We start from the raw sequence: 115,343 nt of genomic DNA on the forward strand, positions 1-115,343 counted from the left end.
CCATGAAATTTAATTTTTTAAGAAAAGAGAATAAAGTAGTAGCTAACTACGAAGGTGAAAAGGCTTACACCATGACGCCTGCAGAAGAATTGTACAGTGCTGTTGTTACAACAGGATTATCAAACACAACTTATGAAAAAGGAAATGACAGATTGGCGAGAATCCAGTCTCTGATTCTGAAAAATGATCCCGAATTCGTCGCAAAATTAGCAATTTACGTAAGAAAAGATATGTATTTGCGTTCGATTCCATTGGTTTTGACAATCAAATTGGCAAAACAAGCTTCGGGTACAGACTTGGTAAGCAGAACTGTTGATGGCGTTATCCAGAGAGCAGACGAAATCACAGAATTGCTGGCGTATTACCAATTGGCGAACGAAAGAACAGATTTGAAAAAATTGAACAAACTTTCAAAACAAATTCAGAAAGGTTTGGTAAAATCATTCAATAAATTTGATGAATACCAGTTCGCAAAATATAACAGAAAAGCAGAAGTTACCTTGAAAGACGCCTTGTTCTTGGTTCACCCAAAAGCAAAAGATGAAAATCAACAGGCTATTTTCGACAAAATCGTTAACGATTCTTTGGAAACTCCTTACACTTGGGAAGTTGAACTTTCAGTATTGGGTCAGACAAAATTCACAGATAAAGCGGAAAGAAAATTAGCTTTCAAAAACAAATGGGAAGAATTGATTTTCAGCAATAAATTGGGTTATATGGCAACGTTGCGAAACCTTAGAAATATTCTGGAAGCCAACGTTTCTCCGGAAGCAATGAACAAAGTATGCAGCTATTTGTCGGATGAAAGAGCCGTAAGAAACTCAAAACAATTGCCATTCAGATTTTTGGCAGCGTATAGAGAATTGAAAAATATCGATTCAAAATATACCTCATCCATCATGGAAGCATTGGAAAGTGCAGTGATGGTCAGTGCGAAAAATATTAAAGGTTTTGGTTTTGATACTTCGGTTGTGATTGCGGCAGACGTCTCAGGTTCGATGCAGCAACCGGTTTCTCCAAAATCTAAAGTATTGTTGTACGATATCGGTTTACTGATGTCAATGATGTTGCAGTCACAGTGTAAAAATGTGATTACAGGTATGTTCGGTAGCAGGTGGAAAAGAGTTCCGATGCCTAAAAGCGGTATTTTGACCAACGTAGATGCTTTCTATAAAAGAGAAGGTGAAGTGGGTTATTCTACAAACGGTTATCTGGTGATTAAAGATTTGCTGAACAGACGTGAAAAAGTAGATAAAATAATGCTTTTCACAGACACACAAATGTGGAACAGCAATAGAACCCGAAATTCTTTTGAAGATTCATGGAATCAGTATAAAAGTATCAATCCCAATGCAAAATTGTATATTTTTGACTTGGCGGGTTACGGAAGACAACCTTTGGATGTCAGAAAAAATGATGTATACTTGATCGCGGGTTGGTCCGACAAAATTTTCGACGTACTGAATGCTTTGGAAGACCGAAAATCTGCCATAGAAATGATTAAAAAAGTAGTGCTGTAAAAGGCACTGCTTTTAAAAATAAAAACTAATAACCGTCTATTTTTAGGAGCTGTTTCCCGCTTTTCACTATATCTTTTGTTCCGCTTTGCTACACAAAAGGATGTCGTTGCAATCGGGGCTAAGACAGAAAATTAAAAAAAACAATTATGGAAATCAGAGGTAAGAGCTTTAATGATTCTGCAGATTCTACAGTTACTGTCTTTACAGGTGTGTTAGATACAGCAATGAAGGCAAATAAAATAATTGATTGTGTAAAAACACATTTTGATACGAATAATATTGATTTGTGTTTAGATGGTTTTGATTTAGTTAGGAAAATAAATGATGTGGTTTCATTGTTTGCTATTGCTACTCTAGATTTGGCCGTATCTAGTAAAATGCTTTATAATGCTTCAAATAACTGGGAAAAGATTTATGTAATTAAGAATGTATATTTGACTGTTTTTGAGAGTTTTAAAACTTTTAATAAATATAGGCAATTCTTGAATGTGATTTCCGAAAAAGCTCTTCCACATCTCCAAGAAAATTTTGTAAATATTAATAATTCAATTAGGACTTTTAAGAAAGAATATAAGTACGAAACGGATATGAAAACTATTAGAAACAATATTAGTGGTCATATTAGTGATGATGTAGATTTATACTATAAGACAATAATTAAATTTGATGGAGATAAAACTGGAGAAATGATTATTGAATTTATTAAAATCACTGATGATTTGAATAACTTTTTGACAGATATATTACAACAAACTTATATTCATCAACCAAATCAAGAAGTGTTGAAAGTGGCTAAAAAAGTAATCCCAAACTTTAATGAAATGCTATTTAAATAATTAAAGATTGCTTCGTCGCTTCGCTCCTCGCAATGACAAGAAAAAATAACCGATGCCGTAAGAAAAGAATTCCTTCGATTTCCACTTGAACAAGAGTCTTTTCGTTATATTGCTCGGTTTAAACTAATCAATGTCGTTATCAAGAGTTTCATCGTCAAACTTCCAATTTGAAAATATTCAAAAAACTCTTAAAATTGTTACTTGGTTTTTTAAAAATAAATTTAACTGCGTAAAAAGAGTACGCACTGAAGTGATAATTTTACTTCAACAAAAAAACAATAACCATAAAAACTTAAAAAAGTAAGTGTCATAAAACAGAATTTCTTCGTTAAGGAGCGGTTATACAGTTCGAGTCCTGTTCCTAACATTCGGAATGGCGTAAATAGGTAACGTGCCGCATGCAAAGTCTCTGTTTGATTTTTTATCTTACTTAAAGTAATCGATGCCGTAAAAAAGAGTTACTTCTACTTTACATTGAAACACAATCTCTTTTTAAAAATTGCTCGATTTCACAATCATTATTTAAAAAATAAAAATCAAGTGTCGTTTTAGAATCATACTTCGAGATTGAATAAACATTGGGTCGCAGGTTCGATTCCTGCCTTTTCCCCCGGAAAGGAGAAGTAGCTCAGACGGTAGAGCAAATGCACGGAAGATTCCATAATTATTACCTTGATTTAAAACAAAGAGTGCTGTTAGAGAAAACTTACTTCGGTTAATCCTAAGATGTTGGTTCGACTCCAGAATAAATCTGAAAATGATTTATATAAGGGTTTTCTCGTCTTTTGCCTCTTTTTAATTTAAAAATTTACGGATAAGTGTCGTAGAGAAAGGTTACTTCGTAACTATAACGGTCCTAAGGTAGCGAAATTCGGGCGACCGAACTAGTGAGGTTGGGTTGAAAACCAACTGGGCAAAAGTTTTCGTAAGAAAGCGCAAGTCTCTCGCAGATGTAGAATTGCCGGCTCACTGCCCAAATCGGGTAAGAGCGGCGCTCTGAAAAGAGCACAAATACCTTTTTCGTTTTTTACCTTGTCTGTTTAAAAATAAAAACAAGTGCCGTAGAATAGTATTACTTCGCTCATCACGACGGGGTCGCGGGTTCGAGTCCCGTCTTTTCCACCATAAAACACAAAAATAATATAGGAAAAGTAGCTCAGTTGGTTAGAGCACGACATTGCACTTTTTGATTGTTGCCTTGTTTAAAAATAATAAAAGTGTCGTAGAAAAAAGTTACTTCGTTACCATTGAAAGGGGAGGAATAATGTAGTCAGTTATTCTGTCAAAATTATCCGGTTCGACTCCGGCATAACGTTGCCCCATTACTTTTTTTGATAATTACCTTTTATTTTCTCTCCAAATTTTCTATCCTTTCCAAAATACTGGCAAGGATATTTTTTTGTTCAAAGGAAAAGTAACCTATTATTTTATAATAAGGCTCTTTATTTTTGGTGTCTGTATTGGTAACTGCTTTCAGGGTTTCGTTTTTTAAAGTGTAAAGCGTTTGGGATATTTCATTTTGAGGATTGGCGAGTTTTAAAAAAAGAATATCGCCTGTCTGATAATGTGAAAAAGTTGGGCTGCTCAGAGTAAATTCATAGACAAAATCTGAATTTGCTAAAATTTTTTGCATGATCTTTTCTTCTGCTGAAATCTCCTGCTTCTGAATAGAGAGTTGCGAAGAGGTAGGGGTTTCATTTACAAACATCAAGCTGTCAATATTGGATGGACTGGCTAAATGATTTACCTGAAGGGTTTTGGTAAGAAAGTCATCAAGGTCGAGGCTAAAATAATGAGCAACTTTTAAAACAGTTTCGATCTTAGGCTCAGCTCTGCCTTCCTCGTAGGCACTTATGACTCCTCGGTTTAATTCGAAGAGATCTGCGAAAGCTTTCTGACTCAGGCCTTTAACTTGTCTTATTTTCTTGATGTTTACGCCGAAAAAACTCATAGCTATCTAATCCTTTTTGCAAATATAAGGCAAAATGTTAAAAATAATTGCTAAAAATATTTGCAATCCTAAAATTTAATTCTATATTTGTATCATACAATCGTGAATAAAGGATCAAATATGAAGAATAAAAATTTTGAAAAAGTAAAAGAGTGGCTGTTGGATTATGAGTTCAATGTGACCTTTGAAGATGAAGGGCAGTCAATTCTGATCATTGAAAAAGAATCGAACGGAATTAAAAATATGATTTTGATTATTTCTGATTCTATACTGATCATGGAGCAGTTTCTTTTTGAAATTAAACATCCAACCGAGTCGATCTACAGAACTTTGTTACAGAAAAACAGAGATATTGTACATGGAGCTTTTGTATTGGACGGATCCGGGAAAAGAGTGATCTTCAGAGATACGCTTCCCACAGATAATATGGCACAGAATGAAGTGATGGCTTCCATCAATTCTCTGGGGATTCTTGTAGGAGAATTCAATACGGAAATGATTAATATGAGTAAATAAAATAAAAAAATATTGATATGAATATTTTTAAAAGACTGTTTAATATAGGAAAAGCTGAAATTCACTCAGCAATCGACGGATTTGAAGATCCGATTAAACTTACAGAACAAGGAATAAGAGATATGAAAGAACAGTTGGCGAAAAGCGTTGAGGCTTTAGCTCAGCTGAAAGCGCTGTCGATCCGTAAAAAAAATGAATCGGAGCGAGAAGATCAGACTGCTAAAGATTATTATGGAAAAGCTATTGTTTTGGTCCAAAAAGCTGAAAAAGGAGAAGTTTCTGCGGAAGAAGCCGATCGTTTGGCAAAAGAAGCGTTAAAAAAACAGACCGCAGCTCAGGAAAATGCAGTACATCTGAATAAGGAACATGAAAAACTTCATGCGGAATGCGAAAAAATGCAGACTAATATCAATACGCTGAAATCCAACATTGCGAAATGGGAAAATGAACTGAAAACTTTAAAAGCGAGAGTTCAGGTGAGTGAAGCGACAAAAGATATTAATAAGCAAATGACGCAGATCGACACGCATTCTACAGTCAATATGCTCGAAAAATTGAAAGAGAGAGTTGTGCAGCAGGAAGCTTTGGCAGAAGCATATTTGGATATATCAAATGCAGGAAAGTCGATTGATGATGAAATTGATGCGGTAGTAAAAAATGATGAGACACAAGCTGAGGATGCTTTGAAAAAATTAAAGGAATCCCTTAAAAAAGAATAACGATGAATTTTCAGGAATTTTTGAATGTAGCTTTTTCTCCGGTCAATACGGTTCTTAGTGTTTTGCTGATCCTTTCAGCATTGTACTGGGTGTTTACGATTGTTACAGGATTGGATATTGATGTCGGAATAGATGCCGATATTGATACAGATTTTGATGCACCGGATGGTCATGTTCATATTCCTGAAGATCCTTCGGCGTGGGTTCAGTTTCTGAAGTTTTTGAATCTGGATATCGTTCCGATGACTTATTTTCTGACGCTTACATTGCTTTTTACCTGGCTGGGTTCGGTGTATCTTACAATGTTTCTGCCAATGCCTACCTGGTTGGGAATCGTTATCATATTGCCACTCTTGATCGGAAGTATATTATTGACAAAAATTATGCTCAAACCGTTAAATCCTTTCTTTAAGGAAATTAATCATAAAGGAGAACGCCCGCATGATTTTCTTGGAAGAGAGGGCAGGATGAAATCCAGTATCAACGGAACAAAAACAGGAATACTGGAGGTTTTTATCGGAAGTGATCCTATGACGCTTATGGTGAAAAGTAAAAATGGCGAAATGATAGAACATGGTGACCGTGTTGTCATTGTAGACGAAGATCCGGATAAAAGAATATACTATGTAGCTAAAGAATTACACCTTTAAAAAAATAAAATGCTAATGATTTTCATGGAAATTTTGAATTTTCTCCTTGATCTTTTTCTTTAAAAATTAAATAAAAAACACATTAAAATATATAAACTATAACATTATGAATATGCCTTTAATTGTAGGAATTGTTGTTGCGGTAATCGCATCTATCGGATTGATTTTCTGGATTCTTTCAATGTATAAAAAAACTGTACAGGGAATCGTTATTTTAAGAACAGGATATGGAGGAACAAAAGTCTTTTTCAATGCCGGAATTGTAATCCCGATCATTCACAGAATGGAATCGATGGATATTTCAGTGAAAAAGCTGGAAATTTCAAGAGAGGGAAGAGCGGGGTTGATCTGTAAAGACAATATGAGAGCCGATATTCAGGTGGCTTTCTTCATCAGAGTCAATAAATCTGTTGATGATATTGTAAACGTTGGCCAGACGATCGGTTGTCAGAGAGCTTCAGATATCAATACCCTTAGAGAATTATTTGAAGCCAAATTCTCAGAAGCCTTAAAAACAGTAGGTAAAAAATTTGAATTCATTGAACTGTATGAAGCAAGAAGCGAATTCCGTCAGGAGATTTTAGATATTATCGGGACAGACTTAAATGGATATGTGTTAGATGACTGCGCGATCGATTACCTGGAGCAGACCTCAATTGAAAACTTAGATAAAGACAATATTCTTGATTCTGAAGGGATTAAAAAAATCACAGAATTAACGGCAACTCAAAATATTAAAGCCAATCAGGTTCGCAGGGATGAGGAAAAAACCATCACTAAGCAAAATGTAGAAGCCCGTGAAGCGATTTTGGAGCTGGAAAAACAACTGGCTGAAAAAGAAGAATCTCAAAAAAGAGAAGTAGCTAATATCAAAGCACGTGAAAATGCTGAAATTCTAAAAGTGGATGAAGAAGAAAGATTAAAATATGAAACCGTTCGTATTGCCACGGAGGAAAAACTTCAGATCGCCGAAGAAAACAAACAGAGACAGGTGGTTATTGCTGCTAAAAATAAAGAACGTGCCGATTTGGTAGAAACGGAAAGGGTGCAGAAAGACAAAATGTTGGAAGCAACAGAAAGAGAGCGAATTGTTTCTTTGGCACAGATTGAAAAAGATAAAGCGATAGAACTGGAGAAGAAAAGCATTCAGGATGCAATCCGTGAGCGTTTAACAATGGAGAAAACCGTGGTGGAAGAACAGCAGGGAATCAAAGATCTTGAAGCTTTCAAAACTGCAGAAAGAAATAAGCAGGTTGAAATAACCTTAGCAACTCAGGAAGCGGAAAAGAAATTGATCGGAGAAACGAGAGCTGCCGAAGCAAGAAAATTAGCAGCAGAAAAAGATGCTCAGAAATATGTAATTGAAGCACAGGCCAAAAGAGATGCTGCAGAAAAAGAAGCAGAAGCTCGTAAGATCATCGCAGATGCAAAAGCAAAAGAAGAAGCTACGGTAGGTTTATCTGAAGCACAGGTAATGCAGGCAAAAGCAGAAGCTTTAGAAAGACAGGGAATTGTAGAAGCTGTCGTGATTGAGAAAAAAGCGGATGCCATCAGAAAAGAAGGAATTGCTCAGGCTGAAGTCATCAAAGAAAAAGCATTGGCAGAAGCGGCAGGAATTACCGAAAAAGCAGAAGCGATGAAGAAGCTGAATGATGCCGGAAAAGATCACGAAGAATTCCGTCTGACCTTAGCAAAAGAAAAAGAAGTTGAACTGGCTCAGATTTCAATCCAGAAAGACATTGCACAGGCTCAGGCTGGAGTTTTGGCTGAAGCGTTCAAAACTGCAAAAATTGATATCGTGGGTGGAGACAATACCTTCTTTGATAATGTGGTTCGTCAGGTTTCTGCAGGAAAGGGACTGGATAAATTTATCAGCCACAGTGAAAATGCTCAGTTGGTGAAAGAAAATCTTTTGGGAGATGGTGAAAACTTAATTTCCAAAGTGATGGGAATGGTTGATAAATACAATATTTCTTCTGAAGATATCAAAAACATGAGTATTGCAAGCCTTATTTTCAAATTGAATAATATGGCCAATCAGCAGGAAAGAGGTCTTCTGGACAGAGCGATGGATATGGCAAAACATTTGGGAATAGACCAGAAACCCATCAGATAAAAACACGACTAAATATATTGTAAAACTCTCATTGTATACTTTTTAATCATACTTTGGGAGTTTTTTAAAAAATTTAACCATTAAGATTTTATTAAGGTGTTAAGTTTAATTAAGAAATCAATAGATTTTTATAGCGTGAAACTTAAAGCGAAATTAAACTTAATGATTCTTAATTATTTAATAGCCTTGATGGTTAAGAAATAAATGTTTTTAACATTACGATGATAGTCTAAAATCTAGCATCTAACATTTAATATCTCATTACTATGTCAGAAAAATTAAATTCAGGGACATACGAAATTATACAGAACCGTCTGAATGATCAGAAAAGTGATCTGATTCAGCGATTGCAGCAGCTTAATGAAAAACGGAAAGATATTTTTGGCGGAGTGGATTTCTCTTTAATTGCCAATGAAAGAATTTCCACCGATCACAATTGTGTCGCAAAAGATATTTATTCATTAAAAGACAGTTTGATCTTCGGGTCTAATGCGCACCTCGGGTTGCAGACGGAAATTAATATCACCGATGTTTTTTCAGTTTATAAAATTAATAATAACCGTTTTGAACCCCAGGATTCTTCATTAATTAACGATGAAGTATTTATTGATGAATTTAAAAATCTTTATAAATATTACAGAAATACTTTCTTCGCACGCTTTCACTTCACCGAAAACTATTTATATATGGTTTTTCAGCTGTCTGAAAGTACGACCGATATCAAAGCCTTCAAATGGCTCATTAAAGAAGATCAGTTAGTCTATGTTGATTCAAGAAGTGCTTCGGAAGTCACATATCCGCCACAGCATGGTTTTGCCTGGACGAAGGCAACGAGGGATATGCAGCGAAACGGAAAATTTCCTCACGTTTCTTTAGCAGATAAAGTATTTGTAGAATCCATCGGAGGAGATATCACCATTAAAATTGAAGACAATACCGAAACAGGGAAAGGAATTTACTCGGAAGATGTCATTCACAAAGACCAGAATCTGGATGATGCTGAAATTCATTTCTGTGATCTGGATAATCTGGTGATTTTTAAAATAAGACCTTATCAGGAAACAGAACGGTATTTCATTTATAATCATAAAGAAAAAAACGTTTCCAGAGTTGATACTTTAAAACATTCAGGAGTCTTGCTTCCGGAAAATCAGGGGATTTTATTTTCCAACGGATATGCTTTACAGACCGGAGGTTTAAAAGTGATTTCTCAGGATATTAACAGGCTTCATTATCTGAAAACCATTCAGGAGCCGAATGGCGAGAACTTTATGTATGTTTTCTATGATGACAAAACCAATAATTATCAGCTGATTTCATACAATATCATCACACAGACCATTGAAACACCGATCCGCTGCAGTGGTTATACAATTTTGAACAATGGTGAACTCATTTATCTTCGTGAAAGCGTAGAAACCACCAAACATCATTTGGCTCAAATCTGGCAAACTCCTTACTCTAAGGAATTACAGCCAAATCTGGAAAAATCTGACAGCCTTTTATATAAAATCGGCAATAAGGATATTGTCCGGGTAATGGCAGAAAGCCAGGAACTGATCACGCTTTTGAACAAGAAAGACTCTTACAGCGGATTGTATGATGATATTGTAAAACTTTCGACGGCCATTTTAGACTCTTATTATTTTTTAAATGATGATGAAGTTCAGAATCTTGATCTTCCTTTAAAAGAAATCAGAAATATAGCTCATTCTGCGATCAATGAATATGAAAAAGTGGTAGAGCAGAAGAAAAGTACCGCAGAAGCAGTTGAAAAAATCAAAGCAGTCTGTGAGAAAATTCTAGACGATACCAAAAGGATCAATTATTCCCAGCTTACCGATTATATTGATATGCTTTCACAAATCCGTGCGTTACGTGGGGAAATTACCGGCGCAAGAGAGTTAAAATATGTGGAAGTTCCTTTACTGGATCAGCTGGAGAAATCTTTAGCAGACCGTTCAGACGAATTGTCGAATGCCTGTGTGAATTTCCTTTTGCAGGAAAATTCATTAGCTCCCTATCAGCAAAGAGCACAGACAATATCTGAAAACATCATCAATCTTCAGAAAGCGATCGATGCAAAAACGATTGATGAAGAAATTACAAATCTTTCCGGGCAGCTTGAGCTTTTGGTGGATATCGTCAATAATTTAAAAATTGAAGATACCTCTCATTCAACTCAGATCATTGAGAATATCTCTGTGATTTTTGCAAGGCTGAACCAGGAAAGACTGGAGTTAACCAAACGTAAAAGAGAAATTTCAGGGAAAGAGCTTTCTGCAGATTTTCAGGCGCAGATGACACTGTTTGATCAGTCGGTCATTAACTTTTTGGAACTTTCTCAAACTCCTGAAAAATGTGATGAATATCTCACCAAACTTTCCATCCAACTGGAAGAAATGGAAACGAAATTTGTTGATTTTGATGAATTTATTCAGAAAATCGGGGAGAAAAGAGAAGAGGTTTACGGACATTTCCAGAATAAAAGAGTTCAGCTTACAGAATCGAGAAACAAGCGTACTCAAAGTCTGTACGATTCAGCAAAGAGAATTTTAAAATCTGTGCAGACCAAAGCAGAATCTTTTGATTCGGAAAACGAGATCAACGGGTATTTTGCTACAGATCTGATGGTGGAAAAAGTACGGGATCTTTCAAGGCAGTTGAGCGAAATGGAAGACTCGGCGAAATCGGAAGAAATTCAGACGCTGTTAAAAACCTCTCAACAGGAATCGGTAAGAAAACTTAAGGATAAAAAAGAGATTTATGCAGACGGAGATCATGTGATTGCTTTAGGTGATTATAAATTCGCAGTCAATCAGCAGAAGCTGGATCTTACGTTGGTAATGCGAAATGCACAGTACTATTATCATTTAACCGGAACTGCATTTTATGAGCGGTTGCAATTTGACGCCCTTTCAGACTATAAAGAAGTCTGGAATCAGGAATTTATCTCTGAAAACAATGCTGTAAAACGTTTTGAATATCTGGCCTGGAATATATTTTCAAAACATAAAAATATTCAGACTGAAGAGCAAAACCGGGATTTTATACAGCAGTTTATGACTCAGCATTTTGGAGAAGGTTTGGTAAAAGGCATTCACGATGAAGATGCTTTAACGATTGTTTCAAAACTTCAGCAGATCCACAACGAATTGGGACTGATGAGGTTTACTTCTGAAGAAAGAGCTTTAGCGCAGTTGTTCTGGAACTTTTTGGAAGACGAAAGAAAAGAATATTATCAAAAACAGTTTGAAATTATTTCTCTGATTTCATCATCATTTACTTCAAAAAATGGATTTGAACGATTAAATGCTGAACTGTCAAAAGAAATTAAAGCCTTTGCGGAACAATATCAGTTTTTTTTAGATGTTGATTTTTCAAATGCTGCGGAATATTTGAAAACAGAAGACCGACAGCATTTTATGATCTCTGAAAAAGCAGCGGCTTTGTATCAAACCTTTTTAAAAAATTTAAAAGAACAAGCGAAAGATATTGAATTTACAGATCAGCTGAAAATGCTGCATCTTTATCCTTCTGCATGTTTTTCAATGGCAGAAAGCGCGTTGGAAGCATTTGTAGGTCATACAGAATTAAATATCGAAAACGGAATTATTAAGGAAGTAGCAGTGTTTTTAATTTCTCAGAATTTTGAAGAAAAAAATATTCGCTACACAACTTATGAAGTAAGCTTAAAAGAATTACGCTCTCTGGAAAAAGATACTGAATATATTTTGAATTATTATGAATTCACATCACGTTTAAAACACTACAGCGAGATTACTGTTCCGAAATTCAGACATCTGAATGAGTTGAAGGCAAAATGGGTGAATGAGAAAAAGAAAGCCCTGAAAATAGAGACGTTCCAGTCTCAGGTTCTGAGTTCTTTTGTAAGAAATAAACTGATCAGTGAAGTCTATTTTCCTTTAATCGGAGCCAATCTGGCAAAACAGTTGGGAACCGTAGGAAATGACAAGCGTACTGACAGAATGGGAATGCTGCTTCTGGTTTCGCCTCCTGGTTACGGTAAAACGACCTTGATGGAATATATGGCAGACCGAATGGGATTGGTTTTTATGAAAATTAATGGTCCGTCCATTGGTCACGATATTGTTTCTACAGATCCGGACGAAGCTAAAAATGCAGGGGCAAGACAGGAACTTGAAAAGCTGAATTTGGCTTTGGAAATGGGAGATAATGTAATGCTGTATTTGGATGATATTCAGCATTGCAACCCTGAATTTTTGCAGAAATTCATTTCTTTAGCAGACGGGCAGAGAAAAATTGAAGGAATCTACAATGGCGAAAGCAAAACGTATGACTTAAGATCAAAACGTTTTTGTCTGATAATGGCAGGAAATCCATATACGGAAAGCGGTGAGAAATTCAGAATTCCGGATATGTTGGCTAACCGTTCAGATACCTATAATTTGGGGGAGATTTCAGGCAGTAAAACTGATTTGTTTGATTTAAGCTTAATTGAAAATGCTTTGATGTCCAATGAATATCTCACAAGACTTACGAATCCGGGAATGCAAAACTTATACGAATTGTATGGCAGCATCGTTTCGGATAATCCAAATGTTGATTTAATCGGAAACTTTAGCTCCAACGAAATTTCAGATTTCAGAAAAGTACTGGAAAATACATTGAAAGTAAGAGAAACAGTTTTAAAAGTAAATGCTCAATATATTTCTTCTGCAGCCATGGCCGATGAATACAGAAACGAGCCAACTTTTAAATTGCAGGGATCTTACCGAAATATGAATAAACTGATTGCCCAGATCCAACCGATTTTGAAAGAAGATGAGGTAACACAAAGTGTCCTGAATCATTATCAGAATGAATCTCAGACTTTAACAACTGGAGCAGAAGCGAATATGCTAAAGTTAAAGGAGTTGATGGGAATAATGAATGAAAATGAAACGGAGCGTTGGGAAGAGATCAAAAAAACATTTGTGAAAAATAAAACACTGAAAGGTCTGGGAGAGAACGACAGAATGGCGCAGGTGGTTGCTTTGCTTGCCCAGTTCAGTGAAGGCCTGGAAGGAATAAAAGATGTTCTTAAAAACTAATAACCATGAAAGGCTGCAAATAAATGCAGCCTTTTTTAATGGAATGTATTATCTTATTATCAATGAATATCATATTTCCTTCAGTGAAGTTTGTATATTTGGAAATCAAGAGAAAAGCAATAAAATAAATCTGCTAAAATAGACAAACAGAATGTTATTCAACTCCATAGAATTTTTAATTTTCTTGCCAATCGTTTTTGTAATATATTGGAGCTTAGTCAATAAAAATTTAAAATTTCAAAACGGATTATTATTTATAGCGAGTTACGTTTTCTATGCTTGTTGGGATTGGCGTTTTCTCTTTTTGCTGATGTTTTCTACCTTATTGGATTATTTTACAGGTTTGAAAATGCAAGATGCAGGGAATTTAAAAATCAAAAAGATTTGGTTTTGGTTAAGCATTGTTATCAATCTCGGATTCTTAGGAGTATTTAAATACTATAACTTTTTCGCAACATCTTTTGCGGAGCTCTTTGAATATCTAGGTTGGAAATCTAGTCCAATATTAATTCATGTAATTCTTCCATTAGGTATCTCTTTTTATACTTTTCATGGACTTTCCTATGTAATAGATGTTTATAATAATAAGATTAAAGCAGAAAAGAATTTTATAGATTATGCATTATTTGTAAGTTTCTTTCCCCTTTTAGTGGCCGGACCGATAGAAAGAGCTACTCATCTTCTTCCGCAGATTAAAGAGAAAAGGTTTTTTAATTATGATAAAGCTGTAGATGGTATGCGGCAGGTACTTTGGGGATTATTCAAAAAAATAGTAATAGCAGATAATTGTGCAGAATTTGCAAATCAGATTTTTAATAATTCTGCAGATATGAATGGAAGCGCCTTGGTTTTAGGGGCTATCTTTTTTACTTTCCAGATTTATGGAGATTTTTCAGGATATTCTGATATTGCTATAGGTACGGCAAGACTATTTGGAATTGATTTGTTGCGAAATTTTGCCTTCCCTTATTTTTCAAGAGATTTTGCTGAGTTCTGGAGACGATGGCATATTTCGCTTTCTTCATGGTTTAAGGACTATTTATATATTCCATTAGGAGGAAGTAAAGGCGGAAAATGGATGCGGATAAGAAATACATTTATTATTTTTATTGTGAGCGGATTTTGGCATGGAGCGAATTGGACCTTTGTTGTATGGGGATTGCTGAATGCAATTTTTATTATGCCTTCCATCATTATGAGAACCAATCGAAACAATATGGAAGTGGTATCGAAAGGCAGACTTTTGCCAACATTAAGTGAGTTTTTACAAATCATAATAACTTTTGGACTGACTGTTTTTGCATGGATATTTTTTAGAGCGGAAAATATAACGCATGCCTATCATTATATATCAGGAATTTTTTCTGAATCGCTATTAGAACTCCCTGAATTTGAACATAAGAAGAAAGCGATTATAGTGATTGTTCTGATTATAATTTTTATGATGATTGAATGGAAAGGACGTGAAGATAAGTATGCTATTGAAACCTTAGGTTTACATTGGAGGAAACCTCTCAGGTATGCAATCTACTATGCAATCATTATTGCTATTTTTTGGTTCGGAGGCAACGTACAGCAATTTATTTATTTTCAATTTTAACGGATGATCAGGAAATTTATACTTAAAACAGCTTTTTTTATTCTTCCTGCAATAATTTTGTTCGGAGTGAGATCAATCTGGATGATTAAGATTGAGAGTCCTGATGTTTTGAGAATGGGAATGATTCCTAATATTTATAAGAATTATAGGGATCGGTTCGACCTATCTGATCGAGAAAAATTCGAAAGATTGTCGAAAACCAAAAAACGGGATTTTGATATTTTAACAATAGGCGATTCATTTTCAGAACAGAAAGGATATGGTTATAATCATTTTTTAGCGGAAAAGTATACTGTTTTGCATGTGGATCGTTTCATTTTTGATAATCAAATTCAAGGATTGATTAATCTTACAAATGGAGACTTCTTTGATCATTATAGAATTAAATATGTTGTTCTTCAGAATGTAGAACGTGACTTTATTGAGAATCTTAAAGGAATAAACTTTAAAACAAAAATTTCACAGCATCAAATAGATTCTTTGGTTGCAGATCATAAAAAAGAATTAGAAAAAGAGCAGATAGAGTATGATTTCTTTTCCAAGTCAACACTTCAGTTTCCTCTTTATTATTTGCCTAAGTTTTTTCTGAGTAGTAATTATCTTTCAAATGGTCTAATTTATAATTACAATCTGAGCTCGAAAAAACTGTTTAGTAATAAGTCTGATAAATTACTTTTCTATAAAAATGATATTCTATCTCTGGAAGAGAATAATAAATTGTCAAATAGTATATCATTAAATATTACTTTGAATAAAATAGCTCATAAACTTCAACAAAGACATATTAAGCTGATTGTATTACCTTCTCCGGATAAATATGACTTGTATTATGAGTATATAAAGGATAAGACTCATTTTGAAAAACCATTATTCTTTGAGCATCTCCGTCCTTTTAAAAAAGATTATTTATATATTGATTCTAAAGAAGTTTTGAAAAACTACATTGACAGTCAACCTGATGTTTATTTTTATGATGATACGCATTGGTCTCCTGTAGCTTCTAAAGTCATAGCCCAAAAAATCAATACGTTGATTGATAATAGATAACGTACAGTTTTTTTTACTCATATCTAAAAACAGGAAATTGCAGATTCATATTTAAGTCTTTACCTTTGCAGAAATTATGATAACAAAAAACTTCTTTTGAAGTTGCAACGCCTTTAGGATTAAAAAAAATTATAATTACATCCTTAAACCTATTTTTTCCAATGGAAAAAGCTTTTAAACTTTTCGACTTTTCACAGAAAATCAACTATAAAAATGAAATTTTAGCAGGATTTACGGTGGCAATGACCATGATTCCTGAATCACTGTCGTTTGCTATTCTTGCCGGACTTTCTCCTCTTACAGGTTTGTATGCTGCCTTTATGATGGGGCTGGTTACTGCAATTTTAGGCGGCCGTCCCGGAATGGTTTCCGGTGGAGCAGGAGCAACGATTGTTGTTTTAATAGCTTTAATAAAAACCCATGGGATAGAATATCTCTTTGCAACGGTTGTTCTTGCCGGGATTTTCCAGCTGTTGGTAGGTGTTCTGAAATTGGGGAAATTCGTGAGATTAATTCCACAACCGGTAATGTATGGCTTTTTAAATGGTTTGGCGGTTATTATTTTTATGGCGCAGATCGAGCAGTTCAAAATTACCGATGCCAATAGAAATGTAAACTGGCTTCAAGGAACTTCACTGTATATTATGGCTGGTTTAACCGCTTTGACGATTGCGATTGTTTACTTCTTTCCAAAAATTACAAAAGTAGTTCCGGCATCCCTGGTTGCTATTTTAATTGTTTTTGGAGTTGTTGTAGGATTTGGGATCCATACAAAGACAGTGGCGGATATTGCTCATATCAGCGGGAGCTTGCCAAGTTTTCATATTCCGGGTGTTCCTTTTTCATTAGAAACCTTACAGATCATTTTTCCGTATGCTTTGATTATGGCGGGAGTTGGTTTAATTGAATCATTGCTGACATTATCTATGGTTGATGAAATTACAAACTCAAAAGGAAATACCAATAAAGAATCTGTAGCGCAAGGTTTAGCCAATATTACGAATGGTTTCTTTGGAGGAATGGGAGGTTGTGCCATGGTTGCGCAGACTTTAGTAAATTTAAATGCCGGTTCAAGAGCCAGACTTTCAGGCATTATAGCATCCCTAATGATTTTGATTATCATTTTAGTGGGTGCCCCTTTTATCGAAAAAATTCCGATGGCGGCTTTGGTGGGAGTGATGATGATGGTGGCAATCAGTACCTTTCAATGGGTATCGATCAGAATTGTCAACAAAATGCCGAAGTCTGATATTTTTGTTGGAATAACAGTGGCTTTAATTACCATTGTTCTTCACAATCTGGCATTGGCGGTTTTAGTAGGAGTGATCATTTCTGCATTGGTTTTTGCCTGGGATAATGCGACAAGGATTCGTGCCCGGAAATATACCGATAGAAACGGAATCAAATACTATGAGATTTCCGGACCGTTATTCTTCGGATCTGTTACCACTTTTACAGATAAATTTGACCCAATGAACGATCCTGAACAGGTAGTGATTGATTTCAAAGCAAGCCGGATTGTTGATATGAGTGCTATTGATGCTTTAGACAAATTATCCAAACGATATACCCAGCAAAATAAAAAACTGCATTTAAAACATCTGAGTGAAGATTGCCGGAAAATGCTGAAAAATGCTGAAGCAGTTATCGAAGTAAATATTCAGGACGATCCGACTTATAAAGTGATGCCTGAGAAGTAATTTTTTATTCCTTTCGGGCGAGAGTCACAGAAATATAAATAGGCTGTCTTGGATTTAAATGGTATCTTTGACGGTAAGCTATCCACAATATTTTAATATAAAACATAGTGAAACAAAATATATTAGATCTGCACCCGGCTTTGGTGTGGGGATTTGCCATAACAGTATTGGTTATGTTGCTTTTAGACTTAGGAATTTTTAATAAAAAAAGCCACGAAGTTTCCTCAAAAGAAGCTACCATCTGGTCGGTGGTTTGGATTTCTTTGTCTATGATTTTCTCTGGTGTTGTGTATTGGGTCTTTAATGAAGCTGAAGGGCATAAACTGGCCGTTGAAAAATTCACCCAATATCAGGCAGCGTACTGGATAGAAAAGGCACTTTCCGTAGATAATCTTTTTGTTTTTATTTTAGTATTCGGATTCTTTAAGGTTCCTAAAAATCTTCATCATAAGGTGTTGTTTTGGGGAATTATCGGTGCTTTAATATTCAGGGCGATATTTATTTTTGCAGGGATAGGAATTATCAACCTGACATACCTTCCTGAAATGGAAGTATTTGGTGATCCTGTAAAGATTAATGTCGTTATGACCCTATTCGGGTTGTTTCTTGTATATGCAGGAATAAAATCATGGGGAGGACATGACGACCAGGAAAATGAAGACTATAGCGATTCCGCCGGTGCAAAACTGGTAAAAAGCTTTTGGAAAGTTTCTTCCACTTATGATGGAGATAAATTCTTCACTATTCAAAACGGAATAAAAATGGCGACCCCACTTTTGGTGGTGGTTGCTGTCATTGAATTTACGGATGTTCTTTTTGCGGTAGATTCCATTCCTGCCATCTTTGCGATTTCGAACGATCCGTTTATCCTTTACACCTCAAATATTTTTGCCATTTTAGGATTGAGATCACTGTATTTCTTATTGGCTAATTTCATTTATATGTTTAGTAAATTATCCTATGGTTTGGCGATTATTTTATCCTTTATTGGAGTGAAAATGCTTATTGCTCCATGGATTCATATTCCATCTCCGGTTTCTTTAGGAATTGTAGGAGGAGTTTTACTGATTTCCGTAATTGTTTCGATGCTATTTCCGGATAATAAAATGAAAAAACAACTGGAAGAAAATGAAAATATCTAGGCTTTACATTGAATAAAGCCTTTTTTATTTATACTTTAAAAGCTTATTGATCTTTTTTCTTGTCTGCAGAGAAACTTTATACGCTTCATCTCTCAATTTCTGAATTTTTCCGACTGGCTGAAAGATCTCTGCGCTTTCAAACGGGTTGAAAGACAATAATTCATTGTCGCAGCTATCCGAATTTTGAAAAGAATTTTTTTCAAATCTGATTTTTCCCAATTTTATGAAAGGTGAGTTTTTCCATTCAATATTTAATTGATTAATTGGTTGATATTTAATATCATAACAGAGCTGAATGAAAACTTCAGCTTCATACTCATTGTTTTCAAAAAAGCTTTTGACAGATTTTTTTACTTCTCTTCTCGTTCCCAGTTTTTTCTGAATATTTTTTGGACGTATTTTGATCTTCATCATTTTATCATCCAGCCTGTAAGCGCCTACAGAATGATAATCAAACGACAGGATAAAATCATTTCTTTTCAGGAAAAGGCCAATACTATGCTTTATAAAAGAGAATGTAAGCAAAGAAGGAACAATTTTCCACGTATTCTTTATAAATAATGTCCAGTTTCCCCACTTTTTAGCATAGAACTTATTGATGGCTGTAAACATTTTTAAAAATGTAGAAACCGAATTGGTGGGAAACAACGGGAAGTTTACAAGAGGATAATTTGAAATAGTACGCCCTGCGTCATCTTTTATCTTGATCGAAAAACCATAAGCCGGAATATCTTTTTCATTCCTTTTTACTTTCAGGTTGGCGTTGGAAAGTCTGGCGACGATCTCATACTTTTCCTTATCAAAAAGATATTTTAAATCTTGCGGAAGATAGGGATCGATAATAAAATTTCCTGACAGAACAGCATATGTTTTTGCATGAGCATTTCTGGTAGCATAGTTGACATCACTTATAGAGGGAGATTGTTCTACGAAATCAGCGATACTTTTCTTCGTTTCTTCCAGGAGTTGCTTTTCCTCATAGGAGAGCTTATCGAAGTTTTTATTATATTGTAATGGATGTGGCATTTAGTTTTTAAATCCAATTATAACGCCAAGTTTCCGAAAAGCTGTTAACGCAGTATTAAAGATATTTGAACTTTTTAAGTTGAAAAAGGCAATAATAAAGCAGGTTGTCTGTAATTGTTTGATAATAAAAAGATTAAATGCTATGAGTTTGATTTTATCTCCCCGAAACTTCTATTTCTGGGTTTCTTTCTTCCCAGCTTAAAGTCTTATCTTTGTAAAAATATTTAATTATGGGAGTAGCAGATTTGTTATTTAAGCGTAAAAAAGAACTGGCAGAGAAAAACCTGAAAGACGGTAAAGAATACATGGAAGAATATGGTAAAAGAGAAAGTGTTGTTACTTTGCCAAGTGGATTACAATATGAGATTATTACCGAAGGTGATGGGGCAAAACCAGGTCCGAGATCTACAGTAAAATGCCATTATCACGGAACAACAATCACCGGGAAAGTTTTCGACAGCTCTGTAAAAAGAGGAACACCTGCATCATTTCCTTTAAACCGGGTGATTTCAGGTTGGACTGAAGCACTTCAGCTTATGCCTGTAGGAAGTAAATGGAGACTGATCCTTCCTCCGCATCTGGCGTATGGAGATCAGGAAATCAGCAAAGAAATAGGACCAAACAGTACACTTATTTTTGAAGTGGAACTGCTGGGAATTAAATAGTCTGTTCTTAAAAATAACTTAAAAATTCACCTGAATCCGGGTGAATTTTTTTATTTATAGTATATTAGTATAAGTTTGTTTTCACTTTTATAGCTTACCAAAAACATAAATACAACAATATGAGAAGGCTGTTTTACGTTTTGATCATTTTTAGTTTTTTAACCTCTTGTGTTTCCAGGAAGAATCAGACAATCAAACAAAATATTCTTACCCTGAGAGATAGCTATTGTAAAGCTCCCTTTAAATATAATTATGCCAATAAACTCCCATCATATAATTCTGATTCTATTCTTCTTGCGAATAAGGAGTTAAAGGGAATATTTTCTGATCAGAGTATTTTAATTCTGAATGCACTGAATAATCTGGATGAGGTCCATAAAATTATTGATCTTAAAAAAGATTCTTCATTAAACGCTCAGGTGAAAGTATTGCAGCTGAAAAGTGTGATTAACAGTAAAATTACTATTGCGTTAACGGAATTGGATGCTGTTGCCGCAGAATTTGACTGTGAGGGGGAAAGAGTGGCACAAATTGGAAATTATGTCGATAACCTGAATGATTCCCGAAATAACAAGATGATTTTATATTCTATTATTACTGGTGCAGCGGCATCTATTGCAGGTGGAATCATTAAAAATGATGCATGGAGCAGTGCAGTAGATATTAGCGGAGGTGCTGTAGGTGCAGGTTTGGGTTTGGCTACCCTTAATCCTAAAGGGAGAAAAGTAGAATTTATCCATCAGAGAAACCTTTTGAGAGATATCTGGAATGAAAAACTGGAATCTCCTAATTTTCCTCCATTCATTTGGTATATGTACACCGAAAAGAAATTTTCGAACAAAGAGCAATATTCTATTATCAGCAGCATGAAAGAACGGTGGCTTCATTATCAGTTTGATGATGATAAAAACGCAGCGAATCATTCAGTGATTTTCAGTGACGGAGGATATTACAGAGCCAATGATCTTCATAACAGAGCAGCGATGCTTAACCAGATGCAATCGGCGACAAGAACCATTAATCAGAACATTAATTATTTACTTTTAGATCTGGATAAATTAATTTTATAATTTAAATGTAATATTTTTTGTTACAATTAAAAATTTGTTTATCTTTGCATAAGTAAAATGAACAATACAAGATTTGCCACGGCAATACATATTATGACTTTATTAGCGAAATCGCCTCAGGACTGGTTAAGTTCCGAGTGGATCGCGGGCAGTATCAATATAAATCCTGTTATCGTACGTAAAGAAATCAGTGTATTGAGGGAAGCCGGACTTATTGTGAGCAAACAGGGAAAAGAGGGGGGAAGTCAGCTTTCTAAAAATGCAGAATCGATCAGTATTTCTGAAATTTATTCGGTAGTGAAAAATACTGATGTGTTAGGAAAGAAAAATCAAAATCCTAATCCTGCCTGTAGTGTTGGAAAAGAAATCAACCAGCATTTGCATAATTTATTTATAGAAACGGATCAACTGGTTTTAAATTTTTTAGGAAATAAATCACTTCAGGAATTTAGTGATCAGTTTGACTAAAATTTTTTGACCATAAGTGTAACAAATTTTATTACAATTTAATTTTAAATCATATGAAAAAAGTAGCAGTAATCGGTGCAACCGGGTTTGTGGGAGCACAAGTAGTAAACGAATTAGCAAACAGAGGATACAAAGTAGAAGCTATTGTAAGAGATGCTTCTAAAGTTCAGCAAAATGAGAATGTATCTGCAAAAAGTGTTGATGTGAAGAACGTAGACGAACTGGCAGAAGCTTTAAAAGGAAATGACGCTGTAATCAGTGCTTTCAACGCAGGATGGACGAATCCTAATCTTTACGATGATTTCTTGAATGGTTCAGTTAACATTGAAAATGCCGTTGAAAAATCAGGAGTGAAGAGATTCATTACTGTTGGAGGAGCAGGAAGTTTATTCATCGATGGAAATCAGTTGGTAGACGGACCTGATTTTCCGGAAGATTATAAAGCAGGTGCAACGGCAGCAAGAGATTATTTAAACAAGATCAAAGAAAATAAAACATTAGACTGGACGTTCTTTAGCCCGGCTATTGAAATGCACCAGGGAACTGCAGGAGTAAGAACAGGAAAATACAGAACAAGTCTAGAAAACCCGGTTTTTGATGAAAACGGAAGAAGCGTATTGTCTGTAGAGGATGTTGCCGTAGCTTTGGTGGATGAGTTAGAACAAAATAATCATATTCGTGAGCGTTTTACGGCGGGGTATTAATAGTTTCTTGTAATATATAAGATTTTTGGCTGTACCAAAGGTGTTGGTTTTAGTTGAAATCAAATGAAAATCCTTGAAACGAGTTTATATAATAACTGCTTGTTTCAAGTTTTTCTTTTTAATAAGTTACATTTTACCTAAGTAATTATTTGTAATAATATTATTTGGTAAGATTAACTAATTCATAACTTTTTGTTATAGAACAAGTCAAATCTATATTTCACAGGATTTATGAAATGTATTACAAATCTTGATCTATTAATGAATGTGTGTTAATCCAAAGGGAAAGATAGAATGATTTGAATTAGAAAAAACCACTGCAATTAAGCAGTGGTTTTGTTGTATTGTCATATTTTAATCTTTCTACATCTTCTCAATGAAAAACTCCCTATTATATAGTTTCTCATTCACTTTTTCAAAAGAATCTCTTGATACCGATAACGTAAGAGTTTCAAAAAGTCCATTTTCAATCTTTTCAATCTTTATTTTAAAATCCTGATTTATAACAATATAATCGCCCGGATTTATTTCTCCTTTATATTTACATATTATTAGATAATATTCACCGCCGTGATTATAAAACATATTTTGTATTAAAATTTTTGTCATATTTTTATATTATTTTATGAATGTAGCTTTTATTCCATTTTGCATTGGCTGTACATTAACACTATTAAAATCATGTGATTTTGCTTGATTACTAGACCAAGTACTCCAAGCTGCTTCGGTTGGACTCAACCTTTTTTGGATTGCATTATTATACTGAATTAAATTATCTGACATTCCTGTTTCAGGATAGAGTGAACTACTTCTTATCCAATTTGCTTCAAATGCTGATTCTCCCTCAACTGCTGTACTAAATATTTTGGATCCAATTCCCATACCTTGCATATCCTTAGATAAATTGATTTCCATTTTCATAACACTACCTCTATGATCTATGAGACCAACTTGTGTTCTATTAACATAAACATGTGTAATTGGTGAAGGCCCTTCAGAAAATAAGACTTCTGGAGTCGCTTTTACCGCTCTGGACACATTTGTTATTCTTCCATACCCCTCCATATTGTAAGCTCCACCTCTAAAACTCAGCATTTCCTCGTTTTTGCTATTCCCCATCAATCGGAAGATTCTATCTATTTTAATCTCTCCTTCATTGTAGAAGGGACTAGCTTACCATTGACGATAAGAATTTAATTCACCATATTTGTCTGAATTGGTTTTAAAGCTATACTGACTTGTAAGAACACTTTTAACCCAATTCCAAAAACCTCCGGCTTTTTCTGTGCATAAATTACGACTTCCTTTTATGTCTTGAGTTCTTATAGTTTTTCCATCAGTTTCATACCTTAGACCTCATTCAGGAGCCCTTCCATCAGGATCAATATATCTAATTGGATTATTAATTTAATTTTAGGGTTATAATTGGTCCAGTTTTTAGAGAGACTTACATAAAGAATCGTGTTCGAACAAAGTTAGCAACTCCAATCTTACAATTATATATTTCTTTACACGAGTTAATTCAAAATAAAAGAGGGCTAAAATTAATTAGTCCTCTTTTCATTCAATTATTTTCTGTTAAAAAATCAAACTAATTCTTACAATAGTACTTATTAGCTCTATTATTTTATGGAATCATCATTATGGGATAACAGGATCAGGAATTCTCTCAACTCCAATCTTATATTTTTTTATATAATTATTAAGTGAATCCAAAGATTCGTAATGTATATCATCTTTTTTTCTATAATTATTTTGATTAGAATTAATAATCATATTGATTAAAACCAATAACAATTTAATATTAGCGTCCTTGTTAATTTGATTTCCAACTATAAAATATTTTTTTTTGTTTTTATAGTAAATAATCGAAAACGAATTTTCATTTTCAGATGATGAAATGTTTTTTTTAATCAATCTATTATCAGAAGAAATTGTAGATAAAATATTTTTCATCCATTTTTCATCCATATTATTCAGACTAATCAATCCTGACTTTTTACTTTCTACATCAGTAAAAATTAGAATATTATTAAAAACTTTTGCATCAAACTGTTTAATACCCTTTCCTTCAAGGCCTTTTGTATTATAAGATATTATTAAACTATCAAAATTACTATTTGATTTATTCATTTGTATTTCTTCACATAAAAATACTAGGCCTTGTTTTTTTACTTTTAATTTTTCATTATTATATCCTAAAATAGTAATTGGAATATTAGGATACAATTGTTTTTTTTCTTGAAAAATTATATATTGAGGAATATTATTATTGTAATATTGAAAAATATTATTTGAAATTTCCTTTTTTTCATTACAAGAAATGATACTTAGTAAAATAATTATAAGACTATTTACTAAAAAGAATTTTTTTAATTTGTTCATCGGTTCTTTTAATATTATTTTTCTGATATAAAACTTTTATAATCGGAACACCTAATTTTTCCGCTGCTTGAGTTTTTTCATTCATTTGGTGCTCTAAACCAGTAGGTGATGCTTGGTCATTGCGATCTCCATAATATTTACTATAATATTGAGGAGTGTATCCTTTTTTATAATCCATTAATGATTCATAGCCATTAGAGAAATCAAATTTCTTATTATCAAAAAAATCTAATGCTTTTGGCATAAGATGTTGAGCAAATTCATGTGCAATATTTTCAATTGCTTGGTCGGTGTAAGGAAGGTTGGAAACACTTACTTCAAAATTTAGTCTACCATTATTCATTAACCTAGGCGTTGTAATTCCATTCGCGTCTTGTAAGTGCTCACTATTGTATTTTGCAACCGATTTACCATTATCAAATGTAATATCGATACCTGCCTTATCAAATTTACCCCCCTCTTTATATTCTACACCTGCAATTTTTTGACCTGCTGAAACAAAATCCTTTAAATAATTTATTCCTGCTTTAGAAGTAGCAAAAATATTCCATGCTTTTACGAGATTTGGATTTTTATATGAACCATCTTTATTTTTTTCATAAATCAAGCTTGTATCTACATATGTTCCATCAGGATCAATAAAAAGAATTGGATTATTCAATGTGTAATTATATGGTGACAATTTTGTGTAAGCTTCTGCCAGAGGATCAATCACCCCCCATCTTCCCAAATCCGGCATATAAAATCTTGCTCCATAATCATACATTCCTGAATCTGTTTGCAACTCTTTACCATTATATTTATATTGGTATGCAAGATTGCCTATTGTTGGATTATATCCGTTATGCTTTAATCCAAATGGATAATAATTATTTTCTTCAAGAACTTTTATCTCTGAGCCACTTTTAAAATAACTCAACCTCACATTTCCTAAATGATCTGTGTAGTTGTAAATATACCTATTTTCTAAAAAATCATAGTATCCTTCTGATGTTGGATAAAAAAGTAAGTTTGTTTTGAAGGTTGTACCTCCTTTAGGAGCATTTTGCGAACTTCCTAGATACTGAAAACCATCTAAGTATTCCGTAGTCTCTGTAGAAAGTTCAGTAGCTGTTCCAAAGGGATCATATGGTGCAAACTTATATATTTTTCTTAGTTTTACACCATCCGCGCGATAAAGATAAGAAGTGTTATTTCTTAATATCCCATTTCTCCTTGGAAGACCAGCATTGAATAAAAGGTAAGAGGGAAGGTTAAGGAAATTATAGGTAATTCCTAAAATACCTTTATCTTCATGACTGGTCATATTTCCATTCAGATCGTAAGGAATTGTATTTCCTCCTGTTTCAGGATATCCTCCGTAGTTAACTGAAGCATCTGTAACGGTACTTAATCTGTTGCTGGAGTTATTATTTTCATAATGGTAAGTAAGATCGTCAAAAGTCTCCGTTATTGAATAATTCTGTAATAATGCTCCCGATCGTTGTAAATGAGTAATATTACCATTCAGATCATAATCCATTTTCTCAAAATATTCCCTTGCAGAAGGATTGTTATCCTTTTGATAGAAACCAGCCTTTAACCTATTCAATCCATCATACACATAACCATACCTTCTTAAATTATCATTTGGAGTAGTTGCAGTTCTCCATGATGTTTCGGCAATATTTCCATTAAACTTAGGCTTTACTTTTAAATCCATATAATCCGAATGAGGATTTTCCATTCCTTCTACCAGATTGTAATTGATCTTATATCCAAACAGATCTGTAGTACCTAAGTTTGCTGGATCATTAATCTGGGTCATCCAGCCCCGGATATTGTAAGCATAATTGACTTCCTGAAGTCCGGTTCCTAAAGCTGATCCTCCTACTTTCTTTGTGGTCAGCTGGGAGAGCTCGTTGTATTCATTCTGCGCTAGGATTTCTTCAGGGTTTGAGTCTACTTTATGTTTGTGGACTTTCAGCCTGTTCTGAAGATCATAGGTAAAAGTTTCTGTAATAAGCTTCTCTGTATCGGAAGATAGCCTTTTGTGACGGGTAATGGTTTGCTGGGCTAGTCCAGAAAACTCAAGTTTGGATTCTGTTTTAGTGTATCCTCCTAAATGATTAATCGAATGGGTGGCAATTACTCTTCCTCTTGTGTCATAGTAACTGTAGTTCTTCGTCCAGTTGTCGTCTTCTATGTTTTTTACATAGGATGCCAAAGGTAAGCTTTTGGTATTAACCTCTGAGCTCATATTATCAGTTAATACAGCACTTTGATTGGGAATGGTTGGAGTAAAAGCTGAAGTTCCCGTTGGATAGGTATCATAAAAATTAACCGTAAGTATACTTTCTATATTTTGAGGATAGGCAGTATTTCCATAAGGAATCTGCATACCGCTTTGGGTATACGATCCTGATACTTCCGTATTGATCCCATAAGTGAAAAGAATCCAGCCTTGTACAGCATTTCTATCCCCATTATCAATAGCAATTCCTGTATAGATTATTCTGCCGAATTTATCGTATTTATTGAAAGACCATTTATGATCAGGACGCTGATTACCATCCTGTGTCAATACGAGACGATCTGCTTTATCATATACCATGTACTCCCAGTCTTTACCCGGAAGTCTTTTCTCAACCAAGCGGTTTCTGCCATCATAACGGTATTCATAGGATAATGCCTGTTGATCATCCCATCCCCAGGTTTGTTTTTTTGAAAGAAGGGGCGGAATAACCCATGCCAATTGGTCATATTCATTATATACATAATAGGTATCAGCACTGTCAGTAGCATTTAACACCTTTCTGACCAATACTACCTGACCTTTCCCATTCTTAAATTCTATGGTTTTGTTACCATCTTCATCAGTAACCGTATTTTTATAGAGTTGTCCTACAATGTAAGTACCACCATATTCAATGGTTGACTTTGTTGCTCCGTTTTCCCATGTGGTAGTGGTGGTATATTTAATAACTTCCCCGTCTACATTGGCATCATAACCGAATTGAACAGCATGTCCTTGCCAATCTAACCCCGGTTGAACCTGAGATAATACACGGTCCAAAGGAGAAGCTTCAAAGTTCTGATGGGTAAACGGAGTACTGTCACTGTAATAACTTTGTGCAGCACCATCAACTCCTGATTGTATTCCTCCATTCAGGGATGGCATTGGAGCAGGTAGCCATGAATCTACCTGCCTCCCAAACCCGTCATAAGGAATAGTGGTTACTAAATCTTTATTGGATGGAGAGGCTTTTATATTAATAATCTGCTTGGGTCTTCCCAACCCATCAAAATACTGAACCGTTTCTGAGGCTTTAAGTAATTGAGTGGGATCTGAAGGATCAGGATGATTAAGATACGTTTTTGTATATATATAGTTTTCTGTTGTACTTAACTGGGCTTTGGCTAAACCTGTTACCAATAAAGCACTTATAGGAATTATGAGTTTTTTCATCGTGTCTTAGTGTTTGTAGTTGTATTGGAATTCTTTCAACAGTTTACCTGTCTGGTTCTGCTCTCTTACTTCTTTCAAGCGGTTGGCAGAGTCATAAATATACACTTCTCTGATACCCGAAGGTGGAGTGATACTTCTTACGCCAACCAATGGATCATAAGTAAACGTCGTAATTTGATAAGCTGATAAACTTGGATCATTTGTGAAATTATTCAACGTAGATAAAAATGCCGTTTCGTCATTACCCGGAGCAGCAGCTGCATCAGTATCCGAAGAGGAAACTATAGTATTAATTAACGACTGACTAATATCCGAAAGTCTTGCCCCTTCTATCTTAGCAATAGGCTGAGTATTGTTATAGCCCCAGATAATTGTGGTAGGAATTCCGGCTTTGGTTGTATACTGTTGTAAATTACCTTTTGAGTCATATTTATCATAAGTCATTTCGGTTGTAGCAGTTGTCGGATTTTGCAAACCATACGAAAGCACAGAGGTAGGAAGTATTAAATTTCCTGTTTGTATGGCCGGAACGGAAACAGGGTAAACGGTTTCTGTTTTGCCTAATGTTTTGGTAATTCCTCCAATGGTTTGAGTTGTGTTTGATTCCAATGGAATACCAACCATGTTTTTATCGATCAATAGTTGATTTCCTTTTTCATATGCGTAGTTATAGATTGTTTCGTTTATAGTTGCATCTGGAAAAGTTGTTTTTTGTTTACTTATTTGAAAATGAGGGTTTGTATAAGTATTATCAATTGTTGTTGTAACTGTTTTACCACTAATATAGTCTGTTGACTGTTTTTTAGCTTCAAAAGAGAAATCAGAAAATAATGGATAATATTCATACTTATAGAGGGTTTTATATATGAAATTTGACGGGTCTGATCCTCCTAAAGTAGAATGTAAAACTCTATCACGGGGCTCAATCCTTACACCATTAGTGTAATTAAGTTTAACATTATTTTGGTCATAGATGATAGTATCTTTTTTTACTAAAGTATAGGTGTCATCATTATTTTGATTATAATATAAAACTTCTTTTAAGTTATTCAGTTTCCATCCGAAATAAGGAGTTTTGTTCCTGAATTCAATGGTAGCTTCGTCAGACTCCGAAGATGCATTATGAGTGAAAAAATATTCTTTTTTAATTTTCTTATTATTCTGATTACTGATCATTGTTTCAGTAACCTTACCATACACAATGTTAGAACCAGAACCGTTTCTGAAAGGATAGTCTACTATTCCATAAAATTTATTAATCCCCTCATAAAAATCCTGAGAGACCAATAATGGATATCCATATAATATACCCGTAGAGTATGTTACTCCGTCTACAATCTCATTATAGGAGTAATCTGTTTTTAAAACTTCTGTATTATTTTCCTTTTGAGTAATTGATTTAATTCTTAATCCCCCGGCAGTTTGAATAGTTGTAGGATTTGCAGGATTGTTTGGGATATTTGGCATTGATTTAAGATATGAAAGTGTTGAAGAAAACCCCGCCTCTAACACTGCTGGATCATCAATAGGTATTAAACGTGATGCTGTTAAAAGGTATTCACCTTTTGGAAACCAAAGTGTTTTCTGGATGGTGTAGCTCATTAATGTGAATATCTCCCAATTACCATTTACCTTTCTATATATGATAATATTATATGAATCTGTTGGATGTCCTGTATAATTTATGACCTTGTTAACAATTGTATTTACAGTGACAGTCACTCCCTCTTCAAATGTTATAGGCATTTCGTAAGATGCTTCAGGAGGAAGTGGGCTACCTGTATTGGGATCAGCAGATTGCTCACTCGCAAAATCTATATAAAAAGTCTGTAAAGAAAATAAATCCCCTATGACGATCTCATTGATGTCATTAATTCCCTGGTAAGTATGGTTTTCATACTCAAATTCTGTAGACCCTCCTGTTGGATAAGTTATTTTTTTGAGCATTCCTATTTTTGAATAATCAAGGTCAACTTGACGTTGAGCTGTACCCGCGCTTTTCAATCCATAGCCATATCTAAAATTGATATTGGGGATTAATTCTGCATTTCCTAGCTGTCCATTAAAATAACCAAAAAAGTCCTGTGCAAAACTTAGTTTACTTGGAAGCTGTCCAGGGAAATATTCAAAAGTATGTTTGCTAATTAACTGGTTATTTTTGTCATATTCAGAAACAGCATTTAATTTTAATCGAGCACATGATTTATCGAAATAATCTGTAAAAATGTAATTTTTTGTTCTGGAATTATCTGCCAGAGAATTTAAAAATTCTTCATTGAAATAACTTTGGTTCAGTTGAAAAGATTTGATCAGGTTATTGTTATTTTTTATTTTGATTTTCTCTAAAGAATATGCATTGAAATCTTTTCTCGCAATCGTAGACTTAACAAATTCAATTTCTGTGTTTTCGAATATTATTTTCTTAATAATTTTATCAAGAATACTTGGATTGCTATATACATTGTAGACTTTTCCTTCCTTGGTTTTAGCTATTTCAGAAGAAATAGGATATTTTGTACCAACAACTACAGGATTTCCACTTTGCCAACTAATTACATCGTAATATCCATTTACAAAATTAGGAGTACTGGCATAATATTTATACTGTGCATTAAGATAAACATCTTGAACACCTGAGGTAGTATAATTATCTTCATAATAAAATCTCACAACTTTATTATCATTTGTGGTCATCTTAACTAATAACCAAGTGTTAAATTGAGGATCACTTCCGCTGGAAAATGCACTATCATTACTTACTAATGTATTAGACACTTCATCGATCACTTCAAATCTGTTATCATTATCATCTGATTTTCCAAAAAAATAGGTATTGCCTGCACCATCTATAATTTTAAAATCAACAATATTACCATAAGCATTCAATGTAGGGATAATCTTAATATTATTCAATGGAGTAGAATAAAACTTATTGGTTGAAAAGTCATAAAAGAATTTAAAACTCATATTGAATAACGACACATTAAATTCATCCGGTTCCAAATCAACATTATCAACGTTTTGTTCTAACCAAGCATTAGTATTGGGACTTGTGGAACTATCCATTAAATTAGTTTTTGCATTGGCTATACTTTGAAGGTAAAATGAAGAATCATTATAGTTATCTCTTTTTCCTCGAATATTCCTTGAAACCATACCTATTGGTGATAAATTCCATCCATGTCCAACTGAACTTGAAACTTCGCTGACCTTTATTCCCTGTGTATTATATTGTAAATTAATAGGTATGGAAATATTACTATTAATAGGCAGAGTATATATAGGAACTGAAACATTTACAGATCCGTTGGATAAAGAAATGGGCTTCTCAATATATTTTCCCAATGAGTTTACATCCGGACTTTTGGGGATAAAATTCAAATGAGAATCTTTCATTTGATTTTGTGAATACAACCAATTGCAAATAAGCAAAAGGCACAAAATATAATTTCTTTTCATATTAATTTATTTCTTAATCAATTTTGCATTAGCAGTTTTGTTGGTATCTGTTTTTATAGTGATCAGGTAAGCTCCCTGTATTAAAGGCTGGGTATTGATCTTGGTGACCTTGTTCTTGGTTTTGATTTGTTGAAGCTGTCTTCCTGACATATCATACATCGTAATGTCCGCTTCCTTAAAATCAAAGCCAATTTCTACATAGGCATAATCGGATACAGGATTAGGATAGATCTTGATATCTTGTTTTTCTATTAATTGATCTACCTGCTGATCTCCAAGCTTTACAATCTTCCAGTTCTCCTTGCCCAGTTCTTCTGCACTGGTTCCTGCGAGAATAATGGAGCCGTCCCTGTTTAGTTTAATATCTGCTAATCTCTCTTCTTTTTTTCTGGATTCTCCTTTCACATGTTTTCGCCACTGTTCATTCCCGTTCTCATCTACATACAGCATCCAGAAGGTTTCATCATCGGTTTCTATTCTGCCTTCTGCCTGGGTATAGCCTCCGAGTAGTATTCCTTTGGTTAAATCTTTATTTTTTTCTCTTTCATTGTGGCCTAAGATGATATGCATTCCCATGAGAACATCTCTGTTTTTAAAGTTGTAGGATTTCTGCCAGATCTCTTCGCCTCTTTCATTTAAGGAGATGAGCCAAAGATCGGTACCTTCTTCTACACCTACGGTTTTATTGCCTGATCTCTCGGAACGGCTTTCGCCTCCGATGATAAAGCCTGAGGTAGTCATTGCCATGGTTCTCAGGTGATCGTCTCCTGTTCCCCCATAGTTCTTTTCCCATTCTACTTTTCCGTCTTTATTGAGTTTAATGATCCAATAATCGCCTTCTCCATAGTTTTCGGTTTTCTTAGATCCTCCTTGATTGCTTCTGGAATACATTCCGAGTAAAACACCACCATCTCTGGTAGGAATCATTTTCTCTACTTCGTCTAAGCCTTTTCCGCCTAGAATAAGTTGAGAGACTTCTTTGCCATTTTTATCGAGTTTGACAATGAGAACATCTTTAGAACCATAGCCTTGGGGTGAGTTCTGAACATTTCCTGCTACAAAGAATCCTAAGTCGGTCGTTTGAATGACGGCTCTGGCTTCTTCATCGGAAGTACTGCCTATGGTTTTCTGCCATAATTCATCGCCGAATTCATTGATTCTGATGAGCCAGATATCGGAGCCTCCTTTGGAATCGTCTTTTTTATCGAGTCCTTTTCCTGAGTAAGAGGTTCCTGCTAACAAAAAACCTCCGTCTTGAGTGGATAAGGAGGCAGAAAGGTAATCATGATTCTTTCCTGCAAAATATTTCTCCCAGACCGCTTCACCTTGTTGGTTAAGCTTCACCAAATGAAAATCGTAGCCGTTATTTTGTTTGTTTTCTGTAGAGAGTTTTTTTGACTGAATGGAACTTCCTGTAATTAGATACTGAAGATCTACGGTCGGAGTTACCTGGCTTAGAAAATCCTGAGTCGAGGATTTGATGTCTTTCTGCCATAGGACTTCCTGAGCGGAAACGCTCAAAAACGTGCATAGGAGGTATGCACTCAGATAGAGTTTTTTCATCCCGTGTTTAATTTTGTTAATAGTTGTTAAAATTTTTGCAAAAATATCATTTTTTAGTTCACACTCATAAGATTTATTGTAAAATAATTGTGAATTTATCACATAAAAGTGTTTTTAGCAACTCTTATTATCATTGCAGTAAAGGTATTGAAGCAATACGACAGATCTTGACGTATTTAGGCAGACTTTTATTTGGGAATTAAGCGATAGCTCCCTAAATCTGAAAAAGCATATATAGAATAAAGAAATATAATGACCCATTTAAGATCATAGAAAATAATATAGTACTTGTTTTTATGGTTTTAGGCGTAGTATTTAAAAGCATCGGGCGGCACCTTTGGTGCCGCCCGAAACTTTTATTCATAAAATGAATTATAAATTCATAAACAATTTAGGATTGACCGGAGTATTATTTTTGTGTACTTCGTAATGAAGATGCGGTCCTGTAGAGCGTCCCGAATTCCCAGACTTCGCGATGACTTCTCCTACTTTTACTTTATCATTCACCTTAGCAATAAGCTGAGAAAGATGTCCATAAAGCGTAGCCAAGCCATTTCCGTGTGATACAATCACGCAATTTCCGTAACCGCCTTTCTGACCTGAGAAAATTACAGTTCCTGCAGCGGCAGCTCTTACGTCAGAGCCAAATGCTACGGCAATATCCAGTCCCTTATGAAACTGCATTTGATCTGCTTCAGCGGGAGGATTATTTTTTTCAGGAGCCGTTGTTTTAGAAGTTGTTGCAACAAGAGATTTTCCAGAAGTTGAGTTGGCAGCAACAGTAGATGCTGCTTTAGGAGTAACCATTACTTTTATCTCTCTTTTATTTCCATAGCTGTCGTTTACCTCAACGATTTTTTCTACAGGTTCTGCTTTGACTTCGGGAGTAGGAGTAGAAGCGGTAACAGGAGCAGCAATATTAGGTTTTACAGATGCATACACAGTTTTAAAGGGAATAGGATTTTTTCTGACACCAAAATTGGACGAAATATATCCATCTGTAGGCATTCCCAGAGGAACCTGCATCAGCTTATTTTGAAGATCCATCAGATACTGGCTGTATCGGTTAGCCTGTTTGGCAAGGTAAATAGAGTTGGAAATGCTGTCCTTACTCAGAACGGTCAGTTTTCCGTTGCTGATATCCTTAGATCTTAAAAAGGAATTCAGCTCGTTTACGGTTTGATCTACTAATGCAAGATCAGTTTTCATTTTCAGATAATCTACACTGTCTCTTTCAGTGTTTATTTTTACAAGATTTACTTCATATTTTTTATTGTCCTTTTCAGAAAATAATTTTGCAATGAATATACCTTGTGCAAAAACTACTAGTAAAAGTCCGCCTAAGACGAAGTTTACGTTCTTCTTGCTGCTTAGAAATCTCTTCATTTTTCTTTTCTTAGTATTTAAAAACGGTTTTAAGGTTGCAAATTTAATTAAAAATAATTTTTTAAGAATATTTGTAATAAAAATTTAGTTTTTAATCTATTTAACGGTTAATTAGATATTTAATTGTGTACAAGTGTTAATTTTATCTAAAAATGGCTTTTATCATGTCGTTAAAAGTCTCCTACAATCTTTGTTTTAATATATTTGCAGTTCACAATCAATTATGGCAAAAAAGAAAATAACATCAGAATCTTCGAGTTCCAAAAAGAATAAAAATGATATTTCTGTAGGCGTTGTAGGAAGCGGAAGTTTTGCAACGGCAATTGTAAAAATGCTTGTGGAAAACTGTAAAGTAGTGCATTGGTGTGTAAGAAATGAATTTGTGAAAGGAGCCATCGAACTTCGTGGACATAATCCGACTTACCTTACTGCGGTAAATTTTAACCTTAAAAATCTAAAGCTTACAACAGATATCAACGAATTGGTTTCTGCCTGTGATATCGTTGTTTTGGCAACACCGTCAATTTATCTTTCTGATACGATGGATAAAATGAGTTGTGAATACACAGATAAAATTTTCGTTTCGGCAATTAAAGGGATTATTCCTAAAGTAAATGACGTGGTAGCTCATTATTTGAGAGATGAATTTAAAATAGGTTTCAGGAATCAGGCTGTTATTGCAGGACCTTGTCACGCAGAAGAAGTGGCGATGGAAAGACTTTCATACCTTACCATTGCTACCGTAGAAGAGGAAACTTCAGAGAAGCTGGTAAGTATTTTTAATTCCGACTTTATTAAAGTTCATTCCAGTAAAGACATTTTAGGAAATGAGTATAGTGCAATTCTTAAAAATATTTTTGCGATAGGAGCTGGAATTGCGAGCGGATTAGGATATGGGGATAACTTTACGGCTGTTTTTGTTTCCAACGCTATCCGAGAAATGGAAACATTCCTGGAAGCAATTTATGAAGCACCAAGAGATGTAAACGAAAGTGCTTATTTAGGAGACTTATTGGTAACTGCTTATTCTTTATTCTCGAGAAACAGAAACTTAGGAAACCTTATAGGAAAAGGATATACGGTAAAATCTGCAATTCAATCCATGAATATGATAGCGGAAGGTTATTATGCAGCAGATTCTATATATAAAACTTCCAAAGAAAAAGGTTTAAAGCTTCCAATTGTTGATACGGTGTACGGAATTCTGTATGAAGGAAAAAATGCAGAAAAACAATTCAAAAAGCTGACAGCAAAACTAAATTAAAATAAATGCAAAAAATATAAAACGCACCGACAAAACTTGTCGGTGCGTTTTATTTATAGATTCAATTTCAATCCATTGATATTTTCCATTGCATTTCCTTCCCAGAAAAAAAATGTTGAAAACGATAAAAATAAGATCCTAAAATGAAATCTATTTTAATAAGTTTTCCCGAAATTTGATATAAAATTTGAAATTATGTCACAATCACTTATTAGCAGAACACCGAAACCCAAATATGACGTTGTACTGATAGGTGGCGGAATTATGAGTGCCACTTTAGCAACATTACTTCACGAATTTGATCCCAATCTTGAAATTGCAATTTTTGAAAGATTAGGCAGATTTGCAAAAGAAAGTACTGCAGCATGGAACAATGCAGGAACAGGACATTCTGCTTTTTGTGAGCTTAATTATACTCCCGAAAAAGAAGACGGCTCAATAGATATTTCAAAGGCTGAAAGTATTGCGGAGCAGTTTGAAATTTCAAAACAGTTTTGGTCATATTTAGTAAATAAAGGATATATTAAAGATCCTAAAGATTTTATCAATTCTTGTCCGCACATGAGCCTTGTATTTGGTGAAAAAGATGCCGAATATCTCAGAAAACGGCATGAGAAACTTTCAGAATCAGTTTTATTTCATGGAATGGAATTTTCCACCGATCATAATAAACTAAGAGAATGGATTCCTTTAGTGATGAGCAAAAGAAATGGATCTGAAGTATTGGCGGCTACCAAAATGGATCTGGGTACTGATGTGAATTTCGGAACCCTGACAAGAAAAATGGGAAGACACTTATTGGAAGATTCCAATGTTGAAGTATTCTTATACCATGAGGTGAAAGATATTGATCCGAGAAATGACGGAAAATGGGAAATGAAGGTCAAGGATAGAATTCATAGTCACAAACAGGAGATTGTTGCCGATTTTGTATTTATCGGAGCAGGTGGATATGCTTTACCATTACTTGACAGTTCAGATATTAAAGAAAGCGAAGGATATGGAGGTTTCCCTGTTTCCGGGCAATGGCTGGTTTCTCATAATCAGGAACTGGTAAAAAAACACCAGGCAAAAGTCTATACTCAGGCAACTGTAGATGCACCGCCAATGTCAGTTCCCCATTTGGATTTAAGAATTATTGATGGAGAAAAAGCGCTTCTTTTTGGTCCTTTTGCCGGATTTTCCACCAAATTTTTGAAAGAAGGAAGCTATCTTGATTTGCCTGAAAGCGTAAATACAAAGAATTTAAGATCTCTGTTCGGAGCTTGGTGGCATAATATTCCTTTAACGAAATACCTGATTCAACAGGTGGCAATGACAAAGGCGCAAAGAATGCAGCATTTGAGAGAATTTATAAAAGACGCCAAAGAAGAAGATTGGGAATTGAAAGTGGCCGGACAAAGAGTTCAGGTCATTAAAAAAGATGAAAAAGAAGGCGGTAAACTGGAATTTGGGACAGAAGTTGTCGTTAACAAGGCCGGAACTATTGCTTCATTATTAGGAGCTTCACCGGGAGCTTCTACGGCAGTATATGCCATGCTGAAAGTTCTTGAAAAATGTTTCCCTGAAAAGCTGGAAGGAGAGTGGAAAGAAAAGTTATTGGAAATGATTCCGTCTTATGGACAAAAGCTAGCTGAACATCCTGAGCTTACAGAAAAAGTAAGAAGCTATTCTAAAGAGAAACTTGAATTAGAATATTAATTAACAACCATAATAAATAATGAGTAATGTAACGATTACTCATTATGTATTACTCATTACTTATAAAATAAACGTGGCTGAAACAATAACAAAACCTATTATAGAAAAAGAAATTCTTGAATCCCTTCAAACCAAAGTGGAAGAGGAAAAACAGGTCATTGTTCATTGCTGCTTTCCGGCATCACCGTTTCTGGGAAATCTTATCAGGATCTGGAGATCTACTTATCTTTTTGATAACAATTCTGACCATAAAAGTCATCTCATCCATGCGGAAAACATTTCAATATATCCTAACTGGACGCCGGTTCCCTTTATGAAAGACTTTTGGTTTACCCTAGTATTTTCCGGGCTTCCCAAAGATTGTAAAAGTTTCGATTTTCAGGAAGTGATTCCGGAAGAAGGAGGTTTTTTTGTACAATCTATTAAAAGGAATGCTTCAGATATTTATAAAATTAAAATCTCCGAATAATAATGAAACCATATATTGCATTTCTACTTTTGCTATTTCCTATCCTTAGCTTTTCCCAAAAGAATGCTTCACCCAAAACAATTTCAAAACAGGAAACAAAAGAAATTAAAGAAATCAAAAAATTTCAAAAGGAGCTGAATGAAGAATATTTAAACCCTAAAGAGACACCTCTGAGAGGAGATAATTTCACTCATTTTAAAAAACATCCTTTCTTTCCGATCGATTTGAAATACAGAGTAAAAGCAAAGTTCGTTAAAACAGAAAATCCGGTACCCTTTGATCTTCCTACATCTTCAGGAAAAACAAAATCTTACCAGGAATTCGGAAAAGCAACATTTGAACTTGACGAAAAACCTTATACACTTACCGTATATCAAAGTTTAGATCTTATGAAAATGGAAAAATATAAAGATCATCTCTTTCTTCCTTTTCGGGATGCTACCAATGGGAAAGAAACATACGGAGGCGGAAAATATTTAGATTTGAAAATACCGTCAGGAAACTCGATTATTTTAGATTTTAACCAGTCTTATCATCCTTATTGTGCATACAACGCTTATGATTACAATTGCCCGATTGTTCCGGACGAAAATAAACTTCCTGTTGAAATCAAAGCAGGAGTAATGTATCAAGATATTTATCACCACTAATTAATTCTGAATGGTTCATTTAAAAATTTTTATTCCTGAGGATTTGGAAGGACTTGGTTATGTTTTGGATGAAAAACAAAGCCTTTATACATCTACTGCAGAGCAGGCATTAGAAAGAATAAAAGAAAGAGGGGATAACCTAGCATTTCCTGTTTCTATTTTTGAAGATGAAAATATAGCAGGTTTTTTAGTCTTAGACTTTGGAGCCGATAAATTTGATATTACCGATAATCCTAATTCCGTTTTACTCCGGTCATTATCGATCAATCCGGATTTTCAGGGAAAAGGGATCGGGAAGTCAGCAATGTGGATCATCGATGAATTTGTAAAAAAACATTTTGAGACCTGTGATGAAATCGTTCTTGCAGTGAATCAAAATAATAGACTTGCTTATGAAATCTATCTAAAAACGGGATATTCGTATGATGGAAAGATGAGAGAAGGAAGAAGCGGCCCTCAATATTTAATGTATAAAAAGTTTTAATAAAATTTTAATTCCTATTTTTTTCATTTTGGCTTGATTATTTCCCTTAATTTTAAGTAAAATACAAATTAAGCATGGAAATTTCTCTTAAAAATCAAGTCGCAGTGATTACAGGCGCCAGTAGCGGAATCGGAGCCGGAGTAGCAAAATCTTTAGCATCTGCAGGCGCTGCAGTTGTTGTTAATTATCCTTTTGAAGGGTCAATGGAACAGGCAAATACTGTTCTTAACGAAATTATTGATGTCGGTGGAAAAGGAATTATTTACCAATGCGATGTTTCTAAAGAAGATCAGGTGGTTAAAATGTTCCACGATATTGTTTCAGAGTTGGGAACGGTAGATATTCTCATCAATAATGCAGGAATCCAGAAAGATGCAAAATTTACTGAAATGACCATCGATCAATGGAATGCTGTAATGGGAGTTAATCTAACCGGTCAGTTTCTGTGCGCCAGAGAAGCGATCAAAGAATTTCTTCGCCGCGGAATTGATCCTTCACGTTCTGTAGCCTGTGGAAAAATTATTCATATCAGTTCCGTACATGAGATTATTCCTTGGGCTGGACATGCCAATTACGCTTCAAGTAAAGGAGCTATAAGAATGCTCATGCAGACGTTGGCTCAGGAATATGGAGCCGCTAAAATCAGGGTGAATTCCATTTGTCCGGGAGCTATTCAGACTCCTATCAATACCAATGTATGGAATACACAAGAGGCACTGAATTCTCTGCTTACCTTAATTCCGTATAATAGAATAGGGCAGCCTGAAGATATAGGCAACCTGGCTGCATTTTTGGCCAGTGACCTAGCGGATTATATTACAGGAAGCAGTATTTTTATTGATGGCGGGATGACTACTTTTGAAAGCTTCTCAACCGGAGGATAAAAATTTCAATAGTTGGAAAGACTATAATTTTTCGTTCAGAATACATTTTATCATTTATTTTAAAAGCTATGAAAGAAAAGCAACGACTTTCAGATGTTTCATGGAAAAAATGGGGTCCTTACGTAAGCAACAGGGAATGGGGAGTTGTACGTGAAGATTACAGTGCAGATGGTGATGCATGGAATTATACTAATCATGACAGTGCAGAAGCAAAAGCATACAGGTGGGGAGAGGAAGGAATTTGCGGGATTTGTGATGATCTGCAGAAACTTGTTTTTTCTGTAGGTTTCTGGAATAAAAAAGATAAAATGATAAAAGAACGTTTCTTTGGTTTAACAAATGGCCAGGGAAATCATGGAGAAGATTTAAAAGAATATTTTTATTATTTGGATTCCACGCCTACGCATTCTTATATGAAGATGCTCTATAAATATCCTCAGAATCCTTTTCCATATGAAGATCTTATCAGGACAAATGCTGCAAGAGACAAAACCGAGCCTGAATACGAATTAATCGATACCGGAATCTTTGATCAGAATGAATATTTCGATATTTTTATTGAATATGCTAAAGAAAGTCAGAATGATATTCTGGTTAAACTTACGGTCGTCAATAAGTCAAAAAAGGAGGCGCCTCTCATTATTTTGCCAACAGTTTGGTTCCGAAATACCTGGAAATGGGGATATGATGATTATAAGCCTCAATTAACAGCTGAAGAAGCGTTGTCAATTAGAGTAGTACATAAGGATCTGGCGATAAAAAATATGTATGCAAAGCAATCTTTGAAAATATTGTTTTGTGATAATGAAACCAATAATTCAAGACTTTATCAGTCTTCCAACAAATCTAAATATTGTAAAGACGGGATCAATGATTTCGTGATGACCGGAAATACAGAATCTGTTAATCCTCAAAATATAGGAACCAAAGCTTCTTTTTTTATTGATGAAAATTTTACAGCCGAAGAGACTAAGATTTTTGAATTCAGGCTTACAGATAAAGATTTAGAACAACCTTTTAAAGACTTTGATGCAGTTTTTAATTCAAGGCATCAGGAAGCAGACGGGTTTTATGCAGATATTCAGGCAGAAATACAATCGGAGGATGAAAAACTTGTACAGAGACAGGCTTTCGCAGGAATGCTTTGGAACAAAATGTTTTATTATTATAATATTGAACAATGGCTGAAAGGGGATCCTGCAGAAATGAAACCTCCTGCTTCCCGTGGAAAAATAAGAAATCAGGACTGGAAGCATCTTAATAATGAACATATTATTTCCATGCCTGATAAATGGGAATATCCTTGGTATGCAACTTGGGATCTGGCTTTCCATACTATAAGCTTTTCTTTGATAGATCCGGAGTTTTCAAAACATCAGCTGAAACTTTTTCTTTTTGAATGGTATATGCATCCGAATGGGCAGCTTCCTGCCTATGAATGGGATCTGAGTGACGTCAATCCACCGGTTCATGCATGGGCGGTTTTCAGGGTTTTTAAAATAGATGAATATTTACAGGGAAGAGCAGATATTGCATTTCTTGAAAGTGCTTTTCAGAAGTTACTTTTAAATTTTACCTGGTGGGTTAATAAAAAAGACAGTAATGGTAATAATATTTTTGAAGGTGGATTTTTAGGACTGGATAATATTGGTGTTTTTGACCGAAATACAACTCTTCCCAACGGAGAGCAGCTTGAGCAAGCAGACGGAACAAGTTGGATGGCCATGTTTGCCCTGAATATGATGAGAATTGCTCTTGAATTGGCACTTTATAATAATGTTTATGAAGAAATGGCGATGAAATTTTTCGAGCACTTTCTTTCCATTGCGAATTCTCTGGATAATATGGGTGAAGAAAACTTCAGTCTTTGGGATGAAGAAGATGAATTTTTCTATGATGCTTTATCATCAAGTGATGGAAGTCATATGTATTTAAGATTGAGAACTATAGTTGGGCTTATTCCAATGTTTGCTGTTGAGGTAATTGATGATGAGATGATAGAAAACCTTCCCAATTTTAAGAAAAGAATGAAGTGGGTGCTTGAAAATAAACCTGAATTAGCCTCTTTAGTTTCCCGTTGGGAAGTGAAAGGTCAGGATTCAAAGCACTTGCTGTCACTGTTACGTGGTCATCGTTTAAAAAGATTGCTTCATAGAATGTTGAATCCGGATGAATTTTTAAGTGAGTATGGAGTTCGTGCATTGTCTAAAGAATATGAAGAAAATATCTATACCTTAAAATTAAATGACACGGATTATTCTGTAAAATATACTCCTGCAGAAAGTGATAGCGGACTTTTCGGAGGAAACAGTAACTGGAGAGGTCCGATCTGGTTCCCGATTAATTTTTTGATCATTGAAAGCTTGCAAAGATTCTTTTTCTACTACAGCCCTGATTTTTTGGTAGAGTATCCTACCGGAAGTGGGAATTATTCAAATCTGGATGAGATTGCAGATGCCTTGAGTAGAAGGTTATCTAAGATATTCCTGAAAGATGAAAACGGAAACCGTCCTGTTAATGGTCAGTATCCCAGATTTCAGACTGATCCTGATTTTAAAGATTATATTTTGTTTTATGAATATTTTCACGGAGATAACGGCCGTGGAGTAGGAGCTTCCCATCAAACAGGATGGACAGGGCTGATTGCAAAAATTCTCCAGCCGAGATTTTCTAAAAAAGAAATTGCTGAATCAGAAACCGAAAGTCCAGAAAATATAGAATCACAAAAGGATACATAAAACCTTATTACATTTATTCAAAAATCTGCTGAATGATCTCCAAAGATCCGGGAGTTTTAAAATCTGCAAAATGATAATGATAATAAATTAAAATACTGTCTAAGAAATTTCTTCTAAGCTTGGAAGGTATTTTTATTTCATAAGGATTTTCTGAAGAAAGGATATTTTTCCAAACCTGAGAATTGTATTCATCAAAGTATTGGTGAGTCATTTCAAAAGTAAAAATGCCTGTTTCCGGATTTAAATATTTCTCTTCATTGACGAGAGGAGCAACTCCCTGTATTTTTAATATTTTAACTAAAAAAACTAAATGAGATTGGTAGTTTTTGAGATTGAGCTCCTGAAGAAACCTATCAATTGCAATAAATAATACGGTGTTTTTATTTTCAATTCTTAAAATTTGGTTTAAAAAATCTGAAATAAAGAATACAACGGTATTGGCATTAATATCCTCATAGAAATCATAAAACTTATTTAATTCGAATTTTGAAATGGTAGGAATACCATTGCCTTTTGCAATATTAATTACAAAATTAAGCTTGTTTAAAGGAAGAAGAAGTGCTTTCTTTTTGTTTTTTTTATTGTAAATTCCCTTTAAGAAATAACTTTGAAAGCCATCATTTTCTGTAAATGCATGAAGGATGGCATCATTTTCTCCGTATTTCAGATAGGAAAGTAAGAATCCCGATTGTGAGTTCATTAATTAACCACAGCTATTTTTGCAGTAGCTTTATCTGAACCGTCTTCATTAGTCATTAGCACAAAATAAATTCCGGAAGCTACTCTTGTTCCGCGCTGGTTATTAAGATCCCATTCGTAATATCCGGCTCTGGCTACTGCAGAGTGAACAATATTTCCGGCTGCATCGGTTATTCTGATATTTGTTTTTTCTGCCAATCCTTTAATCGTAACTTTACCCTTAAAGTTAGAATATACAACAGGATTCGGATATACTAATACATTCCCGAAGTTGGAAGTTACATCACCTACGTCTCCCTGATAAGTTACAATTCCATCGTAGGTCACGAAATAGACTTTTCCGGTTTTTTTGTCAACTTTTATATCTGTTACACTGTTTGTTGGAAGTGGGGAATTTTCTTTAGTAAAATGTTTAATGGTCTGCTCTCCATTAGCAGAAAGATAATATACGCCACCACCATCTATGGATATCCACTTTTGATTTCCTGCATCTACTTCAATTTGAAGAATCTGAGAATCTTTAAAAAGTTCTTCAGCTATACCTCCTTGTTCTATTACGATAGGTTCTACTTGAGGGTTGTTTTTTACTGCTGCAGCTGCATTAGGTAAAATTCTTAATCCTGCATCGGTACCAATCCATGCATCCCCAGATTTATCAATAGCTATAGAAAGTGTACCTCCTGAGTTACTAGGTAATCCATTGGAATTATTAATAATATATTTTACATCATCTGCTAAAGCTGGTGTTTTTTTGTAATCATAGACCATGAAATCATTTGATCTAGGTAAAGGAATCCAGAAAAATCCCTGATAGAAAAGAGGCTGTTGAACTGCGCTACTTGTGATATCAAAATTTTTCACTAAGAACTGGTCGGTAGCTTTGTCATAATATGAAATTGCTGCAGAAGTACCCTGACTTGTAGAAAATCCGATAGTTGCAAAAAGATTATTCATATCATCATAAGCGAAGCCTACGGGACGTCTCAACCAAATACTTGGTTCATCCAGATCATAATATTTTGTAAAATCAAAATCTTTTGAGGTTGAATTGTATTTAAGTTTATAAATACCATGTCCGCTACTAACATTATAATTGGTAAAAAATAAATCAGTATTATTTGTTTGATCAAAAATAGCGTCTAACACATTGAACTTCATCGCTCCGGATTTAAAATAAGAAGGATAAATCCACTGCATTCCATCAAAATAATAAAATCCTGGGTTTTTAGGATTATCGGCAGCACCATTAAAACCGTCTATTCTTGCGCCACTGGAAACCAAAAGCTGATTTTCGTTAAATATTCTTATTTTATATGAATCATTAAAATAAGGTCCATCCGGTTTGAAAGTATTACGTTCTTCATTTTTTATACCGGAAAGTTTCGTCCCAGTATAAATTTTTGAATTGATACGTGTTGCCGTATTGCATGCTTCTCCTATGGAAACATTTCCAATTAAACCTCCGGTAAGACTATAACTATACACGGTATTGATATCTGCAACAACGATATTGTCTCCATTTACAACAACATCCTGTATATTGGTAAATGTTTGAGGAATAGTCGTGAATGTATTATTAACAAGTAATTGTACGTTGGTAGACGAAGAAAATGCTACAGTAGACTCAGAATCTATATTGGTGAAAGTTCCCGGAATTTCTGTTGTCCAGGTTGAAAATACAGGGAACGTAGTATTTAAATCATGGGTTTTAAGCCCATTATTGGTTACTGCATATACTTTATTATTTAGAATAGTAGCTTCATTACTTGCCTGATAAACACCTCCTGAAACAAAAAATGCAGAATCGCCGAATTCTTTCTTTTTAAGATCAAAAATAGAAACTCCATATCCTACAGAAACTATGGCTCTGTCTCCTGTAATAGAGATATGATTGATTTTCTTACTTCCGTTATAACCTGTTGCAATAGGAATGTCAACAACATAGTTGATCCCATCCGGAGTAATAACATCCAATGAGCCGTTTTGATATCCTATTAATCCTATTTTGGTTTGAGGATTGTAATCGAAAGCGGAAATTTTAACTTCATGAAGTCCGTTAGCTTTAGACAGCTTATTAATTTCCCCTGTTGAAATATTATAATAAAAAATTCCGTTTTCAGTGGCAGCCACTATTTTTCCATTATCTTCTTTCATTGCCAGAACATTATTGTATGAAAATACATCTGACCATTTTTTTGAAGTAATGTTTTGTGCATTGATAAAATGCAGAGAAGCTAAAACGCCAAGAGAAATTAAAAGTTTTTTCATGTTATGCTATTATGCTGCTGTCAATTACCTGGTTATTCCAGGAAATATGTTTTACGTTTTTATGAGTATCAAAGAAGAAATCTATTCTGCCCAGCAGAAGACCTGCCCATCCAACTTGGTTTACCAGAACATTTTTACCCGCTCTGTTGGTAAAGGTTTGTGGTTCCGGTAAGAAAGTATGGGTATGCCCGCCCAAAATAATATCAATATTTTCTGTTTTGGCAGCTAAGATTTTATCACTTACTTTATTGGGTTCGTCTTTGTAATCGTACCCAATATGTGAAAGACAGATCACAAGATCACATTTTTGTTCGTTTTTAAGGAAATTGGAATAGTGCTGAGTAACATCAATCGGGTCTGAATATACTGTTTCACCATATTGTTTTTTACCAACCAACCCATCCAATTGAATTCCTACTCCGAAAAGACCAACCTTGATTCCATTTTTATTGAAGATTTTATAGGGAGAAGTCTTTCCGTCAAGAACCGTATTTTTAAAATCATAATTTGAGCAGATAAAAGGGAACTTTGCATTAGGTAAAACCTTTAAAAATCCGTCCAGACCGTTATCAAAATCATGATTTCCCATTGTTGAAGCATCATACTTCATCATGGACATTAATTTAAATTCCAGTTCACCTCCGAAAAAGTTAAAATAAGGAGTTCCCTGGAAAATATCTCCGGAATCAAGAAGCAAAACATTAGATTCCTGATTTCTGATTTGCTGAATTAAACTGGTTCTTCTTGCAAAGCCTCCCTGATTAGGATTTTTGGTATAGCTTGCATCAAAAGGTTCTATTCTGCTATGCTGATCGTTGGTATGAAGAATAGTCAGTTTGTTCGCAGACTTTGAGTCAAGAATATTGAATTCTTCCGCCATCATCATATTGGGAGCTAAAGCCATTGCTAAAGTTCCGCCACCTATTGCTTTTAAAAAACTTTTTCTATCCATTATTTTTTACCGGTAAAATTTAAACGAACATCATTATTTACTGTAACTTCAGGGTTTTTCTTAAAATATTCAATAAAAAGATCCCTTAATTTGATTCCTGTAGGAATAGATTCTCCTTTGGCAAAGAATTTCATGTTGTCACCTCCCAAAGCTAAATAATCAGATGTAGCAATATAATAATCCTGCGTTGGATTTACAGCTTTTCCATTGATTAAAGTTTTGGTTAATTGTCCGTTATTGGTTTCAATGTATAAATGAGAAACAGGATTGTTGACTTGATGTTCTGCATAATAATCATAAAGTCCCTGCAAATCTGTTCCTTTCATTTTTACAATGATCACTTCATTTTCGAAAGGCATTACTTCAAACACACTTTTCAGTAAAATATCTCCTTTGCCAATTGTTGTACGGATTCCTCCGATATTGATCAATGCGGCATCAACATTTTTCTGAAGATTTTTCTTCGCCCACTCATTAGCTCCATCGAATGTATAGTCTGCTAAAAGATTGCCCAAATTACTGTTGTCACCTTGTTTTGTAAGGTCTATATTGGTGTGTGAGATTTTCTGATTCATCTCTTTATCCAATTTTAGCTTATAAGGTTCAATAATTTTTACAAACTCATCATCATTCTTTAGCTCATTATTAATAGAAATGTTTTTCTGGGTTTTCACCTCCGAAAGCTGTATCGAAGAAGCTGATGAAGCCGTCTTACAAGCAGACAGCGTTGCCAGAGCAATTCCTAGTAATATGAATTTATTTTTCATAATCTCTTTTAGTATATGCAAATATAATTATATGTAGAATAAAACATTATTATTTATTATAAATTCTTAGCGTAAATGATTAAATTTGACAAAAATAATTCTAACAGATGAGCATTTTAAAAGGAGTAGGTGTTGCATTGGTGACACCCTTTAATGAAGATTTATCCGTAGATTTTGAAAGTTTAACAAAGCTGGTTGACTTCAACATCGAAAACGGAACCAATTATTTAGTTGTTTTGGGAACTACAGCCGAAGCTGCGACGCTTTCTGCTGAAGAGAAGAAACAGGTGATTGAGCATATCATTAAGGTTAATAATAAACGCGTTCCTTTGGTTTTAGGAATTGGCGGAAATAATACTCTTGAAGTCAAGAAACAGATTGAAGAAGCGGATCTTTCCGAATTTGAAGCGGTACTTTCTGTGTCTCCGTATTACAACAAACCTAACCAGGAAGGACTTTATCAGCATTATAAAGTGCTCGCTTCTACAGGAAAAAATATCATTATTTATAACGTTCCTTCAAGAACAGGGCAAAATATTGAGGCGGAAACAACATTGCGTCTTGCAAAAGAATTCCCGAATTTATTTTTAATTAAAGAAGCGGCACCCAATATTCTTCAATATTTTGATATTTTAAGAAAAAAACCAGAAGGATTCAATTTAGTTTCCGGAGATGATGAATATACACTTCCTGTAACTTTGGCTGGTGGAAATGGAGTTATTTCTGTAATCGGGCAGGCATATCCTAAAGAATTTTCTACAATGGTTCAGCTGGCTTTTGATAAAAAAGTTGATGAAGCTTATGAGATTCACAATAAATTAGTTGAAATCACAAGATTGATTTTTGCAGAAGGAAATCCTTGTGGAATTAAAGTGATTTTAGCAGAAAAGGGAATTATTAAAAACTATCTGAGACTTCCGTTAGTGAAGGCTTCTGAAGGTCTTCATGCGAAGATTAAAGCTGAAATGGCCAATATTTAACAGTATTCCAGTAACATTTTTTAGTTACTATAAACATATAGGGTGAAAAGTTTTAATGCTTTTCACCTTTTTTAATCAGTAAATATAATAAGATGAAATTTATAAAAGCTACAGAAATTGATATACCTCTAATTCAGGAATTGGCTAGAAGATCATGGGAAAATGCTTATGCAGAAATACTTTCTAAGGAACAGATGGAATATATGCTGAATACTATGTATTCTAAAGAAGAAATAGCTAATCATTTACAGAATACCGATTATCATTATTTTTTGATTAAAGATGAGAATAATGATTCCTACGAAGGTTTTATAGGCTTTGAAAATAACTATGAGGAAAATACGACGAAGCTTCACAGGATTTACCTTGTCCCTGAAAGCAAAGGAAAAGGAGTGGGTAAAAAAGCATTGTTGTTTTTAAATGGTCAAGTTGCTGAATATGGTGATAAAAGGATTATTCTGAATGTCAATAAATATAATTCTGCAAGAAATTTTTACGAGTCTCAAGGATATAAAGTTTATGATGAAGGGATTTTTGATATCGGGAACGGCTTTTTTATGGATGATTTTCTGATGGAAAATATTTTGAGTAGCTAAAAATTATATAACATTTTTTGATAATTCTATAATATGTGAATTGATTTATTTTGGCATATTTGCAGGTATCAAGTCGCATATAAATATAATGTACATATACTTTGTCATAAGCATTTTTAGCTTTTAGTAAGTATATTTTTTTTTCATCCTTAGTGTTTAATTCCTGTATCAAAACATACAGGAATTTTTTTTAATTTTCTATATCACTTTAAATTGAAATAATATGTATATTTACTTAGAATATAAACACACTTAAGTTAGGATGAAAATGTATGTTAAATTTGATTTCAACGCTCTCTGCAGGAAAGTGTTGGACGAAAAGCTAAAAGAATACGGAGTGAAGTATCGTATGCTCGATTTTGGAGAAGTTGAGTTCTATGAAGATTTCACTCAGGAGCAGCACAATGTCTTTAAGGAAAAACTTCAAGATTACGGTATTGAAGTCATTGAAAGTCAAAAAATAGCTCTTGTGCAGAAAATAAAAGATGCCATTGTAGAGCTTGTTTTTTCGGAAAATAATATTTCTGTGAAAGCCTCTATTTACATTTCTGAAAAGCTGAATCACAGCTATGGATATTTATCTAATCTTTTTTCTGAAATTACTTATAGTTCCATCGAGAACTTCATCATCATCCAGAAGATTGAATATGCTAAAGAATTAATGATAAGCAATAAATACAGTCTAACTGAAATTTCATTACGGCTTAACTATTCGAGTGTAGCTCATTTAAGCAGTCAGTTTAAAAATATTACGGGTCTTACCCCTTCTTTGTTTTTAAAGATTGTCAGTAAAAGGAAAAGCCTTAAAGAAAAAGAAATAGAACTCAGTATAAGAAGCTTAGTATGAACAAAGAGTTTTTGAATGCCACATTGTTGGATTCCGATGTGCATAGTCTTATACTTTTAAGAAAAATACTTCAAGAACATAAAATAAAAATAAGGTGTACAGATTTTTATAGTGATGAAGACCTGAGTCAATATTTAAACAAAGCCATATATGGAGTTCCTGATGTTGTTTTTATAAATTATCAGGATATTCAGGCTACAGATTTTTTGCTTATAAGGGAAAGGATAGATGATATCAGATATAACTCAGCAATATTTGTGGTTTATTCCAATCATCTAGACGATAGTGAGATAGAAAATATTCTTATTTCCGGAGCGAATATTTTTTTGAAATTAAATGATGATTATAGTAAGCTTAAAAAAATGATCTCAGAAATTATTACAATGATTTGGCAATATCAGACTTCGGGATTGAATCGAAGCAATTTCATTATGAAGATGTTATAAAGTTAAATTTTCACGTTAAAGTGATAATTTTGTAAGAAATAATTATAATAATGTAATTTTTTTTTCTAGGGATATGTCAATTTTGTAATAGAAATTAATAACACAAATAAATTATATAAAAGGCATATTGCTAGAGAAGTTACTATTATCTCTATCTTGAATCTTAAATAAACGTTAGTTAAACAAAATGAATTGTTAAAGTCTCCAATTTAAGCGTAGAAGATCTTTAAATAAAACGGTACAATCATGAAAACTCAAACAGTTAAAAGAATCTTCTCTTAACTCAAATAGTTGGTTTTTATAATAATTATTTGGAAACTCAATTCATTTTGTTTTTTATTTTGCCTTTCAATTTCTTCTTAATAACAGTTGTTAAAAGTCGTGAAAAAAAATTTTCCACGACTTTTTTTATGAAATTTTACTCCACTTGTTCTTTCCGCGGTAGTATCTCACATAATAATTTTTGGTCAACTGATTATCCGATCTGCTAAGAAGAGGATCAGCTTCCAGAATTTTATCAACGGTTTTTTTGGTCAGCTTTATAATGGCAGAATCTTCAATCAGATCCAATCTTTTAAAGTCTACCACGCCACTTTGCTGGGTTCCGAGAATATCTCCGGGACCACGAAGTTTCATATCGACTTCAGAAATTTTGAAACCGTCATTAGTTTCTGTCATGGTTTTGATACGGGTTCTGCTGTCGGAAGATAATTTATCGGAAGTCATCAGAATACAATAGCTCTGTTCTGCACCACGACCTACACGGCCGCGCAATTGGTGAAGCTGTGACAAACCAAATCTTTCAGCGCTTTCAATCACCATTACAGAGGCGTTTGGAACATTTACTCCAACTTCAATTACTGTTGTCGCTACCATGATTTCTGCTTTTCCTGAAGCAAAATAGCTCATGGCGGCATCTTTTTCATCAGGTTTCATTTTTCCGTGGAGCATCGTTACATTATACTTTGGAAAATTATCCATGACATTTTCCAATCCGACCATCAGATTTTTATAATCTAAAGTTTCAGATTCTTCAATTAAAGGATAAACAAAATAGACCTGTCGTCCTTTTTGAATTTCCTCCCTACAGAAATTGTAAACGTAAGCTCTGTCTTTTTCACGCCTGTGAGCTGTGATAATCGGTTTTCTTCCAACCGGCATTTCATCGATGACAGAAACATCAAGATCAGAATAAAAGCTCATGGCCAATGTTCTGGGGATAGGAGTCGCAGTCATCACTAAAATATGCGGAGGAATTTTATTTTTAGCCCAAAGTTTTGCGCGTTGAGCAACTCCAAATCTGTGCTGCTCATCAATAATGGCTAATCCCAGATTTTTGAACTTTACTTTGTCTTCTAAAACGGCGTGCGTTCCCACTAAAATAGAAAGCTCTCCGTTTTCAAGCTGTTCATGAATAACTTTTCTTTCGGAAGCTTTGGTAGAACCCGTGAGAAGACGAATGTTTATACCAGTTCCGGTCAGGAGATCTTTAATTCCATTATAATGTTGTTGAGCGAGGATTTCCGTAGGAGCCATCATACAGCTCTGGAAACCGTTATCCATAGCTATCAACATGGTCAATAAAGCCACCATTGTTTTTCCTGAACCTACATCGCCCTGCAAAAGCCTGTTCATCTGGATGGGTTTCTTCATATCCTGACGAATTTCCTTAAGCACTCTTTTTTGTGCTCCGGTAAGTTCGAATGGAAGATTATTTTCATAAAAGCCTGTAAAAAAATCTCCCACTATGGGAAACGGATTACCATGTGACTGGGTTTTATGATGAAGCTTTTTTAAAGCATAGCCTAGTTGAAAAAAGAAAGATTCTTCAAATTTTAACCTGTAATTGGCTTTTTCAAAATGTTCCAAGTCTTTTGGAAAATGGATATTCAGATAGGTGTGCTGCCTTGATAAAAATTTAAAATGTTTCATCATATATTCAGGCATATTTTCTTCAATCAGATTGGGAATTTCTTTGCAGATATTCTTTAAAACAGTCTGAAAGAACTTTTGATTCAATCCTCTTTTTGTCAGCTTTTCCGAACTTGGATAAATTGGTCTTAGACGATTATCACTTTCTTTTTTTTCTTCAATCTCAATTTCCGGATGCGGCATCGAAAACTGATTGTTAAATACATTGATCTTTCCGAAAATATAAATTTCCTTATTCACGGGAATTTGTTCTTTCAGCCATTTAGAATACTGAAACCAGACCAAATCCATAGAACCGGTATCATCATTAAATTTAGCGGAAAGCCGCTTCGTTTTTCCTGTTTGTATTTCCTGAATGCTTGTAATTTTCCCTTTCAGCTGAATATCAGTATTCACATTGTTAAGCTGGGAAATTTTATGAACTTTACTTTTATCCAGATAACGAAGAGGGTAGAAGTTCAACAGATCTTCTACGGTTGAAAGTCCTAACACATTTTTGATGAGTTTGGCTTTTTCAGGACCGATGCCTTTTACATATTCTATGGAAGTTTCGAGATTCATTTGTCAAGCTTCGAAATGAGTGCTTTGGGTTTTGAATGGAAAAACAAAAGTTCTAATTTCGGTAAAATAAAAAAGACTTCCAAAAAATTTGGAAGCCTCTGTACTATTTTTTAAGATTAAAATTTTAGACCAAGAAAATCAAAATTATTTTTAATCTTTTATTTTGGATTTGAATTTTTTCTGATAATCTTCCCACTGCTCTCTGGAACGGATTTTTTTGAACATATCTTTTGAGATAAACTCTAAATAGGGCTCCAGCTCTTTGGCAGATAATTCACCTTGCAAAATGGTGATTGGTCCGCCGTTTTCATCCAGAAAGACTGTACTTGGAACAGCTCCTACATTCATATATTGCGTAAATTCGTGTAAAGAATTTCTTCCTTTTTTTACCTCGGCATTGTGATTTGAAAACTTTCTGTCAAAAATTTCGATCGTTTTTTTTTCTTCTGCATTAAATTTTACGGGGTAATAATTTTCATTGATAATATCTGCTATTATCTGATGTCCGTAGGTTTTTTTATCCATAATCTTACACGGACCACACCAGTCTGCATAAAAATCGATCAATATTTTTTTTGGATTTGTTTTCTGAGCTTTTAAGGCCTCTTCAATAGTCATCCATTTTACCTGAGCAAAGTTGAGTGTAGCCAAAAACAGGCAAAGTATGCTTATAATTTTCTTCATAATTTGATATTTAAGTAAAAATAAGCATTTGCTCATTTCTATTTTACATCCTGCATTAATTTTTTCACGAATGGGGAAATCAAAATTAATACCACTCCGGCAATTACAGCATATAATCCTAATTGTTTATATCCATCGGTATAAGTGATCAAAGCATCATAGTTGGTAGAGCCTTCTTTTGCGGTGGCTAAGCCTGCTCCAATAATTCCTGCAACATACTGTCCATACGCTGAAGCCAAAAACCACATTCCCATCATCATTCCCTGAAGATTTTTTGTGGAAAGCTTCGTCATGATGGATAATCCGATAGGAGAGAGACAAAGTTCTCCCAAAGTAATCACTAATAAAGCAATGGTAAAGAAATTCAAAGAAGTAATTCCTTGAAGATCAGCGAAAATTCTTGTGGCAAATAAAATATAATATCCTAATCCTAAGAAAATAAACCCTAAACCAAATTTAATAATTGTGTTAGGTTCAATTTTTCTTTTATTCAGCCAAATCCAAAGCAGTCCGATGAGTGGTGCAAGGAAAATAATGAAGAAAGCTCCCCCTGAATTATTGACACCATTTGGATCTAAGCCAAGAAGGTCTTTATTCAAGTTTTTTGCTGCGAAAATGCTTAGTGAACCACCACTTTGCTCATAAATCCCCCAAAATAAAATTGAGAATAAAATGAAAACTAAAGCAGCCCAGAGTTTTTTACGTTCAGAAGGCGTTACCTTTGTCATTTCGTAGAACAAATAGATCAACGTTAAAGGTCCTACTGTCCACATGAAATAATCTGTATACTCAGTTTTTGCAACCATTACCATGATGATCGGAATGAAGATTAATGATACAACATATGTTCCGTATTCTTTCCATTTTGGCATAGGAGCAGATTTTACTTCATTGTCAGGATGGCCAGGTTGAAGCCCGATTGTTCCTAAGCTTCTCTGAGTGAAAACGAAGTTTATCAAACTTATTACCATTACAATAGCTGCAAATCCGAATGCTAAATGCCATCTTAATTCTTCTGGAATAATGCTGGCAAAAAGTTCTCCTTTTCCTATGGCAATGCATAAATATCCGCCAAGCAATGCTCCAAGATTAATTCCGGCATAAAAAAGTGAAAATCCTGCGTCTGCCCTTGAATCGTTTGGTTTGTAAAGTTGTCCCACCATTGAAGAGATATTAGGCTTAAAGAAGCCTGTCCCTACAACGGTAAATGCAATTCCCAGAAAGAAAAATTTGTGAGGATCTGCTGCCAGAATCAAACTCCCGACAATCATTAAAAGTCCACCCCAGAAAAGAGATTTTCTGAAACCTAAGATTTTATCAGCGAAAAGTCCGCCAACAAAAGTGAAAGCATAAACGAAAGCTTGTGTTGCTCCGTATTGAAGGTTGGCTTCTCTTTCATGAAAATCGAGTTGGGAGATCATAAAGAATACCAACATTCCTCTCATTCCGTAGAAACAGAAACGTTCCCACATTTCAGAGAAGAAAAGGCTCCAGATTTGCTTAGGGTATTTTCCTTCAAAATTTTGTATTTCTTCTAGAGTTTTGCTCATAATAAGTATATGATTAAGTTTAAATAAGGAAGTTCGTATCAGATTTTGATAAAGAACATACGAAAATAAAAAAAACCTCTGACTTAGCAGAGGTTTCACTGTATTTTATTTGATGCAGATTAGTTTACACCATGCATCATTTTCTTTAAAAATGGTGAAATTAGAGCAAGGATTACCGCAGCAATACCGCAAAGTACTACGAATACCATAAAGAATTCGAATAGGTTGTGAATTTCAAATCCTGCGAAAGTTGGATTTTGTAAAGGCAATTGGGCTTTTTCAAAAGCAGCTGCCTGATCAGCAGTTAAAGTTACTTTTTTATCCAGAACATCCTGAAGATTAACTCCTATTTTCTGTGCTGCTTCAAACTTCTCACCGGTTGCAGGCAAGATAGAACCTAAAGTTCCTGCTAATGCATAACCAGCTGCGTTTGCGATGAAGAATACTCCATATAACAATGAAGCGAATCTTTTAGGAGCTAATTTTCCTACCAATGATAATCCGATCGGAGATAAACAAAGCTCACCACAAGTCTGGATGAAATATAGTAAAATTAACCATTTTACAGCTAAAAGTCCGTGATTTCCAAGATCTTTTACGTTGTGTGCGATGATGAAGTAAGAAACGGCGATCAAAGCTAATCCCATTGCTTGCTTGAATGGAGATACAGGCTCTTTTCCTCTGTTTCTCAATTTATCCCAAAGGATACTGAAAGGTACTGCCAAAGCTACAACGAAAATCCCGTTAAAGATCTGTACCATTGAAGGAGGCATATTCCATCCGAAGAAATGTCTGTCTGTCTGGTTGTCTGCGATAAAAGTTAAAGATGAACCAGCCTGCTCAAATGCAGCCCAGAAGAAGATTACGAAGAATGAAACGATATAGATTACCCAAATTCTGTCTCTTTCAATTTTAGTTAGAGAAGAATCGGACATAATTAAATAAGCCAATGAAATTCCACTTGCATATACTAATGAATAGATTACGTTTTGCCCTAATGCAAAGTGGAATAATGAACCAAGAATTACAAATAATGCTACTGCAATTCCAACAGAAGCACTGGAGAATTTTGCAGTCTGTGCTTCTCCTTCCTCAAAATCTTCAGAAGTATTGTGTTTTGGTAATCCTCCGATTGGTCTTCCAGCCGGTGTTACAACATATTTATTTTTAAGGATTAAGAACGTAACAGTACCTACCATCATTGCAATGGAAGCTGCTAAGAATCCCCATTTGAATGCGTGGATATCTCTGATTCCGTCTGCAGATTTTACGTCTCCGATTAAAGGGCAAATCAACTGGCCTAGGAAAGCTCCTAAGTTGATCCCCATATAGAAAATAGTAAATGCAGAGTCTAATTTAGATTTTTCCTGTTTTGGATAAAGACTTCCAACCATTGAAGAAATGTTCGGTTTGAAGAATCCGTTACCAAAAATAATGATTCCCAAAGCAGTCCACATGATTGTAGTAGCTGTTCCTAAGCTAGATCCGAAAGTACTTGCACTTACGAATAGCAAGAACTGACCAATTGCCATTAAAGTACCTCCAAGAAGAATACAGTATCTGTTTCCTAAGAATCTGTCGGCGATGAAACCACCCAACATTGGAGTAAGATAACAAAGAGCAAGGAAACCTCCGTAAATAATTGAAGCATCTGCCTCCTTCATCAAAAGCGAGTTTACCATAAATAGGGTAAGCAATGCTCTCATCCCATAAAAGTTGAAACGCTCCCACATTTCTGTTCCGAACAGAACCCATAATCCTTTTGGATGCCTGGAGTTCTTATTCTCTACAAATTCATCCGGTTTCGGACTTAATGCTTCAGTATTATCCATTTTTTATTGTTAATTTTTGTTAAGACTGACAAATATAGTTTTTTTTGTGTTTTCGGCAAGGTTTTAATTTTATATTTAAATAAAAAAGCCGTAGAATAAGTCTACGGCTTTATTTTCTTATTATAAATGAGAATTAATGTCCTTTTTCTTTCATGATTCTGTTCAGTCTTTTTAACATAGAAAGGCCTAAAAGAGTAGCAAATATCAACAAAGCGAAGTTTACTAAGAAATAATTCATTTTATTGTCATAATTGTACCAAGTACTTGCTAAAATCCCGGAAAGTTTATTCCCTACAGAGTTGGCTAAGAAGAAACCACCCATCATCAAAGCAGTAATTCTAGCAGGAGAAAGTTTGGAAACGAATGATAATCCCATCGGCGAAAGGCATAATTCTCCGACTGTGATGACTCCGTAACTTGCAACTAACCACCAAGGTGAAACTTTTACAGCACCGTTATCTCCGGCCCAGACTGCTAAAACCATTACCAAACAAGATAATCCCGAGATGAAAAGTCCCAATACGATTTTTGTGGGAGTTAATGGTTCTTTTCCTTTTCTTCTCAGTAATGCCCAAAATCCGACAACAAGCGGAGTCAGTGCAATTACCCAAAACGGATTGATGGACTGGAATAATTCTGTGTTATAGAGTGCAACTTCTTTTTGAGGATTTTTTTCTAAATCAGCTTTTTCTTCTTTAGATATATTTTTAAAATATACATCTTTTCCCATTTTTTTGATGGTTTTTCCTTCTTTATCCTTTTGAGAACGAAATTGATCATCATAAACAGCTACCTCTTTGTCAACATAGAATTTTCCTTTTATTCCTTTTTCCCCATCAATCATATTTATTGATCTTAGTAGCTCTACCAAAGTAGTTGGAATTGATCTATCTGTATAATAATTTGCCCATCTTGTTAAAGCTGTTCCGTTCTGTTTGAAAACTGCCCAGAAAAACATACTGATCATGAAAACAGATAATAAAGCTCCGATGGAAGATTTTTCTTCCGGTTTTGCTTTAAAATAAAGAGAGGCATAAAAATAAATAACAGGGATACATGCAAAAATGAAAGCATCTGTATTATCACTTCCAAAAATATTTCCAGGGATAAACCAGCCAATTGCTCCGGCAATTATAGCCGGTAAGAAAACTTTCATCAGAATTTCAGAAAGTTTGGTGTCACCTTCCTGAACAGGTTTCATTTGGGCTGCGTGTATGTAATGTTTTCTACCGATAGTAAAAATCACCATACCGATTAACATTCCGACTCCGGCAGTGATAAACGCTTCACCCCAACCGAATTTATTTCTCATGAAAGCCGCAATAATATTGCAGATAAACGCTCCAATATTAATTCCCATGTAGAAAATATTATATCCGGAATCCTTATTGGCTTTATAAGGCTCTTCAGAGTACAGATTTCCAAGTAAAGTAGAAATCGTAGGTTTAAAGAAGCCGTTTCCGATAATGATTAGAGCTAAAGAAGTATAAAATAATGTCAGATCTTTGAAAATACCCATTCCAATATATCCGGCTGCCATTAAAACTCCGCCCAGATAAATAGATTTGATGTAGCCTAAAACCCGGTCTGCCAAAAAACCACCAATAAAGGGAGTAAGATACGTTAACGCGATATAAGTTCCGAAAATATCGTCTGCAGTTTTGTCAGGAAGTCCAAGCCCCCCTTTTAAACCAGTTGGTTCAATCACATACAATACAAAAATTCCGAGAATTAAATAATACCCGAAACGTTCCCACATTTCAGTAAAGAAGAGGAAAGGCAACCCTTTAGGATGTTTAGTCTTCATATTTTCAAATTTCAATTTTTCCAAAAATAAGTTTTTAATTTTAATTGATAAAATAAATTGAATTTTGACTAATTGATTAATGAAATAAATATAAAAATCCCTCTCAACTCTGAAAGGGATTCTGTATGTAGCTATTATTCTGACGAAGGAATAATCTCAATAGATCAAACTCTTACAGAATAACAAAATAGTCTTATAAATTCTCCAAAATAAAATCAGTCATTTTCTGATACAGCTGTGGTCTTGTCTGTCCGCCATAAATGCCGTGGTTTTTATCAGGATATGCCATAAATTCAAACTGTTTTTTATTCTGGATCAAGGCTTCAGAAAATTCCATTGAATTCTGGAAATGTACATTGTCATCGGCTGTTCCGTGAATTAACAGGAATTTCCCTTTTAATAAATTCGCATATTCAGTAGGTGAATTTTTATCATATCCATCGGGATTTTCCTGTGGGGTTCTTAAAAATCTTTCTGTATAAACTGAATCATAATATCTCCAGTTAGTCACCGGAGCCACTGCGATTCCCGTTTTGAAAACATCAGCACCTTTAGTCATGGCTAAACTTGCCATATACCCACCAAAGCTCCATCCGAAGATTCCGATTCTTGATTTATCAATATAGGATTGATTTCCGAACCATTTTGCAGCCGCAATCTGATCTTCAATCTCATATTTTCCTAAATTCATGTACGTTACTTTTTTGAATTTAGCTCCTTTGTACCCTGTTCCACGTCCGTCAACACAAGCTACAATATAGCCTTTCTGTGCCAACATTTCAAACCAAATCCCGTTTCCGTTATCCCAAGAGTTGGCAACCTGTTGAGAACCCGGACCAGAATACTGGAACATGAACAGTGGATATTTTTTGTTCTTATCAAAATTTTTAGGCTTAATGATCCATGCGTTCATCTGATCTCCAGCTTCGTTGGGAATCGTGATAAATTCTTTTTCAGTGAAATTATCCGCTTTTAATTTCTGAAGCTGTGCATCATTATTCTGGAGTTCTTTTACGACTTTACCACTTCCGTCTTTAAGAACGTAAGTGTATGGTTTTGCGGCAGTGGATGAAGTTTCAATAAAGTAATTGTAGCTTTTACTGAAATTTGCAGAATTGTTTCCTTCTGTATTCGAAATCAACTGGCTTTTTCCGTTTTCAATATTGACTTTGGAAACCACTTTGTTGATACTCCCTTTTTCTGTTGTCTGTATATAGATTTCTTTGGATTTTGGATTATAACCGTAATAATCTGTTACTTCCCAATTTCCTTTGGTAACCTGCTTTTTCAGTTTTCCGTTCTGATCATACCAGTACAGATGACGGTTTCCGTCTCTTTCAGATCCCCAAAGGAAGCTGCTATCATCCAGAAATTCTAATGTTACATTATCTGTATCGATCCATTTCTCATCCGTTTCTGTGAAAAGTTTTTTTACTTCTCCGGTTTGAGTATTCACTTTTAAAATATCTGAAGCATTCTGCGTTCTTTCAGAAGTAATAAGGACAATTTCATCCGGTTTTGCTGTCTGAATAACATTTGGAATGTAGTAATTTTTAAAATTATCAAGATTTATTTTTGACTTTTTACCACCATCCAAAAGGTAAATATGAGCAGATACTACAGAGTTTTTTTCTCCTGCTTTTGGATATTTATAACGCATTTCGGTCGGATAAAGCGTTTTTCCATAAATAGGAATATAAATTTCCGGAACCTGGCTTTCATCAGATTTTACAAAAACAATCGCGTTGGAGTTTTTTGTCCATTCATATTGTCTTGCATGTCCGAATTCTTCTTCATATACCCAGTCTGCAAGACCATTTAGTATTTTATTTTTAACGCCGTGTTCTGTAACCTGAGTAATTTTTCCTGAACTTAAATCCTGATAAAAAATATTGTTATCTACGATGAAAGCTATTTTGGTCGCATCCGGAGAAAATCTCGGCTCCTGAACAGGTTTTCCATCATTTAATGCAATGGTTTTTCCTGATTTCAGATCTTTCACCTCAAATGTTCCTAAAAAAGAATGTCTGTAAATGGGTTGACTTCCTTTTTGTAATAAAATTTTAGATTCATCATCTGAAAACTCGTAGCTTTCAAAATTTCCGTCAACAATATTTCCTTCTTTTTGAGAAGTTTTATAAGAATATTTAGCAATTCCGCCTTGTTCGATCACTAAATAATTTTCACCGTTTTTCATGGAAGTGATTCCGGCAATGCCTTTTCCACGGTAATATCCTGAATATATTTTATCTAAAGTGATTTCCTGTGCAGCTAAACTTTGAAATGCAGCGGCAATTGTAAGCGTTAATAAGAATTTTTTCATTTCCAATTTTAAAGATCTCAAATATAATAATTTTATAAATGCTGAAAAAAGCAAATTAAAACGAGGATTTTGGCAACAAAATTGAATATAATGAATATATAATCAAATCAATAATAATTATGGAAACGAATGCATTTAACCAAAAGCTAAACCGATATGTTTTAGATAATCAAATTGTATATACCGGATTTTCAAGTTATCATGATGCTGAGCAATGTGCACAGAAAAAAGGAGGAACATTGGTAGAAGTAGGTTTTAAGGACGGAAATGATAATCCTGATATTTGTGAAGAAGCGCATTTGATAGAAAAAAAACTTCATTATTATGTAGATGCAGGTGATGAGTATAAATTTATCCATTCATCAGATCCCGGTTTTAGAAAATATGCAGATGAACTGCAGAAAATAAAAGCAAGTAATGACAAAACAAGCCCTGATGAAAGATATTTTGCCAATTTTGAAATTGAGAATACGGAAGATCCGATTATTGTATTAAAAAACAATCGATTAGAATCGGTGACTTCCAGAGAGCGTTCAAAGTATTTGAAGCATGCATGTGTTTATGAAATAGGGGTTGCCCTGCCTAAATCTTAAAAATAAAATATTATGAGCAAGACAAAATATTCAGAAAAAGCTCAGGACAAAGTAGGAAAGGTAATGCACGAATTCAAGGAAGGAAAACTGAAATCTTCTTCCGGAAAAAAAGTGACGAGCAGAAAACAGGCTGTAGCCATCGGTATTTCTGAAGCAAAAGAAAAAGGTTTAAAAGTACCTTCAAAAAAGAAATAAATTTAACGTAAAATAAAAAACGGTTTGAGATTCTCAAACCGTTTTTTATTTATTTAATGAAGCAGAATTAGCCTTCGTAATTATAGAGAACTTTGTAATATTCGTCTGCCATTCTATCACTGTTGAACTGATCTTTTACATCATTCATCGCGTTGTGCTGAATTTTTCTCCACGCATTAGGCTTTTCATAATAGGTCGGGAGAATTTCGTTTTCCAGGATTTCATATAGTTTATTCAGATCATAAGTATCCTGTTCGTAAACGCTCATATTTTGGTAATCAGCTTTAGGCACGACAAATGAATTTTCACCATGTTTTGCAAATTCAGGAATCCATCCGTCATCTGTAGATAAATTGACAGAACCGTTCATTGCTGCTGTCATTCCTGAAGTTCCTGAAGCTTCTCTCGGAACTCTCGGATTGTTTAACCAAAGATCTGAACCTTGTTTTAAAGATTTACTTAAAGAGAGCTCATAACCTGTAAGAACAGCCATACTTTTGTGATTCTTGCTTTCTTCCACTAATGAATTGAAGGTAGAAATTGCAGAATAATCCATTGGGTATGGTTTTCCCGCCCAAATGATCTGAACCGGATATTTTGGATGATTTAATAATTTGTATAATCTCTCTTTATCATGCAAAAGCAAATCTGCACGTTTATAACCGGCAAATCTTCTCGCCCAGACAATGGTGAATATATTGGGATTGAATAGATTTCCTGTCTGATCTGCTACAATTTTGAATAATCTTTTCTTGAGATGCTTTTTGCGATAATCGAAAACGGTCTCATCGTTCTCATCTTTTGAATTGTAAAGCGGTTTATCTGACCAATATTTGAATTCCTGAGCGTTGGTAATGGACGTGATTCCGCAAATTCCGGGATATTTGCTCCACATGGCTCTGGAGACTACCCCATGAAGTTTTGAAACGCCGTTGGCAATTTTTGCCATTTTCAAAGCACAAAGAGAATGGTTGAAGCGGTCATCATCAGAACCTTCTATCTTTTTCACTTCTTCCATGCTCAATCCCGAAAAATAGGACATATCATAACATAATTTCAGATTGTGTTTTTCATTTCCTGCTTCTTCAGGAGTGTGAGTAGTGAAAACCAGTTTTTCTTTTACTTTATTTAAATCTCCATTATACTTTTTCAGCAGATGAAATGCGGCAGGAAGTCCATGAGCTTCATTAAGATGGTAAGTATCCCTTTCGATATTCATTTCGTCCAGCAATCTTGCTCCGCCTTTACCCAATAAAATATATTGAGCCAGTTTTGTGGATTCATTCGCATCATAAAGCTTATGACAAATTGTTTTTGAAATATGATCGTTCTCCGGAACATCTGTTGATAAGAAAAACATGGGAGCCGTATTGAAAATTTCAGGATCCAGATACCATACTTTTACCCAAACCGGGGCACTGTGTATTTCAATCTGAAATTTTATTCCGGTATCTTCAAGAAAGCTGTACATTTTTCTTGTCCATGTAGGTTGTAGGGACTGATCATGATTTCTTGCCTGATCATAATATCCGAATTTCCAAAGAATACCGATTCCGATAAGATCCTGCTTCAGGTTATATGCACTTCTCATATGGGAACCTGCTAAAAATCCGAGACCACCTGAATATATTTTTAACACCTGTTCAATAGCAAATTCCATTGAAAAATAGGCGACTTTTTTAGAATATTGTGGATTGATGCTGTAGGGTATTTTAAAGTTTTTAAAATCCATAAATCACAGTTTTATAATTGAAGGGGCAAAGGTATTAATTATCAAAGTAAACTTTATGTTAATTATAAGAGAAATTATTTCTAAAAGCATTTTTTGAATTGTTTTTTTGCTTACCTTTAAGTGTAAATTTTTGATAATCAAAACTTCAAGAGCTTGATCCGGAAGTTTTATGTGTTCCATAACAATAAAATAATAAGCACATGAAAAAGGCATTTTCTGATGAAGATTTAATTAAAAATCTGAGCTTATATTATCTGAACCGACATTTGAAAAAAAAGCCGATAGAGAAGTATCATCGTAAAATTGATGAATCACCTTTGCATGATCGTGAAAAATATAAAAAGAAAGCCGAGATTTTATTGTTGAATTCATTTATGCATCATTTTCCGGAAGTACAGTTTGAAAACCTTACCTGTGAGAGTCCAGACTTTATCGCTAAACTAAACGACAAAAAGATTGGAATAGAGCTTACAGAGGTGATCAATCATCTTGAAATGAAAAAAGTTGAAAGCAGCTTAAATAAAATTTTTCGCCAGACAGAAATATTATTGGAACAAGAAGACACTACGAAGTATCGTGGTGTTTATTTTTTAGAATTCTACACTCATATTAAGCTGGATTCCTTGGAGCATCAGGAAGAAATTATTCAGAATATCTATAGGAGTATAAAAAAAGGAAAACCGTTTGGGATTGTGAAAAGTGTGCGAAAATCTTTTCATCGGAGAAATGTTTTTATTACCCATGAATATACTATGAGCTTGTTTGATGAGCTTTGTTCTGAAAAAATCTTAGAGCTGATCGAAAAGAAAAATGAAAAATTTCCTTACTACGACAGCAGTGTTGATGAATGTTGGCTGGTCATTGTTTCAGATATGAATTCTTTGGCTTCCCGATATACTTTCATTCAGGATAAAGAACATTTGAATGAGGTAAAAAGTCCTTTTCATAAAATTTTTCACCTTGAAAATATGTGTGGGAATATTACGAGTATAAAATAGTTTTTGCTTAATCATTTTCATAAATTTAATTATTTCTTGTTTTTGGCATTAAATATTTTGTTTTCTCTGTTTTTTGTTATTATTCATTTAAATTATTATATTTGAGGTGCTTTTAAAATTTAATAACCACTGGATAATGAAAAAAACTTTACTATTATTTCTTTTATTATTATCACAAGTTTATTTTTCTCAGGCCGATTGCTCCACTGCATTGTCAGTTTGCGGAAATTCGAGTATTACCTATAGTCCTACAGGAATAGGGTTGGTTAATGAAACCCTGGGAGGTTGTTTAACTACAGGTGAGCATAATTCAATATGGTATAAACTTACTATTGCAACCAGCGGAACACTTACTTTTGATCTGGTTCCCAATGATCCGGGTGCGGATTATGACTGGGCGATCTACGGGCCTAATGCAACCTGCGGAAACTTGGGATCGCCAATACGTTGTAATGCAGCTACGGTAATTGGGGTAGGTGCAAATACGGGGATGAATATGACCAGTACAATTACCAGTGCAGCAGGAGGTTCAACGACACCTTATTGCATGTATATGGATGTTGTGGCTGGACAAACCTATTATCTTTATATCGATAACTGGGTAGGATCAGGGAGCAGTACGGTGGCTCCGTTTTCTTTAACATGGGGTGGAACAGCAACGTTGGCTTCTCCTTTTACGGATCCTGTTTTGCAGCCACATCCGTTTTCTCCACCGGGAATTCCTGCTGCAAATCCAAATAATCCGAGAGAAATTCTTATTTGCGCAAATCCGGCCATTTTTGATTTCAGTACCCTGACTGCAGGAATCCTGAATGGAAATCCTAATTTCGTCATTACTTATCATACCACTCAAAATGATGCACTTGCCGGAACAAATCCTATTTTGGCGCCTATAACAGTAAATACTACTACCATTTATTATTACAGCATACATTATTTAGATCCTTCAAATCCTAATAATCCAATCAATTTCTGCAGGCAGATTGGTAAGTTCAAATTTAAATTAGGAGGAATCACGGGTAACAATGTTACTTTATATGCCTGTAATAATTATAAATCAGGAAAAGGACTGTTTGATTTGACAAGTGCCAATGTTTTCGGCGGATCGGGTGTGACGATCAAATATTACCTGACCATGGCTGACCTCAATGCAGGAACAGGGCAGATTTCAAATCCGAGCCAATATTTATCAGCAGAAGGCGTGGTGTATGCATCAATAAAAACTTCACAAGGATGCTCTACTACAGCGGTTATTACCCTTAAATTTTATCCTGAAGTGATTGTGAATGATGCTTCTTTAAGAGCATGTGCGTCAGAAAAAGATCCGAACATAGCTTCTTTTAATTTAACAACGGTATCAGTAACGACACAGAGTGGTATCACTAAAAAATATTATGCGTCTGTAGCTAATGCAATTAATGGGACTAATGAAATACTGAATCCTGCAGTCTATATTTCTTCTCAAGGAGCTGCATATGTAAAAGTAATAGATGGAAATGGGTGTTATGGTATTGCTAAAATAGCATTGTCTATAATCCCAGCTACCTATTCATCAGTTCTAAAAGATAAAACGATTTGTATTGAAGATAAAACTACTCTGGACGCAGGAGCCGGATTTGATGGATATGAATGGAGTACGGGAGCAACTACACAGGCTATTACAAACGTAAATGTGGGAACGTATTGGGTAAAACTGAAAAAAGGAGAATGTATTGCTATACAGACCGTAAAAGTGCATGCTTCCGAAGAGCCTGTAGTAGTAAGCATTGATATTTCTAACACGACCGTTACAATAAATGTTACAGGTGGTACATCGCCATACAAATATTCAATGGACAATATTCAATGGCAGGATTCTAATGTCTTTACAAACATTAAAAGAGGGGATCATACCATCTATGTAAAAGATGCTTATAACTGTTCACCTGTAGATGTTGTCATTGTTGTTCCTAACTTAATTAATGCCATTACACCAAACGGAGACGGAATCAATGATGTTATTGATTATTCGGCCTTGGCCAATAAAGACAATCTGGTATTTAATATTTATGACAGATATGGAAACAAAGTTTTCCAGGCAGATAAATTTAATAATTATAAATGGGACGGAACTGCCGGAAACAAACCTGTTCAAACAGGAAATTACTGGTATTCTATAACCTGGAATGAACCGAGCAAACAGCATACTCCTGTCAAATATACAGGATGGGTAATGGTAAAAAACAGAAAATAAATGAACCTGAAATAACAAAGCCGTCACGAAAGTGGCGGTTTTTTATTGGAAAAAACTTTAAATTAGTAAGTCAAATTACAACGTATGAAAGATTTATTCATAAAACGTTTTCAGTATTATAAAATGCTTGGTGATAAGTCGTTTGAGCAACTTTCTGACGAGCAGATGTTTTGGCAGTTCAATGAAGAAAGCAATTCAATTGCGGTTATTGTAAAGCATATTGCAGGAAATATGTTGTCCAGATGGACGGATTTCTTGACAGAAGATGGAGAAAAATCTTGGAGAAACCGGGATGAAGAATTTGTCAATACCTTTAAAGAAAAAAGGTGGGTTTTGGAATATTGGGAAAAAGGCTGGGAATGTCTTTTTAACGCATTGAATCAAATTGATGATACAAATTTATATTCCACCATTTATATAAGAGGTGAATCACATTCTGTGATCGATGCCGTTTTTCGCCAACTGGCCCATTATCCTTATCATATCGGACAAATCGTATATATTGCAAAAATGATGAAAAATGATGACTGGAAAACACTTTCTATTGCCAGAAACAAATCTCAAGAATTCAATGCAGAAATGAAAGATAAATTTTCTGAAAATGATTTAGATTTAAATTCTTCGCCAGTTTGTTATCAAAACAGTTCCGAAGTTCGGGATGAATTTAAGCAATAGATTGAATCAATTTAAAAATCATATTAAAATTACTATCTTTGCATCCACAAAAATCAGGAGTACATAAATGTCAACTTTTCAAAGAACTGCCGCATTTCACACCCTTGGCTGCAAATTAAATTTTGCGGAGACCTCCACTATTGCCCGTCAATTAACAGATGCTGGGTATGATAAGGTGAGCTTTGATGAAAAGGCAAATGTGTATGTAATTAACACATGTTCAGTAACTGAAAATGCTGATCGCGAATGTAAACTTCACGTGAAAAGAGCTATGAAAGCTAATCCTGAGGGTTTGGTTGTTATTGTCGGATGTTATGCACAGTTAAAGCCTGAAGAAATTTCGCAGATTGAAGGTGTTGATCTGGTTTTAGGAGCTAAGGAAAAATTCAATATCTTAAGTTATCTTGATGATTTGGAGAAATCTGAAAGCGAAGGTGTTGTTCATTCCTGCGAAATTGAGGAAACCGATTTCTTTATCGGAAGTTATTCCATCGGAGACAGAACAAGAGCATTCCTGAAAGTTCAGGATGGCTGTGATTATAAATGTACTTACTGCACGATTCCTTTAGCAAGAGGGATTTCCCGTTCGGACACCATCGAAAATGTTTTGAAAAACGCCAAAGAAATTGCTGAGAGAGATATCAAGGAGATTGTTCTTACCGGTGTGAATATTGGTGATTACGGAAAGGGGGAGTTTGGTAATAAAAGACATGAGCATACTTTTTTAGATCTTATTTCAGAATTAGATCAGGTTGATGGTATTGAAAGAATTCGTATTTCTTCTATTGAACCCAACCTTTTGAAGGATGAAAGTATCGAGCTGGTTTCCAAAAGCAAAAGTTTTGTGCCGCATTTTCACATTCCGCTGCAATCCGGAAGTGATGACTTGTTGAAAAAAATGAAGCGTCGTTATCTTACAAAGCTTTATAGTGATAGAGTGAATAAAATCCGTGAGGTAATGCCTCATGCGGCTATTGGTGTAGATGTAATTGTTGGTTTCCCGGGTGAGACCGAAGAAAAATTTATGGAAACCTATAACTTCCTAAATGAACTTCCAATTACTTATCTTCATGTATTTACTTATTCTGAAAGAGAAAATACAGAAGCTGTTGATATGGAAGGAGTTGTGCCTATTCCTGAAAGGAAAAAACGTAATAAAATGCTTAGAATCTTATCTGAAAAGAAAAAGATGGCATTTTATCAGACTCAGCTTGGAAAAACGCTTCCTGTTCTTTGGGAGCATGAAAATAAAGGCGGTAAAATGTTTGGTTTTACAGAAAATTATGTGAGAGTTCAAAAGGACTTCGATCAGGCTTCTGTAAATCAAATCGAATTTCTAAATTTAGAAAAAATCCTGTCAGATGGCACGGTTTCTGTGCGATCTTCTTACGAAAGTTTTTTAGCAAAAGCATAGTCTCTTTGCAAAATTTCCACTAAATTTATTTTTAACTTTAAATATTACATTCATGAGAGATAAGTTTTTATCTTGGGGGATTGTATTAGTTGTTGCTACATGGATTGTTGCAATACTAATAAAAACACACTATTGGATACCGACGCTGTTATCCGCAATTTATGCATTGGGAGTTTACAATGCTTATCAGTCAAAACATGCTATTTTAAGGAACTTTCCGGTATTGGGCTACTTTCGGTACTTCTTTGAAAGCATTTCACCAGAAATGCAGCAATATTTCATAGAAAGGGAAACTGATGGAAAGCCATTTCCCAGAAATCAGCGTTCTGCGGTATACAGACGGGCTAAAAACTTAAGTGATACTGTGGCTTTCGGAACACAGCTTGAAGTTAATCATCGAAAATACGAAGGTATTAAACATTCCATTTATGCTAAGTCTCCCAAAGAAGAACTTCCGAGAGTTTGGGTAGGAGGTGAGCAATGTACACAGCCTTATCATGCTTCTTTATTTAATATTTCTGCGATGAGTTTCGGAGCATTGAGTGACAGAGCTCAAATTTCGCTGAATAGAGGTGCAAAAAAAGGGAACTTCTATCATAATACAGGTGAAGGAGGAATTTCTCCATATCATTTGGAGGGAGGTGATCTTTGTTGGCAGATTGGAACAGGATATTTTGGATGTCGTGATGAAGAGGGGAAATTTAATCCTGAATTATTTAAAAAATATTCAACCATGTCTAATGTAAAAATGGTTGAAATCAAATTATCTCAAGGTGCAAAACCTGGTCATGGTGGTGTTTTACCGGGAGTCAAAAATACACCTGAAATTGCGAAAATACGCCATGTCACACCAGGAGTTACGGTAATTTCTCCGCCTTCCCATAGTGCTTTTTCTGATGCGGCAGGTCTGTTAAGATTTGTGCAGCAGTTGAGAGAACTTTCAGGCGGGAAACCTGTTGGTTTTAAGCTTTGTATTGGTGATACTAAAGAGTTTGAGGATGTTTGTGTTCAGATGAATGTGCTGAAAATTTATCCTGATTTTATAACAATTGATGGAGCTGAAGGAGGTACCGGAGCTGCACCACCGGAATTTTCTGATGGAGTAGGAATGCCTTTAGAACCCGCTTTGATTTTTGTTAATAGAACGCTTAAGAACTATAATTTAAGAGATAAATTAAGAGTGATAGCAAGTGGGAAAGTTTTAACGAGTCTGGATATTTTGAGAGCTATTGCAATGGGAGCAGATATGTGTAATAACGCAAGAGGGTTTATGTTTTCTTTAGGCTGTATTCAGGCATTGAGATGTAATTCTAATAATTGTCCTACGGGAGTTGCGACACAGGATAAAATGTTAATTAAAGGGCTTGATGTAACTGATAAAGCAGAAAGAGTATATCACTTCCATAAAAATACCCTTCATACTTGTAATGAATTGATTGCAGCAGCAGGAAGAAGCTCTTATGAAGAAGTGGATGCAACAATGTTTATGAGAGGAGATGAATTTGATCACTTAGCGGATCTGTATTTCCCGGATATTTTAGGAAATGTAAAGCAAAAAGCAAGAGTTTAAATAAAAACAATAAAAATAAAGCGCTTCAATTTGAAGCGCTTTATTTTTATTGTTGATCTGCGGGCCTGGTTTTGGCGTCGTAGATTTGGAAGTTAAAGATAAAACATCTGTTTTGAAGGTTGTAATAATTGCTGTTTCTTGCAAAAGCAGCTTTTGATGGAACAATAATTACACCTTGTAAATTATATGGAGCTCCGTTCGCGGTATTTTCAAACCCATTAAACTGTTTTAATCCTTCTTGAAAACCTTTAATTTCATAATAGCTTCTTTGTTTAGCAACGTCAACTGTTGCAGCATCTAAAACTGATTTTTTTACATAATAAAAAATAGGGTCAGTAGAAGGTGAGCCATTTCCGTCTATAGTATTGAAAAGCGTACCTGCCGATGAAAAGCTAATATTTCCATCAGTATCCGTAGCCAAATAATAATTAGCTCTTATCATTGTTTTGATTTGAGTCGCGTTACTGGCGCTAGAATTTGTTTCTATGGCAACACCAGGTGAAGGTTGAGCTCCGTTTCTTACAATATAAATAACACCTGAAGGAAGTGTCTGAGGACTTAGATCAGATAATTTTTTCTCATTATCATCACTTGGGTCTGTACTGCTAAATGCTTTTATATTTCCCTGGCTGTCCAAGTAATTGTCATTCATGAATTTCTGAATAGCCTGTTGATCGTAAGAATTTCTTACATTAATGTCCTCAGGTTCTACAAAAGTTTCAACTTCATCATCTTTCTTACATGCAGAAAAACACAAAGATCCCGCAAGAATATATAAAAATATTTTTTTCATTTTTAAAAAAACTTTTAATTACTTTACAAATAATATAACGACAAAAGTATAAAAAAATATGAGAATAGATAAATTTTTATGGAGCATTCGCTTTTATAAGACCAGAACCGTTGCTACTGAGGAGATTAAAAAAAACAGAGTTTCCATTGGTGAATCGGTAGTGAAGTCTTCTAAAGAGGTGAAGGAGGGGGATGTGATCAAGGTCCGTAAAAATCAGATTGACTATAAAATTAAGGTAATTCAGATTCCCAAAAGCAGAATCGGTGCGAAATTAGTGCCTTTACATATAAAAGATGTGACGGATAAAGAACAATATGAATTATTAAAAATGCGTAAGATGTCTCAGGATTATTACCGTATTAAAGGAGAAGGCAGGCCTACAAAGAAAGACCGGCGTGATATGGATGACTATGTAGAAAATGATGTGGCTTCAGATTTTACAGACTGGGACGACTTCTTTGGGGAGACCGGAGAAGATGATTCTGAAACCGAAGATTAATATTATTAAAAAATAAAAAGCTCTAGAGATAGAGCTTTTCTATTATTTCATCTACAATAACTTCAGGAGTTTTGTTATCTGTAATAACATTAATCTGTGCTTTACTGTAAAAGCTATTTCTTTCAAATAAATGTTTAGCAATAAACTCGGCAAGGTTTTCATCAGAAATATTAGCGATCAAGGGACGTTTTTCTTTTTGTTTTAATAATCTTTCGGACAAGGTTCCGACAGAAGCTCTCAAAAAAACACTTTTCGAATTATGATTAATAATTTCCATATTATTATAATAGACCGGAGTTCCTCCGCCCAGACTTAAAATCACATTTTCTTCTGAGGCGAGAATCTCTTCTAAAATTTCTCTTTCCAGCTTTCTAAAGTGAATTTCTCCCTTTTTCTCGAAGATTTCAGGGATCGTTAATTTATTTCTTCTGGAAATTTCTTTATCAAGATCAATGAGTTTAAAATTGAGTTTTTCGCTTAATATTTTGGAAATGTGAGATTTGCCACTTCCCATGTATCCAACAAGTGAAATTATCATGAATTTTTTTTAAACAAATTTGCGAAAAAGTTTTGAGATAAAGAAAAAACTCATATCTTTGCACCACTAAAAACGAGGGACATTATTACAGTGTTAATCGATAATAAGGTGACCGACTCGGTAGCTCAGCTGGTAGAGCAATACACTTTTAATGTATGGGTCCTGGGTTCGAATCCCAGCCGGGTCACTAGCAAGAAAATTACTGGATTTTTGTAATTTATTGCCTGCGTGGTGAAATTGGTAGACACGCCATCTTGAGGGGGTGGTTTCCTAAGGATGTGCTGGTTCGAGTCCAGTCGCAGGCACACTGCAGAAAATTGAAATAATTGATGTGATTTATTAGAATTATTTTTATATTTATCACTACAATTGTGGCCGACTCGGTAGCTCAGCTGGTAGAGCAATACACTTTTAATGTATGGGTCCTGGGTTCGAATCCCAGCCGGGTCACAAGTTTACTGAAAAGTAAATTTTTTTCATATTAATATTTTGTGATTTGGTGTTTCAAAGGCTTCGTAAGAAGCCTTTGATTTTTAAAAATAAATTTTGCAAAAACAAAAAATATTGTATCTTTGCACCGCTTAAAAAACAAAAACATTTTTGAAATGCATTTGTAGATAAGTGACCGACTCGGTAGCTCAGCTGGTAGAGCAATACACTTTTAATGTATGGGTCCTGGGTTCGAATCCCAGCCGGGTCACAAGTTTACTGAAAAGTAAATTTTTTTCATATTAATATTTTGTGATTTGGTGTTTCAAAGGCTTCGTAAGAAGCCTTTGATTTTTTTTATATCTGAACGTGACTTAAACAAATATTGTTTGTATTGTTAGGTATAAAAAACGTCACTAAAAGTGACGCATTATATTGAAAAGTAATTAGTAGATTTTAAGAAAGATGCATATTATCAATGAGTCTTACTCCATCCACTATAACAACTATAAAAGCTCTGAAACTTCTGTCTTTGTAAAAAGTATTCGTTTCTTTTAAAGTTTCTTCGTCTGCAATTAAAAAATACTCAAGCTGCATCCCTTGTTGGTTATCAAAAATATCTTGTACTTTTTCTTTGATTTCAGAGATAGTATTCGTTTTAAACCAATCATTTACCTTTTTTAAAGTTTCATAAATGATTTTTGAGGCTTCTTTTCTGTCTTCATGCAGCCTTTGATTTCTTGAACTTAATGCTAACCCATTACTTGCTCTATAAATTGGAACACCTTTTATTTTAATAGAAAGTTTTTTCTTTTCAACCATTTTCTTAATAATGGCTAATTGTTGGAAGTCTTTTTCTCCAAAATAAGCATTGTCGGGTTGGATTTGCCTAAAAAGTTCCTCTACAACTGTTCCGACACCATCAAAATGTCCCGGGCGGGATTTTCCTTCCATTTCGTTTTCCAGTCCATCAAAGTCGTAGTGCTGGCTTTCAGTTTTTTCGGGGTAAATATCTGCTACTTCAGGAATATAAACGGCATCTACCAAACCGGAGTTTTGCAGAATCAAAATGTCGCGGTTTATATCTCTTGGGTATTTTTCAAGGTCTTCAGGATTGTTAAACTGGGTAGGATTCACAAAAATTGAAGAGATCACAAGATCATTTTCTTTTCTTGCCTCTTCGTAAAGGGAAAGATGCCCATTGTGTAGTGCTCCCATTGTAGGGGCAAAGCCTATTCTTTTTCCCATTTCTTTCTGTCTTTCAATGAAATCCTGAAGAGTTTTCTTATTTTTTAAAACTTCCATAGTTTGTTATAATAGTATTTCAAAAATACTAAAAATATCATATATTCATGTTGTTTTCGATAATCTGAAAAAGGGAATTATCGTAAAAAAATGTTAATTAAAATAATGTTGGATGTTTTTTTGTAATTTTGCACATTAAAGCATTTTTACAAAAATTAGATAGAAGTTTATGCCGAATCAAAAGATACTGTACATTACCACAGAAATGTACCCTTACCAGGAAGATACAAATTTAGCGACAGTGGTAAACAAAATGGCACTTAAGATGCACCAAGAAGGAAATGATGTGAGAGTTTTTATGCCGCGATTTGGACAAATAAGTGAAAGGAAGTTTCAGCTCCATGAAGTTATTCGTCTTTCAGGAATGAATATTATTATCAACGATTTAGATCAGCCTCTTATCATTAAGGTAGCTTCTCTTCCCGGTGAAAGACTTCAGGTGTATTTTATAGATAATGAAGAATATTTTAAAAGAAAGCAATATTATTTTGATGATGAAGGGAATCCTTTTGACGACAATGACGAGAGAGCAATCTTTTTTGCGAGAGGGGTTATAGAAACCATCAAAAAATTAAATTGGGTTCCGGATGTTATTCACTTAAACGGATGGATGTCTTCTTTTGTTCCTATTTATCTTAAAACATATTACGAAACAGACACATACTTTAAAGATGCGAAAATAGTTCTTTCTTTATACAATGAGAAAGATGCTGCATTGAGCGGTAATATTGAAGACAAACTTAAATTTGATAATATTTCCGGACTGAAGGCATTAGAAAATCCAACGATTCAAAATGTTGTAATCGAAAGTATGAACTATGTAGACTCAATTGTTAAAGGAGACGAATTCTTAAACGAAGAGCTGGACAAAGCTTTCAACGAAACCGATACCTCAAAATCTGAGTATCTTGACGTAGATTCTATCAATCAACTTTATTAAAAAACACATTTTAATGACTTATACTATTAAAAGGACTTTCGCCATTTTATTTATGGCGATTTTTGGAAGTGTATTATTATACAATTGTGAACCTGAAGTAGATAATTTAGGGGAACAATTATTTTTAAATGATGCAGCTCAGGGGGATGAAACACCTTACGATGTAATCGCCTATAATATTGATAATCATGATAGCATTCGTAGTGACGCCAACTCAATGTTTGAGGTTTATAATTCTACTAGAAAAGCGGTATTAGGTGCATTTACAGAGAGTCAGTTTGGAATGCAAAGAGCATCTTATCTTACACAATTACGTTTACCATCTTATAGTCCAGATTTTGGAACGCAGCCAGTGGTAGATTCTGTAGTATTGGTTATTAAGCCAACATATGCAACAGATTCACTTACGACTACGACAGATGAGAATTATATTTATCCGGATGGGAATATTGCAGCTAAAAAGGTTGTAAATACTTATCCTGTTTATAAATATGGAAAGGCTAAAATCAATGGAGCAGTACCACAATTTACAATTAAAGTAAATGAGGTGGGAGATTTTTTAAATGGTCAAAACGATATTGCTTATTCTAATACTAATTATAATGCTCCATTAGAGTTGGGAAGCAAAACATTTAATGGAAATGTAAACTCAGTGACAATAACAAAAGATTCTGATGCCAGTTCATTGTATACATCTTCAGCAGTAGGAATTAGAATTCCTTTAAGTGCTAGTTTCTTCCAGACTAAAATTGTAGATAAAGCTAGTTCTGCCGATCTTAAAGATGTATCTAACTTTATCAGATATTTTAAAGGTTTAAAGATTTCCGTTGCTGAAAGTGATGGATATTTATTTCGTTTTGATCCCGATAGTGTAGAATTGATCATGTACTATAAGAATGATAAGACGGAAAATGGTACAACTACAAGGCCGCAATCTACTTATAATTTTACCATGGGGGCTGCTAACGCACATATTGGTCATTATGAATATAATAGATCTGCACAGTTTGGAAGTGCTGTTATTGGAGATAAGGTAAATGGAGATGCTAGATTATATACACAAGGTATGGGCGGTCCGTCAATTGGGATTAAAATTCCTGCTACTACTATAGATAAATTAAAGCAGTTATATCAAAATAATAAATCGGCTATTATAGGTGCCAGAGTTAGAATGTATACAGATCCGACTTGGAATGTAAATTATGCGAATTACAATAACACATATACAAAACCAACTGGTTTTACTATTGTTCAAAGAGATTTGGATAGCAATGGTAAAGAGACAACGGCTTTTACCACGGATTTATCGAATTTGAGCGGATCAATCAACTTTGCCATATATAAAATCTACGATATTGATAAAAATCCGACATATTATGATTTTACAATTACAAAATCTTTGAAAGATATTGTTGAAACAGGTGTAGATAATACCAATAAATATTTTAAGATTGATTTAGCAAGTTTTATCAATACAACTGCTGGATCTTATGCTGGATACAAGTATTCAAACAGAACTTTTTCTACAGATAGAGCAGTATTTATAGGTAATGAATCATCTAATAAAAATAAGATACAACTTTTAGTTGTGCACAGTAAAAAATAAAATACAAATAAAAAACACGAGAAAAATATGTGCGGAATAGTAGGGTATACAGGATTTCAGGATGCGTATGATATTGTTATCAACGGTCTTAGAAGATTAGAATATAGAGGGTATGACAGTGCTGGAATTGTTTTAGAAGATGGAAATAATAAATTAGAAGTTGAGAAAACAAAAGGAAAGGTCGATGATTTAGTAAAGATTTCGGAAGGATTGAAAGGAACTGCCAAAATTGGCATGGGACATACTCGTTGGGCTACTCATGGAGTTCCTAGTGATAGAAATTCCCATCCGCACCTTTCAAATAATAATAAAATTGCACTTGTTCATAATGGTATCATTGAAAATTATGATACCATTAAAACAATGCTTACTGAAAAAGGCTTTAGCTTCAAATCAGAGACAGATACAGAAGTTTTAGTGAATCTTATCCAGTATTTTATGGATTTAAATTCAGAAATGGATTTTCCTACTGCAGTAAGGTATGCACTTAATGAGGTTTATGGTGCATATGCTATTACAGTGATGCATGAGGATTTTCCTGGAGTATTGGTTGTTGGAAGATTAGGATCTCCTTTAGCAATCGGTATTGGAGAGAGGGAATATTTCATTGCTTCTGATGCATCACCTTTTGTTGAATTTACAAAGGAAGCTATTTATCTTGAAGAAGGCCATATGGCTACAATTTCTTTAGAAAACGGAGTAGATATCAGAACAATTAATGATAATTCTAAAATTGAGGCTGAAATTCAGCAACTTAAATTAAGTTTAGAGCAGATTGAAAAAGGAGGGTATGAACATTTTATGTTGAAAGAAATTTTCGAGCAACCAAAATCTGTCCATGACACAATGAGAGGTAGACTTCTTGTAGATGAAGGGATTATCAAAATGGCAGGGATCTGGGATCATATCGAAAGATTTAAAAATGCAAACAGAATTATCATTATTGCTTGTGGTACTTCTTGGCATGCAGGTCTTATTGGAGAATATCTGATTGAAGAATATGCGAGAATTCCGGTTGAAGTAGAATATGCGTCGGAATTCAGATACAGAAATCCTATTATCACAGATAAAGATGTTGTAATTGCAATTTCTCAGTCCGGAGAAACGGCAGATACAATGGCTGCTTTAAAATTAGCTAAAGAAAAAGGAGCGTTTATATATGGTATTTGTAATGTTGTTGATTCTTCTATTGCAAGGATTACAGATGCTGGTTCATATACCCATGCTGGTCCTGAAATCGGAGTGGCTTCTACAAAAGCCTTTACTGCACAGTTAACCATTCTTACTTTAATAGCATTTAAATTAGGTAAACATAATGGAAACTTAGGAAATGCAGATTTCATGAGTTTAATTGCTGAGTTGGATGCTATTCCTAAAAAAATTGAGGATGTTTTAAGTTCGACGCACGAATTAGTACAGGATATAGCAAAAGATTTCGTTACGGCTACAAACTTCCTGTATTTGGGAAGAGGATATAACTATCCGGCAGCATTAGAAGGTGCATTGAAGTTAAAAGAAATCTCTTACATTCACGCAGAGGGTTATCCAGCGGCAGAGATGAAGCATGGCCCGATTGCATTGATTGATGAAAATATGCCAATTGTTATTATTGCTCCTAAAAAAGGACATTATGATAAGATTGTAAGTAATGTTCAGGAAATTAAAGCCAGAAAAGGAAAAATTATTGCTGTTGTTAATAAAGGAGATACTCAGGTAAGTGCAATGGCAGACTATGTTATTGAAATTCCTGAGACGTCAGAGTGCTTTTCTCCAATTGTTGCATCAGTGCCATTACAACTATTAGCATATTATATTGCAGTGTATAGAGGAGCGAATGTTGACCAGCCAAGAAACCTTGCAAAATCTGTAACTGTAGAATAAAAATTTGGTGTAAATAAAATAAATTTAGATTTCTTCCGTTATTTCAAAAAAAATCTTAAAAGTTTCTTAAAAAAATTATATATTTACGGCTTAATTATAAAAATTAACATGAAAAGGATATTTCTTTTATTATTGTCTGCGTCAGTAGCGTCGGTATCTTGTTCAGGTGGTGGTACTTCTTCTGTAGGGAAACCAGGAACGAAAGGAGAATTGATACCAAGAGAAAAAGCAAAATCATTTGTTGCGGAAAGGCCATACGGTATGGTTGCGATTCCTGCAGGTTCGTTTATTGCGGGTATGGCAGATCAGGATCCAACAAACTCTGCCGAAAAAGCACCATTGAAAACAACAACAGTTTCTTCTTTCTTCATGGATGAAGCTGAAACTACTAATGCAGAATACAGACTGTTCATTAATTATGTAAGAGACTCTATCGCTAGAACATTACTTGCTGAAGCAGCAGGTGAAGGAGGTGATGGAAAAGGTAAAGGAGCTAGTATTGGAGACTATGCTTATTTAGCTAAAAAAGAAGACAATTTAACACCATATCAAGAATATTTAGAAGGCCAAGGTGGCGGAAATGACGGAGGTTACGATGCAAGTAAGAAATTAGACTGGAAAATCCCATTGCACTGGAATACGACAAAGTATCCGGATGTAGAATATGCAGAGGTTTTGGAATCTATGTATTTACCAGCTTCTTCTAGAGTTGGAAATGAAAGAATCCTGGACGTAAGTAAATTAAAATATACTTATCAGTGGGGAGATACAGATGCGGCTATTGCTGATAATGAAAGAGGGGCAAATTATTTGAAAAGAGAAAGTATTGCAATCTATCCTGATACAACAGTTTGGGTGAAAGATTTCCACTTTACTTATAATGAGCCGTTATTTGAACAATATTTTTGGCATAAAGCATATAAAGACTATCCTGTAGTTGGAGTAACTTGGGATCAGGCAAGAGCTTATTGTAACTTCAGAACTAAATTAAAATCTGATTATAACGAAAGCTTAAAAAGAAGAAAGCAAAGACCTTTGATGTTCAGACTTCCTACAGAAGTTGAATGGGAATATGCTGCAAAAGGTGGAAAAGAAAATGCGGCTTACCCATGGGGAGGTCCTTATTTGATGGATGACAGAGGTTGTTATCTTGCAAACTTCAAGCCAAAAAGAGGGAATTATATGGAAGATGATAAAAAAGGTACTTATACCTACACTGCTCCTGTAAAGAAATTCAGAAAGAACGGATTCGGTTTATATGATATGGCTGGAAACGTTGCTGAATGGACAGAATCAGGATACAACAATTCATCTGCAGTGTTTACATCTACGCTTAATCCATCTACTAAAGATAAGTCAGATACTAGAAAATCTGTAAGAGGAGGTTCTTGGAAAGATGTAGGGTATATGTTGATGACGGGTATGAGAGATTGGGAAAGAAAAGATTCTGCAAGAAGTTATATTGGATTTAGAACAGTACAGGATATCCCTGAAGCTGCAGTAAAGCCAAGAAAAATAAACAGATAAAAACCAATAAAACTAATTTACACTAACATTAAAAAAAACTAACTTATATGTTTAAGACTAAAGATGCTTGGATGAATTTCTTCTATTCATTCGGTGCTGCAATTGTAATTCTTGGAGCTTGGCTTAAAATTACTCACATTACATTGGGACCTATTAATGGTAATATTGCTCTTACAGTAGGACTTATTACTGAAGCGATTATCTTCATCATTTTTGCCTTCGATCCACCGAAAAATGAAGAGTCTTATGCTTGGGAGAATGTTTATCCTGAATTATTAGATAAACATGCAAATCCTAATCCGTTACATTCTAATGTTTCTACTAGAAATAATAATCATTTGGCGGAACTTGAAAACTCTCTTTCTGGTAAACTTGATAAAATGTTACAGGATGCTAAGCTTGATGTTCAATTATTTGACAGATTAAGATCAGGAATCGATAAATTTTCAAACTCTGTAGATCAGATTAACCAAACAGTTGATGTATCTGCTTCTACTCATAAATATAATGATCAGTTGAATAAAGCTGCTCAACACATGGAAAGCATGAATGCTCTTTACGCAATGCAGTTGGAAAGCGGAAAGAAACAATCAGAATTTGCAAACAAGTATGTTGAAGACATGCAAAAATCTGCTGAACAATCTGAAAAATTCAACCAAGAGTTACAAGGCTTAACGTCTAATTTAAATAACTTAAATAGAGTTTATGGCGGTATGTTAACTGCGATGAAGTCTTAATTTCTTAACCATTTCTAAATTTTAATTATTTAATCAAACAAAAGAAAAGAGAATGGCAAAAGGAAAACAGACTCCACGTCAGAAGATGATCAACCTAATGTATTTGGTGTTCATCGCGATGATGGCCCTAAACATTGATGTTGAAATTATCAGGTCATTTTATGACTCTACAGTATCTCTTAACCAAACCCGTAATCTAACGGAGCAAAAAAATAAAGATATCTTCGAGAAGACACTTGAGGCTAAAGCTCAGCAGGTTCCGGATACTTATGCTCAACCTTGGGCACAATATCAAACATTAAGAGATAAAATTGATGAGTTAGTAAAAGAAGCAGAAGATGTAAAAATTACACTTAAAAAACATTCAGAATTCCACGATAAAGATGAAAAGGGGAAAGATATGGATGTAAGTGAAAACTTCTCTGCACTGAATAATAATGAAGCGACTACAGAATACTTCTTTAATGGAGGAGATGAAAACAGTCCGTCAAAAAAAGCTTTAGCATTAAAAGCTAAAATCGATGATGTAAGAAATTATATCAACGCTACTTTTGGAGGAAGTCAACAGTTGGCAAAATTGGTTGAAAGAGCAAATACTTCTTTAATTGCAGAGTATCCTCAAGGAAAATCTCCGAACGGAAAAACTTGGTTTCAGAATAAATTCTATCACCAGCCGCTTATTGCAGCAATTTCTAACTTGGGAATTATCCAGAATGATGCAAGAAACGTACAGTCTGATGCATTGGCGTTGATGCTTCAGGAAAAAGTAGATGCTAGTATTAAGTTTACTAGTTATGAAGCTATTGTTTCTGCTCCTACTGATGTTGTTGCAGGTAAAAAAGCTGAGGCTGTTGTAATGTTAGGTAACTACTCTAATAGCAATAAGATTAACATCAGTGGTGTTAGCAGACAGGAAAGTGGTAAAGGATTTCTTCCTTTAAATACTGGAGGATTAGGAGAGCACAAAATTGGTGGTGTAATTACATTGACTGATGCTAGTGGAAAAGCTCAGCCTTTCACTTGGACTCATACTTATAATGTAATTGCAGGTCCACAAGAAGTAAAACTTGAAAAAGGATTATTGCTTTCTGCTGATAAGATGAATGTAATGTATAGAGGATTGGAAAATCCGGTATCTGGATCGATCTTAGGTGCTGATAATTCTAAACTTACATTATCTGCCCCTGGTGCATTGGTAAGAAGTACTGGTCCAGGTAAGTGGATTGTGAAGCCACAAGCTGGAAATGTTGTTAAATTGACATTGTCTGGTACAGAACCTAGTGGTAAATCTGTATCTCAAGTATTCGAATATAGAATTAAAAATGTACCGCCACCTCAAGGACAAATGAGAGGACAAAATGTATTGACAATGCCGGCTCAATCTATTCAGAATCAAACTGTTCAGGCTGCAATTCCTGATTTTGATTTCCCTGTAACATTTACTGTAACCGAATTCATGGTTAGAGTTCCGGGAAGAGCAGCAATGCTTGTAAAAGGAAATTCATTACAAGAAGCAGCTGGTCTATTGAAAAATGTAAGATCTGGTGACGATGTATCAATTATTGAAATAAAGGCAACAGCTCAAGGATTGGAAGGGCCTATTAAGAGAATTACTCCAATTATTATACATGTTCCATAAGTTTAAATAGCAATTATTATGAAAAAATATATTAGCAGTCTTTTAGTTTTAGTTTCTGGGTTTGCACTATCTCAGTCTATTCTAAATGCTTCTTCTCCGGAAGAGTTCAGACAGATGAGAGCTGAAAATATGAGAAAAGTGGGAGATACTGTTATAAGCAATAAAGTAAAGCCACTAGAATACGGATTTGTAGATGATAAAGACATCTTAAAAGGTATGTATGTTTGGGAAATCATTGATTTGAATGATAAAATTAATCAGCCATTCTATTATGATAATCCTAACAGCCTTTTGTCTAAAAATACAAGATCTCTATATCAAATACTATTAGATGCTGCATTGAGCGGTCAAATAGAAGAAGTATATGATGATGAGGATTTCACTACAAAACTTTCTCCTGAAGGAATCAAAAAAAGACTTGAAAAAGTAGTCTTAAATGATGCTGCAATTGATATTTTACAGTCTGGAAGACAATTAACTGAACAAGAAAAAAAGGAATATACGGATTATTTTCAAACAACGACTGATAAAGTTAAAATGTTGAAAATCATGGGTATGTGGTTCATTGACAAGAGAGATGGTCAAATGAAATACAGACCTCTTGGTATTGCTGCAATGGGACCTGACCCTGCTGTTCAAGGTGTATATGATGCTGAAGGAAAAGCAATTGCTGGTAAAGACGAATTGATCGATCTATTCTGGGTATACTATCCAAAAGCAAGAGATATTTTAGCAAATAATTATGTTTTCAACAGAAAAAATTCAGCTGCTGATTTGTCTTTCGATGATATCATCAATGCAAGAAGATTTTCTTCTGTAATTTATAAATCATCAAGCGGTTTAGGAGACGGAAATATTAAGGATTATGTTCCTAGAAATGCTGAAGAACAAATTGAAGAAAGTGATAGAATTAAAGGACAGATTCTTGAAATGGAAAACGAATTGTGGAATTATTAATATTTCATTTGATTCATATAAAAAACCTGAGTATTTTTACTCAGGTTTTTTTGTTCTGATATCACATCCTTATTGATAAAAAGGAAATTGGTGATGCAGTCTATAAGAATCTTTAAGAAGACTGAATATGAAAAAAGTTGATTATATAATTGTAGGGGACGGATATGCAGGTGTTTTTTTAGTACATCAATTGATTAAAAACAATAAATCTTTTGTGATGTTCTCTGAAGGAAGAAAAAGTGCTTCACAGGTTTCTGCAGGAATTGTTAATCCTGTGGTTTTAAAGAAATTTACTACTTTTTGGAAAGCTCAGGAGCAAATAGATTTTCTGCATAATTCTTTAAAAGAGATTAAAGCTTATACAGGAGAGAATTATTTAATAGATGCACCTATCCACAGAATTTTTCATGACGAGAATGAGCAGAAACTTTGGCTGAAAAAATCTGAAAATGCAGATCTCAATAGTTTTTTAGATAAAAATTTTGAGCACATAGAAGTGGTAAAAAACGACTTTAGTACAGGAAAGGTAAATCAATCTGCAAGACTTAATGTTAATGGATTTTTCAAGGGTGTATTTGATTTTCTTGAAAAAAAGTCACAATTGATCAAAGAAAAATTTGATTATTCAAAAGTTAACAGTGAAGAATCTATTTATAAAGAGTTTAACTTTAAAAAGATTATTTTTTGTGAAGGAATGGGAGTGAAGGAGAATCCTTTTTTCTCAGATATTCCCGTAAATGCAAATAAAGGGCATCATATAAGGGTGAAGCTGTCAAAATCCTTAGTCCAGAATATTACAATTAAAAAGAAACATTTTTTATTCCCATTAGAGAATGATTTATATTTTTATGGTGGTACCTATGACCGGGAGCAGCTTCATAGTCATATAGATGATTCTGCGATACAGCAACTAACAAATGGTTTAGCTGAGTTTTATCCCCATGATTTTGAAATAAAAGAAGTCAATTTCGGATTTCGGCCTACCGTAAAAGATAGGAGGCCTATTATTGGAGTTCATTCTAAGTATTCAAATCTGCTTGTGTTTAACGGATTAGGGGCAAGAGGAATATTAAATGGTTGTTATTTTTCTAAAGTCTTATATGATTTTTTAGAAAACAATTCTCCATTGCCTTCTGAAGTAAACATGGACAGATTCATAAATTAAAATAAAAAATATCGAGGCACTAATGTCTCGATATTTTACTATATATAAATTGTGTTTAATTGCTGAGAACAAACTTGGCTAAAGGAGCCATTCTTGCCTTATTTAGAGTAAGAGTATTACCATTTACAGAATAGTTGTCTGCAGCTAACAGAGCTTTAGAAAATAATTGTTCAGTTTCCAGATCTTCACAAGCCATCATTGTAGACATTCCCTGGTTGAATTTTATACGCATAATATCCTGTTTTATTTCAAAGGTTCCTCCTATCCCGTTGCATCCGGCATTTCCTTCATATCTCATATTGCTTGTGTTGAGTTTGAAATAAGGATTATTCTTAGGATTTTTAAGCTGGATGGGTTTTCCGTTAAGTTCAGTAAGCTTCCATGTTTTTCCGGTAATATCACTTTTAGACGACTGTTTCGCCGTATTACAGGAAAAAAGAAATATTGATAAGAAAAAAATAATAATGTAGTTGTACAGATTTTTCATAGTAATAGAGTTTTAAATTGAATGGTGTTAGTAAGAAGCCATTTTTGTCTGGCCATTTTCTTTATTCTTCTTATAATGAAACAAAACCATATCTGCATCCTTTTTTAGAAATGTTATATTTCCATGAATATCGGAATATTGATATTCACCGTTGGCTGCAGTATATTCCGGCAGCTCATCGACTTTTTTTACCTCATATGTTTTGCCGTCAAGAAATACCTTGGCTGTACTTTGAGTATGATTGATCATCACTTCCATCTGATCTCCAAAATCATCTACGAAAGTGGCTCGTGTAATACTGTCTTTAGCTGTTTCGGTGGAAGGTTTTATAGCTACGACTTCATTTTCTTTTGTAGAATGCTTACATGAAATGGCGGTGAGGATAAAAATGAAGAATAGTGAAAATAGAATCTTTTTTTTCATAATAATTTGTTTTTGCGTGTTTCATTGGTGTGATTTGTTTGGCAAAGTTATTGTTTTTCTGGGTAAAAATTGTTAATTTATTATAAATTATAGAGTTGTTTTTAAAATTAGAGGAATTTACATTTTTTAAATATCTCATAGTTTCTCTATTTTTTTGTTATTTCTTAGATGGTTGAAGCTTTTTTATATAATTTAAAATTTAAAATACTGAAAATCAAAATGAAAAAAATAATTTTATAGATAGAGTTTTAAAGGGTTGGATTACCTCAATTGCTATTCAGCATATTTAAAGGAAAGTTAAATATTGTTAATATATGCCATTTATCATGAAATTGTTTCAAGATGTATAGGAACTAAGACTTACATTTGTGCCTTCAAATTATGAGAACGTATATAGTATACTTTTTGACCAGTCTTTTTCTGCTATTTGTTGTAGAAAGCAAGATTAATGTCAAAACTTTAAAAAACGACTATACCCATTCTTCTCATCATTTACCTAAAAAAGCAAACCGACTTAACCAGACTTACGAAAAACTTTCGATCCAGCAGACTCCAGATGATCTAAGCAATGCTTATTCATTAGAACTTACGGAAGATGATTTTCAACTATCAGATACTTTTCAGGCGATGGTTGTTTTTGCCAGTGTATTTACGTTGGTATATATTTTTGGTTTAAAAAGTTTCAAAAAGCTTAAGCCTACTATTCAAGGCTTTTTATCAGACTTTTCCTCAGTGAAAAGATTCATTCTGATCCGTTCTATCAGAATTTAAAACTCTTTAGGTTGCTGTTGATTCTTTCAGCAGGAATGTTATGCGTTGTATTTGTTGGTAATCATTACACCGTATATTCTCTTATTACCATTTTCATATTAAAACATTAACGATTTACATAAACTCTAGAAATTATGATTAAAAGAGTTGTCGCAAGCATTGCGCTAAGCAGTCTTTTATTGTTCACAGGTTGTAACAAGAAAAAAGAAGAGAAAGAAGAAGCTACAATTTATCCCGTAACCTTTCCGGTAGTAATGGATACGGTGATTGACAAAGAGTACGTAGCGCAGATCAGATCTGTAAAGAACATTGAAGTTCGTGCACAGGAGAAAGGTTTCCTTGAGAAAATCTTTGTGGACGAAGGTCAGTTTGTTCATCAGGGACAGACATTGTTCAGAATTATGCCCAAATTGTATCAGGCGGAATTACTGAAAGCTCAGGCAGAAGTTGCCCAAGCCACGATTGAACTGAAAAATGCAAGTACATTGGCCAGCAACAACATCGTTTCCAAAAACGAAAGAGCAATGGCCAAAGCTAAGTTGGATGCAGCAAATGCAGAAGCAAAATTAGCACAGATCCACTTGTCATTTACAGACATTAAAGCTCCGTTTTCAGGGATTATCAACAGATTGCCTTTGAGATTGGGAAGTTTGGTGGATGAAGGAGATTTGTTGACGTCTCTTTCCGATAATACAAATATGTACACTTATTTCAATGTATCGGAGCCGGAATATCTTAACTATCAAAGAAATGTATCCTCAAGAGGAAGTAATCAGGTAGGTCTATTAATGGCAAACGGAGATTTGTTTCCTCAAAAAGGTGAAGTTGAGACGATTACGGGAGAATTTGATAATGAAACAGGAAACATTGCCTTCAGAGCAAAATTCCCGAATCCTGACAAATTATTAAGAAATGGGGAAACAGGAAAAGTAAGAATGACTTTGCCATTGAAAAACGCTTTAATTATTCCACAAAAAGCAACTTACGAAATTCAGGACCAGAAATATGTTTTCGTAGTGGATAAAAACGGAGTGGCAAAATCCAGAAATATAAAGATAGCTTATGAACTTCCGGATGTATATGTTGTAGCCTCAGGTCTTGCAACAGGAGATAAAATCTTATTGGAAGGAGTTCAGAAAGTGAAAGATGATCAGAAAGTTCAGGTTAAAGCTCAGGATCCGAAAAAAGTTCTTCAATCATTAAAATTAAAAGCAGAGTAGAATACGATAATTGATAAGCGATAATTGATCGTATAAAACGGTTCAAACTCATCATTTATCATTCATCAATAATAATTTATATTATTTTATGTTTAAGAAATTCATTCGCAGACCTGTTCTGTCTATCGTAATCTCTTTGATTATCGTATTTATGGGAGTTTTGTCCCTGACTAAATTGCCGATTACACAGTTCCCGTCGATTTCACCGCCAAAAGTAAACATCACCGCAGAATATCCGGGGGCCAACAACGAATTGTTGATCAAGTCCGTAGTTATTCCGTTGGAAAGAGGTTTAAATGGTGTACCGGGAATGAAATATATGACTTCCGATGCCGGAAACGACGGGGAAGCTTCTATTCAGGTGGTTTTCGATTTGGGAACCGATCCGAACGTGGCAGCTGTAAACGTGCAAAACCGTGTATCTTCGGTTGTAAATAAATTGCCGCCGTTGGTAGTTCGTGAAGGGGTAAAGATTACCCGTGAAGAACCCAATATGTTGATGTACATTAACTTGTATAGTGATGATCCTAAAGCTGACCAAAAATTCCTTTTCAACTATGCGGATATCAACGTGATGTCTGAATTGAGAAGAGTTGGTGGTGTCGGTTTCGCAGATATCTTGGGAACAAGAGAATATGCAATGCGTATCTGGCTAAAACCTGACAGATTAACAGCTTACAGTATTTCGGCAGATGAAGTAATGGAAGCTTTGAATCAGCAGAGTTTGGAAGCATCTCCTGGTAAAACGGGGGAAAGTTCCGGAAAGCGTTCGCAGTCATTTGAATATATTTTAAAATATCCGGGTCGTTTCAATAATGAAAAGGACTACGGAAATATAATCCTTAAAGCAAAACCAGGGGGAGAATTTATCAGATTAAAAGATGTTGCAGATATTGAATTCGGTTCTTCGATGTATGATATTTATTCTACATTGAATGGTAAGCCTTCTGCAGCGATCACGGTAAAACAATCCTACGGTTCCAATGCAAGTGACGTTATCAAAAACGTAAAATCTTTGATGGCTGAATTGCAGAAAACAACCTTCCCAAAAGGAATGCACTACGACATCAGCTATGACGTATCGAGATTCCTGGATGCTTCAATCGAAAAAGTAGTTCACACACTATTTGAGGCTTTCGTTCTGGTAGCCATTGTGGTATTCTTGTTCTTGGGCGACTGGCGCTCAACATTGATTCCGGCCTTAGCGGTTCCTGTTTCATTGGTAGGGACATTTGCTATCATGTCTGCTTTTGGAATTACATTAAATATGATCTCGCTCTTTGCTCTCGTAATGGCGATTGGGGTTGTAGTGGATGATGCGATTGTGGTAATTGAAGCCGTTCACGCCAAGATGGAGGAGAAACATTTATCTCCATTAAAAGCAACAGAAGAAGCTATGCATGAGATCAGCGGAGCGATTATTGCGATCACTTTGGTAATGGCGTCCGTATTCATTCCGATTGCGTTTATGTCAGGTCCGGTTGGGGTTTTCTATCGTCAGTTTTCCATTACAATGGCTTCTGCGATTATCCTTTCAGGGGTTGTGGCTTTAACGCTGACTCCGGCTTTATGTGCTTTAATCTTAAAAAATAACCACGGAAAAGCTAAGAGAAGAACACCTATTACTATTTTCTTAGATAAATTCAACGGATTATTTACAAAAGGAGCGAATAAATATGAAGGAATGTTGAATAAAACGGTAAAGAAAAAAACGATCACTTTACCTTTATTATTAGCGTTCTGTGCTGCTACATTCTTCCTGAGTAACTCACTTCCATCAGGATTTATTCCTGCGGAAGATCAAGGGATGATCTATGCGATTATTCAGACACCACCGGGTTCTACATTAGAAAGAACAAACCAGATTGCAAGAGAATTATTGAGAGAATCTGAAGATATTGATGGAGTACAGTCTGTTTCTTCATTGGCAGGTTATGAAATCCTTACAGAAGGTACAGGTTCCAACTCCGGTACTTGTTTGATTAACCTTAAAAGTTGGGAAGACCGTAAAGAATCCGCTGCGGAAATCATAGAAAAACTGGAGGAGAAAGCTAAAAATATTCCGGGTGCTAATATAGAATTTTTCCAGCCGCCGTCAATTCCGGGTTATGGAGCAGCAGGTGGTTTTGAGCTTCGCTTGCTCGATAAAGCAGGAAGTGGAGATTATCACAAAATGGAACAGGTGAGTAACGACTTTGTGAAGGAACTGAAAAAACGACCTGAGCTTGGTTCTGCATTTACATTCTATTCTGCGAGTTTCCCTCAGTATATGTTGAAAGTAGATAATGAACTTGCCGAGCAAAAAGGAGTAACGATCGAAAACGCAATGGACAATTTATCAACGTTAATTGGTTCCAACTATGAAACGAGTTTCATCCGTTTCGACAGACCATATAAAGTAATTGTTCAGGCTGGACCTCAGTATCGTGCATTGCCGACGGATCTATTGAAATTATATGTTAAAAATAATAAGGATCAGATGGTTCCATACTCAGACTTTATGCATTTGGAAAAGGTTTACGGTTTATCAGAGATCACAAGACATAATATGTATAACTCATCTGAGGTAAGTGGAACTCCTGCACCGGGATATAGTTCCGGACAAGCGATTCAGGCGATCAAAGAGGTGGCGGACAAAACGCTTCCGAGAGGTTTCGGTATCGACTGGGCGGGTATTTCCAAAGATGAGGTAAGTCGTGGAAATGAAGCGATATTTATCTTTTTAGTGTGTTTAGGATTCGTTTATTTAATTCTTTCTGCACAGTATGAAAGTTTCATTCTTCCGTTGCCGGTAATTTTATCTTTGCCGACGGGTATTTTCGGAGCTTTCTTATGTTTGAAATTATTAGGATTAGAAAACAACATTTATGCTCAGGTAGCAATGGTGATGTTGATTGGTCTTTTGGGTAAAAATGCTGTATTGATCGTAGAATTTGCAGTTCAGAAAAAGGCGGAAGAAGGAATTCCGGTAGCGCAGGCTGCGATTGAAGGTGCGGCGATCCGTTTCCGTCCGATTTTGATGACATCTTTTGCATTTATTGCAGGTTTGATTCCATTGGTAATGGCAACAGGACCGGGTGCAATAGGTAACCGAACAATTGGTACAGCAGCAGCAGGAGGAATGTTGATCGGAACTATTTTCGGATTGATGATTATCCCTGGATTGTATTATATCTTCGGAACAATCGCCGATAAATCGAGATTGGCCAGATATGAAGAAGAAAATCCTTTAACAGAACAAACAGAACCTTACGAACACGATGGAAAATTTGAAGACTAAAAGCATACTATCAGCCATTGCCTTATCCCTTGTTTTAGCAAGTTGTAAGGCGCCTATGGCAACCGTTATAAAAGATGAGGTAAAAGAAAATATTCCTCAAAACTTTAACCAGGAAGAGCAGTCAGATGCTAATAACAATAGCGGAACAACGCCCTGGAGACAATTTTTTACTGATCCTAACTTAGTTGCATTAATTGAAACTGCATTAAAGAACAATCAGGAACTCATGATCACTTTGCAGGAAATAGAAATTGCAAAAAGTGGTGTTTTAGCTAAAAAAGGGAGATTAGCCCCTACCGTTTCTGCAGGAATCGGAGCGGGTATAAAAAAAGCAGGACGCTATACAAGTGAAGGAGCTGGTGACGCAACGACTGAAATCAAACCCGGAAAAGAAATGCCGGATCCGCTTGCGAATTTTGAAGGTGGTTTGATGGCCAACTGGGAAATCGATATCTGGAAAAAACTAAGAACAGAGAAAGAATCTGCTGTGGCACATTATCTTTCGACGGTAGAAGGAAAGAATTTTGTTCTTTCCAACTTGATTGAAGAAGTTGCCAACAGTTATTATGAGTTGCTTGCTTTGGATAATCAGCTGGATATTATTCAGCAGTATATCAAGCTTCAGCAAAAAGCTCTGGAAATTTCAAAAATTCAGAAAGAAGCTGCGGCTGCAACTGAATTGGCGGTGAAAAAATTCGAAGCTGAGCTGGCCAAATCTAAAGCGACAGAATATACAATCCGTCAGGAAATTACCGAAAAGGAGAATGAAATCAATGCGCTTTGCGGTCGTTTTCCACAACCGATTGTAAGAACAAAGGAAGATTTTATGACTACGATTCCACAAACGGTGTATACGGGAATTCCGTCGCAATTGTTGGCTAACCGTCCTGATATCAAACAAGCGGAATTGGAATTGAAATCATCAAAATTAGATGTCGAAGCAGCAAGAAAAGAGTTTTATCCTTCGTTGGAAATCTCGGCAACATTGGGACTAGAAGCGTTTAAGCCTTCTTATTTAGTGAAAATGCCGGAATCAATCGCTTACAATTTAGCAGGTGAACTAGCTGGACCACTTATTAATAAAAGTGCAATTAAAGCGAATTTCCAGACGGCAGATGCTAAACAGATTCAGGCTTTGTATGAATATGATAAAGCGATTTTGAATGCCTATTTAGATGTTGCCAATTTAATGTCTAAAGTGAAAAATATTGATCAGTATTATAAACTGAAGTCTGAAGAAACACAGACTTTGGAGAAATCAATAGATATTGCTAATCAGTTGTTTAGAAATTCAAGAGCAGATTATCTGGAAGTTCTTCTGAACCAGAGAGATGCCTTGGATGCAAAAATGGAACTGGTTGAAGCAAAACAGAAACAGCTGAGTACAGTTGTAGATATTTACAAGAGCTTAGGCGGAGGCTGGAAGTGATTTGTAAATCCTTAATGTTTTATTTTGGGAGACCGCCGTATTGGCGGTCTCTTTTGCTGTATTAAAGAAAAATGAGAATGCAATTTTAAAACGAATATGAGTTGTTGGGTGTTAATTTGGCTCTCTATATATCAATTATGAAAAGGGTTTTCGTATATTTATTTGCCAAACCGATTATCATGAAAAAAATACTATTACTTCTCTTAGCCGTAATTGTACTCTTAGTTATTTTCCTAATAATTAGAACCCTCACTTATCCATTTAAAAAAAATGAAGCTTCCGTTGAAAAAGCTTGGAGCCCTGTGCGTAATGATTCTGCAGTTCAGCATTTGTCGGGAGGAATACGGATACCTACAGTTTCTACAGGGGAATTAGGAGATTTTGATTATACTCCGTTTGAAAAATTTAAGAGCTACTTAAAAGAATCTTATCCTTTGGTATATCAAAATACCGAAAACTATGAAATTAATACATATGCATTAGTATTTAAAATAAAAGGAAAAAACAGTTCTTTAGCTCCGATACTATTTTTATCACATATTGATGTTGTTCCTCCGGGAGATGCGGATGTGATCAATAAGAATGAAAATATCAATCAGCTTAATGATCAACCAACTCCAAGTGTATCCAAAGTAGCAAAAGACTGGGAGTATGGTCCGTTTTCAGGAGCAATCGCCAATGGTAAAATTTATGGTAGAGGAACTATAGATATGAAAGGGATGCTTTTCTCTTTAATGGAATCTGCAAATAATATCATTAAAAATAAAATAATACCTGAACGAGATATTTATCTTGCTTTTGGTTTCGATGAAGAAGTAGGTGGAAAAAAGGGGGCAACACAAATTGCAGAACATTTTAAAAAGCTAGGTTTAAAATTTGATGCGGTTTACGATGAAGGAGGTCTCATTTTAGAAAAAGGAAATGTGGCAGGAATCAACAATGATGTTGCTGTTGTAGGCTGTGCGGAAAAAGGTTTTCTTTCTGCTAAAATAAAAGTAAAAGGATTGGGAGGACATTCTTCTATGCCTCCAATAGAAAGTGCAATTGGTAAAGCTGCGATCATTATGCAGCGACTTGAGAAAGATCAGATGAAGCCTATGATTACGCCTTTAATGCAGGAATTTTTTAATAATGTAGGAGGAGGGATGTCTTTTGTAAACAGAATGGCCATTGCAAATGCTTGGCTTCTTAAACCCGTATTGCTTTCACAGCTTACAAAAAATAACACAACGAATGCTTTATTAAGAACTACTACCGCACTTACGATGATGAAGGGAAGTGACGGAACAAATGTTCTTTCTCCGGAAGTGGAATTTGTTGTTAATTTTAGATTGCTTCCGGGGAATTCCGTTAAAGAGGTCAAAGATCATATTGCCAAAGCTACCGAAGGTTTTGATGTGGAAGTGGAAGAAATTGATAATACCCGTGAAGCTTCTGCGGTTTCTTCTACAAATACCCGTGCTTATAAAATGATTCAGGAGAGTGTGAAACAAATTTATCCTGATGCTGTCGTTACCCCTTATCTTACAGTAGGAGGTACAGATGCTTACAAATATCAGATTGTTAGCAACCATATTTATCGGTTTATGCCAATTAAAATTAATGGTTTTGAACAGCAAAGCATTCACAGTACGAATGAATACATCACTATTGAAAACTATCTTAGGATGATTCATTACTTTGAATTCATTATGAAAAATTACGATAAGTAAGAATTTTAAATTTTTTTGACGGGTATTTTAATGCGTCAAGTTTTGTCGCTTCAGCAGAATAGTTTTGTGATATCAAAATGACAAAGCTATGGAACTACCGTTTTATCTTACCTATAAAGAATTTGAAACTCATTATTACAATAATCTTGAAAAATGGTTTGAGGCCTATCATAACACCTGTGAAGTTGATTATTTAAAACAGCTGGTCAATGTATATAGTCCTTATCTGTATTACAATTTTGCTAAAGATAAACTTCAGGCAGATGCTTCTATTCAGATTAAAGACTGTTTTTTTCCTTACCATGAAAAAATAGGAATTTCATTTTGTACCAATTGTGAGCATAGTAATAAACATGTTTCAAAAGGAATGAACCACTTGTTTGAGTGGAAAACCATAACAATGATGGAATATGCACAGCATATTCTGGATAAAATAAACCAACATATTGCCAAGAATAATAGTAAGAGTAGTATCCTTGATTTTATTAATGACTACGAAGTGATTACTTTCAGAGACGGGGCGGGATTATGTGTTAATTATAACCAGCATCAGTCCACCATTCAATTCCTTAAAGTTTATCTTCCGGTTTCCGGAAAAACTGTTGATATTGCGGTATATAGAGACTTTATTTTTTCGGTAGTCCAGATTGCGGAATTTATAGACGGAAAATTAAAAGAAGTTCAGGCTTTTGAGCATATGATGTATTCAAAATTAAAATCCGAAGCCAAATTTAAAGTACAGATGAATAATCAGTTTTTAACCATCTGTAATTAATTTTTAAACCTAAACATTCATATAACTAATAACTAAATTGTAGTTTGAAAATTAGTTGGTTCTGTTTTCAAACGAAAATCCCAGTCTTTTGGCTGGGATTTTTAAGGTTTTTAATGACGATTTCCGATATATGACAGAAGAAGATGCATTAATAAAATCAGCATTTATGTATCCGGTAAATCATTAAACGACATCACCAAAGGATGTCGTTTATTATTTTGTTATCTGCGAATTGTTACCCCTCCGTCCACTGACAGGTATGAGCCTGAAATATAAGAAGCTTCGTCAGATGCTAAGAAAACAATAGCATTTGCTATTTCTTCTGCCTCTCCGATTCTTTTGAGCGGAACTGCTGCAGCAATAGCCGTTTTAATATGTTCCGGTGTTTGCTGATTCATGGGTGTATCGGTTAATCCGGGAGCTACAGTATTTACCCGGATTTTTCTGTCTGCCAATTCTGTTGCTGCCGTGCGTGCAATTGCATCAACTGCACTTTTTGTTGCGGCATAAGCTCCCATTTGTGCATATCCGCTCACAGAAACTCCGGACGAAATAAGAATAACAGACGCTCCTTCTGCTAAATGCGGAATTAGTTTTTGCAACGTAAAGAATAATCCTTTCACATTGATATTAAACAAATCATCAAACACTTCCTCGGTTGTTTCTTCGATTGAATATTGCTTTGCAATTCCTGCGTTTAATATAAGTACATCAACTTTGTTTCCACTTTCTGCAACTCCTTTTTCCAATGTTGCAATGTCTGTCATTTTAGAAATATCAGACGCCAAGGTTTTTAATTTAGGGCTGTTGATTTTCAGTGATGCAGTATTCAGACTATCGGCATTTCTTCCTGTTATCAAAACATTTGCTCCTTTTCCAATAAATATTTCTGCGGTTGCTAATCCAATTCCTGCACTTCCGCCTGTAATCACTACATTTTTATTTGTGAAATTCATTTTTAAAATTTTAAATGATTGAAAATTAATTTTTAATCTGAGACTTTTTGAATCTCTTTGTTGTTGAAATCGATTTCTTTTAACGATGCAAATTTAAAATGAATAAATTTATTTTAGTAACTTTGTAACTAAAAGTAACAGTAACTTTTGAGTAACAAAGTAACTTATGAAGGGAATTAACTGCTCGGATAACGACACAAACAGAAAACAAATTATGGCTGTTCACGATGCAATGGATGTATTGAACGGCAAATGGAAAATCTCTATAATTTCATCGGTTTGTTATTATAACAAACGGCGTTTTTCTGATATTTTGAACGATGTGAAAGGTATTTCCAATAAAATGCTTAGTAAAGAGCTGAAAGAACTGGAAATGAACCAGCTCGTAAAACGGATAGTGAACGACACACAACCTGTAACGGTGCAATATCAGTTGACGGAATATGGAATGACGTTAAAAAAAATCATTGATACTTTGGCTGACTGGGGAACCGAACATCGAAAAGTGATTGTTGGGAAGTAAAAGACATAGCTTTTTAGAGTTTAAGTTTATTCCCTTAGGAAAATAAACAAACAGTTTACGGTCAATGATAAGATTTCAACTATTCATTCTAAGATGACCTAGAATTAAATCAAAAGGAAGTATAAAAGCCTTTAATGAACTTTTTGTCATTTGAAATAAATTTTCTTATCGTTGTTTTGGTTATTTGTGATTTCCTACAGAAACAAAAAACCTGTAATCATGATGAATACAGGTTTTTACTTTTGACCATTTTGAAGCGATAAGCTTTCGGTCTTGCAGAGAGGAAGGGATTCGAACCCTCGATACAGTTACCCGTATACTACCTTTCCAGGGTAGCTCCTTCAACCACTGGTGTTACCTTTAAATAAATGTATGCCTAAAACTGCTCCTATTTTATAGCATTACAATAATCCTTCATCAGCAAAACTCATGTAGTTTTCTTTTGTAATTATGATGCTATCAAACAAAGTAATATCCATAAGCTTACAGCTCTCTTTTAATTTCTTTACAATGTTCAAATCTGCTGAACTTGGTTTTAAATTTCCACTCGGATGATTATGGACTAATATAATACCTGGAGCCAAACATTTTAATGCTACTGATAATACAAGTCTGATATCTACTAAACTACTCGTAATTCCACCTGTGGATAAATTGTAGATTCCTAAAAAATAGCTTGAATTATTAAGTAAAATCACTTTTACTTCTTCCTGCATTTGTATTGTTTCTTCATTCCAAAAGTTTCTTATAATTTGAACAGCATCAAAGCTTGTAGTAATCTTTGAACTCACAATTTTGTTAGGTTTATAAGAAACCTGGATTTCAGAAACTGATATAGTGTTATTCATTTTTCTTTAGTTTAAATTGTTTTGTAATAGTTTATTCTGATACATCAAAACAGTGAATTTCTTATCTTTCCTTAAAATCAGCATCATACATTCAGGTAATTCGATATCCTGTATCTCTTCTAATTTCTGTTTAAAAAAATCTGCAATGTTACCTGGAAAGAGGAATTCTACTCTCATCAATATATCTGCATTAAAATATAACAGAATATGCTTTGTTCTTCGCTCTAAAATCTTATTGACCTCGCCGAAATATTCATAAGGTTCTAATGCCAAATCATTCTCAATAAATTCATAAGGTGGAATTGAAATAAGGTCAAATTCATAATCCGCATACTCACTGTCAAGTTTAAAAATTAAGTAATCATAAATATCGTTTTTCATTAATGTAAGGGTATAAAAAAACCACCTCGTAGGTGGCTGTTAATCAATTTTAGGAATTGGAACAACAGGTATAGCTACCTTCTGCATTTCCTCTTCTATTTCTTTTAGTTTTTCTGGATAAACTTTTCTCTCATAAAAAAGCATTTTAAATGCTTCATCAAAATCAATAAGGTTCTCATAATATTTTCTGTCAATACAAACTCCGAATTCTCCTATTGGCGAGTTTCCAAAATGTGGATGAATTACCTCATCTTCATCAACTGAATAATCCAAATGATCATAATAGAAAATTGCCAGATTGTTATAACCAATATCAAAATACTTTATCAACCATTCTTTTAATTGTGAGTCATTGTTGTAGGTTTTGTATTCTTCAACTGCAACTTTACAAACTGCATCTAATTCCTGAACTTTAACACCGTATTCAACCTCTTCGTAAAAGCTCGTAAAATACCTATATCTCTTAGTACAATAATCTGCTTCTTGTAAGCAGTCATAAGGCAATCCTTCTTGTTTCCATTTGTGACATTGCTTACAAAGATTCTCAGAATAATTTTTGATTCCCCTATATAAATCGTTGTATTCATACAACCAATAAGCAATCTTTTGTAATGTAAAAGGATTGTCATTGAGTTCTTTTAGACAATAAAGTGATCTATTTATTTTTTCTTCCAATTCCTTTTCCAATTTTTAAAATTCTATCTTTTATACTGTTAATAACATCTTTTTTGTTATCTGCTATTAGGAAAACTAATATAACCAAACAAATCCCTAAGAAGATGAGTCCAATAACTATATAAATTATGAAGTGTAGAAAATCCCCAAACAAATCCCCAATATTTTTAGTAGTTTTATCTATACCAAAAATGACTGACATTAAAAGTAATACTAAGATTGGAGTTAAAAAGAGTGACATTAAAACTGTCTTTTTTTCTTCCCGATATGAAAACCCAGACTTTGTAAGAAAGTATATCACAGGAGCACCAATGACAATTAAGCTTATGTAGTAAAAAGTATCGTTGAAATCAAGATTCATTATTATACTTTTAATTATTACTTCTCTAAACTTTTAATCAGTTCTTTGAGATTATTATCTCCTCTTCTGTATTGATAGGCTTTTTTATACCATTTAAGAGCTTGTTCCAAATTATCGCTATCCCTATATGCTTGAGCAAGTAATAACATAAATTCTGAATCTTTTGGAGAAACTTTTAATCCTGCATAACATATATTAGCAACAGCTTGATAATTTCCATCCTCCAAGTGAGTTATTGCAACACCTTTTGATTCTTTCAAAAGCATTGCTAATTGAATTACATTGTTAACATTCTGATAAGGATTGTACATTTTGTCTTCTACAAATTCACCAGAAGAGGTTTTGTATTTAGCAGTTTCAGCTTCTTTTGATTTATTCAAACCTTCTGCAAAACCTCTGTTATAACCATCATAATAGCTTGTACTTTTTTCATTTGCATTTGGAATTGGAGCAATTGGAGGAATGGGTTTTTGACAATTTAATCCTTTATCATAACAATACCCACCTTTATATCCATCATTAAAACCTGAATTAAAAGCTGTTTGTGCTAACGAAAAAACTGGAAATAGTAATAAGGGTAATATTTTCTTCATTTTATAAATTTTAAAGTTCTTCAAATATAACAAATGTATCATTTATGATAACCATACAATTATCATTTATGACCACTTTTGGCTATTAATATTAATAAACAAATAGAGTTAGAGTTTATCATATTACCTTACGGTTTTCCGTAGTTAAAGTGTATTCTAATTATTGTTTAATATAGCCAAAGTGGATAAAAAAGAGTATCAAGTTGCAATAGGAAAGCGTATAAAACAGCTTAGAGAAAAGAAAAATATTTCTCAAGTTGAATTGGCGGCTTTATGCAACTTTGAAAAGTCTAATATGTCCAGGTTGGAAGCAGGAAATACCAATCCTACTGCATATACTTTGCATATTATTGCTCAAAAGTTAGAAATTGAAACCTTTGAGATTCTAAAGTTCAAAAGTTTATCTGAATAAGTTTTAGCTATTTATACATATCCTTTTATCAAACCTGGATAAAGGAAATCTTGTATTTTGTTGATGTTAAAGCAATCATGCATACTTATATCTCCAGGTATCTGCGAGTATAGATAACAAAATTGTGAAGATTTTCGCACCAAACTTGGAGTTGATATATTTTATATATCCAGGTGCAGTCTAAGGTTTTTTAAATTCTTCTGCACATTTTTTCCTTACACTATATATAAAAGGAAATTTTGTACAGCTAAAAAAATAAAAATGTCCAGATTCTACCTGAACCTATATATGATTCTACAGTAAAATTTGGACATTTTAGGAAATTTAATCAGCCATTGATAAGTTACCTGGAGCTGAATATACTTTAGAAAAGGTAAGCTCTTCTGCTCTGTAAACATACCTATGGGACAATGTAATGATTTCTCCTGTGTCTTGAATAGTGTATTCATAAGGCTCACACTCTTCCTTTACAATTGAACCAGGAAATTCTGAGCTAATTAAAGATTTACAGGTTTCTTCATCGAATGTAGATGTAATAGTGGCTTTCTTAGAGGTGGCATAATACATTCCTGTAGTTTTGCTTAATACCATTTCAATACCTCCTGAAACTTCAAGTACAAAGAACTCCTTGTTCTCTGCTACTCTTCTTTTGTAATTGATAATTCTTACCATTGTTTTTGATTTTGAGTTAGAAATAACACCACAAGAACTGAATTATACAGCACAAACAAACCCAGCTTTCAACTTGAATTTATAATTGTTTCTGTAAAATTTTTATATTCTTATAAATGGTGGGGAGAGGTTTTCCTTTCCTAAAGATGAGTGGGGGTTATTATAAGGGGATTTGCTCTTGAAGAATTTTTTTCAAGATTTTTTTTTAGTAAAAAAAATCACTGATTTTGAGTACTTTTAAAAATTAGAAGAAACAATGACTAATTTATATTATGAATGGTGAAATAAAAAATAAAATATCAATTCTAAAAGAAGCTATAGTTACGGACAGATTGGTAATCTTTGCTGGTTCAGGAATATCTCTTGATTCAGGACTTCCTCTTTGGGGAAGTTTGCTTGAAGGAATAAAGAAGAATTTAAATGAAGAAATTAGAGGTGATGATGCACTAAAAATAGCTCAATTACTCTATAATGAAAAAGGAGAGAAAGAATATTACGATATAGTAAAAGAACTGCTATATAAAGACAGTACTGAAAAATATAATAATCTTCATGAAATGATTTTTAAATTAAATCCGCAACATATTATTACAACTAATTATGATAATTTCTTTGAACAAATTATAGAAAATGAAGGATTAGATTTTTCTGTTGTGGTGAAAGATGAAGATTTACCTTATGCAAAGTTTAAAAATTTATTGATAAAGTATCATGGCGACTTTGAAAATCATAATATTGTTTTAAAAGAAAATGATTATTTAGAGTTCTCTAAACTCAATACATTAAAAGAAATTTTTGTTAAATCTCTTTTTAGCAATAAAATAATCCTCTTTATAGGTTATAGTTTTTCGGATATTAATTTAAAAATTTTAAGTAGAGAAATTCAATATATTCTGAAAAAACATCACCAACGAGCATATCTAATTAATATTTCTGATAGCATATCTCAAACTGAAAAACTTTATTACGAAAATTTAGGTATTAATATCATTAACTATAATCAAGCAAAAAAAGAAATAAATGATTTAGAGAATTTTGGAGATGATAAAATCAACCTTTCTAATAAAAGTAAAAAAGTTTTCCAACTATTAAATTATATCAAACAGTTTGATTTATATAAGCATAAGAATAATTGTGGAGATAAGTTGAACAGACAGCAAATAATAGATGAACTTTACAATTCATTAATTAGATTTAGATATTTTAAAATATTGCCTTCTACATTTATTACAAATTTATACCCTATTAATAAAGGGAATAAAAACGATTCAGGAGAATCCAACTTAATGGGCAATGTTTTAACTTGTTTTAATGAAGAACTATATAATATAATTGAAGAATATAAAGGCTATGATGATAAAAATTTCACGGAAGATGAAAGAGATAAGTTAAACTTTATTTTGAACAGATTTTTATTTTCTGGTATTTATGATATTGCAAAGCCGACTCAAAGACCTGATAGTTTTTGTTTTTATTCTTCAGATAGAAAAACAAAAATTGATTTGTTCGAAAAGATTAAAAAAAACGAAAGCTGTGACTGTATTAATTGTTGTATAGATAAATTTGATTTTAATAAAGCAATTATTAAATTGAATAATTACACGATTACTGAAAATTCAGACCTCGCAGAAGATCTTTCTTATGCCTATGGATTTGTTCAATTGAATGATTTTTATAAAGCATACATTTCTTACAAACAAATTTTAGTAAAGGCAAATAAGCTTAAAAAACTTGAAGTTTCATTTCTTGCAAAGTTCAACATGTATAGACTTGGTAAAAAGTCTCATTTTATGTATGGTGGAACTATAGATGAAAAAGAAATAGATGAAATAAGAGCTGAGACTAAAAATATTGATATCGATTCGGAATTAAATAAGGTAAAATATTTTGTTGATAAAGAGGTTTTCGAATTTTTAAGAGAAATAAAAAATGGTATCTATATTCAGAATCTTTGTGATGAAATTGATGGAATATACAATGATATTCCGAAAACAAAATCTATTATTGAAAATGGAGGTAGTGCTTCAAACTCCAATATAAATAATTTATATAAATCTAATTTAAATTTGAAAAATTTCATTGAAGACAATTTTATTATTGGTAATGGGTATTCAATGATCTCCACTGCATTTCAAAAATCAATAAATGCTTTTCTTGTGGGGTACTCAATTAAGTTTGTAAAAAGAGAAGAACGAAATTATCCTAACTTTGGAAGTCCTCATTTAAATTATTTTAATCATTTCCTAATAAGATTTATTATAAGTGAAGCAAAGCATGAAGATTTCTTCAAATCAATAAATGATAATCAATTAAAAGAAATTGAAATCTGCGAAGAAGAAATAAATAAAATTATCAATGATTTTTCTAACTTTTTTTCGTCATCATTTACTGAAAGTAATTTTTGGGGACCTTCAATATCTGAAAACAACATTTTTAAAGGTAAGTTATTCGCAGATAATGATTTTTCAGATATTATGCGAAGTATTCTAAATAATATTCTAATTGTAATGGCATATTTCAAATTCCCAAAAGAAAGTTCGAATGTGTTACTTGAAAAATTATATTATTTTATAAAATTTATAAAATTTCCTGAAAGGAGATTTGAGTATAGATATCTGAGAAACATCTTAGTTGAAAAGCAGGATGAAATAGATGTAGAAATTGTAAAAAAAATATTGGAAATTTATCTTGAGCAGAAAAAATATGATGCGAATTTCCTACAAATATTAGAATTCATAAGAATAAAGGATGATAATTTTTTATTGAATAATTTTGATATAACACAATTTAACTTCAATGAAAATTATGGTGAATTCAATATTATATATAAAGTCTTAAGTGAAGAAAATAAGATAATTTTCAAAACACAATTGCACAAATATTTAGTAAGTGACAACAACTCTCCCAATGAATACTCATATTTTTTAGCATTCCAAAATGAAATGTTTGATGAAAATAGTGATGTATTTACTACATATCTAAACCTTATTAAAGAATATTTAAAAAACAGAGAGAATAATGACCATTTAAATGGTTATAAGGATTATTCAATTTTGAACTTTTTTTATCTCATTTATACAAAAAAAATAAATAAAAAATACGTAAATAGAATATCAATAAAAAACAACTACTTTAAATTTCTTTTAAATTTATCTAAATACCCTTCGGTACTGTTTAATCCCTTATGGCTAAAACATGACACTTCTGATGTTTATATTAATGAATTTAAAAAAGTTCCTTACATTCAAACTATTTTAAAGGATTATCTTACAAATAATGAAGATGAAGAGCTAATGAAAATTTATTTTAAATTAATAAAATAATAAAATTTATATTCGACGAATATCTATTAACACAAATTCCTAATATTATAAATTCATCACTACAAAAAACAATTAACTATGATTAACGAACTTAGAGAACATATTAATGGATATTGGGAATCTACTAATATTGCTCCATATTCTATAAATGACAATAAAAAAATAACTATCGAAATAAATGAAAGCCCCAATTGGTCCAAACTGGCAATTATTGTTAATGATAAGTCTGAAATGTTTTATGCTATAAAGCTTATAAAAACTCTTCAAGATTCTGAAAATACAACTTTAAGATTACATTTTAAAGTTTATAACTCTAATGAAGTTCCTGAAAATATTGATGAGGTTATTTTAGAGTGTAAAACATTTATATCTCAGTCACCAATGCAGATGGTTTGTAAACTGAATTTTGAAGGATCCAATAGATTTAGATTATATACAAAAATAGAATAGAATGGCCAAAATGATTCCTCATATACTTGTTGGAACAGAAAATGAGGAAGAGAAAAGAAGTATTAAGAAATTATCCAAAATTATATTTAATACCCTTTCAAGTAAATTACGGTAATCCATAAAATAAATTAAATAAGATTATATAAATTTGTTAAAAACTAATACTGAGCGTCTTCCGTAAAAAATGAAGGAGAACTCAATAAACCATAAAACTGAAATATGTTTGATAATATATACTTTCTGGGGGGAATACATTGCTCAGGTAAAGGTACTACAGCTGAAAAAATACTTTCTAAATCAAGCTTAATCCATCTTGAAGCGAGTAAAGTTTTGAAATGGGAAGATATTAGCAATAGAGAAAATAAGAAAGTTAATAATATCACTTTTACACAAAATAAACTTGTTGTTAATTTAGAAAAAATTGTGACTAATGATAATCAATTCCTTTTGGATGGTCATTATTGTCTTATTAATAAGCAAGACGAAATTGAAAAAGTTACCCTCGAAACTTTTGAAAAGATCAATCCTATATCATTAAGCATAAAAATTGATGAACCAACTGAGATAAAAAAAAGGTTGGAACAAAGAGACTCTAAATTTTATGATTTAGACTTCTTAATTCATTTTCAAGATGAAGAAGTGAAATACGCAAAATTCTTAGCTGACTATCTTAAAAAACCTTTATTCATTTTAAATCAAGACCTTGAAAATTTATTAAAACATATTAAAGATGAAAATCCTTCTTGACACTAATATAATCATTCACAGAGAAGCAAATAAAGCTCATAGACCAGAAATAGGAACATTATTTAAATGGATTGATAATCTAAAATACTCTAAATATATACATCCCATAACCATTGAAGAATTAAATAGGTTTAGGGATAATGATGCAAAAGAAACTATGAGCATCAAAGTTGAAAACTATAATCAAATCAGGTATTTAGCTCCTTTTAAAGAAAATATTTCTAAAATAAGCACTGAATTTGACAAGGATTTGAATGACAAAAATGATACTAAAATCTTAAATGAGATATTTGAAAATCGCATAGATATTCTTATTTCAGAAGATAAAAAGATTCATAAAAAAGCAGAAGCTTTAAATATTAATGACAGAGTATTTACTATTCAAAAATTTCTTGAAAAGGTTACGGCTGAAAATCCCAGTTTAGTTCCATATGATATATTAGCTGTTAGGCAAGCTGATTTCGGACAAATTGATTTATCTGATCCTTTTTTTGATTCTTTCAAACAAGATTATTCTGAATTTGAGTGGTGGTTCAACAAAAAGACAGAAAATCCATGTTACATATGTAATAGCGACGGTATTTTATCTGCATTTCTCTTTATTAAAGTAGAAGATAAAGGCGAAGATTATTCAAATATTACTCCTGTATTTAAAACTAAAAGAAGGCTGAAAATAGGGACATTAAAGGTTACTGGAAATGGATATAAAATTGGTGAAAGATTTTTAAAAATAGTGTTTGACAATGCATTTCAGTATAAAGTTGATGAAATTTACGTAACTATTTTTGATAAAAGACCTGAACAAATACAACTAATTGAAATGTTAGAAGAATGGGGATTCATCTATCACGGGATAAAAACTACATCAAATGGAGAGGAGAAAGTTTATTTTAAACCTTTCTCTAAAAAAAATATAATTGATATCAATAATCCAAGAATTAGCTTTCCTTTTTTCTCAAAAGAGACTAATAAATATATTATTAAAATAGAACATCAATATCATACTGAACTATTTCCAGATAGTATAAATACAAAGGAGGATAAAACTCTTTATCAAGAAAATGCCCCTCACAGAAACAGGATTGGAAAAGTATATATCTCTCACTCTCCACAACGAAATTTAAAATCTGGAGACATATTTTTAGTTTACAGGATTGGAGAAACTGATCCAAAAATTCATTCCAGTACAATTACATCAATTTGTATTGTCGAAGGTATAAAGACTGATTTTAAAAATTTTGACGATTTTTTTAATAGCTGTAATAGAAGAACATTAATAAATAAGGAGGACTTACTAAATAAGTGGTGGAATAAAAAAGGAGACTATAAACCATTTATTATTAATTTTTTACATGCTTTTTCCTTTCCTACTCCCAAGCCCACTTTAAAAAATTTAATTGATATAGGAGTATTAGAAAATCCAAGCAGTTTAGGTATAGGATTCTACAAGTTGAATGACGAACAGTTTAAAAAAATAGTTAAATTCGCATATAGAAATATTGGAAAATGAAAGTAGTATTGTCGATTAAACCTGAATTTGCGAAGAAAATTTTTGAAGGAACTAAAAAATTCGAGTTTAGAAAATCTATTTTTAAAAACAAAGACGTAGAAACTGTAATTGTTTATGCATCTTCACCTGTGCAAAAGGTTATTGGAGAATTTGACATAGAACATATTATTAAAGATAAGTTAGATGAATTGTGGGAATTAACACATATGCATGCTGGTATTACAGAAGAATATTTTTATGAATATTTTCAAGATAAAGACTCAGGATTTGCCATAAAAATTAAGGAATTTAGAAAGTATAAAATACCGAAAGATTTAAAAGAAGATTTTAATCTTCTTCCTCCACAGTCTTTTTCCTATTATTTTAAGGATGATAGGCCTAAAAACGCCAAAAATGAATAAAAATAAAAATCTTTTAAAAAAATTAGCAAAAAAGAGAGAAAGAAAAAGATTAAAAAGAAAAAGGAAAAAAAAATATTCTCCCACATCTAATATTAAGATTAAAATTTATAGAAGTGCTATAAAAAATGATCAATATATTATAAGAAATAATTCGTCAAATTTAAACGAATTTTTAGTATCTACTGGGTTTGTATTCCCTTTCGAAGACTGTTTGTATGATATAAAGATACCCGAAATCTTTAGTTTTGAAAACAACAATTTAGAGACAAGGGCAATTTTTAGTAAGATAATTAATAGTATAATTCAATGCAAAGAAGATAAAGTCTTAATTGATTTTTCGTTTTGTAAAGAAATTGATGAAGAAACTATTTTCTTTTTAAATATTATATTAACGGAATTGAAAAACTATTCTGATAAACTTAATAGAAAATTAACTATAAAAAACCAATCTTTTAGTATTTTAATTAGAAATTCTATTCATAGTAAGGTAAATAGGATGCTCTTTCTATATAAAAGTATAAAAGATTTTGATTTGCAAGATTTTAATATCTCTCAAGATGAAATTCCATTCCAACATTTAGGCTATTTAAAAGGGACTAAATCAAAAAAACATTATTTAGAAAATAAAAAAGATGTTTATACTACAAAAATAGTAAACTACTTAAATGAATGTCTTGGATTAAGTAAATATTGTTTTACTGAAGGTGGAAGAAATGATTTAGAAGGTATAATTTCCGAGATTCTTAATAATGCAGAGGATCACAGTCCTCTCAATACTTACTATGTAACATCAACATTTTCGGTTAATAATATTTCTGAAAATAGTGAAGATTTGGTAGGAGTTTTAAATATTAATGTTTTAAATTTTGGATATTCATTTTATGATGGTTTGGAAGGTAGTAAACATGAGAATAATCAAATGTATGGTCTAATAGAAGAAAAACAAAAAAAAGATAATTTCAAAGCTTTTAGTAGGGAAAATATATTTACCTTACTCGCTTTACAAGAAGGAATTAGCCGCCTAAAGTACGAGGATCAAAGTAGAGGAACGGGAACAATGAAATTTATTGGCAGCTTTATGGAACTCGGAGATTTTGAAGATATAGACAAAGGCTTCATTCCGTTTTTAAAAATTTATAGTGGTAATACATTGTTAATTTGTTCAAATAAGTATAAACCCTATATACAAAATGACTCATATTTATTATCTTTGAACACGGAAAATGATTTGAATTGCGAGCCAGATAAGAATAATCTTCTTACATTGGATAGTAAATTTCCTGGAACAATGATTTCAGTAAAGATTTACTTAAATGAAAAACATTTAAACAAAAAATTAAAAAAAAATGACAATGGAAATTAATTTAGGAGATTTTAAAAACTCTTATAGTTCAGTTTTCACAGGACGTCCACAAGGAAAATTAGCAAGACAAAAGTTAAACTTAGATAAAATAGACAATAGTTCTGAAGTTATTTATGTTATAATCCCGGATGGGGTATCATCTATAAATCCATCTTTTTTTTTAGGATTGTTTTTTGATAGTTACAAAAAATTAAAAGACAAATTTAACACAAAATATAAATTTAAATTTCTAAGTAATAATCCTGAAACTATTAATGTTTTACAAGAAAACATTAATGATGCATTAAGAAATGCACATAATTCAGTTAATGTGGATTTTAACAATTTATTTAAGCTGTGAAACTGTTACTTCTAAGTACTGTAGCAGATACTGAACTAAGCTTAAAGGACTATTTTCCTTTAATTGGTTCTTCAATAGTTATTATACTTTTCATTATAGAAAGAATTTTAAGCTATGGAATAAGAAAAAAAGAGAGAAAAACTAATTGGTATTATAAAGTATTTATAGATCCAAATATTGAAAAAATCAACTCTTTTTTTGACAATACTAAACAAACTTATGTAGAATCTTCAAAAGAAATAAAGTCTTGTTTGACAAGACCTAATATTTTAGATTATAAATCTCATGAAATAGGTAAGTTTCAAACTCTCAAAAGAGATTTTGAAAATGACATTTTACTTCCTATTATCTCAAGCTATCAGGAAATAGGAAATAGCTTGACAGAGGAACTATTAAACTTAGAGGATGTATATGCAGAATGTATGGATAAGATTCATGGCGATGAAACTTATCAAAGTGAATTTTCTAAGAAACTTTCTGAAAGAAAAGCTCAGTTTTTTAAAATGTTATTTAAACCTATTAATAAATAACCCACCAATTAAAAAAAATGAGCCATTTTCAGGCTCACTTTCTAACTCAAAAACCAACGATAATCAGAATTATCATTGAGACTTTGTTGAATACCTTTAGTAAAATCAAAAGCATTCAAATTTCTATCTAAAAACGTATCTATATAACTACTTTTATTGGCTTGTGTAAAGAGATTGTAGAGATTCCAAAGGTTTATATCTCCAGCATTATCTCTACAAAAACTTTCATCTTCATAATAATCTTTAGTAATGGTATTAATATGACCATCAGTAAATTGAAGCATTGGTATCTTTAATTTCTCTTTTTTAGGTAAATGCTGATATAACCTTGTTCGACCTAATAATTGAGCAAACTGATGTTCAGTTAATGAATAGTCAGCAAATTGTTTCATTTCGGATAAATGTTTCTCCGCATTATAATTGTTAAGTACCTGGAAAAGTTTAGATTGTAGTTCTTCATAGGAGCTTACTTTTAAATCGTCAACAAACCCATCACTCCAAACACAAAGATTACAGCATACTTTATTCTGAAAACCAACAAAAAATTTAAACTTTTCAAAAGTCTTCTTATTATACAAATTTTCCTGATTATAAGCTCTAACTCCGCCAATTGTCAGTGATAGCTCATTACCATTAATATTATCTGTAATGGTTGGAATTTTAATGATAAAAGCCATTCTTTCATAATAAATAGTTTTCTCATGCTCTAATAAATCTTTTACATTCTTATGAATAGCACCTGGAGTCCTACCTTTAATTTGATGAGAAACCCTTATTTCAGGTTCACTGATAGAATGGTTAGGAAATACATTAGAAATACAATTTTGAGAGATTTCTATAAACTCCTGATGACTGATTGTTTTTTCATTATCCTTGCTGAATACTGGTATGATACAGTCATTTTTTAAGTGTTGTAAATTAATTTCCTGTGTATTGGCTTCTATAAAAGATTTATGAACACATTCATTTTGGCTTTGTAAGGAATCTGAGTAGATTTTTGCCTTACCTGGAGTTGGAATATATTTATCATCTCCAGGTACCTTTTTAATTTGTGTAGTGTTGGCAGGTCTTAAATCACAAGCCTGCTCTAATGTAGCAGGCTTAATGTGTCTTAGTGTGTCCATTTGTTGAATAATTTTTAGGATTTGATAATTGTATTAAGAAACTCTTTTTCTCTTCATAATGAGATTTAAGATTTTCTTGAAATTCAGGATATTGTTTGTACAAAGCCAGTAATTTAGCAATATTATTACAATACTGGATTTGTTGTATCACTTGCTGTTCATTAAGAATATTTTGGTTTCCAGGTACGCCACTATTGCACCAATCTAAAATCAGCTTTCCTGTTAATTCATTTATCTGAAATTCAGGTTTTCCCATGAATAAGCCAGTTCTGTCTTTACTTGATACAGCAAAATGCTTAATGTCAATATCAAAAACCAAAGTAAATTCATAATCCAATCCATCTCTTTGAACTGATTTCAGACCTACTTTTTCAGGAATGTATTTACCGTCTTTTTGGTTCAATACATAGTCCTGTTTAGTTCTCATAGTGGTAATAATATGAGCATTGGCTTGAAGAATTTTATCTACAAATGCCTTTTGTCTTGGTGTAACTTTTGCCCAGTTGGTAAAGCTGTTTCCCGCTAATTTAGAATGAAAATCTAATAGTTCATCCCATTCATGAGATATTGAATCTATAATAATGACTTCCATTCCTGCTTTTTCACAAACTTCAATAGCTTTAATATAATTCTCAGGTGTGAATGGTGGTGTCATTGTCAGAACATTGTAATTACCCAAATGAGCATATAAATCAGCACTTCCATTTTCTGTATCAATTACAGCTACTTTTGACAAATCATCATTTGTCATTCCTTTTGCTATGAGCAAGGATGAATAAGTCTTTCCTGTTCCACTTGCACCTTGCAGAGCCATTTTAATTTTAGCTCTCTTTCTTTCGCTTTGTCTTAAATGCATAATATTTTTTGTTTAATGGTTAATTATAAAAATTAATTTCTTCAATTATTTGAAGTATATACTTTTCCAGGTACCTGCCAAAAAAGAGAAAACCAACCTCAATATTTTTGAGATTGGTTTTGAAAAATGTCCAAATTTTACTGTAAAGTCTTATATAGTAAAATAGAAAAAATAGACATTATTTAATATTTTCCATAAAAAGGGTCATTTGAATATTCATCAATTACATCTTCTTGTCCCCATTGAATATTACCTGATTGAAGTAACCAAGCATTATCTATTGAGTAAACTAAATTAATGTACTCCTCTTTCTTAGGAAAATCAAATAATTCAAATTTCAACACTTTTATAGGTTCAGGATCACTATCTGTAGAAATTCTTGTGATAGTTGTTTTTTTGAAAAATAAATCTTTTAAAAGTTTATATATTGGTACTAAATCTTTAGATTTTTGTAAAAAACTAAATGCTTGAATGTTTTTGTCAAATTTTTTAATATTCTCAATTATAGTTAATAATTCAATTTGATGCTCAGTTTTGAAATTAATATCCTTGTCAATAGGTAAATGTTCAACTCTTCTTTTACTTAGAATTACATATTCTTTTAATAAAATTTCTCGATAAGCAAAAAGTCTTTTATAATTTGAAATTAAATTCTTCTCCTCATCTTTTAAATTTTGAGGAATAGTATCAATTTCATTGGAATATAGCATTGCTAACCTTAAATATGTTTCTTTAGAAATGTCAACATCATTAGGTGTTTTCTTTTTCCATCTATTATTTTCTATAATATATTCAAATCCATCAGGTTTATAAACAATCTTTTTGATGTCAAAATTAAAAGGTCGTTTATATCTTTGAATAAAGGAAATAACCTGCTTTTCAAAATAAGAATTTCTATATTGACCAATAAAATTGTAATCATCTTTATCTGATGATTTGAAATAAATATTATTAGAAAATAATGATGAACGAAATTTCATTAAAGAATCTTTATCGGAATGCATATTGAAAAATGCACTTGCAGAAAAAACAGATTTGTAGTATTTATCAAGGGTATTTTGAACATATCCTTCTGATATGAATAATGATGAAGTTTTAATAATGCTTTTTAATCTACAATTTACAAACTGATTGTTCCAAGCTGCCCAATAAACATAATCTGAAAGATTTTTACCAAATATTTCATAGTAGCTTCTGTAAAATTTCTCTCCATCTGTTAGTTTATATTTTTCATAATTAGGGAATACAGGTACAATACTGATGTTATTAGAATCAACAAACTTTTCTCCACTTTCTTGATTCTCTCTCAGATTGGCATAAAAGAACCTTAATAATGAATCTTGAGAATTTATATTATAGTATTTAGCATGATTATTTTCGTCATCAAAAGGCAAATAGTCTAAACTTGTAGCTTTGATATAATTTTCAGGTAATTCAGGTACTTTAATGAGTTTGTCTGGAGAGGGCATAATTATATAAATATTAGCCTTTATTCTTGGTCTTGCAACAGCTTGAACAACATTAAATATACCTTCGAAAAATATTCCTAATTGTCTTCTATTCTTAATATCCGAATATGCTGATTTTGGTGGTAGAATAATAAAATAAGCACAATTTTTATCCTCTATACTAATTCCAGTTTTAAAAACAGTACCAATGTTACAAATTTTTTCATCAAATGGTTTATTATTCTTACTTGTGCATAAATTAAATTCTCCAAATGTATCTTCTAATTTTTTTCCTAATTGTGATTTATGAATATCTTCTGCTAATCTTTTAGAATATGATAGAATATGTATTTTATCAAAATTCTTTCCTTCATCAATAAATAGTGATTCAAAAATTGGAGAATTAGCTTGGTATTGGTAACTGTCATAAATGCATAAATGCAAATCACTCAACTTTTCTTCTTCAACCTGTTGTCTTGCAGATTCAATTATCTTGATTTTTTTATCGGTTAATTCTGCAAGGTATTTAATAACCACTTTTGAAGCCTCATTGAATGTTGCACTTAATACAATGTTTTTGTGAATAACAGAGTTCCATTTAAAAAGATTAAAAATTAAGGATTCTTTAAAATTATGAATTGATTCATGAATCTCATCTAAAATCAATATTACTTTTTTCCCATTATCTTTTGCATAATTTATTAGAGATTCAAAATATTCTCTTTTTATATCAGACTGTTTAAGAGCAATATCTCCAGAGTTCCCAAGTAAGCTGTTTATGGTAATAAGCTGTATAGGTTTCTGATGTAAAGATTTAAAGTTTTGTTTATTTACCAAACCATTCTCAAAATCTTGATAATTAAAGATAATATTGTCGAACCCACTTTCTTTTTTAATTTTAGACTCATACTGTTCTATGAGTGATTTAAAAGGCGTTGCAATAACAACAATATAATTTTGATTTTTGTAATATCTCTCGACAAATTTTATTACTGCTGTTGTTTTGCCTTGACCAACACTTGCGTTGATGATAGTTGTATCACTTTTGTAGAGGTCAATATTATCTAATAAGGAGTTCGAAATATATCCATTAGTGGGTTTGATTACTGTTTTTCCATTGCCTTCAACTATGAAACCATCAAAATCAGATGCATTAATTTCTTTAAAGTTTATAGGTATATTGTTAAATGGTTCAACTTGAATTTGTTGCATTTTATTAGTATTGATATTAACTGTGCTGTAAAATTACTACAACACAGTTAATAAATGAAGTCATTTTAGCTTTTTACTTAATTCTATCATATAATCATTTACCTTGCTATCCATAATTTTAGCATAGTGTTCTTGTGTCATAGAAATTTTAGAGTGTCCCAATAATTCGGAGACTATTTCTATTGGAATGTCATTGTACAATAAAATAGTTGTAGCAAAGGTTTTTCTGGCAATATGATGAGTTAGTGTTTTATTTATTCCTGTTATTTCTGCAATTTCTTTTAAGTAAGAATTAAATCTTTGATTTGATATTACAGGTAAAGGATTTTCTTGCTCCAGGTACCTGTCAAGGATACCAATAGCCTTTGATAGGAGAGGAACAGAAAATTTTCTCTTTGTTTTTTGTCTGTTCATTTCTATCCATAGATTATCATCAAATTTCTTTATAATATTTTCCCTTCTAAGATTAGCCATCTCTTGGAATGCTAAACCTGTATAACAACAGAAAATAAACATGTCAGCCACTTGCTGTAATCTGTCAGAAGCAAACTTATGGTTTTCAATAGATTTTAATTCTTCCATAGATAAATAGACAATCTCTTTTTTGGGTTCTTTAGTTCTATATAATAGAAAAGGGTCTTTAACTAAATAATCCATTGCTACAGCTACTCTGATAACCTTTCTCAATCTTCCAACACTCCTATAGGTTGTTGTAGGTTTGAATTTCTTTTCAATTTTAAGGAAATATTCAAAATCCGTAATAAAGCTAAACTGCATATCTTTTAGTTTTATATCTTTTCTCCTGAACTTAGACCATAGGAAATCCTTAATATGGTTGTGTGTATTATGATACCTTTCCCAACTGTTAATGGAACATTCTATTCCTACCAAGCTTTTCATCTTGTTATTATGATAATTAAAAACATCCATTAAAGTCTTATCCTCATTGTGGGTTTCACCTTTATATTGCTTATAGATTTTCTCAGTATCAAAGTTGGATTTTTGAAGCTGAAGGAATAAAAAAGCCTGATTAATTTCATTCTTAATCAGGCTTAGTTGAGAGTTAATAAATTTATTATGCTCATTGGGTGGATGTGCTTTCTGTTTGTTATTTTTCCACTGTGATGGATTAACGAATAATCCTGCAGCAAACTGTTTTCTTTCCTCTTGATATGTTATTCTGCAAAATAATGGTGCTAAACCAGCTTTATTAATTCTGCTTTTAGAAATAACAAACAAGATATTTAACTTGTTTATTTCCATTACTTATTTAGGTTTTTAATGTATTGATTTTTAAATGCTTAATATGCAACCTCAAGAAAAAAGTTGCAACCTTTTATGCAACCTTTAAAACTGAAATTTCTGAATTGATTAAATAATGCAGTTGCAGAGACTTTAAATGTAATAAAGTATAAATACCTAAGAATAAAGGTATTGTAAAATAAAAAAGACTCATAAATCATTGATTTACAAGTCTGTTGCAGAGAGGAAGGGATTCGAACCCTCGATACAGTTACCCGTATACTACCTTTCCAGGGTAGCTCCTTCAACCACTCGGACACCTCTCTTTTTCAGATTGCAAAAATAGGGTATTTTATTGAATCTGCAAATTTTA

General features: G+C 33.5%; 94 protein-coding genes and 5 tRNA genes. 62 read left to right on the forward strand and 37 right to left on the reverse strand.

Going from position 1 to position 115,343, the window contains the following annotated elements:
- Positions 1-2 precede the first annotated feature (2 nt).
- Both P0Y62_17180 and P0Y62_17185 read left to right on the forward strand, forming a co-directional pair.
- The gene (locus tag P0Y62_17180) at positions 3-1,520 is read left to right on the forward strand and encodes a TROVE domain-containing protein (GenBank protein ID WEK69540.1); all 1,518 of its coding nucleotides are present in this window, start codon (positions 3-5) and stop codon (positions 1,518-1,520) included.
- Positions 1,521-1,666: 146 nt separating this feature from the next.
- Positions 1,667-2,356, forward strand: a complete 690-nt coding sequence (locus P0Y62_17185) for a hypothetical protein (GenBank protein ID WEK69541.1) — start codon at positions 1,667-1,669, stop codon at positions 2,354-2,356.
- A 1,345-nt stretch (positions 2,357-3,701) separates the two neighbouring features.
- On the opposite strand, the gene P0Y62_17190 is transcribed toward P0Y62_17185, so the two are convergent.
- A complete protein-coding gene (locus P0Y62_17190; GenBank protein WEK69542.1) occupies positions 3,702-4,307 on the reverse strand; it encodes a helix-turn-helix transcriptional regulator in 606 nt (201 codons plus the stop codon).
- A 120-nt stretch (positions 4,308-4,427) separates the two neighbouring features.
- On the opposite strand from P0Y62_17190, the gene P0Y62_17195 reads away from it, so the two are divergent.
- From P0Y62_17195 to P0Y62_17235, 9 genes are all read left to right on the forward strand, one after another.
- Positions 4,428-4,823 carry a YbjN domain-containing protein gene (locus tag P0Y62_17195; GenBank protein WEK69543.1) on the forward strand — a complete coding sequence of 132 codons (396 nt, stop codon included), beginning with the start codon at positions 4,428-4,430 and terminating at the stop codon, positions 4,821-4,823.
- 17 nt (positions 4,824-4,840) lie between these two features.
- Positions 4,841-5,542, forward strand: coding sequence for a PspA/IM30 family protein (locus P0Y62_17200; GenBank protein ID WEK69544.1), 702 nt, complete (start codon positions 4,841-4,843; stop codon positions 5,540-5,542).
- Between the two features lie 2 nt (positions 5,543-5,544).
- Positions 5,545-6,192, forward strand: a complete 648-nt coding sequence (locus P0Y62_17205) for a hypothetical protein (protein WEK69545.1) — start codon at positions 5,545-5,547, stop codon at positions 6,190-6,192.
- Between the two features lie 106 nt (positions 6,193-6,298).
- Positions 6,299-8,308: an SPFH domain-containing protein gene (locus P0Y62_17210; protein ID WEK69546.1), complete on the forward strand. Its 2,010-nt coding sequence runs from the start codon at positions 6,299-6,301 to the stop codon at positions 8,306-8,308.
- A 266-nt stretch (positions 8,309-8,574) separates the two neighbouring features.
- Complete coding sequence (locus P0Y62_17215; protein ID WEK69547.1) at positions 8,575-13,383, forward strand: DNA repair ATPase; 4,809 nt, start codon at positions 8,575-8,577, stop codon at positions 13,381-13,383.
- A 151-nt stretch (positions 13,384-13,534) separates the two neighbouring features.
- Positions 13,535-14,983: an MBOAT family protein gene (locus P0Y62_17220; GenBank protein ID WEK69548.1), complete on the forward strand. Its 1,449-nt coding sequence runs from the start codon at positions 13,535-13,537 to the stop codon at positions 14,981-14,983.
- Positions 14,984-15,064: 81 nt separating this feature from the next.
- On the forward strand, positions 15,065-16,030 hold the full coding sequence (locus P0Y62_17225) for a hypothetical protein (protein WEK69549.1): 966 nt from the start codon (positions 15,065-15,067) through the stop codon (positions 16,028-16,030).
- 161 nt (positions 16,031-16,191) lie between these two features.
- The gene (locus tag P0Y62_17230) at positions 16,192-17,730 is read left to right on the forward strand and encodes a SulP family inorganic anion transporter (protein WEK69550.1); all 1,539 of its coding nucleotides are present in this window, start codon (positions 16,192-16,194) and stop codon (positions 17,728-17,730) included.
- A gap of 104 nt (positions 17,731-17,834) precedes the next feature.
- Positions 17,835-18,872 carry a TerC/Alx family metal homeostasis membrane protein gene (locus P0Y62_17235; GenBank protein ID WEK71823.1) on the forward strand — a complete coding sequence of 346 codons (1,038 nt, stop codon included), beginning with the start codon at positions 17,835-17,837 and terminating at the stop codon, positions 18,870-18,872.
- A 24-nt stretch (positions 18,873-18,896) separates the two neighbouring features.
- Here P0Y62_17235 and P0Y62_17240 read toward each other — a convergent pair whose 3' ends face one another.
- Entirely contained in the window at positions 18,897-19,898 is a 1,002-nt protein-coding gene (locus P0Y62_17240) for a catalase (protein ID WEK69551.1), read from the reverse strand.
- A 230-nt stretch (positions 19,899-20,128) separates the two neighbouring features.
- On the opposite strand from P0Y62_17240, the gene P0Y62_17245 reads away from it, so the two are divergent.
- The 4 genes from P0Y62_17245 (at position 20,129) to P0Y62_17260 (ending at position 22,805) form a co-directional block, all read left to right on the forward strand.
- The gene (locus tag P0Y62_17245) at positions 20,129-20,563 is read left to right on the forward strand and encodes an FKBP-type peptidyl-prolyl cis-trans isomerase (protein ID WEK69552.1); all 435 of its coding nucleotides are present in this window, start codon (positions 20,129-20,131) and stop codon (positions 20,561-20,563) included.
- Positions 20,564-20,682: 119 nt separating this feature from the next.
- Entirely contained in the window at positions 20,683-21,633 is a 951-nt protein-coding gene (locus P0Y62_17250) for a hypothetical protein (protein WEK69553.1), read from the forward strand.
- Positions 21,634-21,690: 57 nt separating this feature from the next.
- A complete protein-coding gene (locus P0Y62_17255) occupies positions 21,691-22,101 on the forward strand; it encodes an Rrf2 family transcriptional regulator (GenBank protein ID WEK69554.1) in 411 nt (136 codons plus the stop codon).
- Positions 22,102-22,154: 53 nt separating this feature from the next.
- Entirely contained in the window at positions 22,155-22,805 is a 651-nt protein-coding gene (locus tag P0Y62_17260; protein WEK69555.1) for an NAD(P)H-binding protein, read from the forward strand.
- Between the two features lie 363 nt (positions 22,806-23,168).
- Here P0Y62_17260 and P0Y62_17265 read toward each other — a convergent pair whose 3' ends face one another.
- The 7 genes from P0Y62_17265 to P0Y62_17295 all read right to left on the reverse strand — a co-directional run bounded on the left by P0Y62_17265 (position 23,169) and on the right by P0Y62_17295 (position 35,046).
- Positions 23,169-23,414 carry a hypothetical protein gene (locus tag P0Y62_17265; GenBank protein WEK69556.1) on the reverse strand — a complete coding sequence of 82 codons (246 nt, stop codon included), beginning with the start codon at positions 23,412-23,414 and terminating at the stop codon, positions 23,169-23,171.
- A 9-nt stretch (positions 23,415-23,423) separates the two neighbouring features.
- Complete coding sequence (locus P0Y62_17270; GenBank protein WEK69557.1) at positions 23,424-23,900, reverse strand: hypothetical protein; 477 nt, start codon at positions 23,898-23,900, stop codon at positions 23,424-23,426.
- 546 nt (positions 23,901-24,446) lie between these two features.
- Positions 24,447-25,190, reverse strand: a complete 744-nt coding sequence (locus P0Y62_17275; protein WEK69558.1) for a hypothetical protein — start codon at positions 25,188-25,190, stop codon at positions 24,447-24,449.
- Positions 25,156-28,638, reverse strand: coding sequence for a DUF6443 domain-containing protein (locus P0Y62_17280; protein ID WEK69559.1), 3,483 nt, complete (start codon positions 28,636-28,638; stop codon positions 25,156-25,158). Before P0Y62_17280 ends, P0Y62_17275 begins: the two co-directional genes overlap by 35 nt.
- Before the next feature lie 6 nt (positions 28,639-28,644).
- Entirely contained in the window at positions 28,645-32,034 is a 3,390-nt protein-coding gene (locus P0Y62_17285) for a hypothetical protein (GenBank protein WEK69560.1), read from the reverse strand.
- Between the two features lie 69 nt (positions 32,035-32,103).
- Positions 32,104-33,660 carry a T9SS type A sorting domain-containing protein gene (locus tag P0Y62_17290; GenBank protein ID WEK69561.1) on the reverse strand — a complete coding sequence of 519 codons (1,557 nt, stop codon included), beginning with the start codon at positions 33,658-33,660 and terminating at the stop codon, positions 32,104-32,106.
- Between the two features lie 372 nt (positions 33,661-34,032).
- Positions 34,033-35,046 carry a M23 family metallopeptidase gene (locus P0Y62_17295; GenBank protein ID WEK69562.1) on the reverse strand — a complete coding sequence of 338 codons (1,014 nt, stop codon included), beginning with the start codon at positions 35,044-35,046 and terminating at the stop codon, positions 34,033-34,035.
- 223 nt (positions 35,047-35,269) lie between these two features.
- Here P0Y62_17295 and P0Y62_17300 point away from each other — a divergent pair, with 223 nt between their 5' ends.
- The 7 genes from P0Y62_17300 to P0Y62_17330 all read left to right on the forward strand — a co-directional run bounded on the left by P0Y62_17300 (position 35,270) and on the right by P0Y62_17330 (position 43,236).
- On the forward strand, positions 35,270-36,310 hold the full coding sequence (locus P0Y62_17300; protein WEK69563.1) for an NAD(P)-binding domain-containing protein: 1,041 nt from the start codon (positions 35,270-35,272) through the stop codon (positions 36,308-36,310).
- A 195-nt stretch (positions 36,311-36,505) separates the two neighbouring features.
- A complete protein-coding gene (gene mqo, locus P0Y62_17305) occupies positions 36,506-38,011 on the forward strand; it encodes a malate dehydrogenase (quinone) (protein ID WEK69564.1) in 1,506 nt (501 codons plus the stop codon).
- 19 nt (positions 38,012-38,030) lie between these two features.
- Entirely contained in the window at positions 38,031-38,480 is a 450-nt protein-coding gene (locus tag P0Y62_17310; GenBank protein ID WEK69565.1) for a hypothetical protein, read from the forward strand.
- A 2-nt stretch (positions 38,481-38,482) separates the two neighbouring features.
- Entirely contained in the window at positions 38,483-39,130 is a 648-nt protein-coding gene (locus tag P0Y62_17315; protein WEK69566.1) for a DUF1684 domain-containing protein, read from the forward strand.
- A 10-nt stretch (positions 39,131-39,140) separates the two neighbouring features.
- Entirely contained in the window at positions 39,141-39,614 is a 474-nt protein-coding gene (locus tag P0Y62_17320; GenBank protein WEK69567.1) for a GNAT family N-acetyltransferase, read from the forward strand.
- 74 nt (positions 39,615-39,688) lie between these two features.
- Positions 39,689-40,498: a glucose 1-dehydrogenase gene (locus tag P0Y62_17325; GenBank protein ID WEK69568.1), complete on the forward strand. Its 810-nt coding sequence runs from the start codon at positions 39,689-39,691 to the stop codon at positions 40,496-40,498.
- A 68-nt stretch (positions 40,499-40,566) separates the two neighbouring features.
- Positions 40,567-43,236: a glucosidase gene (locus P0Y62_17330; GenBank protein WEK69569.1), complete on the forward strand. Its 2,670-nt coding sequence runs from the start codon at positions 40,567-40,569 to the stop codon at positions 43,234-43,236.
- A 13-nt stretch (positions 43,237-43,249) separates the two neighbouring features.
- Here the strand turns inward: P0Y62_17330 and recO are convergent, their stop codons facing one another.
- Genes recO through P0Y62_17350 form a run of 4 tightly spaced genes read right to left on the reverse strand, consistent with a single transcriptional unit; the run spans position 43,250 to position 47,922 of the window.
- A complete protein-coding gene (recO, locus tag P0Y62_17335; GenBank protein WEK69570.1) occupies positions 43,250-43,936 on the reverse strand; it encodes a DNA repair protein RecO in 687 nt (228 codons plus the stop codon).
- Positions 43,936-46,203, reverse strand: a complete 2,268-nt coding sequence (locus P0Y62_17340; GenBank protein WEK69571.1) for a hypothetical protein — start codon at positions 46,201-46,203, stop codon at positions 43,936-43,938. The genes recO and P0Y62_17340 overlap by 1 nt, the downstream gene beginning before the upstream one ends.
- Before the next feature lies 1 nt (position 46,204).
- The gene (locus P0Y62_17345; GenBank protein ID WEK69572.1) at positions 46,205-47,155 is read right to left on the reverse strand and encodes a metallophosphatase; all 951 of its coding nucleotides are present in this window, start codon (positions 47,153-47,155) and stop codon (positions 46,205-46,207) included.
- Positions 47,155-47,922, reverse strand: coding sequence for a 5'-nucleotidase C-terminal domain-containing protein (locus P0Y62_17350; protein ID WEK69573.1), 768 nt, complete (start codon positions 47,920-47,922; stop codon positions 47,155-47,157). Before P0Y62_17350 ends, P0Y62_17345 begins: the two co-directional genes overlap by 1 nt.
- Before the next feature lie 107 nt (positions 47,923-48,029).
- On the opposite strand from P0Y62_17350, the gene dapA reads away from it, so the two are divergent.
- The 4 genes from dapA to P0Y62_17370 all read left to right on the forward strand — a co-directional run bounded on the left by dapA (position 48,030) and on the right by P0Y62_17370 (position 50,791).
- Complete coding sequence (dapA, locus tag P0Y62_17355) at positions 48,030-48,902, forward strand: 4-hydroxy-tetrahydrodipicolinate synthase (GenBank protein ID WEK69574.1); 873 nt, start codon at positions 48,030-48,032, stop codon at positions 48,900-48,902.
- 92 nt (positions 48,903-48,994) lie between these two features.
- Positions 48,995-49,498: a GNAT family N-acetyltransferase gene (locus P0Y62_17360; GenBank protein WEK69575.1), complete on the forward strand. Its 504-nt coding sequence runs from the start codon at positions 48,995-48,997 to the stop codon at positions 49,496-49,498.
- Positions 49,499-49,760: 262 nt separating this feature from the next.
- Positions 49,761-50,345, forward strand: a complete 585-nt coding sequence (locus tag P0Y62_17365; GenBank protein WEK69576.1) for an AraC family transcriptional regulator — start codon at positions 49,761-49,763, stop codon at positions 50,343-50,345.
- Positions 50,342-50,791 (forward strand): response regulator, encoded by a 450-nt coding sequence (locus P0Y62_17370; GenBank protein ID WEK69577.1) that lies wholly within the window; start codon positions 50,342-50,344, stop codon positions 50,789-50,791. Before P0Y62_17365 ends, P0Y62_17370 begins: the two co-directional genes overlap by 4 nt.
- A 408-nt stretch (positions 50,792-51,199) precedes the next feature.
- On the opposite strand, the gene recG is transcribed toward P0Y62_17370, so the two are convergent.
- From recG to P0Y62_17400, 6 genes are all read right to left on the reverse strand, one after another.
- Positions 51,200-53,284 (reverse strand): ATP-dependent DNA helicase RecG, encoded by a 2,085-nt coding sequence (recG, locus tag P0Y62_17375; protein ID WEK69578.1) that lies wholly within the window; start codon positions 53,282-53,284, stop codon positions 51,200-51,202.
- Positions 53,285-53,434: 150 nt separating this feature from the next.
- Positions 53,435-53,968 carry a thioredoxin fold domain-containing protein gene (locus tag P0Y62_17380; GenBank protein ID WEK69579.1) on the reverse strand — a complete coding sequence of 178 codons (534 nt, stop codon included), beginning with the start codon at positions 53,966-53,968 and terminating at the stop codon, positions 53,435-53,437.
- A gap of 38 nt (positions 53,969-54,006) precedes the next feature.
- The gene (locus P0Y62_17385; protein ID WEK69580.1) at positions 54,007-55,518 is read right to left on the reverse strand and encodes a peptide MFS transporter; all 1,512 of its coding nucleotides are present in this window, start codon (positions 55,516-55,518) and stop codon (positions 54,007-54,009) included.
- 119 nt (positions 55,519-55,637) lie between these two features.
- Positions 55,638-57,350 (reverse strand): peptide MFS transporter, encoded by a 1,713-nt coding sequence (locus P0Y62_17390; protein ID WEK69581.1) that lies wholly within the window; start codon positions 57,348-57,350, stop codon positions 55,638-55,640.
- Positions 57,351-57,483: 133 nt separating this feature from the next.
- The gene (locus tag P0Y62_17395; protein ID WEK69582.1) at positions 57,484-59,157 is read right to left on the reverse strand and encodes a peptide MFS transporter; all 1,674 of its coding nucleotides are present in this window, start codon (positions 59,155-59,157) and stop codon (positions 57,484-57,486) included.
- Positions 59,158-59,350: 193 nt separating this feature from the next.
- Positions 59,351-61,480 carry a S9 family peptidase gene (locus tag P0Y62_17400; protein ID WEK69583.1) on the reverse strand — a complete coding sequence of 710 codons (2,130 nt, stop codon included), beginning with the start codon at positions 61,478-61,480 and terminating at the stop codon, positions 59,351-59,353.
- Between the two features lie 119 nt (positions 61,481-61,599).
- Between P0Y62_17400 and P0Y62_17405 the strand changes: the two genes are divergently transcribed.
- Positions 61,600-62,073, forward strand: coding sequence for a hypothetical protein (locus tag P0Y62_17405; protein ID WEK69584.1), 474 nt, complete (start codon positions 61,600-61,602; stop codon positions 62,071-62,073).
- 12 nt (positions 62,074-62,085) lie between these two features.
- Positions 62,086-62,268, forward strand: a complete 183-nt coding sequence (locus tag P0Y62_17410; GenBank protein WEK69585.1) for a DUF6496 domain-containing protein — start codon at positions 62,086-62,088, stop codon at positions 62,266-62,268.
- 67 nt (positions 62,269-62,335) lie between these two features.
- Here the strand turns inward: P0Y62_17410 and glgP are convergent, their stop codons facing one another.
- Positions 62,336-64,000 (reverse strand): alpha-glucan family phosphorylase, encoded by a 1,665-nt coding sequence (gene glgP, locus P0Y62_17415; GenBank protein WEK69586.1) that lies wholly within the window; start codon positions 63,998-64,000, stop codon positions 62,336-62,338.
- A 200-nt stretch (positions 64,001-64,200) separates the two neighbouring features.
- On the opposite strand from glgP, the gene P0Y62_17420 reads away from it, so the two are divergent.
- The 5 genes from P0Y62_17420 to P0Y62_17440 all read left to right on the forward strand — a co-directional run bounded on the left by P0Y62_17420 (position 64,201) and on the right by P0Y62_17440 (position 70,890).
- Entirely contained in the window at positions 64,201-64,998 is a 798-nt protein-coding gene (locus P0Y62_17420) for a hypothetical protein (GenBank protein ID WEK69587.1), read from the forward strand.
- Between the two features lie 136 nt (positions 64,999-65,134).
- Positions 65,135-67,231, forward strand: a complete 2,097-nt coding sequence (locus P0Y62_17425) for a gliding motility-associated C-terminal domain-containing protein (GenBank protein WEK69588.1) — start codon at positions 65,135-65,137, stop codon at positions 67,229-67,231.
- Between the two features lie 84 nt (positions 67,232-67,315).
- A complete protein-coding gene (locus P0Y62_17430) occupies positions 67,316-67,906 on the forward strand; it encodes a DUF1572 family protein (protein ID WEK69589.1) in 591 nt (196 codons plus the stop codon).
- Between the two features lie 67 nt (positions 67,907-67,973).
- Positions 67,974-69,320 (forward strand): tRNA (N(6)-L-threonylcarbamoyladenosine(37)-C(2))-methylthiotransferase MtaB, encoded by a 1,347-nt coding sequence (gene mtaB / locus P0Y62_17435; GenBank protein ID WEK69590.1) that lies wholly within the window; start codon positions 67,974-67,976, stop codon positions 69,318-69,320.
- A 52-nt stretch (positions 69,321-69,372) separates the two neighbouring features.
- The gene (locus P0Y62_17440; GenBank protein ID WEK69591.1) at positions 69,373-70,890 is read left to right on the forward strand and encodes an FMN-binding glutamate synthase family protein; all 1,518 of its coding nucleotides are present in this window, start codon (positions 69,373-69,375) and stop codon (positions 70,888-70,890) included.
- Positions 70,891-70,936: 46 nt separating this feature from the next.
- Here P0Y62_17440 and P0Y62_17445 read toward each other — a convergent pair whose 3' ends face one another.
- Positions 70,937-71,683 (reverse strand): hypothetical protein, encoded by a 747-nt coding sequence (locus tag P0Y62_17445; protein WEK69592.1) that lies wholly within the window; start codon positions 71,681-71,683, stop codon positions 70,937-70,939.
- 58 nt (positions 71,684-71,741) lie between these two features.
- On the opposite strand from P0Y62_17445, the gene P0Y62_17450 reads away from it, so the two are divergent.
- The gene (locus tag P0Y62_17450; protein WEK69593.1) at positions 71,742-72,182 is read left to right on the forward strand and encodes a S4 domain-containing protein; all 441 of its coding nucleotides are present in this window, start codon (positions 71,742-71,744) and stop codon (positions 72,180-72,182) included.
- A gap of 22 nt (positions 72,183-72,204) precedes the next feature.
- On the opposite strand, the gene P0Y62_17455 is transcribed toward P0Y62_17450, so the two are convergent.
- A complete protein-coding gene (locus P0Y62_17455; GenBank protein WEK69594.1) occupies positions 72,205-72,720 on the reverse strand; it encodes a shikimate kinase in 516 nt (171 codons plus the stop codon).
- Between the two features lie 114 nt (positions 72,721-72,834).
- On the opposite strand from P0Y62_17455, the gene P0Y62_17460 reads away from it, so the two are divergent.
- From P0Y62_17460 to P0Y62_17475, 4 genes are all read left to right on the forward strand, one after another.
- Positions 72,835-72,907: transfer RNA gene (locus tag P0Y62_17460), tRNA-Lys, on the forward strand.
- Between the two features lie 35 nt (positions 72,908-72,942).
- A tRNA-Leu gene (locus tag P0Y62_17465) sits at positions 72,943-73,025 on the forward strand.
- 72 nt (positions 73,026-73,097) lie between these two features.
- Positions 73,098-73,170, forward strand: a tRNA-Lys gene (locus P0Y62_17470).
- 177 nt (positions 73,171-73,347) lie between these two features.
- Positions 73,348-73,420: transfer RNA gene (locus P0Y62_17475), tRNA-Lys, on the forward strand.
- 185 nt (positions 73,421-73,605) lie between these two features.
- On the opposite strand, the gene panC is transcribed toward P0Y62_17475, so the two are convergent.
- Positions 73,606-74,454 (reverse strand): pantoate--beta-alanine ligase, encoded by an 849-nt coding sequence (panC, locus tag P0Y62_17480; protein ID WEK69595.1) that lies wholly within the window; start codon positions 74,452-74,454, stop codon positions 73,606-73,608.
- A gap of 169 nt (positions 74,455-74,623) precedes the next feature.
- On the opposite strand from panC, the gene P0Y62_17485 reads away from it, so the two are divergent.
- The 8 genes from P0Y62_17485 to P0Y62_17520 all read left to right on the forward strand — a co-directional run bounded on the left by P0Y62_17485 (position 74,624) and on the right by P0Y62_17520 (position 84,906).
- Positions 74,624-75,394, forward strand: a complete 771-nt coding sequence (locus tag P0Y62_17485; GenBank protein ID WEK69596.1) for a glycogen/starch synthase — start codon at positions 74,624-74,626, stop codon at positions 75,392-75,394.
- A gap of 13 nt (positions 75,395-75,407) precedes the next feature.
- The gene (locus P0Y62_17490) at positions 75,408-77,000 is read left to right on the forward strand and encodes a DUF4270 family protein (protein WEK69597.1); all 1,593 of its coding nucleotides are present in this window, start codon (positions 75,408-75,410) and stop codon (positions 76,998-77,000) included.
- 27 nt (positions 77,001-77,027) lie between these two features.
- Positions 77,028-78,881, forward strand: coding sequence for a glutamine--fructose-6-phosphate transaminase (isomerizing) (gene glmS, locus P0Y62_17495; protein WEK69598.1), 1,854 nt, complete (start codon positions 77,028-77,030; stop codon positions 78,879-78,881).
- Between the two features lie 108 nt (positions 78,882-78,989).
- On the forward strand, positions 78,990-80,408 hold the full coding sequence (gldK, locus tag P0Y62_17500; protein ID WEK69599.1) for a gliding motility lipoprotein GldK: 1,419 nt from the start codon (positions 78,990-78,992) through the stop codon (positions 80,406-80,408).
- A 47-nt stretch (positions 80,409-80,455) separates the two neighbouring features.
- The gene (gene gldL / locus P0Y62_17505) at positions 80,456-81,145 is read left to right on the forward strand and encodes a gliding motility protein GldL (GenBank protein WEK69600.1); all 690 of its coding nucleotides are present in this window, start codon (positions 80,456-80,458) and stop codon (positions 81,143-81,145) included.
- A 52-nt stretch (positions 81,146-81,197) separates the two neighbouring features.
- Positions 81,198-82,784, forward strand: coding sequence for a gliding motility protein GldM (gene gldM / locus P0Y62_17510; protein ID WEK69601.1), 1,587 nt, complete (start codon positions 81,198-81,200; stop codon positions 82,782-82,784).
- Positions 82,785-82,802: 18 nt separating this feature from the next.
- On the forward strand, positions 82,803-83,741 hold the full coding sequence (gene gldN, locus P0Y62_17515) for a gliding motility protein GldN (protein ID WEK69602.1): 939 nt from the start codon (positions 82,803-82,805) through the stop codon (positions 83,739-83,741).
- Positions 83,742-83,868: 127 nt separating this feature from the next.
- Complete coding sequence (locus P0Y62_17520) at positions 83,869-84,906, forward strand: FAD-dependent oxidoreductase (GenBank protein ID WEK69603.1); 1,038 nt, start codon at positions 83,869-83,871, stop codon at positions 84,904-84,906.
- A 55-nt stretch (positions 84,907-84,961) separates the two neighbouring features.
- On the opposite strand, the gene P0Y62_17525 is transcribed toward P0Y62_17520, so the two are convergent.
- Together P0Y62_17525 and P0Y62_17530 are read right to left on the reverse strand one after the other, a co-directional pair.
- A complete protein-coding gene (locus tag P0Y62_17525) occupies positions 84,962-85,393 on the reverse strand; it encodes an META domain-containing protein (GenBank protein WEK69604.1) in 432 nt (143 codons plus the stop codon).
- Positions 85,394-85,420: 27 nt separating this feature from the next.
- The gene (locus P0Y62_17530; protein ID WEK69605.1) at positions 85,421-85,816 is read right to left on the reverse strand and encodes a hypothetical protein; all 396 of its coding nucleotides are present in this window, start codon (positions 85,814-85,816) and stop codon (positions 85,421-85,423) included.
- A 381-nt stretch (positions 85,817-86,197) separates the two neighbouring features.
- On the opposite strand from P0Y62_17530, the gene P0Y62_17535 reads away from it, so the two are divergent.
- The 6 genes from P0Y62_17535 to P0Y62_17560 all read left to right on the forward strand — a co-directional run bounded on the left by P0Y62_17535 (position 86,198) and on the right by P0Y62_17560 (position 95,003).
- On the forward strand, positions 86,198-86,587 hold the full coding sequence (locus tag P0Y62_17535) for a hypothetical protein (protein ID WEK69606.1): 390 nt from the start codon (positions 86,198-86,200) through the stop codon (positions 86,585-86,587).
- 134 nt (positions 86,588-86,721) lie between these two features.
- Positions 86,722-87,807, forward strand: coding sequence for an efflux RND transporter periplasmic adaptor subunit (locus P0Y62_17540; protein ID WEK69607.1), 1,086 nt, complete (start codon positions 86,722-86,724; stop codon positions 87,805-87,807).
- Between the two features lie 88 nt (positions 87,808-87,895).
- Entirely contained in the window at positions 87,896-91,087 is a 3,192-nt protein-coding gene (locus P0Y62_17545) for an efflux RND transporter permease subunit (GenBank protein ID WEK69608.1), read from the forward strand.
- Positions 91,068-92,516 (forward strand): efflux transporter outer membrane subunit, encoded by a 1,449-nt coding sequence (locus P0Y62_17550; protein WEK69609.1) that lies wholly within the window; start codon positions 91,068-91,070, stop codon positions 92,514-92,516. The genes P0Y62_17545 and P0Y62_17550 overlap by 20 nt, the downstream gene beginning before the upstream one ends.
- Before the next feature lie 179 nt (positions 92,517-92,695).
- Positions 92,696-94,228: a M20/M25/M40 family metallo-hydrolase gene (locus tag P0Y62_17555; protein WEK69610.1), complete on the forward strand. Its 1,533-nt coding sequence runs from the start codon at positions 92,696-92,698 to the stop codon at positions 94,226-94,228.
- 88 nt (positions 94,229-94,316) lie between these two features.
- Positions 94,317-95,003: a hypothetical protein gene (locus P0Y62_17560; GenBank protein WEK69611.1), complete on the forward strand. Its 687-nt coding sequence runs from the start codon at positions 94,317-94,319 to the stop codon at positions 95,001-95,003.
- A 221-nt stretch (positions 95,004-95,224) separates the two neighbouring features.
- On the opposite strand, the gene P0Y62_17565 is transcribed toward P0Y62_17560, so the two are convergent.
- Positions 95,225-95,959 carry an SDR family oxidoreductase gene (locus tag P0Y62_17565; protein ID WEK69612.1) on the reverse strand — a complete coding sequence of 245 codons (735 nt, stop codon included), beginning with the start codon at positions 95,957-95,959 and terminating at the stop codon, positions 95,225-95,227.
- Positions 95,960-96,125: 166 nt separating this feature from the next.
- Between P0Y62_17565 and P0Y62_17570 the strand changes: the two genes are divergently transcribed.
- On the forward strand, positions 96,126-96,482 hold the full coding sequence (locus P0Y62_17570) for a helix-turn-helix domain-containing protein (protein WEK69613.1): 357 nt from the start codon (positions 96,126-96,128) through the stop codon (positions 96,480-96,482).
- Between the two features lie 401 nt (positions 96,483-96,883).
- On the opposite strand, the gene P0Y62_17575 is transcribed toward P0Y62_17570, so the two are convergent.
- From P0Y62_17575 to P0Y62_17595, 5 genes are read right to left on the reverse strand one after another with little or no spacing between them, the layout of a single operon-like run.
- Positions 96,884-97,330: a JAB domain-containing protein gene (locus P0Y62_17575; protein WEK69614.1), complete on the reverse strand. Its 447-nt coding sequence runs from the start codon at positions 97,328-97,330 to the stop codon at positions 96,884-96,886.
- Positions 97,331-97,336: 6 nt separating this feature from the next.
- Positions 97,337-97,711 (reverse strand): hypothetical protein, encoded by a 375-nt coding sequence (locus P0Y62_17580; GenBank protein WEK69615.1) that lies wholly within the window; start codon positions 97,709-97,711, stop codon positions 97,337-97,339.
- A 39-nt stretch (positions 97,712-97,750) separates the two neighbouring features.
- Positions 97,751-98,398 carry a hypothetical protein gene (locus P0Y62_17585; protein WEK69616.1) on the reverse strand — a complete coding sequence of 216 codons (648 nt, stop codon included), beginning with the start codon at positions 98,396-98,398 and terminating at the stop codon, positions 97,751-97,753.
- Positions 98,367-98,747: a hypothetical protein gene (locus P0Y62_17590; GenBank protein ID WEK69617.1), complete on the reverse strand. Its 381-nt coding sequence runs from the start codon at positions 98,745-98,747 to the stop codon at positions 98,367-98,369. Before P0Y62_17590 ends, P0Y62_17585 begins: the two co-directional genes overlap by 32 nt.
- 17 nt (positions 98,748-98,764) lie before the next feature.
- A complete protein-coding gene (locus P0Y62_17595) occupies positions 98,765-99,340 on the reverse strand; it encodes a tetratricopeptide repeat protein (protein ID WEK69618.1) in 576 nt (191 codons plus the stop codon).
- A 181-nt stretch (positions 99,341-99,521) separates the two neighbouring features.
- Here P0Y62_17595 and P0Y62_17600 point away from each other — a divergent pair, with 181 nt between their 5' ends.
- Entirely contained in the window at positions 99,522-99,752 is a 231-nt protein-coding gene (locus P0Y62_17600) for a helix-turn-helix transcriptional regulator (GenBank protein ID WEK69619.1), read from the forward strand.
- Positions 99,753-100,076: 324 nt separating this feature from the next.
- On the opposite strand, the gene P0Y62_17605 is transcribed toward P0Y62_17600, so the two are convergent.
- On the reverse strand, positions 100,077-100,424 hold the full coding sequence (locus tag P0Y62_17605; GenBank protein WEK69620.1) for a hypothetical protein: 348 nt from the start codon (positions 100,422-100,424) through the stop codon (positions 100,077-100,079).
- 272 nt (positions 100,425-100,696) lie between these two features.
- Here P0Y62_17605 and P0Y62_17610 point away from each other — a divergent pair, with 272 nt between their 5' ends.
- From P0Y62_17610 to P0Y62_17645, 8 genes are all read left to right on the forward strand, one after another.
- Entirely contained in the window at positions 100,697-103,747 is a 3,051-nt protein-coding gene (locus P0Y62_17610; GenBank protein ID WEK69621.1) for an SIR2 family protein, read from the forward strand.
- Between the two features lie 78 nt (positions 103,748-103,825).
- Positions 103,826-104,197, forward strand: a complete 372-nt coding sequence (locus tag P0Y62_17615) for a hypothetical protein (GenBank protein ID WEK69622.1) — start codon at positions 103,826-103,828, stop codon at positions 104,195-104,197.
- Positions 104,198-104,416: 219 nt separating this feature from the next.
- Positions 104,417-104,944 (forward strand): nucleoside monophosphate kinase, encoded by a 528-nt coding sequence (locus P0Y62_17620; GenBank protein ID WEK69623.1) that lies wholly within the window; start codon positions 104,417-104,419, stop codon positions 104,942-104,944.
- Positions 104,928-106,454, forward strand: a complete 1,527-nt coding sequence (locus tag P0Y62_17625) for a PIN domain-containing protein (protein ID WEK69624.1) — start codon at positions 104,928-104,930, stop codon at positions 106,452-106,454. Before P0Y62_17620 ends, P0Y62_17625 begins: the two co-directional genes overlap by 17 nt.
- A complete protein-coding gene (locus P0Y62_17630; protein ID WEK69625.1) occupies positions 106,451-106,855 on the forward strand; it encodes an ASCH domain-containing protein in 405 nt (134 codons plus the stop codon). The genes P0Y62_17625 and P0Y62_17630 overlap by 4 nt, the downstream gene beginning before the upstream one ends.
- The gene (locus tag P0Y62_17635) at positions 106,848-108,218 is read left to right on the forward strand and encodes a hypothetical protein (GenBank protein WEK69626.1); all 1,371 of its coding nucleotides are present in this window, start codon (positions 106,848-106,850) and stop codon (positions 108,216-108,218) included. The genes P0Y62_17630 and P0Y62_17635 overlap by 8 nt, the downstream gene beginning before the upstream one ends.
- Entirely contained in the window at positions 108,208-108,558 is a 351-nt protein-coding gene (locus P0Y62_17640; protein WEK69627.1) for a hypothetical protein, read from the forward strand. Before P0Y62_17635 ends, P0Y62_17640 begins: the two co-directional genes overlap by 11 nt.
- Positions 108,555-109,088, forward strand: a complete 534-nt coding sequence (locus P0Y62_17645; GenBank protein WEK69628.1) for a hypothetical protein — start codon at positions 108,555-108,557, stop codon at positions 109,086-109,088. The genes P0Y62_17640 and P0Y62_17645 overlap by 4 nt, the downstream gene beginning before the upstream one ends.
- A 41-nt stretch (positions 109,089-109,129) precedes the next feature.
- Here P0Y62_17645 and P0Y62_17650 read toward each other — a convergent pair whose 3' ends face one another.
- The 5 genes from P0Y62_17650 to P0Y62_17670 all read right to left on the reverse strand — a co-directional run bounded on the left by P0Y62_17650 (position 109,130) and on the right by P0Y62_17670 (position 115,296).
- Complete coding sequence (locus tag P0Y62_17650; GenBank protein ID WEK69629.1) at positions 109,130-110,212, reverse strand: DUF3871 family protein; 1,083 nt, start codon at positions 110,210-110,212, stop codon at positions 109,130-109,132.
- A complete protein-coding gene (locus P0Y62_17655; protein WEK69630.1) occupies positions 110,190-111,068 on the reverse strand; it encodes an AAA family ATPase in 879 nt (292 codons plus the stop codon). Before P0Y62_17655 ends, P0Y62_17650 begins: the two co-directional genes overlap by 23 nt.
- A gap of 182 nt (positions 111,069-111,250) precedes the next feature.
- On the reverse strand, positions 111,251-113,728 hold the full coding sequence (locus tag P0Y62_17660; GenBank protein WEK69631.1) for a DEAD/DEAH box helicase family protein: 2,478 nt from the start codon (positions 113,726-113,728) through the stop codon (positions 111,251-111,253).
- 60 nt (positions 113,729-113,788) lie between these two features.
- Positions 113,789-114,991 (reverse strand): site-specific integrase, encoded by a 1,203-nt coding sequence (locus P0Y62_17665; protein ID WEK69632.1) that lies wholly within the window; start codon positions 114,989-114,991, stop codon positions 113,789-113,791.
- Between the two features lie 218 nt (positions 114,992-115,209).
- Positions 115,210-115,296, reverse strand: a tRNA-Ser gene (locus P0Y62_17670).
- Between the last annotated feature and the right edge of the window lie 47 nt (positions 115,297-115,343).

It is taken from the genome of Candidatus Chryseobacterium colombiense, from assembly GCA_029203185.1.
GTDB lineage: Bacteria > Bacteroidota > Bacteroidia > Flavobacteriales > Weeksellaceae > Chryseobacterium > Chryseobacterium colombiense.

Coding starts and splice junctions, on each gene's coding strand:
- P0Y62_17360 (WEK69575.1), top strand. CDS start 48,995: ATGAAATTTATAAAAGCTACAGAAATTGATATACCTCTAATTCAGGAA.
- P0Y62_17635 (WEK69626.1), top strand. CDS start 106,848: ATGAATAAAAATAAAAATCTTTTAAAAAAATTAGCAAAAAAGAGAGAA.
- P0Y62_17185 (WEK69541.1), top strand. CDS start 1,667: ATGGAAATCAGAGGTAAGAGCTTTAATGATTCTGCAGATTCTACAGTT.
- P0Y62_17575 (WEK69614.1), bottom strand. CDS start 97,330: ATGAATAACACTATATCAGTTTCTGAAATCCAGGTTTCTTATAAACCT.
- gldL (WEK69600.1), top strand. CDS start 80,456: ATGTTTAAGACTAAAGATGCTTGGATGAATTTCTTCTATTCATTCGGT.
- P0Y62_17405 (WEK69584.1), top strand. CDS start 61,600: ATGGAAACGAATGCATTTAACCAAAAGCTAAACCGATATGTTTTAGAT.
- P0Y62_17620 (WEK69623.1), top strand. CDS start 104,417: ATGTTTGATAATATATACTTTCTGGGGGGAATACATTGCTCAGGTAAA.
- P0Y62_17325 (WEK69568.1), top strand. CDS start 39,689: ATGGAAATTTCTCTTAAAAATCAAGTCGCAGTGATTACAGGCGCCAGT.
- P0Y62_17370 (WEK69577.1), top strand. CDS start 50,342: ATGAACAAAGAGTTTTTGAATGCCACATTGTTGGATTCCGATGTGCAT.
- gldM (WEK69601.1), top strand. CDS start 81,198: ATGGCAAAAGGAAAACAGACTCCACGTCAGAAGATGATCAACCTAATG.
- P0Y62_17385 (WEK69580.1), bottom strand. CDS start 55,518: ATGAGCAAAACTCTAGAAGAAATACAAAATTTTGAAGGAAAATACCCT.
- P0Y62_17380 (WEK69579.1), bottom strand. CDS start 53,968: ATGAAGAAAATTATAAGCATACTTTGCCTGTTTTTGGCTACACTCAAC.
- P0Y62_17555 (WEK69610.1), top strand. CDS start 92,696: ATGAAAAAAATACTATTACTTCTCTTAGCCGTAATTGTACTCTTAGTT.
- P0Y62_17275 (WEK69558.1), bottom strand. CDS start 25,190: ATGAACAAATTAAAAAAATTCTTTTTAGTAAATAGTCTTATAATTATT.
- P0Y62_17240 (WEK69551.1), bottom strand. CDS start 19,898: ATGCCACATCCATTACAATATAATAAAAACTTCGATAAGCTCTCCTAT.
- P0Y62_17640 (WEK69627.1), top strand. CDS start 108,208: ATGGAAATTAATTTAGGAGATTTTAAAAACTCTTATAGTTCAGTTTTC.
- dapA (WEK69574.1), top strand. CDS start 48,030: ATGAGCATTTTAAAAGGAGTAGGTGTTGCATTGGTGACACCCTTTAAT.
- P0Y62_17225 (WEK69549.1), top strand. CDS start 15,065: ATGATTAAGATTGAGAGTCCTGATGTTTTGAGAATGGGAATGATTCCT.
- P0Y62_17630 (WEK69625.1), top strand. CDS start 106,451: ATGAAAGTAGTATTGTCGATTAAACCTGAATTTGCGAAGAAAATTTTT.
- P0Y62_17260 (WEK69555.1), top strand. CDS start 22,155: ATGAAAAAAGTAGCAGTAATCGGTGCAACCGGGTTTGTGGGAGCACAA.
- P0Y62_17255 (WEK69554.1), top strand. CDS start 21,691: ATGAACAATACAAGATTTGCCACGGCAATACATATTATGACTTTATTA.
- P0Y62_17315 (WEK69566.1), top strand. CDS start 38,483: ATGAAACCATATATTGCATTTCTACTTTTGCTATTTCCTATCCTTAGC.
- P0Y62_17605 (WEK69620.1), bottom strand. CDS start 100,424: ATGGTAAGAATTATCAATTACAAAAGAAGAGTAGCAGAGAACAAGGAG.
- P0Y62_17310 (WEK69565.1), top strand. CDS start 38,031: ATGAGTAATGTAACGATTACTCATTATGTATTACTCATTACTTATAAA.
- P0Y62_17530 (WEK69605.1), bottom strand. CDS start 85,816: ATGAAAAAAAAGATTCTATTTTCACTATTCTTCATTTTTATCCTCACC.
- P0Y62_17265 (WEK69556.1), bottom strand. CDS start 23,414: ATGACAAAAATTTTAATACAAAATATGTTTTATAATCACGGCGGTGAA.
- P0Y62_17525 (WEK69604.1), bottom strand. CDS start 85,393: ATGAAAAATCTGTACAACTACATTATTATTTTTTTCTTATCAATATTT.
- P0Y62_17400 (WEK69583.1), bottom strand. CDS start 61,480: ATGAAAAAATTCTTATTAACGCTTACAATTGCCGCTGCATTTCAAAGT.
- P0Y62_17490 (WEK69597.1), top strand. CDS start 75,408: ATGACTTATACTATTAAAAGGACTTTCGCCATTTTATTTATGGCGATT.
- gldN (WEK69602.1), top strand. CDS start 82,803: ATGAAAAAATATATTAGCAGTCTTTTAGTTTTAGTTTCTGGGTTTGCA.
- P0Y62_17365 (WEK69576.1), top strand. CDS start 49,761: ATGAAAATGTATGTTAAATTTGATTTCAACGCTCTCTGCAGGAAAGTG.
- P0Y62_17650 (WEK69629.1), bottom strand. CDS start 110,212: ATGGACACACTAAGACACATTAAGCCTGCTACATTAGAGCAGGCTTGT.
- P0Y62_17550 (WEK69609.1), top strand. CDS start 91,068: ATGGAAAATTTGAAGACTAAAAGCATACTATCAGCCATTGCCTTATCC.
- P0Y62_17200 (WEK69544.1), top strand. CDS start 4,841: ATGAATATTTTTAAAAGACTGTTTAATATAGGAAAAGCTGAAATTCAC.
- P0Y62_17420 (WEK69587.1), top strand. CDS start 64,201: ATGAAAAAGGCATTTTCTGATGAAGATTTAATTAAAAATCTGAGCTTA.
- P0Y62_17425 (WEK69588.1), top strand. CDS start 65,135: ATGAAAAAAACTTTACTATTATTTCTTTTATTATTATCACAAGTTTAT.
- P0Y62_17195 (WEK69543.1), top strand. CDS start 4,428: ATGAAGAATAAAAATTTTGAAAAAGTAAAAGAGTGGCTGTTGGATTAT.
- P0Y62_17295 (WEK69562.1), bottom strand. CDS start 35,046: ATGAAGAGATTTCTAAGCAGCAAGAAGAACGTAAACTTCGTCTTAGGC.
- P0Y62_17280 (WEK69559.1), bottom strand. CDS start 28,638: ATGAAAAAACTCATAATTCCTATAAGTGCTTTATTGGTAACAGGTTTA.
- glmS (WEK69598.1), top strand. CDS start 77,028: ATGTGCGGAATAGTAGGGTATACAGGATTTCAGGATGCGTATGATATT.
- P0Y62_17520 (WEK69603.1), top strand. CDS start 83,869: ATGAAAAAAGTTGATTATATAATTGTAGGGGACGGATATGCAGGTGTT.
- P0Y62_17455 (WEK69594.1), bottom strand. CDS start 72,720: ATGATAATTTCACTTGTTGGATACATGGGAAGTGGCAAATCTCACATT.
- P0Y62_17285 (WEK69560.1), bottom strand. CDS start 32,034: ATGAAAGATTCTCATTTGAATTTTATCCCCAAAAGTCCGGATGTAAAC.
- P0Y62_17180 (WEK69540.1), top strand. CDS start 3: ATGAAATTTAATTTTTTAAGAAAAGAGAATAAAGTAGTAGCTAACTAC.
- P0Y62_17345 (WEK69572.1), bottom strand. CDS start 47,155: ATGGATAGAAAAAGTTTTTTAAAAGCAATAGGTGGCGGAACTTTAGCA.
- P0Y62_17580 (WEK69615.1), bottom strand. CDS start 97,711: ATGAAAAACGATATTTATGATTACTTAATTTTTAAACTTGACAGTGAG.
- P0Y62_17485 (WEK69596.1), top strand. CDS start 74,624: ATGCCGAATCAAAAGATACTGTACATTACCACAGAAATGTACCCTTAC.
- P0Y62_17390 (WEK69581.1), bottom strand. CDS start 57,350: ATGGATAATACTGAAGCATTAAGTCCGAAACCGGATGAATTTGTAGAG.
- P0Y62_17350 (WEK69573.1), bottom strand. CDS start 47,922: ATGAAAAATAAATTCATATTACTAGGAATTGCTCTGGCAACGCTGTCT.
- P0Y62_17545 (WEK69608.1), top strand. CDS start 87,896: ATGTTTAAGAAATTCATTCGCAGACCTGTTCTGTCTATCGTAATCTCT.
- P0Y62_17655 (WEK69630.1), bottom strand. CDS start 111,068: ATGCATTTAAGACAAAGCGAAAGAAAGAGAGCTAAAATTAAAATGGCT.
- P0Y62_17535 (WEK69606.1), top strand. CDS start 86,198: ATGAGAACGTATATAGTATACTTTTTGACCAGTCTTTTTCTGCTATTT.
- gldK (WEK69599.1), top strand. CDS start 78,990: ATGAAAAGGATATTTCTTTTATTATTGTCTGCGTCAGTAGCGTCGGTA.
- P0Y62_17330 (WEK69569.1), top strand. CDS start 40,567: ATGAAAGAAAAGCAACGACTTTCAGATGTTTCATGGAAAAAATGGGGT.
- P0Y62_17450 (WEK69593.1), top strand. CDS start 71,742: ATGAGAATAGATAAATTTTTATGGAGCATTCGCTTTTATAAGACCAGA.
- P0Y62_17625 (WEK69624.1), top strand. CDS start 104,928: ATGAAAATCCTTCTTGACACTAATATAATCATTCACAGAGAAGCAAAT.
- P0Y62_17395 (WEK69582.1), bottom strand. CDS start 59,157: ATGAAGACTAAACATCCTAAAGGGTTGCCTTTCCTCTTCTTTACTGAA.
- glgP (WEK69586.1), bottom strand. CDS start 64,000: ATGGATTTTAAAAACTTTAAAATACCCTACAGCATCAATCCACAATAT.
- P0Y62_17320 (WEK69567.1), top strand. CDS start 39,141: ATGGTTCATTTAAAAATTTTTATTCCTGAGGATTTGGAAGGACTTGGT.
- panC (WEK69595.1), bottom strand. CDS start 74,454: ATGGAAGTTTTAAAAAATAAGAAAACTCTTCAGGATTTCATTGAAAGA.
- P0Y62_17250 (WEK69553.1), top strand. CDS start 20,683: ATGAGAAGGCTGTTTTACGTTTTGATCATTTTTAGTTTTTTAACCTCT.
- P0Y62_17610 (WEK69621.1), top strand. CDS start 100,697: ATGAATGGTGAAATAAAAAATAAAATATCAATTCTAAAAGAAGCTATA.
- P0Y62_17590 (WEK69617.1), bottom strand. CDS start 98,747: ATGAATCTTGATTTCAACGATACTTTTTACTACATAAGCTTAATTGTC.
- P0Y62_17210 (WEK69546.1), top strand. CDS start 6,299: ATGAATATGCCTTTAATTGTAGGAATTGTTGTTGCGGTAATCGCATCT.
- P0Y62_17665 (WEK69632.1), bottom strand. CDS start 114,991: ATGGAAATAAACAAGTTAAATATCTTGTTTGTTATTTCTAAAAGCAGA.
- P0Y62_17570 (WEK69613.1), top strand. CDS start 96,126: ATGAAGGGAATTAACTGCTCGGATAACGACACAAACAGAAAACAAATT.
- mqo (WEK69564.1), top strand. CDS start 36,506: ATGTCACAATCACTTATTAGCAGAACACCGAAACCCAAATATGACGTT.
- P0Y62_17565 (WEK69612.1), bottom strand. CDS start 95,959: ATGAATTTCACAAATAAAAATGTAGTGATTACAGGCGGAAGTGCAGGA.
- P0Y62_17300 (WEK69563.1), top strand. CDS start 35,270: ATGGCAAAAAAGAAAATAACATCAGAATCTTCGAGTTCCAAAAAGAAT.
- P0Y62_17540 (WEK69607.1), top strand. CDS start 86,722: ATGATTAAAAGAGTTGTCGCAAGCATTGCGCTAAGCAGTCTTTTATTG.
- P0Y62_17215 (WEK69547.1), top strand. CDS start 8,575: ATGTCAGAAAAATTAAATTCAGGGACATACGAAATTATACAGAACCGT.
- P0Y62_17230 (WEK69550.1), top strand. CDS start 16,192: ATGGAAAAAGCTTTTAAACTTTTCGACTTTTCACAGAAAATCAACTAT.
- P0Y62_17410 (WEK69585.1), top strand. CDS start 62,086: ATGAGCAAGACAAAATATTCAGAAAAAGCTCAGGACAAAGTAGGAAAG.
- P0Y62_17560 (WEK69611.1), top strand. CDS start 94,317: ATGGAACTACCGTTTTATCTTACCTATAAAGAATTTGAAACTCATTAT.
- P0Y62_17205 (WEK69545.1), top strand. CDS start 5,545: ATGAATTTTCAGGAATTTTTGAATGTAGCTTTTTCTCCGGTCAATACG.
- P0Y62_17445 (WEK69592.1), bottom strand. CDS start 71,683: ATGAAAAAAATATTTTTATATATTCTTGCGGGATCTTTGTGTTTTTCT.
- P0Y62_17615 (WEK69622.1), top strand. CDS start 103,826: ATGATTAACGAACTTAGAGAACATATTAATGGATATTGGGAATCTACT.
- recG (WEK69578.1), bottom strand. CDS start 53,284: ATGAATCTCGAAACTTCCATAGAATATGTAAAAGGCATCGGTCCTGAA.
- P0Y62_17430 (WEK69589.1), top strand. CDS start 67,316: ATGAAAGATTTATTCATAAAACGTTTTCAGTATTATAAAATGCTTGGT.
- P0Y62_17220 (WEK69548.1), top strand. CDS start 13,535: ATGTTATTCAACTCCATAGAATTTTTAATTTTCTTGCCAATCGTTTTT.
- P0Y62_17660 (WEK69631.1), bottom strand. CDS start 113,728: ATGCAACAAATTCAAGTTGAACCATTTAACAATATACCTATAAACTTT.
- mtaB (WEK69590.1), top strand. CDS start 67,974: ATGTCAACTTTTCAAAGAACTGCCGCATTTCACACCCTTGGCTGCAAA.
- P0Y62_17290 (WEK69561.1), bottom strand. CDS start 33,660: ATGAAAAAACTCTATCTGAGTGCATACCTCCTATGCACGTTTTTGAGC.
- P0Y62_17595 (WEK69618.1), bottom strand. CDS start 99,340: ATGAAGAAAATATTACCCTTATTACTATTTCCAGTTTTTTCGTTAGCA.
- P0Y62_17440 (WEK69591.1), top strand. CDS start 69,373: ATGAGAGATAAGTTTTTATCTTGGGGGATTGTATTAGTTGTTGCTACA.
- P0Y62_17245 (WEK69552.1), top strand. CDS start 20,129: ATGGGAGTAGCAGATTTGTTATTTAAGCGTAAAAAAGAACTGGCAGAG.
- P0Y62_17340 (WEK69571.1), bottom strand. CDS start 46,203: ATGAAAAAACTTTTAATTTCTCTTGGCGTTTTAGCTTCTCTGCATTTT.
- P0Y62_17190 (WEK69542.1), bottom strand. CDS start 4,307: ATGAGTTTTTTCGGCGTAAACATCAAGAAAATAAGACAAGTTAAAGGC.
- recO (WEK69570.1), bottom strand. CDS start 43,936: ATGAACTCACAATCGGGATTCTTACTTTCCTATCTGAAATACGGAGAA.
- P0Y62_17270 (WEK69557.1), bottom strand. CDS start 23,900: ATGCTGAGTTTTAGAGGTGGAGCTTACAATATGGAGGGGTATGGAAGA.